General features: G+C 72.1%; 100 protein-coding genes and 1 tRNA gene (2 of these 101 cut by a window edge). 56 read left to right on the forward strand and 45 right to left on the reverse strand.

What is annotated here, in order from left to right; all coding sequences use genetic code 11:
- Window positions 1-3,158, reverse strand: partial view of a methionine synthase gene (gene metH / locus ACIQAC_RS20990; RefSeq protein WP_402193165.1) — the 5' portion only. It extends 358 nt beyond the left edge of the window; only the first 3,158 of its 3,516 coding nucleotides appear in the window; it begins with the start codon at window positions 3,156-3,158; its stop codon lies beyond the left edge, outside the window.
- Between the two features lie 353 nt (window positions 3,159-3,511).
- On the opposite strand from metH, the gene ACIQAC_RS20995 reads away from it, so the two are divergent.
- The 8 genes from ACIQAC_RS20995 to ACIQAC_RS21030 all read left to right on the forward strand — a co-directional run bounded on the left by ACIQAC_RS20995 (window position 3,512) and on the right by ACIQAC_RS21030 (window position 12,179).
- Window positions 3,512-4,276 (forward strand): IclR family transcriptional regulator, encoded by a 765-nt coding sequence (locus tag ACIQAC_RS20995; RefSeq protein ID WP_402193166.1) that lies wholly within the window; start codon window positions 3,512-3,514, stop codon window positions 4,274-4,276.
- A gap of 353 nt (window positions 4,277-4,629) precedes the next feature.
- Window positions 4,630-5,421 carry an MIP/aquaporin family protein gene (locus ACIQAC_RS21000; protein WP_402193168.1) on the forward strand — a complete coding sequence of 264 codons (792 nt, stop codon included), beginning with the start codon at window positions 4,630-4,632 and terminating at the stop codon, window positions 5,419-5,421.
- A 47-nt stretch (window positions 5,422-5,468) separates the two neighbouring features.
- A complete protein-coding gene (gene glpK / locus ACIQAC_RS21005) occupies window positions 5,469-7,010 on the forward strand; it encodes a glycerol kinase GlpK (protein ID WP_402193169.1) in 1,542 nt (513 codons plus the stop codon).
- A 63-nt stretch (window positions 7,011-7,073) separates the two neighbouring features.
- Entirely contained in the window at window positions 7,074-8,690 is a 1,617-nt protein-coding gene (locus ACIQAC_RS21010; protein WP_402193171.1) for an FAD-dependent oxidoreductase, read from the forward strand.
- 237 nt (window positions 8,691-8,927) lie between these two features.
- Window positions 8,928-9,380, forward strand: a complete 453-nt coding sequence (locus ACIQAC_RS21015; RefSeq protein WP_402193173.1) for a phospholipase — start codon at window positions 8,928-8,930, stop codon at window positions 9,378-9,380.
- Between the two features lie 154 nt (window positions 9,381-9,534).
- Entirely contained in the window at window positions 9,535-10,317 is a 783-nt protein-coding gene (locus tag ACIQAC_RS21020; protein WP_402193174.1) for a nucleoside phosphorylase, read from the forward strand.
- Window positions 10,318-10,403: 86 nt separating this feature from the next.
- Complete coding sequence (locus ACIQAC_RS21025) at window positions 10,404-11,075, forward strand: FadR/GntR family transcriptional regulator (protein WP_402193175.1); 672 nt, start codon at window positions 10,404-10,406, stop codon at window positions 11,073-11,075.
- A gap of 174 nt (window positions 11,076-11,249) precedes the next feature.
- Complete coding sequence (locus ACIQAC_RS21030) at window positions 11,250-12,179, forward strand: PAC2 family protein (protein WP_402193176.1); 930 nt, start codon at window positions 11,250-11,252, stop codon at window positions 12,177-12,179.
- A gap of 97 nt (window positions 12,180-12,276) precedes the next feature.
- Here the strand turns inward: ACIQAC_RS21030 and mshC are convergent, their stop codons facing one another.
- The 4 genes from mshC to ACIQAC_RS21050 all read right to left on the reverse strand — a co-directional run bounded on the left by mshC (window position 12,277) and on the right by ACIQAC_RS21050 (window position 16,527).
- Window positions 12,277-13,506: a cysteine--1-D-myo-inosityl 2-amino-2-deoxy-alpha-D-glucopyranoside ligase gene (gene mshC / locus ACIQAC_RS21035; protein WP_402193178.1), complete on the reverse strand. Its 1,230-nt coding sequence runs from the start codon at window positions 13,504-13,506 to the stop codon at window positions 12,277-12,279.
- 870 nt (window positions 13,507-14,376) lie between these two features.
- The gene (locus ACIQAC_RS21040; protein WP_402193179.1) at window positions 14,377-15,195 is read right to left on the reverse strand and encodes an SCO1664 family protein; all 819 of its coding nucleotides are present in this window, start codon (window positions 15,193-15,195) and stop codon (window positions 14,377-14,379) included.
- Window positions 15,159-15,749 (reverse strand): DUF3090 domain-containing protein, encoded by a 591-nt coding sequence (locus ACIQAC_RS21045; RefSeq protein ID WP_402193181.1) that lies wholly within the window; start codon window positions 15,747-15,749, stop codon window positions 15,159-15,161. Before ACIQAC_RS21045 ends, ACIQAC_RS21040 begins: the two co-directional genes overlap by 37 nt.
- Before the next feature lie 91 nt (window positions 15,750-15,840).
- Complete coding sequence (locus ACIQAC_RS21050; protein WP_402193182.1) at window positions 15,841-16,527, reverse strand: histidine phosphatase family protein; 687 nt, start codon at window positions 16,525-16,527, stop codon at window positions 15,841-15,843.
- Between the two features lie 131 nt (window positions 16,528-16,658).
- On the opposite strand from ACIQAC_RS21050, the gene corA reads away from it, so the two are divergent.
- Entirely contained in the window at window positions 16,659-17,654 is a 996-nt protein-coding gene (corA, locus tag ACIQAC_RS21055; RefSeq protein ID WP_402193184.1) for a magnesium/cobalt transporter CorA, read from the forward strand.
- Between the two features lie 118 nt (window positions 17,655-17,772).
- On the opposite strand, the gene ACIQAC_RS21060 is transcribed toward corA, so the two are convergent.
- Complete coding sequence (locus tag ACIQAC_RS21060; protein ID WP_402193185.1) at window positions 17,773-18,561, reverse strand: ferritin-like domain-containing protein; 789 nt, start codon at window positions 18,559-18,561, stop codon at window positions 17,773-17,775.
- 225 nt (window positions 18,562-18,786) lie between these two features.
- On the reverse strand, window positions 18,787-19,842 hold the full coding sequence (locus tag ACIQAC_RS21065; RefSeq protein ID WP_402193187.1) for an LLM class F420-dependent oxidoreductase: 1,056 nt from the start codon (window positions 19,840-19,842) through the stop codon (window positions 18,787-18,789).
- 187 nt (window positions 19,843-20,029) lie between these two features.
- Between ACIQAC_RS21065 and ACIQAC_RS21070 the strand changes: the two genes are divergently transcribed.
- Together ACIQAC_RS21070 and ACIQAC_RS21075 are read left to right on the forward strand one after the other, a co-directional pair.
- Complete coding sequence (locus ACIQAC_RS21070; RefSeq protein WP_402193188.1) at window positions 20,030-21,013, forward strand: aldo/keto reductase; 984 nt, start codon at window positions 20,030-20,032, stop codon at window positions 21,011-21,013.
- Window positions 21,010-23,613 carry a helix-hairpin-helix domain-containing protein gene (locus ACIQAC_RS21075; RefSeq protein ID WP_402193190.1) on the forward strand — a complete coding sequence of 868 codons (2,604 nt, stop codon included), beginning with the start codon at window positions 21,010-21,012 and terminating at the stop codon, window positions 23,611-23,613. The genes ACIQAC_RS21070 and ACIQAC_RS21075 overlap by 4 nt, the downstream gene beginning before the upstream one ends.
- Window positions 23,614-23,726: 113 nt before the next feature.
- Here ACIQAC_RS21075 and ACIQAC_RS21080 read toward each other — a convergent pair whose 3' ends face one another.
- Window positions 23,727-24,437, reverse strand: a complete 711-nt coding sequence (locus tag ACIQAC_RS21080; protein WP_402193192.1) for a hypothetical protein — start codon at window positions 24,435-24,437, stop codon at window positions 23,727-23,729.
- A gap of 47 nt (window positions 24,438-24,484) precedes the next feature.
- On the opposite strand from ACIQAC_RS21080, the gene ACIQAC_RS21085 reads away from it, so the two are divergent.
- Window positions 24,485-24,673: a DUF5703 family protein gene (locus ACIQAC_RS21085; RefSeq protein ID WP_402193193.1), complete on the forward strand. Its 189-nt coding sequence runs from the start codon at window positions 24,485-24,487 to the stop codon at window positions 24,671-24,673.
- 72 nt (window positions 24,674-24,745) lie between these two features.
- On the opposite strand, the gene ACIQAC_RS21090 is transcribed toward ACIQAC_RS21085, so the two are convergent.
- The 3 genes from ACIQAC_RS21090 to ACIQAC_RS21100 form a co-directional block, all read right to left on the reverse strand.
- The gene (locus tag ACIQAC_RS21090) at window positions 24,746-25,507 is read right to left on the reverse strand and encodes a chaplin (RefSeq protein WP_402193195.1); all 762 of its coding nucleotides are present in this window, start codon (window positions 25,505-25,507) and stop codon (window positions 24,746-24,748) included.
- 142 nt (window positions 25,508-25,649) lie between these two features.
- Window positions 25,650-25,883 carry a chaplin ChpH gene (chpH, locus tag ACIQAC_RS21095; RefSeq protein ID WP_402193197.1) on the reverse strand — a complete coding sequence of 78 codons (234 nt, stop codon included), beginning with the start codon at window positions 25,881-25,883 and terminating at the stop codon, window positions 25,650-25,652.
- Between the two features lie 156 nt (window positions 25,884-26,039).
- Window positions 26,040-27,404 (reverse strand): M20/M25/M40 family metallo-hydrolase, encoded by a 1,365-nt coding sequence (locus ACIQAC_RS21100; RefSeq protein WP_402193199.1) that lies wholly within the window; start codon window positions 27,402-27,404, stop codon window positions 26,040-26,042.
- A gap of 144 nt (window positions 27,405-27,548) precedes the next feature.
- On the opposite strand from ACIQAC_RS21100, the gene ACIQAC_RS21105 reads away from it, so the two are divergent.
- From ACIQAC_RS21105 to ACIQAC_RS21120, 4 genes are all read left to right on the forward strand, one after another.
- Window positions 27,549-27,636 (forward strand) — tRNA-Leu (locus ACIQAC_RS21105).
- A gap of 313 nt (window positions 27,637-27,949) precedes the next feature.
- On the forward strand, window positions 27,950-31,816 hold the full coding sequence (locus tag ACIQAC_RS21110) for a Pls/PosA family non-ribosomal peptide synthetase (RefSeq protein ID WP_402193200.1): 3,867 nt from the start codon (window positions 27,950-27,952) through the stop codon (window positions 31,814-31,816).
- Between the two features lie 132 nt (window positions 31,817-31,948).
- Window positions 31,949-33,328, forward strand: coding sequence for a M1 family metallopeptidase (locus ACIQAC_RS21115; RefSeq protein WP_402193202.1), 1,380 nt, complete (start codon window positions 31,949-31,951; stop codon window positions 33,326-33,328).
- Window positions 33,325-33,738 carry a YchJ family protein gene (locus ACIQAC_RS21120; protein WP_402193203.1) on the forward strand — a complete coding sequence of 138 codons (414 nt, stop codon included), beginning with the start codon at window positions 33,325-33,327 and terminating at the stop codon, window positions 33,736-33,738. The genes ACIQAC_RS21115 and ACIQAC_RS21120 overlap by 4 nt, the downstream gene beginning before the upstream one ends.
- Window positions 33,739-33,765: 27 nt before the next feature.
- Here the strand turns inward: ACIQAC_RS21120 and ACIQAC_RS21125 are convergent, their stop codons facing one another.
- Window positions 33,766-34,467, reverse strand: coding sequence for a FadR/GntR family transcriptional regulator (locus tag ACIQAC_RS21125; protein ID WP_402193205.1), 702 nt, complete (start codon window positions 34,465-34,467; stop codon window positions 33,766-33,768).
- A 139-nt stretch (window positions 34,468-34,606) separates the two neighbouring features.
- Between ACIQAC_RS21125 and ACIQAC_RS21130 the strand changes: the two genes are divergently transcribed.
- The 5 genes from ACIQAC_RS21130 to ACIQAC_RS21150 all read left to right on the forward strand — a co-directional run bounded on the left by ACIQAC_RS21130 (window position 34,607) and on the right by ACIQAC_RS21150 (window position 39,975).
- The gene (locus tag ACIQAC_RS21130; RefSeq protein ID WP_402193207.1) at window positions 34,607-35,128 is read left to right on the forward strand and encodes a gluconokinase; all 522 of its coding nucleotides are present in this window, start codon (window positions 34,607-34,609) and stop codon (window positions 35,126-35,128) included.
- A gap of 49 nt (window positions 35,129-35,177) precedes the next feature.
- Window positions 35,178-36,575 (forward strand): GntP family permease, encoded by a 1,398-nt coding sequence (locus ACIQAC_RS21135; protein ID WP_402193208.1) that lies wholly within the window; start codon window positions 35,178-35,180, stop codon window positions 36,573-36,575.
- Window positions 36,576-36,588: 13 nt separating this feature from the next.
- Window positions 36,589-37,374 (forward strand): SDR family oxidoreductase, encoded by a 786-nt coding sequence (locus ACIQAC_RS21140; RefSeq protein WP_402193210.1) that lies wholly within the window; start codon window positions 36,589-36,591, stop codon window positions 37,372-37,374.
- A 14-nt stretch (window positions 37,375-37,388) separates the two neighbouring features.
- Window positions 37,389-38,420 carry an L-idonate 5-dehydrogenase gene (locus tag ACIQAC_RS21145; protein ID WP_402193211.1) on the forward strand — a complete coding sequence of 344 codons (1,032 nt, stop codon included), beginning with the start codon at window positions 37,389-37,391 and terminating at the stop codon, window positions 38,418-38,420.
- 151 nt (window positions 38,421-38,571) lie between these two features.
- Complete coding sequence (locus ACIQAC_RS21150) at window positions 38,572-39,975, forward strand: hypothetical protein (protein ID WP_402193213.1); 1,404 nt, start codon at window positions 38,572-38,574, stop codon at window positions 39,973-39,975.
- Between the two features lie 262 nt (window positions 39,976-40,237).
- On the opposite strand, the gene ACIQAC_RS21155 is transcribed toward ACIQAC_RS21150, so the two are convergent.
- The 4 genes from ACIQAC_RS21155 to ACIQAC_RS21170 form a co-directional block, all read right to left on the reverse strand.
- A complete protein-coding gene (locus ACIQAC_RS21155) occupies window positions 40,238-40,861 on the reverse strand; it encodes a cytochrome b/b6 domain-containing protein (protein WP_402193214.1) in 624 nt (207 codons plus the stop codon).
- The gene (locus ACIQAC_RS21160) at window positions 40,845-41,606 is read right to left on the reverse strand and encodes a molybdopterin-dependent oxidoreductase (RefSeq protein ID WP_402193216.1); all 762 of its coding nucleotides are present in this window, start codon (window positions 41,604-41,606) and stop codon (window positions 40,845-40,847) included. Before ACIQAC_RS21160 ends, ACIQAC_RS21155 begins: the two co-directional genes overlap by 17 nt.
- 90 nt (window positions 41,607-41,696) lie before the next feature.
- A complete protein-coding gene (locus ACIQAC_RS21165) occupies window positions 41,697-43,244 on the reverse strand; it encodes an APC family permease (protein WP_402193218.1) in 1,548 nt (515 codons plus the stop codon).
- 49 nt (window positions 43,245-43,293) lie between these two features.
- Window positions 43,294-44,244 (reverse strand): hypothetical protein, encoded by a 951-nt coding sequence (locus tag ACIQAC_RS21170; protein ID WP_402193220.1) that lies wholly within the window; start codon window positions 44,242-44,244, stop codon window positions 43,294-43,296.
- A 352-nt stretch (window positions 44,245-44,596) separates the two neighbouring features.
- Here ACIQAC_RS21170 and ACIQAC_RS21175 point away from each other — a divergent pair, with 352 nt between their 5' ends.
- The 7 genes from ACIQAC_RS21175 to ACIQAC_RS21205 all read left to right on the forward strand — a co-directional run bounded on the left by ACIQAC_RS21175 (window position 44,597) and on the right by ACIQAC_RS21205 (window position 50,116).
- On the forward strand, window positions 44,597-45,496 hold the full coding sequence (locus tag ACIQAC_RS21175) for a DMT family transporter (RefSeq protein ID WP_402193221.1): 900 nt from the start codon (window positions 44,597-44,599) through the stop codon (window positions 45,494-45,496).
- A gap of 485 nt (window positions 45,497-45,981) precedes the next feature.
- Complete coding sequence (locus ACIQAC_RS21180; protein ID WP_402193223.1) at window positions 45,982-46,494, forward strand: NUDIX hydrolase; 513 nt, start codon at window positions 45,982-45,984, stop codon at window positions 46,492-46,494.
- A gap of 10 nt (window positions 46,495-46,504) precedes the next feature.
- Window positions 46,505-46,897, forward strand: a complete 393-nt coding sequence (locus tag ACIQAC_RS21185) for a YidH family protein (protein WP_402193224.1) — start codon at window positions 46,505-46,507, stop codon at window positions 46,895-46,897.
- The gene (locus ACIQAC_RS21190; RefSeq protein ID WP_402193226.1) at window positions 46,885-47,223 is read left to right on the forward strand and encodes a DUF202 domain-containing protein; all 339 of its coding nucleotides are present in this window, start codon (window positions 46,885-46,887) and stop codon (window positions 47,221-47,223) included. Before ACIQAC_RS21185 ends, ACIQAC_RS21190 begins: the two co-directional genes overlap by 13 nt.
- A gap of 146 nt (window positions 47,224-47,369) precedes the next feature.
- Window positions 47,370-47,666, forward strand: coding sequence for a hypothetical protein (locus ACIQAC_RS21195; RefSeq protein ID WP_402193227.1), 297 nt, complete (start codon window positions 47,370-47,372; stop codon window positions 47,664-47,666).
- A 207-nt stretch (window positions 47,667-47,873) separates the two neighbouring features.
- Window positions 47,874-48,896 (forward strand): phosphotransferase family protein, encoded by a 1,023-nt coding sequence (locus ACIQAC_RS21200; RefSeq protein WP_402193228.1) that lies wholly within the window; start codon window positions 47,874-47,876, stop codon window positions 48,894-48,896.
- Window positions 48,897-48,901: 5 nt separating this feature from the next.
- Entirely contained in the window at window positions 48,902-50,116 is a 1,215-nt protein-coding gene (locus ACIQAC_RS21205) for an acyl-CoA dehydrogenase family protein (protein ID WP_402193230.1), read from the forward strand.
- Window positions 50,117-50,131: 15 nt separating this feature from the next.
- Here the strand turns inward: ACIQAC_RS21205 and ACIQAC_RS21210 are convergent, their stop codons facing one another.
- Genes ACIQAC_RS21210 through ACIQAC_RS21220 form a run of 3 tightly spaced genes read right to left on the reverse strand, consistent with a single transcriptional unit; the run spans window position 50,132 to window position 53,181 of the window.
- Window positions 50,132-50,725 carry a TetR/AcrR family transcriptional regulator gene (locus tag ACIQAC_RS21210; protein WP_402193231.1) on the reverse strand — a complete coding sequence of 198 codons (594 nt, stop codon included), beginning with the start codon at window positions 50,723-50,725 and terminating at the stop codon, window positions 50,132-50,134.
- 27 nt (window positions 50,726-50,752) lie between these two features.
- Complete coding sequence (locus ACIQAC_RS21215; protein WP_402193233.1) at window positions 50,753-52,420, reverse strand: class I adenylate-forming enzyme family protein; 1,668 nt, start codon at window positions 52,418-52,420, stop codon at window positions 50,753-50,755.
- Window positions 52,417-53,181, reverse strand: coding sequence for an SDR family oxidoreductase (locus tag ACIQAC_RS21220; protein WP_402193234.1), 765 nt, complete (start codon window positions 53,179-53,181; stop codon window positions 52,417-52,419). Before ACIQAC_RS21220 ends, ACIQAC_RS21215 begins: the two co-directional genes overlap by 4 nt.
- A 466-nt stretch (window positions 53,182-53,647) precedes the next feature.
- Between ACIQAC_RS21220 and ACIQAC_RS21225 the strand changes: the two genes are divergently transcribed.
- Window positions 53,648-54,883 carry an exo-beta-N-acetylmuramidase NamZ domain-containing protein gene (locus tag ACIQAC_RS21225; RefSeq protein ID WP_402193235.1) on the forward strand — a complete coding sequence of 412 codons (1,236 nt, stop codon included), beginning with the start codon at window positions 53,648-53,650 and terminating at the stop codon, window positions 54,881-54,883.
- Between the two features lie 90 nt (window positions 54,884-54,973).
- A complete protein-coding gene (locus ACIQAC_RS21230; protein WP_402193236.1) occupies window positions 54,974-56,278 on the forward strand; it encodes a serine-threonine protein kinase in 1,305 nt (434 codons plus the stop codon).
- A 35-nt stretch (window positions 56,279-56,313) separates the two neighbouring features.
- Here ACIQAC_RS21230 and ACIQAC_RS21235 read toward each other — a convergent pair whose 3' ends face one another.
- The gene (locus ACIQAC_RS21235; RefSeq protein ID WP_402193237.1) at window positions 56,314-59,112 is read right to left on the reverse strand and encodes a penicillin acylase family protein; all 2,799 of its coding nucleotides are present in this window, start codon (window positions 59,110-59,112) and stop codon (window positions 56,314-56,316) included.
- Between the two features lie 232 nt (window positions 59,113-59,344).
- On the opposite strand from ACIQAC_RS21235, the gene ACIQAC_RS21240 reads away from it, so the two are divergent.
- Together ACIQAC_RS21240 and ACIQAC_RS21245 are read left to right on the forward strand one after the other, a co-directional pair.
- Window positions 59,345-59,947, forward strand: coding sequence for a hypothetical protein (locus ACIQAC_RS21240; RefSeq protein ID WP_402193238.1), 603 nt, complete (start codon window positions 59,345-59,347; stop codon window positions 59,945-59,947).
- A gap of 39 nt (window positions 59,948-59,986) precedes the next feature.
- Entirely contained in the window at window positions 59,987-60,721 is a 735-nt protein-coding gene (locus tag ACIQAC_RS21245) for a 3-keto-5-aminohexanoate cleavage protein (protein ID WP_402193240.1), read from the forward strand.
- Between the two features lie 13 nt (window positions 60,722-60,734).
- On the opposite strand, the gene soxR is transcribed toward ACIQAC_RS21245, so the two are convergent.
- A complete protein-coding gene (gene soxR / locus ACIQAC_RS21250) occupies window positions 60,735-61,190 on the reverse strand; it encodes a redox-sensitive transcriptional activator SoxR (protein WP_402193241.1) in 456 nt (151 codons plus the stop codon).
- A 103-nt stretch (window positions 61,191-61,293) separates the two neighbouring features.
- Here soxR and ACIQAC_RS21255 point away from each other — a divergent pair, with 103 nt between their 5' ends.
- Window positions 61,294-61,755 (forward strand): MaoC family dehydratase, encoded by a 462-nt coding sequence (locus tag ACIQAC_RS21255; protein ID WP_402193242.1) that lies wholly within the window; start codon window positions 61,294-61,296, stop codon window positions 61,753-61,755.
- Here the strand turns inward: ACIQAC_RS21255 and ACIQAC_RS21260 are convergent.
- From ACIQAC_RS21260 to ACIQAC_RS21270, 3 genes are all read right to left on the reverse strand, one after another.
- On the reverse strand, window positions 61,746-62,399 hold the full coding sequence (locus ACIQAC_RS21260; protein WP_402193244.1) for a TetR/AcrR family transcriptional regulator: 654 nt from the start codon (window positions 62,397-62,399) through the stop codon (window positions 61,746-61,748). The genes ACIQAC_RS21255 and ACIQAC_RS21260 overlap by 10 nt on opposite strands.
- Before the next feature lie 85 nt (window positions 62,400-62,484).
- The gene (locus tag ACIQAC_RS21265) at window positions 62,485-62,772 is read right to left on the reverse strand and encodes a YiaA/YiaB family inner membrane protein (protein WP_402193245.1); all 288 of its coding nucleotides are present in this window, start codon (window positions 62,770-62,772) and stop codon (window positions 62,485-62,487) included.
- Between the two features lie 82 nt (window positions 62,773-62,854).
- The gene (locus ACIQAC_RS21270) at window positions 62,855-64,006 is read right to left on the reverse strand and encodes an acyl-CoA dehydrogenase family protein (RefSeq protein ID WP_402193246.1); all 1,152 of its coding nucleotides are present in this window, start codon (window positions 64,004-64,006) and stop codon (window positions 62,855-62,857) included.
- Between the two features lie 74 nt (window positions 64,007-64,080).
- Between ACIQAC_RS21270 and ACIQAC_RS21275 the strand changes: the two genes are divergently transcribed.
- Both ACIQAC_RS21275 and ACIQAC_RS21280 read left to right on the forward strand, forming a co-directional pair.
- Entirely contained in the window at window positions 64,081-64,719 is a 639-nt protein-coding gene (locus tag ACIQAC_RS21275) for a TetR/AcrR family transcriptional regulator (protein ID WP_402193248.1), read from the forward strand.
- Between the two features lie 217 nt (window positions 64,720-64,936).
- The gene (locus ACIQAC_RS21280) at window positions 64,937-65,857 is read left to right on the forward strand and encodes a DMT family transporter (RefSeq protein WP_402193249.1); all 921 of its coding nucleotides are present in this window, start codon (window positions 64,937-64,939) and stop codon (window positions 65,855-65,857) included.
- Here ACIQAC_RS21280 and ACIQAC_RS21285 read toward each other — a convergent pair.
- From ACIQAC_RS21285 to ACIQAC_RS21325, 9 genes are all read right to left on the reverse strand, one after another.
- Window positions 65,849-67,177: an MFS transporter gene (locus tag ACIQAC_RS21285; RefSeq protein WP_402193251.1), complete on the reverse strand. Its 1,329-nt coding sequence runs from the start codon at window positions 67,175-67,177 to the stop codon at window positions 65,849-65,851. The genes ACIQAC_RS21280 and ACIQAC_RS21285 overlap by 9 nt on opposite strands.
- Before the next feature lie 296 nt (window positions 67,178-67,473).
- Entirely contained in the window at window positions 67,474-68,553 is a 1,080-nt protein-coding gene (locus tag ACIQAC_RS21290) for a Zn-dependent alcohol dehydrogenase (protein WP_402193252.1), read from the reverse strand.
- A 26-nt stretch (window positions 68,554-68,579) separates the two neighbouring features.
- Entirely contained in the window at window positions 68,580-69,968 is a 1,389-nt protein-coding gene (locus ACIQAC_RS21295; protein WP_402193254.1) for an aldehyde dehydrogenase family protein, read from the reverse strand.
- Window positions 69,969-70,195: 227 nt separating this feature from the next.
- Window positions 70,196-70,663 (reverse strand): DUF3574 domain-containing protein, encoded by a 468-nt coding sequence (locus tag ACIQAC_RS21300; protein WP_402193255.1) that lies wholly within the window; start codon window positions 70,661-70,663, stop codon window positions 70,196-70,198.
- A gap of 188 nt (window positions 70,664-70,851) precedes the next feature.
- Window positions 70,852-72,081 carry an MFS transporter gene (locus tag ACIQAC_RS21305; RefSeq protein WP_402193257.1) on the reverse strand — a complete coding sequence of 410 codons (1,230 nt, stop codon included), beginning with the start codon at window positions 72,079-72,081 and terminating at the stop codon, window positions 70,852-70,854.
- 55 nt (window positions 72,082-72,136) lie between these two features.
- Window positions 72,137-73,582 (reverse strand): CitMHS family transporter, encoded by a 1,446-nt coding sequence (locus tag ACIQAC_RS21310; protein ID WP_402193258.1) that lies wholly within the window; start codon window positions 73,580-73,582, stop codon window positions 72,137-72,139.
- A 133-nt stretch (window positions 73,583-73,715) separates the two neighbouring features.
- Window positions 73,716-75,968: a molybdopterin oxidoreductase family protein gene (locus tag ACIQAC_RS21315; RefSeq protein ID WP_402193260.1), complete on the reverse strand. Its 2,253-nt coding sequence runs from the start codon at window positions 75,966-75,968 to the stop codon at window positions 73,716-73,718.
- Window positions 75,969-76,088: 120 nt separating this feature from the next.
- The gene (locus ACIQAC_RS21320) at window positions 76,089-76,709 is read right to left on the reverse strand and encodes a TetR family transcriptional regulator (protein WP_402193261.1); all 621 of its coding nucleotides are present in this window, start codon (window positions 76,707-76,709) and stop codon (window positions 76,089-76,091) included.
- Window positions 76,710-76,833: 124 nt separating this feature from the next.
- Entirely contained in the window at window positions 76,834-77,343 is a 510-nt protein-coding gene (locus ACIQAC_RS21325) for a hypothetical protein (protein WP_402193263.1), read from the reverse strand.
- A gap of 195 nt (window positions 77,344-77,538) precedes the next feature.
- Between ACIQAC_RS21325 and hmgA the strand changes: the two genes are divergently transcribed.
- The 3 genes from hmgA to ACIQAC_RS21340 all read left to right on the forward strand — a co-directional run bounded on the left by hmgA (window position 77,539) and on the right by ACIQAC_RS21340 (window position 80,950).
- Complete coding sequence (gene hmgA / locus ACIQAC_RS21330; RefSeq protein ID WP_402193264.1) at window positions 77,539-78,852, forward strand: homogentisate 1,2-dioxygenase; 1,314 nt, start codon at window positions 77,539-77,541, stop codon at window positions 78,850-78,852.
- Between the two features lie 51 nt (window positions 78,853-78,903).
- Complete coding sequence (locus ACIQAC_RS21335) at window positions 78,904-79,653, forward strand: GntR family transcriptional regulator (RefSeq protein WP_402193266.1); 750 nt, start codon at window positions 78,904-78,906, stop codon at window positions 79,651-79,653.
- A 127-nt stretch (window positions 79,654-79,780) separates the two neighbouring features.
- Window positions 79,781-80,950, forward strand: a complete 1,170-nt coding sequence (locus ACIQAC_RS21340; RefSeq protein ID WP_402193267.1) for a type ISP restriction/modification enzyme — start codon at window positions 79,781-79,783, stop codon at window positions 80,948-80,950.
- Window positions 80,951-80,993: 43 nt separating this feature from the next.
- Here the strand turns inward: ACIQAC_RS21340 and ACIQAC_RS21345 are convergent, their stop codons facing one another.
- On the reverse strand, window positions 80,994-81,710 hold the full coding sequence (locus ACIQAC_RS21345; protein ID WP_402193268.1) for a TetR/AcrR family transcriptional regulator: 717 nt from the start codon (window positions 81,708-81,710) through the stop codon (window positions 80,994-80,996).
- A 63-nt stretch (window positions 81,711-81,773) separates the two neighbouring features.
- Between ACIQAC_RS21345 and ACIQAC_RS21350 the strand changes: the two genes are divergently transcribed.
- The gene (locus ACIQAC_RS21350; protein ID WP_402193270.1) at window positions 81,774-82,718 is read left to right on the forward strand and encodes an ATP-binding cassette domain-containing protein; all 945 of its coding nucleotides are present in this window, start codon (window positions 81,774-81,776) and stop codon (window positions 82,716-82,718) included.
- Window positions 82,715-83,497 carry an ABC transporter permease gene (locus ACIQAC_RS21355; protein WP_402193271.1) on the forward strand — a complete coding sequence of 261 codons (783 nt, stop codon included), beginning with the start codon at window positions 82,715-82,717 and terminating at the stop codon, window positions 83,495-83,497. Before ACIQAC_RS21350 ends, ACIQAC_RS21355 begins: the two co-directional genes overlap by 4 nt.
- 60 nt (window positions 83,498-83,557) lie before the next feature.
- Here the strand turns inward: ACIQAC_RS21355 and ACIQAC_RS21360 are convergent, their stop codons facing one another.
- The 4 genes from ACIQAC_RS21360 to ACIQAC_RS21375 all read right to left on the reverse strand — a co-directional run bounded on the left by ACIQAC_RS21360 (window position 83,558) and on the right by ACIQAC_RS21375 (window position 87,342).
- Window positions 83,558-85,294, reverse strand: a complete 1,737-nt coding sequence (locus ACIQAC_RS21360) for an amidohydrolase (RefSeq protein ID WP_402193273.1) — start codon at window positions 85,292-85,294, stop codon at window positions 83,558-83,560.
- Window positions 85,295-85,603: 309 nt separating this feature from the next.
- Window positions 85,604-85,873: a hypothetical protein gene (locus ACIQAC_RS21365; protein ID WP_402193275.1), complete on the reverse strand. Its 270-nt coding sequence runs from the start codon at window positions 85,871-85,873 to the stop codon at window positions 85,604-85,606.
- A 126-nt stretch (window positions 85,874-85,999) separates the two neighbouring features.
- The gene (locus ACIQAC_RS21370) at window positions 86,000-86,803 is read right to left on the reverse strand and encodes an anti-sigma factor domain-containing protein (protein ID WP_402193276.1); all 804 of its coding nucleotides are present in this window, start codon (window positions 86,801-86,803) and stop codon (window positions 86,000-86,002) included.
- Window positions 86,800-87,342: a sigma-70 family RNA polymerase sigma factor gene (locus tag ACIQAC_RS21375; protein ID WP_402193278.1), complete on the reverse strand. Its 543-nt coding sequence runs from the start codon at window positions 87,340-87,342 to the stop codon at window positions 86,800-86,802. The genes ACIQAC_RS21370 and ACIQAC_RS21375 overlap by 4 nt, the downstream gene beginning before the upstream one ends.
- Before the next feature lie 209 nt (window positions 87,343-87,551).
- On the opposite strand from ACIQAC_RS21375, the gene ACIQAC_RS21380 reads away from it, so the two are divergent.
- The 4 genes from ACIQAC_RS21380 to ACIQAC_RS21395 all read left to right on the forward strand — a co-directional run bounded on the left by ACIQAC_RS21380 (window position 87,552) and on the right by ACIQAC_RS21395 (window position 94,267).
- Window positions 87,552-89,084, forward strand: coding sequence for a DUF4331 domain-containing protein (locus tag ACIQAC_RS21380; RefSeq protein WP_402193280.1), 1,533 nt, complete (start codon window positions 87,552-87,554; stop codon window positions 89,082-89,084).
- A 153-nt stretch (window positions 89,085-89,237) separates the two neighbouring features.
- Entirely contained in the window at window positions 89,238-90,797 is a 1,560-nt protein-coding gene (locus tag ACIQAC_RS21385) for a tetratricopeptide repeat protein (protein WP_402193282.1), read from the forward strand.
- Window positions 90,794-92,578, forward strand: a complete 1,785-nt coding sequence (locus ACIQAC_RS21390) for a nickel transporter (RefSeq protein WP_402193284.1) — start codon at window positions 90,794-90,796, stop codon at window positions 92,576-92,578. The genes ACIQAC_RS21385 and ACIQAC_RS21390 overlap by 4 nt, the downstream gene beginning before the upstream one ends.
- 60 nt (window positions 92,579-92,638) lie before the next feature.
- Complete coding sequence (locus tag ACIQAC_RS21395; RefSeq protein WP_402193285.1) at window positions 92,639-94,267, forward strand: serine/threonine-protein kinase; 1,629 nt, start codon at window positions 92,639-92,641, stop codon at window positions 94,265-94,267.
- A gap of 33 nt (window positions 94,268-94,300) precedes the next feature.
- Here ACIQAC_RS21395 and ACIQAC_RS21400 read toward each other — a convergent pair whose 3' ends face one another.
- Window positions 94,301-95,107 (reverse strand): SGNH/GDSL hydrolase family protein, encoded by an 807-nt coding sequence (locus ACIQAC_RS21400; RefSeq protein ID WP_402193286.1) that lies wholly within the window; start codon window positions 95,105-95,107, stop codon window positions 94,301-94,303.
- A 318-nt stretch (window positions 95,108-95,425) separates the two neighbouring features.
- Here ACIQAC_RS21400 and ACIQAC_RS21405 point away from each other — a divergent pair, with 318 nt between their 5' ends.
- The 7 genes from ACIQAC_RS21405 to ACIQAC_RS21435 all read left to right on the forward strand — a co-directional run bounded on the left by ACIQAC_RS21405 (window position 95,426) and on the right by ACIQAC_RS21435 (window position 104,992).
- The gene (locus ACIQAC_RS21405; protein WP_402193287.1) at window positions 95,426-96,634 is read left to right on the forward strand and encodes a S8 family peptidase; all 1,209 of its coding nucleotides are present in this window, start codon (window positions 95,426-95,428) and stop codon (window positions 96,632-96,634) included.
- 188 nt (window positions 96,635-96,822) lie between these two features.
- Window positions 96,823-97,257, forward strand: coding sequence for a hypothetical protein (locus tag ACIQAC_RS21410; RefSeq protein ID WP_402193289.1), 435 nt, complete (start codon window positions 96,823-96,825; stop codon window positions 97,255-97,257).
- Between the two features lies 1 nt (window position 97,258).
- Window positions 97,259-98,350, forward strand: a complete 1,092-nt coding sequence (locus ACIQAC_RS21415) for a GNAT family N-acetyltransferase (protein ID WP_402193291.1) — start codon at window positions 97,259-97,261, stop codon at window positions 98,348-98,350.
- 350 nt (window positions 98,351-98,700) lie between these two features.
- Window positions 98,701-99,522 (forward strand): glycosyltransferase family 2 protein, encoded by an 822-nt coding sequence (locus ACIQAC_RS21420; RefSeq protein ID WP_402193292.1) that lies wholly within the window; start codon window positions 98,701-98,703, stop codon window positions 99,520-99,522.
- Entirely contained in the window at window positions 99,519-100,511 is a 993-nt protein-coding gene (locus ACIQAC_RS21425; RefSeq protein ID WP_402193294.1) for a glycosyltransferase, read from the forward strand. The genes ACIQAC_RS21420 and ACIQAC_RS21425 overlap by 4 nt, the downstream gene beginning before the upstream one ends.
- Window positions 100,504-101,304 (forward strand): polysaccharide deacetylase family protein, encoded by an 801-nt coding sequence (locus ACIQAC_RS21430; RefSeq protein ID WP_402193296.1) that lies wholly within the window; start codon window positions 100,504-100,506, stop codon window positions 101,302-101,304. The genes ACIQAC_RS21425 and ACIQAC_RS21430 overlap by 8 nt, the downstream gene beginning before the upstream one ends.
- Window positions 101,297-104,992 (forward strand): lipopolysaccharide biosynthesis protein, encoded by a 3,696-nt coding sequence (locus ACIQAC_RS21435; RefSeq protein ID WP_402193298.1) that lies wholly within the window; start codon window positions 101,297-101,299, stop codon window positions 104,990-104,992. Before ACIQAC_RS21430 ends, ACIQAC_RS21435 begins: the two co-directional genes overlap by 8 nt.
- A 93-nt stretch (window positions 104,993-105,085) precedes the next feature.
- On the opposite strand, the gene ACIQAC_RS21440 is transcribed toward ACIQAC_RS21435, so the two are convergent.
- Complete coding sequence (locus tag ACIQAC_RS21440) at window positions 105,086-106,504, reverse strand: xylan 1,4-beta-xylosidase (RefSeq protein WP_402193299.1); 1,419 nt, start codon at window positions 106,502-106,504, stop codon at window positions 105,086-105,088.
- A gap of 76 nt (window positions 106,505-106,580) precedes the next feature.
- Here ACIQAC_RS21440 and ACIQAC_RS21445 point away from each other — a divergent pair, with 76 nt between their 5' ends.
- Window positions 106,581-107,675 (forward strand): DUF5925 domain-containing protein, encoded by a 1,095-nt coding sequence (locus ACIQAC_RS21445; protein WP_402193301.1) that lies wholly within the window; start codon window positions 106,581-106,583, stop codon window positions 107,673-107,675.
- Between the two features lie 220 nt (window positions 107,676-107,895).
- Here ACIQAC_RS21445 and ACIQAC_RS21450 read toward each other — a convergent pair whose 3' ends face one another.
- Complete coding sequence (locus ACIQAC_RS21450) at window positions 107,896-108,264, reverse strand: GntR family transcriptional regulator (RefSeq protein WP_402193303.1); 369 nt, start codon at window positions 108,262-108,264, stop codon at window positions 107,896-107,898.
- 71 nt (window positions 108,265-108,335) lie between these two features.
- On the opposite strand from ACIQAC_RS21450, the gene ACIQAC_RS21455 reads away from it, so the two are divergent.
- Window positions 108,336-109,265, forward strand: a complete 930-nt coding sequence (locus ACIQAC_RS21455; RefSeq protein WP_402193304.1) for a GNAT family N-acetyltransferase — start codon at window positions 108,336-108,338, stop codon at window positions 109,263-109,265.
- On the forward strand, window positions 109,246-109,749 hold the full coding sequence (locus ACIQAC_RS21460) for a DUF402 domain-containing protein (RefSeq protein ID WP_402193306.1): 504 nt from the start codon (window positions 109,246-109,248) through the stop codon (window positions 109,747-109,749). Before ACIQAC_RS21455 ends, ACIQAC_RS21460 begins: the two co-directional genes overlap by 20 nt.
- A 50-nt stretch (window positions 109,750-109,799) precedes the next feature.
- Here ACIQAC_RS21460 and ACIQAC_RS21465 read toward each other — a convergent pair whose 3' ends face one another.
- Window positions 109,800-110,441 (reverse strand): class I SAM-dependent methyltransferase, encoded by a 642-nt coding sequence (locus ACIQAC_RS21465; RefSeq protein WP_402193307.1) that lies wholly within the window; start codon window positions 110,439-110,441, stop codon window positions 109,800-109,802.
- Between the two features lie 201 nt (window positions 110,442-110,642).
- Between ACIQAC_RS21465 and ACIQAC_RS21470 the strand changes: the two genes are divergently transcribed.
- Window positions 110,643-110,777 (forward strand): hypothetical protein, encoded by a 135-nt coding sequence (locus ACIQAC_RS21470; protein ID WP_402193309.1) that lies wholly within the window; start codon window positions 110,643-110,645, stop codon window positions 110,775-110,777.
- Between the two features lie 36 nt (window positions 110,778-110,813).
- Here ACIQAC_RS21470 and ACIQAC_RS21475 read toward each other — a convergent pair whose 3' ends face one another.
- Window positions 110,814-111,263, reverse strand: coding sequence for a GNAT family N-acetyltransferase (locus ACIQAC_RS21475; protein ID WP_402193311.1), 450 nt, complete (start codon window positions 111,261-111,263; stop codon window positions 110,814-110,816).
- Window positions 111,264-111,440: 177 nt separating this feature from the next.
- Here ACIQAC_RS21475 and ACIQAC_RS21480 point away from each other — a divergent pair, with 177 nt between their 5' ends.
- Window positions 111,441-112,505, forward strand: a complete 1,065-nt coding sequence (locus ACIQAC_RS21480) for a lytic polysaccharide monooxygenase (RefSeq protein WP_402193312.1) — start codon at window positions 111,441-111,443, stop codon at window positions 112,503-112,505.
- A 68-nt stretch (window positions 112,506-112,573) separates the two neighbouring features.
- Here ACIQAC_RS21480 and ACIQAC_RS21485 read toward each other — a convergent pair whose 3' ends face one another.
- Together ACIQAC_RS21485 and ACIQAC_RS21490 are read right to left on the reverse strand one after the other, a co-directional pair.
- Complete coding sequence (locus ACIQAC_RS21485) at window positions 112,574-113,434, reverse strand: esterase/lipase family protein (RefSeq protein WP_402193314.1); 861 nt, start codon at window positions 113,432-113,434, stop codon at window positions 112,574-112,576.
- Between the two features lie 207 nt (window positions 113,435-113,641).
- Window positions 113,642-113,980 carry the 3' portion of an error-prone DNA polymerase gene (locus ACIQAC_RS21490; protein WP_402193315.1) on the reverse strand. Its footprint extends 2,757 nt past the window's final position, so only the last 339 of its 3,096 coding nucleotides appear in the window; the start codon falls outside the window, past its right edge — the gene reads right to left on this strand; it ends in the stop codon at window positions 113,642-113,644.

Here is a 113,980-nt window from a genome sequence, read left to right on the forward strand (position 1 = left end):
GTCTCCTCGCCGATGCGGTTGCCGACGGTGACGATCTGGAAGCCGACGACGTCGGTCTCGCCGGACTCCTCCGGGCGGAAGAAGTCGGCGAGGCAGAGCCGGCGGCCGCGGCGCTGGCGCGGGAAGGTGAAGCGGGTCCGCTCGTTGCCCGAGTCGTCCAGGATGATCAGGTCGTCGTCCTTGGAGACACACGGGAAGTAGCCGTAGACGACGGCCGCTTCGAGCAGGTTGTCCGTCTGGAGCTTGTCCAGCAGGCCGCGCAGCCGGGGCCGGCCCTCGGTCTCGACGAGCTCCTCGTACGTCGGGCCCTCGCCGGTGCGGGCCTGCTTGAGCCCCCACTGGCCCTTGAACAGGGCGCCCTCGTCGAGCCAGGACGCGTACTCCTTGAGCTGGATGCCCTTGATGACGCGGGTGCCCCTGAAGGGCGGCTCGGGGATCGGGTTGTCGGTGGCGACGTCGGAGCGGACGTGCCCCTCCTCCGGCCGCTCCTCGACGACCGCGGCCGGCGTCGCGCGCACCCGGCGCTGCTTGAGCTCCGGCAGCTTCGCACCGGGCACGCCCCGCTTGACGCCGATGAGGGCGTCCATGAGGCGCAGGCCCTCGAACGCGTCGCGGGCGTAGCGGACTTCGCCCTCGTAGATCTCGTGCAGGTCCTGCTCGACATAGGCCCGGGTGAGGGCCGCGCCGCCGAGGATGACGGGGAAGTCGGCCGCCATGCCGCGGGCGTTGAGCTCCTCCAGGTTCTCCTTCATGATCACGGTGGACTTCACGAGGAGGCCGGACATGCCGATGACGTCGGCGCGGTGTTCGGCGGCGGCGTCGAGAATCGCCGAGACCGGCTGCTTGATGCCGAGGTTGACCACGTTGTAGCCGTTGTTGGACAGGATGATGTCGACGAGGTTCTTGCCGATGTCGTGGACGTCGCCGCGGACCGTGGCGAGCACGATGGTGCCCTTGCCGTCCTCGTCGGTCTTCTCCATGTGCGGCTCCAGATGGGCCACCGCGGTCTTCATCACCTCGGCGGACTGGAGCACGAACGGCAGCTGCATCTGGCCGGAGCCGAACAGCTCGCCGACCACCTTCATGCCGTCGAGCAGGATCTCGTTGACGATCTTCAGGGCCGGGGTGGTCTGGAGGGCCTCGTCGAGGTCGGCCTCCAGGCCGTTCTTCTCACCGTCGATGATCCGTCGCTTGAGGCGCTCCTCCAGGGGCAGCGCCGCCAGTTCCTCCGCCTTGCCCGCCTTGAGGGACTTGGCGGTGGCGCCCTCGAACAGGGCCATGAGCTTCTGGAGCGGGTCGTAGCCCTCGGCCCGGCGGTCGTAGACCAGGTCGAGGGCGGTGCGGACCTCCTCCTCGGTGAAGCGGGCGATCGGCAGGATCTTGGAGGCGTGCACGATCGCCGAGTCGAGGCCGGCCTTGACGCACTCGTCGAGGAAGACCGAGTTCAGCAGGATGCGGGCGGCCGGGTTGAGGCCGAAGGAGATGTTGGACAGGCCGAGGGTGGTCTGTACGTCGGGGTGGCGGCGCTTGAGTTCGCGGATCGCCTCGATGGTGGCGATGCCGTCGCCCCGGGACTCCTCCTGGCCGGTGCAGATGGTGAAGGTCAGGGTGTCGATGAGGATGTCCGACTCGTGGATGCCCCAGTTGCCGGTCAGGTCGTCGATCAGCCGCTCGGCGATCTGGACCTTGTGCTCGGGCGTCCGGGCCTGGCCCTCCTCGTCGATGGTCAGGGCGATCAGCGCGGCGCCGTGCTCCTGGGCGAGGGCGGTGACCTTGGCGAAGCGGGACTCCGGGCCGTCACCGTCCTCGTAGTTGACCGAGTTGATCACCGCGCGGCCGCCGAGCTTCTGAAGCCCGGCCCGGATCACGTCGACCTCGGTGGAGTCCAGGACGATCGGGAGTGTGGAGGCGGTGGCGAACCGGCCGGCCAGCTCCTCCATGTCGGCGACGCCGTCGCGGCCGACGTAGTCGACACAGAGGTCGAGCAGGTGGGCGCCCTCGCGGATCTGCTCGCGGGCCATCTCGACACAGTCGTCCCAGCGGGCCTCCAGCATCGCCTCGCGGAACTTCTTCGAGCCGTTGGCGTTGGTGCGCTCGCCGATGGCCAGGTAGGAGGTGTCCTGCCGGAACGGCACCGACTGGTACAGCGAGGCGGCGCCCGGCTCGGGGCGCGGGCTGCGCTCGGCCGGGACCAGGCCGCGGGTGCGCTCGACGACCTGGCGCAGGTGCTCCGGCGTCGTACCGCAGCAGCCGCCGACCAGCGACAGACCGTAGTCGCGTACGAAGTTCTCCTGGGCGTCGGCCAGCTCGGGCGCCGACAGCGGGTAGTGGGCGCCGTCCGAGGTGAGGACGGGCAGACCGGCGTTCGGCATGCACGACAGGGGGATGCGCGAGTGGCGGGCGAGGAAGCGCAGGTGCTCGCTCATCTCGGCGGGGCCGGTCGCGCAGTTCAGCCCGATCATGTCGATGCCGAGCGGCTCCAGGGCGGTCAGGGCCGCGCCGATCTCGGAGCCGAGGAGCATGGTGCCGGTGGTCTCGACGGTCACGGAGACGATCAGCGGTACGTCGTATCCGGCTACCTGCATGGCCCGGCGGGCGGCGATGACCGACGCCTTGGTCTGGAGCAGGTCCTGGGTGGTCTCGACGAGCAGGGCGTCGGCGCCGCCGGCGAGCAGGCCCTCGGCGTTCTGCTGGTAGGCGTCGCGGATCGCGGTGAAGGTGGTGTGGCCGAGGGTCGGCAGCTTGGTGCCGGGGCCCATGGAGCCGAGGACCCAGCGCTGCTGCCCGGTGCGTTCGGTGAACTCGTCGGCGGTCTCGCGGGCGATGCGTGCGCCGGCCTCGGAGAGTTCGGTGACGCGCTCGGGGATGTCGTACTCGCCGAGGGCGGAGAGGTTGGCGCCGAAGGTGTTGGTCTCGACGCAGTCCACGCCGACGCCGAAGTACTCGGCGTGCACCGAGCGGACGATGTCGGGGCGCGTGATGTTGAGGACCTCGTTGCAGCCCTCCAGCTGCTGGAAGTCCTCCAGGGTGGGGTCCTGCGCCTGGAGCATGGTGCCCATGGCTCCGTCGGCGACCACCACGCGGGTGGCGAGCGCCTCGCGGAGTGCGGCCACGCGGCTCCGGGGGTCGGCGGAAGGGGTCGGCGGCACAGAGGCCATGAAAGGGCTCCCTCAGGTGCGACGGCTGTCGGCTTTGCGTCCCGGTCAGGATGCGCTCGGAAGGTACCCGGCGCTTCCCGGAGGATGCGCCCGGGCGGTTCCCGGCGTGTCCCGTCCCGATGTCCTGTCTACGGACGCACGCCGCCAGGGTAGCGGGGACCGAGGGCTTATGGTCGGGGCGTCCACGGGACGGACGCGGACGGCGTCCGGGTCACCTGCGGACAACACCGGACGTAACAAGTGCCGACCGAGTATTGGCGGAGGGTCGGCATGGACCGGTAGTGTTCGACATTGCCGAACGGTGGCTGTAGGGCTGCCCATGAACGGCCGAAGGGGACGGAGGCAGGACGGCGATGGCACGGAACATCCAGTCGCTCGAACGGGCGGCCGCGATGCTGCGGCTGCTCGCGGGCGGTGAACGACGACTCGGCCTGTCGGACATCGCCTCCTCGCTCGGCCTCGCCAAGGGCACGGCCCACGGCATCCTGCGCACCCTCCAGCAGGAGGGCTTCGTCGAGCAAGACGACGCCTCCGGGCGCTATCAGCTGGGCGCGGAGCTGCTCCGGCTCGGCACCACCTACCTGGACGTGCACGAGCTGCGCGCGCGGGCCCTCGTCTGGACGGACGACCTGGCCCGCTCCAGCGGCGAGAGCGTCTACCTGGGCGTGCTGCACCAGCAGGGTGTGCTGATCGTGCACCACGTCTTCCGGCCCGACGACAGCCGGCAGGTGCTGGAGATCGGCGCGATGCAGCCGCTGCACTCCACGGCGCTGGGCAAGGTCCTGTCGGCGTACGACCCGGTGGCGCACAGCGAGGCGCTGGAGAGCGACCGCAAGCCGTTCACGGACCGCACGGTGTACGACGCCGGAGACTTCGAGCAGATCCTCGACCTCACGCGCGCGCGGGGCTATGCGGCGGACGTCGAGGAGACCTGGGAGGGCGTGGCCTCCGTCGCGGCGCCGATCCACGACCGGCGGCGGATGCCGGTCGGGGCGGTGGGTGTCGCGGGCGCCGTGGAGCGGCTGGCGCGCGACGGCGAACTGCGGCCCGAGCTGATCGCGGCGGTGCGGGACTGCGCCCGCGCGGTGTCCCGGGACCTGGGCGCCGGGCGCTTCTGAGGCGCGGCCCGAGCGCCGCCCCACCCGCATCACCGGCCACAAGAACCTCGTAAGAGAAACCGGAGCACTCGGCGGTGTTCCGGCACTCGCCCTACCCTGAAGTGGACAAACAGGGCGAAAGGGGGTGCATTGCTTCGGGGATCGGTGACTCATGGCGATCAATAACGATCGCGCTTTCGATAACCGAACCCTTGACGTGTGGGTAACGCGGGGCAAGACTCCCGTCCATCGGTCGGCATTGTCGAACACTTGACGGCAATACGCGCTAGAGTGTGACAACGCCACGGGCCGACGGACCCCTGAACGGGACTCGGGGTTCTGCTCCCCCTGGACGAAGGACAAAGGAGTCGCGGGTGTCCAGCTCCGACATCTTCATCGGCGAGACCATCGGTACCGCCGTACTCATTCTGCTCGGCGGCGGTGTGGTCGCCGCCGTCGTACTGAAGGCCTCCAAGGCCCGTAACGCCGGGTGGCTGGCCATCGCCTTCGGGTGGGGTTTCGCCGTGATGACGGCCGTGTACATCTCGGCCCCGCTCTCCGGCGCACAGCTCAACCCGGCGGTCACGCTGGCGCTCATGATCAAGGACGGCGGCTGGAGCGACCTCCCCCTGTACTGGGGCGGGCAGTTGCTCGGCGCCATGATCGGCGCGACGCTCGTCTGGATCGCCTACTACGGCCAGTTCCACGCGCACCTCACCGACCGGGAGATCGTCGGGGAACCGGGCGCGCCGGCCGGGACCAAGGCCGTGGAGGCCCGGGAGAAGGGCGCGGGCCCGGTCCTGGGCATCTTCTCCACCGGCCCCGAGATCCGGAACGTGTGGCAGAACCTCGCGACCGAGATCATCGGCACCATCGTGCTGATCCTGGCCATCCTCACGCAGGGCCTCAACAACGCGGGCAACGGCCTGGGCACGCTCGGCGCCCTCATCACCGCCTTCGTCGTGGTGGCCGTCGGTCTGTCCCTCGGTGGCCCGACCGGCTACGCCATCAACCCGGCCCGTGACCTCGGCCCGCGCATCGTGCACGCCCTGCTGCCGCTGCCCAACAAGGGTGGCTCCGACTGGGGCTACGCCTGGATCCCGGTGGTGGGTCCGCTGATCGGCGCCGCCATCGCGGCAGGCCTCTACAACGTCGCTTTCGCCTAGAGCACCGGTAGAACGGTCCCCCACCCACGGAACCCCAGGAGCACACAGTGACTGACGCCCACACTGCCGGGCCCTTCATCGCGGCCATCGACCAGGGCACCACCTCCTCGCGCTGCATCGTCTTCGACCGGGACGGCCGGATCGTCTCCGTCGACCAGAAGGAGCACGAGCAGATCTTCCCGAAGCCGGGCTGGGTCGAGCACAACGCCAACGAGATCTGGACCAACGTCCAGGAGGTCGTGGCCGGCGCGATCGAGAAGGCCGGCATCACCCGCGACGACATCAAGGCCATCGGCATCACCAACCAGCGCGAGACGACCGTGCTGTGGGACAAGAACACCGGTGAGCCGGTCCACAACGCCATCGTCTGGCAGGACACCCGCACCGACGCCCTGTGCCGCGAACTCGGCCGCAACGTCGGGCAGGACCGTTTCCGCCGGGAGACCGGTCTGCCGCTCGCCTCCTACTTCGCCGGTCCCAAGGCCCGCTGGCTGCTGGACAACGTCGAGGGACTGCGCGAGCGCGCCGAGGCCGGCGACATCCTCTTCGGCACCATGGACAGCTGGGTCATCTGGAACCTGACCGGCGGCGCGGACGGCGGCCACCACGTCACCGACGTCACCAACGCCTCGCGCACCATGCTGATGAACCTGCACACCATGCAGTGGGACCCGAAGATCGCCGAGTCGATCGGTGTGCCGCTCGCGATCCTCCCCGAGATCCGCTCCTCCGCAGAGGTCTACGGCGAGATCACCGGCGGCCGCCTCGGCGAGCTGCTCGGCGGTATCCCGGTCGCGTCCGCGCTCGGCGACCAGCAGGCGGCCCTGTTCGGCCAGACCTGTTTCTCCGAGGGCGAGACCAAGTCGACGTACGGCACCGGCACGTTCATGGTGATGAACACCGGCGAGAAGATCATCAACTCGTACAGCGGGCTGCTGACCACCGTCGGCTACAAGATCGGCGACCAGGACACGGTCTACGCCCTGGAGGGCTCGATCGCCGTCACCGGTTCGCTGGTGCAGTGGATGCGCGACCAGATGGGTCTCATCTCCACCGCCGCCGAGATCGAGACGCTCGCGCTCTCCGTCGAGGACAACGGCGGCGCCTACTTCGTACCGGCCTTCTCCGGGCTGTTCGCCCCGTACTGGCGCTCCGACGCCCGCGGTGTGATCGCCGGTCTGACCCGGTACGTCACCAAGGCGCACCTCGCGCGCGCCGTCCTGGAGGCCACCGCCTGGCAGACGCGGGAGATCGCGGACGCCATGACGAAGGACTCCGGCGTGGAGCTCACCACGCTCAAGGTCGACGGCGGCATGACCTCCAACAACCTGCTGATGCAGACCCTCTCGGACTTCGTGGACGCCCCCGTGGTGCGCCCGATGGTCGCCGAGACCACCTGCCTCGGCGCCGCCTACGCCGCCGGCCTGGCCGTCGGCTTCTGGAACAGCACCGACGACCTGCGCGCCAACTGGCGCAGGGCCGCCGAGTGGACCCCCCGCATGGACGCGGCCCAGCGCGACCGCGAGTACAAGAGCTGGCTCAAGGCCGTGGAGCGGACCATGGGCTGGCTCGACGAGGACGAGAGCTGACGGGCGGACGGGCCGACCCGGCCCACCCGCCCGCGAAGAGCTGACGAGGAGTAAGAACCCACCATGACCAGTCAGTCCACCCTGAAGTCCGTGCCTGCCCTGGGCACACACCCGGCCTCCGGCTCCAACCCGAGCCGCGCCGAGACCCGGGAACAGCTCGCCGGGGCGTCGTACGACCTTCTTGTCATCGGCGGCGGCATCCTGGGCATCTCCACCGCCTGGCATGCCGCGCAGTCCGGTCTCAGGGTGGCCCTGGTCGACGCCGGCGACTTCGCCGGCGCCACCTCCTCCGCCTCCTCCAAGCTGCTCCACGGCGGTCTGCGCTATCTCCAGACCGGCGCGGTGAAGCTGGTGGCGGAGAACCACTTCGAACGGCGCGCGGTCTCCCGCCAGGTGGCCCCCCACCTGGCGAACCCGCTCACCTTCTACCTGCCGGTGTACAAGGGCGGCCCGCACGGCGCCGCCAAGCTCGGTGCGGGGGTGTTCGCCTACTCGGCGCTGTCCGCGTTCGGCGACGGTGTCGGGCATCTGCTCTCCCCCGGCAAGGCGCAGCAGGATGTGCCGGAGCTGCGTACCGAGAACCTCAAGGCCGTGGCCGTGTACGGCGACGACCAGATGAACGACGCGCGGATGGCGCTGATGACGGTCCGCGCGGCCGTCGAGGCGGGCGCGGTCGTGCTGAACCACGCCGAGGTCACCGCTCTGCGCTTCACCCGGGGCCGGGTGACCGGTGCCGAGCTCAAGGACCGGCTGTCCGGCGACGAGTTCGGCGTCTCCGCGCGGCTGGTGCTCAACGCGACCGGCCCGTGGGTGGACCACCTGCGCCGCCTGGAGAACCCGGACGCGGCGCCGTCGATCCGGCTGTCCAAGGGCGCGCACCTGGTCCTGAAGCGGACGGCCCCGTGGAAGGCGGCGCTGGCGACGCCGATCGACAAGTACCGCATCACGTTCGCCCTGCCCTGGGAGGACATGCTGCTGCTCGGCACCACGGACGAGATGTTCGAGGGCGACCCGGCGGATGTCGCGGTCAACGACAAGGACATCGCGCAGATACTCGACGAGGCCGCGTTCTCCATCCGCGACCAGCAGCTCGACCGGGACCTCATCACCTACGCGTTCGCGGGTCTGCGGGTGCTGCCGGGCGGTCCCGGCGACACGGCGAAGGCCAAGCGCGAGACGGTGGTGACCGAGGGCCGGGGCGGCATGCTGTCGGTCGCGGGCGGCAAGTGGACGACGTTCCGGCACATCGGCCGTACGGTGATGAAGAAGCTGGAGACGCTGCCGGGCCACCCGCTGGGCGAGGACTTCGAACCGATCTCGTCGCTGCCGAAGCGGATGCCGCTGCCGGGTGTCGCCAACCCGCGCGCGGTCGCCCACCGGCTGATGATCGACGGTCCGGCGCCGGGCCCGCGGATGGCGGCGGACACCGCCCGGCACCTGGCCACGCACTACGGCTCGCTGGCCTTCGACATCGCGCGGATCGCCAACGAGAACCCCGAACTGGCCCAGCGTGTGCACCCCGACGCCCCGGAGATCTGGGCGCAGGTCGTGTGGGCCCGTGACCAGGAGTGGGCGGAGACGCAGGACGACGTGCTGCGTCGGCGTACGACGCTGACGATCCGCGGGCTGGCCACGGACGACGTCCGTGCGAAGGTCCAGGACCTGCTCGACAAGAAGTAGACCCGGCGCCCGCGCGGGCGCATGCGTAAGGGGCGGTGCCTTTGTGGACCGCCCCTTACGCATGCCACCGGCGGAGCACAGGGCACTTCCGCGCGGTTCACCCGTTGATCGCCCGGCGGGCCGGAGAGTTCACGGCGCATTAGGGCGGCTGCGGTGTAACGACATTGAAGATGCGTCAATCATCTTGTCATGAACCTGCGGCCCGACGGACGGGTCGCAGCCTCATGGAGGTGTGGGATGCACCGCAGACTTGCCACCGGTCTCGCCGCATCGGCCCTGGCCGTGATCACCATCACCGCGACCGCCACCAGCGCCACCGCCGCTCCCGCCGACAAGCCCCAGGTGCTGTCGAGCTGGACCCAGACAAGCTCGTCCAGCTACAGCTCCTGGGCCGCGGCCCGCTCCAACCAGGGCGCCTGGGCCGCCTACGCGTTCGACTGGTCCACCGACTACTGCTCCTCCTCCCCCGACAACCCCTTCGGCTTCCCGTTCGCCAACTCCTGCGCCCGCCACGACTTCGGCTACCGCAACTACAAGGCCGCCGGCCAGTTCGACGCCAACAAGGCGCGCCTCGACAGCGCCTTCTACGAGGACCTCAAGCGGGTGTGCAACGGCTACAGCGGTGGCACCAAGACCGCCTGCAACAGCACCGCGTGGACGTACTACCAGGCCGTGCGCGCCTTCGGCTGACGGTTCACCGGCGGCCTGACGGCTCGCCGACGGCAGACCCACCGGGTGCGGGCCATCGGTCCGCGCCCGGTCGGCGTCCCGGGGGTGTGATCGCCGGGAGACGCGCGATTCGTATGATCGGCGTCAACTCCCGCCCCGCCCCTGGAGCCACGCCATGACGCAGGACCTGATGCCCATCACCCGCATACCCCGCGCGGGGCTCCCGGCGCACGCGGTCGTCGTCGGCGACCCGGCGCGCGCCGCGGCCGTCGCCGCGCTGCTCGACGGCGCCGACGAGGTGTCGTACCACCGCGAGTACCGGGTGTTCGCCGGGAGTTGGAAGGGTCTGCCGGTGGTCGTGGCCTCGCACGGGGTGGGCGCTCCGGGCGCGATCCTGCTCTTCCAGGAACTCGCCGACGCGGGCGTGCGCACCTTTCTGCGGTTCGGTACGGCGGGGGCGATGCGCCCGGGGATCGGTGACGGCGATCTGGTGATCGCGGAGGCGGCCGTACGCGACGACGGGGTGACCCAGCAGTTGCTGCCGCCGGAGTACCCGGCCGTCGCCGCGCCCGAGGCCGTGCTGGCGCTGCGGCGGGCCGCCCGGGAGGCGGGGGCGCCGCACCACCGGGGGATCGTGTGGACACGGGCGGCGTTCCAGCCGGGGCTGATCCCGCTCACCGCGTACCGCGGCGCCGGGCTCGCCGCCATCGAGATGGAGCTGTCGGCACTGCTGGTGACGGCGTCGCTGCGCGGGCTCGTCGCGGGCGGGGTGCTGGTGGTGGACGGCGCCAACGCGGACGAACTCGTCGACGAGGAGGCGACCGGCGGCTACGACCCGCACCGGGACGTCGTAGCGGCCGGTGTGGCGCGGGGCGCGGTGGTCTCCCTGGAGGCGCTGCGGCTGCTCGCCGAGCCGGAGGCGCACGGCGGCCGAGCGGACGCCGGGGCGCCGGTCTGACCTGTGGGTTCGGTCCCGGTTCAGCCGGGTGAACCCCCATAATGGCGCTGAGACATCCGATGTCTGAGCGACTGGGAGGCCGGCCGATGGCAGTCACCGACGAGGCGATCGAGAAGATCAAGGGAATGATCGTCTCGGGCGCCCTGCGACCCGGCGACCGGCTGCCCAAGGAGAGCGAACTCGCCGCCGAGCTGGGCCTGTCCCGCAACTCCCTGCGCGAGGCGGTGCGCGCCCTCGCGCTGATCCGGATCCTGGACGTGCGCCAGGGCGACGGCACATATGTGACCAGCCTCGATCCGCAGTTGCTGCTGGAGGCGCTGAGTTTCGTCGTCGACTTCCACCGCGACGACACCGTCCTGGAGTTCCTCGCGGTACGGCGGATCCTGGAGCCGGCCGCCACCGCGATCGCCGCCACCCGGGTCAGCGAACAGCAGCTCGACGCGCTGACCGCGCAGCTGGAGGCGCTCGGCGGCGAACCCTCGGTGGAGGAACTCGTCGCCGCCGACCTGGAGTTCCACCGCGGCATCGTGCAGGCGGCCGGCAACTCGGTGCTGTGCTCGCTGCTCGACGGGCTGTCCGGGCCGACCACCCGGGCCCGGATCTGGCGCGGGCTGACCCAGGAGGACGCGGTCAGCCGGACCCTGCACGAGCACCGGGCGATCCTCGGGGCGCTGCGCGACCGGGACGCCGAGGCGGCCCGTTCCTGGGCGACCGTGCACATCGCGAGCGTCGAGCAGTGGCTGCGCAGCACCCTGTGAGTGCCGCCCCGGACCTGGTGCTCGGATGATTCGAAGAGACGTTCCCGGGGTGTTCCGGGGTGGTGGACGGGGCAGTGATCCGTTCACTCCCCCGTGCAAGGGGGCTGCGGGCGCCCCCGTCGCACGCCGTAAGGTTGGGTCGTTAGGCGAGGGCACGTCGGAAGGAGGCGCTGGGTGATCGAGCTGGAGGGGGTTCCCGAGCTGATCGACCCAGTGATGGTGGCCGCGTTCGAGGGCTGGAACGACGCCGGCGACGCCGCCTCCAGCGCGGTCGCGCATCTGGAGAGCGAGTGGAAGGGCGAGGTGTTCGCGGCGCTCGACGCCGAGGACTACTACGACTTCCAGGTGAACCGGCCCACGGTGTGGATGGACGCCGGTGTGCGAAAGATCACCTGGCCGACGACAAGGTTGTCGGTGGTGCGGGTCGGCGGCGACAAGCCGCGTGACCTGGTGCTGGTCCGCGGCATCGAACCGTCCATGCGCTGGCGCTCGTTCTGCAACGAACTGCTCGGATTCGCGCACGAGCTGGGTGTGGAGCTGGTGGTGATCCTGGGTGCGCTGCTCGGCGACACCCCGCACACCCGCCCGGTCCCGATCAGCGGGACCACCTCGGATCCGGACCTGGCCCAGCGGATGGACCTGGAGGAGACCAAGTACGAGGGCCCCACGGGCATCGTCGGCGTCCTCCAGGAGGCGTGCACCCACGCGGGCGTACCGGCGGTGTCGCTCTGGGCGGCCGTACCGCACTACGTGTCGCAGCCGCCGAACCCGAAGGCCACGCTGGCGCTGCTGAACCGGCTGGAGGACCTGATCGACGTCCGGATCCCGCTGGGCGAGCTGGCCGAGGACGCGCGGGCCTGGCAGGTGGGTGTGGACCAACTGGCCGCGGAGGACAGCGAGGTCGCCGAGTACGTGCAGTCGCTGGAGGAGGCCCGGGACACCGCGGAGCTGCCCGAGGCGACCGGTGAGGCGATCGCGCGGGAGTTCGAGCGTTATCTGCGCCGCCGGGACGGTGGGACCACTCCGCCGACGCCGGGCGAGCGGACCCGCCCGCCGAAGCCGCCGAAGCCGTCCACGGACGACGACGAGTCGTCGGAGGACTGAGCCGGCCAACGCGTCGGAGCAGTCAGAAGGGGCGCTTCCTCCCGGAGGAAGCGCCCCTTCTTGTTCGTCGTCCTGGCCCGGCGGGTGGCGGGGGTGGCTAGAGCGCCACGCCCAGCAGGGCGTCCACGGCGCGCGAGACGACACCGGGGGCACCGATGTCCGTACCGCCCGCCTCCTGCTGGCGCGCGGCCCAGCGGTCCACCGCGGCGAGGGCCGCCGGGGCGTCCAGGTCGTCGGCGAGGGCCGCGCGGATCTCCTCGACGACCGCGTCGGCGCCGGTGCCGTCGGGGCGGGAGACGGCCGCGCGCCAGCGGCCGAGACGTTCCTGCGCGTCCCGCAGCACCTGGTCGGTCCACTCCCAGTCGGCCCGGTAGTGGTGGGAGAGCAGGGCCAGGCGGATGGCGGCGGGGTCGACGCCGTCGCGGCGCAGCTGGGAGACGAAGACCAGGTTTCCCTTGGACTTCGACATCTTCTGCCCGTTCAGGGCGACCATGCCGGCGTGCACGTACGCCTTGGCCATCGGGAACTCGCCGGTGAGCACCTGGGCGTGCGAGGCGCCCATCTCGTGGTGCGGGAAGGCGAGGTCCGAGCCGCCGCCCTGGACGTCGAAGCCCATACCGAGGTGGTCGAGGGCGATGGCGACGCACTCGATGTGCCAGCCGGGGCGTCCCTGTCCCAGGGAGCCGCCGTCCCAGCTGGGCTCGCCCGCGCGGGCCGCCATCCACAGCATCGGGTCGAGCGGGTCCTTCTTGCCGGGACGCTCGGGGTCGCCGCCGCGCTCGGCGGAGAGCAGCCGCATGGCGGCCGCGTCGAGGTGCGAGACGCCGCCGAAGTGGGGGTCGGACTCCACGGAGAAGTAGATGTCGCCGTCGAGTTCGTAGGCGGCGCCGGCGTCGCGGAGCCGCTCGACGAGCGGCACGATGCCGGGTATCGCCTCGACGGCGCCGATGTACTGGCGCGGCGGCAGCATCCGCAGGGCGGTCATGTCCTCGCGGAACAGCGCGGTCTCCTGCTCGGCCAGTGCCACCCAGTCGACTCCGTCGCGCTGCGCGCGCTCCAGCAGGGGGTCGTCGACGTCGGTCACGTTCTGGACGTAGTGAACCTGCCGCTTGGTGTCGAGCCACACGCGTTGCACGAGGTCGAACGCGTTGTAGGTCGCCGCGTGACCCATGTGGGTCGCGTCGTACGGCGTGATGCCGCAGACGTAGATACGGGCGACGGGACCGGGGTCGAGGGTGACGAGGCCGCCGGTCGCGGTGTCGTGGATCCTCAGGTCGCGGCCCTGACCAGGCAGGGCGGGGACCTCGGAAGCGGGCCAGGCATGCATGTCATGAGCGTAACCGGACTATGGTTCCGGATTCGAACCGGCCGGGGCGGATGGCCGGGAAGACGGTCTTGCGGGGGGGTGGGGGGCTGTGCGGTGCCCCTGGCCGGGGGGCGTTGTCCGGGTGCGGGCCGGTGGGGGGTGCTCGCGCAGTTCCCCGCGCCCCTGGGAGGTTGCTCGAGTGCGAGCCGGTGGGGGTGTTCGCGCAGTTCCCCGCGCCCCTCGAAGGGGGTGGTCCGGTGCGGGACCGTGCGGGGTGCTCGCGCAGTTCCCCGCGCCCCTGGAAGGGTTGTTCGAGTGCGGGCCGGTGGGGGGTGCTCGCGCAGTTCCCCGCGCCCCTGGGAGGTTGCTCGAGTGCGAGCCGGTGGGGGTGTTCGCGCAGTTCCCCGCGCCCCTCGAAGGGGGTGGTCCGGTGCGGGCCGGTGGGGGGTGCTCGCGCAGTTCCCCGCGCCCCTGGAAGGGTTGTTCGAGTGCGGGCCGGTGGGGGGTGCTCGCGCAGTTCCCCGCGCCCCTGGGAGGTTGCTCGAGTGCGAGCCGGTGGGGGGTGCTCGCGCAGTTCCCCGCGCCCCTGGGAGGGGTGGTCCGGTGCGGGACCGTGTGGGGTGGTCGCGCAGTTCTCCGCGCCTCTGGAGGGGGTGGTTGGGTGCGGGCACGTGGGGGGTGGTCGGGCTGTTTCTCGCGGCCCTGAGGGGGGTGTTCGGGGGGCTTGGGAAATGGTGGGGTGGGGTTCTGGGCGATGGGCGCTGGCTTCGACGCCCTGGGGGCGCGGGGAACTGCGCGAGCAGACCCCACCGGGCCGCGGCCGGACAACTGTCCAGGGGCGCGGGGAACTGCGCGGACAACCCCCGCCGGGCCGCGGCCGAACTGTCCGGGTTACACCGGGGGCCAGGGGATGGCCGGCCAGTCGCCGGTTGGTTGGGGGTGGACCCCCGTCGTGAGGAGGCCGGCGACCCGTGAGCGGGTGGCGTCCAGTTCGGGCGGGGTGATCAGCGCGGACAACCGGTCGGCGAGCGGCCCGCCGGGGCCCAGGTCGGCCCGGAGACGGCGCAGGGCCTCCATCGCCTCGGCGGTGAGGGGTTCGCCCGCCCAGCCCCACAGCAGCGTACGCAGCTTGTTCTCCGCGTTGAACGTGACACCGTGATCGATGCCGTACAGCCGCCCGTCCTCCGTGGGCAGCAGATGCCCACCCTTGCGGTCGGCGTTGTTGATCACGGCGTCGAGCACGGACAGCCGCCGCAGCCGCTCGTCGTCCGCGTGCACCAGCAGCGCCGTCCTGTCCTCGGCGACCTCGGCGAAGCCGATGGCCTTCCAGCCCGGCTCGGGCTCCTCACCGTCCACCAGGGCCAGCAGCTCGGCGTCCGGCGTGGCCTCGATCCACAGCTGGACCATGCCCTCGCCGTAGGGACCCTCGCGCAGCACGGTCGGCGGGACCAGGTCCCAGCCGGTGGCCGCCGAGACGGCGTACGCGGCGACCTCGCGCTGGGCGAGCGTGCCGTCGGGGAAGTCCCACAGCGGACGCTCCCCGGCGACCGGCTTGTAGACGCAGGCGGCCTCCTGGCCCTCGTACGTCACCGTGCAGTACAGGGCCGCGTTGGACGCGTCCCGGATCCGGCCGCGCACGGTCAGCTCACCCTCGGTGAGAAGTTCCACGGACGTCACGCTCCGCGGCGGTATCCGTTCTGGCGCGGACATACGTGTCCCTCCGGGTCGAGCGGCAGACTGCACAGCGGGCACGGCGGCCGCCCGGCGTTGACGACGTCGAGCGCGCGCTTGGCGAAGGCACGGGCCTGCGCCCCGGTCAGCCGGACCCGCAGCATCGGGGGTCCGTTCTCCTCGTCCTGGAGGAGCCGCTCCTCGGCCTCGGCGAGGTCCTCCTCGGAGTCGGCGTCCAGCTCCACCAGCGCCTGGGCCTCGACGATCATGCGCTGTTCCTCGCCGTCCCAGGCGAGGGCCATGGTGCCGACCCGGAACTCCTCCTCGACCGGGGTGTCCAGCGGGTCGTTGTCGGAGACCTCGGTGGGCGCGACGGCCGGCACGGACGCGCTGCCGCCGGTCCGCCGGACGACCTCGTCGAGCAGTTCGTCCATGCGCTCGGCGAGCGCGGCCACCTGGGTCTTCTCCAGGGCAACGCTGGTCACGCGGGGGCCGGCGGTGGCCTGAAGGAAGAACGTACGGCGTCCGGGCAGCCCGACCGTGCCGGCCACGAAGCGGTCCGGCGGGTCGTAGAGGTACACCTGACGGGACACGTCCAGCTCCATGCAGTCGTGGTGGGAATCGCGAGCGAATGTGGTCGGTTTCGCGGCTGGTGCAACCGCTCAACCCTACTGCGGCGGACGATCACGGTGCGCCCGCACCGCCCCCGACCGGCGCCTCCCCCGCGGGGGGTTCCTCGCGCGGCACGAGTGACGCGAAGTCGCCGGTGTCACCGAGCCGTACGAGAAACGGCCGCAGTCGGGTGTAACGGATCGCGGTGATGGAACACGGTTCTACGGAGATCCGCTGGAAGAGGTCGAGATGAAGTCCGAGTGCGTCCGCCACGAGGGACTTGATGATGTCGCCGTGCGAGCACATGACGTAGACGGCGTCGGCGCCGTGATCGCGCTCCACGCGCGCGTTCCACTCGCGTACCGCTTCGGCGGCGCGGGTCGCCATGGCCCGCATCGACTCACCGCCGGGGAACGCGGCGGCCGTCGGATGGGCCTGGACGACCTGCATCAGCGGCTCGTCGGAGAGTTCGGCGAGCTTGCGGCCGGACCAGTCCCCGTAGTGGGCCTCGCCGATCCGGTCGTCGGAGTGCGCGGTCAGCCCGGGACGGGCGTCGAGGAGCGGCTGGACGGTCTCCTGGCAGCGCTGGAGGGGGCTCGCGACCACCTCGGAGATCGGCAGCGCGGCGAGCCGTCCGGGCAGTCCGGCGGCCTGTTCGCGGCCGCGTTCGTCGAGGGCGACGCCGGGAGTCCAGCCGGCCAGCAGGCCCTCGGTGTTGGCGGTGGAGCGTCCGTGCCGGACAAGGATCAACGTGGGCATGACCACCAGCGTAGGCGTACCGCCGCGCCGCAGGGGGCGTTGCCGTGGGCGGGCCGGGACCGGCCGGGAGCGCGCGGTGGCGGGCGGACGACAACGTGCGTCGACGCCGTGCCGACGGGAGAATTCGCAGCGTGATCGTCGACTTCGCCATCTACCGCGACGGGCACCGCACGGAGGGTCCCGAGGACTTCTCCGACGCCCTCGTCGAGGCGCGCGGCGCCGGCGGCTTTGTGTGGATCGGGCTGTACGAGCCCACGCAGGGCGAGTTCGGCCTGGTCACCGAGGAGTTCGGGCTGCACCCGCTGGCCGTGGAGGACGCCCTGAAGGCGCACCAGCGCCCCAAGCTGGAGGTCTACGACGACTCGCTGTTCATGGTGCTGAAACCGGTGCTCTACGAGCCGGACAGCGACACCGTCTCCACCGGCGAGGTGATGATCTTCATCGGCGAGGGCTTCGTGGTGACCGTGCGTCACGGCGAGGGCTCCCCGCTCGCAGCCGTCCGGCACCGGCTGGAGCACGATCCGGAGCTGCTCGGCAAAGGGCCCACGGCGGTCGTGTACGCGATCTCGGACGCCGTGGTCGACCACTACCTGGAGGTCGCGGACGAGCTCCAGACCGACCTGGAGGAGCTGGAGACCGAGGTCTTCTCGCCGGAGGGCGGCGGCTCACGGAACTCGGCGGCGCGGATCTACAACTTCAAGCGGCAGATCCTGGAGTTCCGCCGGGCCTCCGGACCCCTGACGCTGCCGCTGACCCGGCTCGCCGGACTCGGCCCGTTCGGCGTCTCGGTGCCGTACGTGAACGACAAGGCGCGGCCGTACTTCCGTGATGTCAACGACCATCTCGCGCGGGTGAACGACGCGGTGGAGAGCCTGGACCGGCTGGTGTCGGACATCCTGTCGGCGCATCTGGCGCAGATGAGCGTGCGGCAGAACGACGACATGCGGAAGATCTCCGCCTGGGCGGCCATGGCCGCGGTGCCCACGATGATCGCGGGCATCTACGGCATGAACTTCGACCACATGCCGGAACTGCACTGGGTGTGGTCGTATCCGGCGGTGATCGCGCTGATGGCGGGCCTGGTGGCGCTGCTGTACCGGACGTTCAAGCGGCGGGACTGGATGTAGCGGGCCGCGGACACGGCGGCGCCCCACGCACGGCACGCGCGCGTGGGGCGGATTCTCCGTCGGGCGGAAGCAGCGGGACGGGCAGGCCGGGCGGGACGGGCGGGACGCGCGGGACGGGTCAGGCGAACTCGGGGGCCGCGCTCGCGGGGCCCCCGAGCGCGTTGCGCCGCTCCGGCATCCGCAGCGACACCATGCGCCGCCAGCCGCCCAGCCGTTCGTACAGGTACACGGCGTGGATGCCCAGGGCGAGGACCGCCGCCTTGGGCCTGGACCAGCCGAGGACGCGCCCCATCTGCGCCATCACGGCGAGGCTGACGTCCCGGTAGATACGGATCTCGGCGAGCGCGCAGTCGCGCAGGGTGCGCTGGATGGCCCGGCCGTGTCCGGCCGCGGCGTAGCGCAGGAGTTCCTCGTGGCAGTAGGCGAGGTGGTTGTCCTCGTCGTTGGAGATCATCTTCACCGCGCGGCCGACGTCGGGGTGGTCCCCGAAGTACTTGCGCAGCATGTCCATCTGCTCCGAGGCACGCTGTTCGGTGACCCGGCTGTGGGCGAGGTAGGTGATGACGTCCTGGACGGTCAGGTGCTGGTCGCTCTTGAGCTTCTCGTGGGCGAGACCGATCCCGTTCTTCTCCAGGATCATGGTGTAGTCGGTCTCGGCGGGTACAGGGACGGGCCGCAGGCCGCGCTTCTTCATCAGGGCGTTGAAGATCCGCCCGTGCTTGTCCTCGTCGGCGCCGTGCCGGGTGATCTTGGGGGCGAGGTCGCGCTCGCTCGCGGGCACCAGCGCGGCGATGCGGGAGTTCTCCCAGCCGCCCTGCGACTCGCCGCTGGCGGCGATGGAGCAGAACAGCCGGAAGGACTCGTCGTTGTCGAGGATCTCCTGGAACAGACTCTTGGCCGAAAGCATCTGAGGCACCTCTCTACGGGGACTCCGCAAAGAACGAGTCAAATGCGCCGTCCGGAGAGCTGCAACACCTGTGTCGGACAACTCCGCCAAAAGAAGGACTGTCGCCGACACGTCCGGGGCGTAACCGCGCGCGGTCCGGCGCGTTGTTCCCCGTGACGGCCGTGGCGGGGAAGACCCCCGAGCCCCCACCACGGCCGCGGAAACCTCTCCCCCGCGGCCTGCGTGTCAGGCCAGTCCGGCGCGCTCCAGGGCCTCGGTGCCGGCGCGCAGCGCGGTGAGCCGCTCGTCCAGGGTGAAGCCGGCGGGGGCCAGTGTGAGGGTGGTGACCCCGGCGGCCGCGTAGGCCTTCATCCGGTCGGCGATCCGGTCCACGGAGCCGAGCAGCGCGGTCGAGTCGATCAGGTCGTGCGGTACGGCCGCCGCGGCGCCCTGCTTGTCGCCGGACAGGTACTTCTCCTGGATCTCGGCCGCCGCCGCCTCGTAACCCATGCGTCCGGCGAGCTGGTTGTAGAAGTTCTGCTTGCGGCTGCCCATGCCGCCGACGTAGAGCGCGGTGTAGGGGCGGAAGGTGTCGGCGAGCGCGGTGACGTCCTTGTCGTCGCCGACGGCGAGCGGCAGCGTCGGGCAGACGTCGAAGCCGTCCATGGTCAGACCGGCCTTCTCGCGTCCCGCGCGGAGGTACTTCAGCGCGGTCTCCTCAAGGTGGTCCGCGGAGGGGAAGATCAGCAGGGCGCCGTCGGCGATCTCACCGGTCTGCTCCAGGTTCTTCGGGCCGATCGCGGCGATGTACAGCGGGATGTGCTCGCGCTGCGGGTGCACAGTGAGCTTGATCGGCTTGCCCGGGCCGTCCGGCAGGGGCAGCGTCCAGTGCTCGCCGTCGTAGGCGAGGCGCTCGCGGGTCATCGCGCGGCGCACGATGTCGACGTACTCGCGGGTGCGGGACAGCGGCTTGTCGAACTTGACGCCGTACCAGCCCTCCGAGACCTGCGGGCCGGAGACGCCGAGGCCCAGCCGGAAGCGGCCGCCGGAGAGGGAGTCGAGGGTCGCGGCGGTCATCGCGGTCATCGCGGGCTGGCGGGCCGGGATCTGGAAGATGGCCGAGCCGACGTCGATGCGCTCGGTCTGGGCGGCGACCCAGGTGAGCACGGTGGCCGCGTCGGAGCCGTAGGCCTCGGCGGCCCAGCAGACCGCGTAGCCGAGCCGGTCGGCCTCCTTGGCGACGGCGAGGTTGTCCCCGTCCATACCCGCGCCCCAGTAGCCGAGGTTGATCCCGAGCTGCATGGCCGAATCCCCTTACTGATCAGTAACGTCCCTGTGCGGCAGACCCTAGCGCGGGGGGCCGCCTGCGGCGAGATCCCGGTGCCGGACGTCGCTCTTCGGAGAGCGCGCGAACACAGCCCGTGCCTGCGGGAAACCGGTTGTCCACAGGCCCCCACGACGCCAGTCGCGGCCAGTACTCTCGGCGTCCATGGAGCAGAGGCATCTCGGCCGCACCGGCCTGCGCGTGTCCCGCATCGGTCTCGGCACCCTCACCTGGGGAAGGGACACCGACGAACACGACGCGGCTGACCTCTTGAAGACCTTCTGGGAAGCGGGCGGAAGCCTCGTCGACACGGCGGACGTGTACGGCGACGGGGAGGCCGAGTATCTGCTCGGACGCCTCATAGAAGGCCTCGTGCCGCGGCGCGACCTCGTGATCTCCACCAAGGCGGGCAGCGTGCCCGACCCCGACCGCCGCTTCGACGGCTCGCGCGGTCATCTGCTCGCCGCGCTGGACGCCTCGCTCGCGCGGCTCGGCACGGACTACGTCGACGTGTGGCACATCCACGCCTTCGACCCGGACACCCCGATGGAGGAGACCCTCCAGGCGCTCGACCTCGCGGTCTCCAGCGGGCGCGCCCGCTACGCCGGGGTCTCCAACTTCTGCGGCTGGCAGCTCGCCAAGGCCGCCACCTGGCAGCTGGCCGCGCCGGGCACGCGCACCCGGCTGGCGAGCACGCAGATGGAGTACTCGCTGCTCCAGCGCGGCGTCGAGCGCGAGGTGCTGCCGGCCGCGCTGGACCTCGGCATCGGGCTGCTGCCCTCCTCGCCGCTGGGGCGCGGGGTGCTGACGGGCAAGTACCGCGACGGGCTGCCGCCGGACTCGCGGGGCGCCTCGGACCATCTGGCGCTCTTCGTCGAGCCGTATCTCGACGACACCGCGAGCCGGATCGTGGACGCGGTGGCGACGGCCGCCGACGGGCTGGCGGTGACCCCGCTCCAGGTCGCGCTCGCCTGGGTGCGGGACCGGCCCGGAGTGACGGCTCCCATCGTCGGCACGCGCAACGCGCAGCAGCTCTCGGCCGCGTTGTCAGTGGAGGCGCTTAGTCTTCCTGACGAGATCTGCCGGGCGCTCGACGATGTGTCAGCACCCGTGCACCGCTATCCCGATCACGACTGGAGCACGCTGTGAGCACGGAGCCGACTCCCGAGGACACCTCCCCCGAAGCGACACCCGCCGCCGCGGAAACGGGGAGCACGGGGACGCCGGGGGACGGGGGGACGCGGACGCCGGGGGGCGGGGACGGGGCGGACGCCGGGGGCAGCGGGACCCGGACGCAAGGGGGCGAGGGGCGGACGGATGCCGAGGACAGCGGGACCCGGACGCACGGGGGCGAGGGGCGGACGGACGCCGAGGACAGCCGGACCCGGACGCACGGGGGCGAGGGTCGGACGGACGCCGAGGACAGCCGGACCCAGACGCACGGGGGCGAGGGTCGGACGGACGCCGAGGACAGCCGGACCCAGACGCACGGGGGCGAGGGGCGGGCGGACGCCGAGGGCGGCGGGACCCAGACGCCGGGGGGCGGGGACGGGGCGGATGCCGGGGACAGCCGGACCCAGACGCCCGGGGGCGAGGGGCGGGCCGATGCCGGGGGTGAGGGCACGGGGGCGAGCGAGGCCGGAGGGACGGAAAGTGACGCCGAGGGTGCCACCGGCACGGACTCCGGTGCCGACGACGGTGAGAAGACGGCTGCTCAGCTGTCCGAGGCCGCGGCCGAGCTCGCCGCGCAGCGGCTGGAGCGGGAGCGGATCGCACGGCGGAAGGCGGAGCGGCAGGGGCCCGTCGCGAGCGGGGCCAAGCTGAGCGGTACCGCCGCCGACCTGCTCGCGGCCGTGCGGGCGGTGGAGAGCGGCGCGAAGCCGGTCGCCGTGTTCGCCGAGTCCGAACCGGCGCGGCGGCGCCCGGTCGAGGAGCCCGTACGGCGGCCCGAGCCCGTGGTGGCGGCCGCGCAGACTCCCAGCGGGGACGCCGTCGAGGCCGTACGGCAGGTGCTGGTGGAGGGTGGTGCGCCGGAGGGGCTCGCGCCGCAGGCCGCCGAGGCCCTCGGGGCGGGCGCGCCCGACCTGCTGCGCGAGGATCCCTGGCGGCTGCTGGGCGTGGCCGGTGTGCGGCCCGAGCAGGCGGACGGGTTCGCGCGGGCGCTGCTGGGCGCGGAGTGCGCGCCGGACGACGAGCGGCGTGGCCGCGCGGTCACCTGCTGGCTGCTGGAGCAGGCCGCGATCGCCGGGCACACCGCGCTCGAACTGGCCACGCTCTCCACGGCCCTGGGCCGGCACGGCGTGCCCGACGCCGACACCGCCGTACAGAACACCCTCGCGGAGGGCGAGGCGCTGGTCTTCCAGGATCCGCTCGACGAGCCGGGTGCCGTCCCGGCCGCGCGGACCGCCCCCGAGGACAAGGCGGACGGGGCGGACGGGGCGGACGAGGGCGACGGCGAGCCGGAGCGGCCGGTCCGGGTGCTGGTCGGCCTGGAGCGGTACGCGCTCGCGGAGGAGAGCCTCGCCGACGGCCTGGCCCGGCTGATCAACTCGGTGCCGAAGCAGGACGGTTCGGCCGAGGACTGGGAGCGGGCGGCGGCGGACGCCGAGCGCGGCGCCGGTGAGTTGATCCGCGCGGTCGCGGGCCACGGGCTGGTGCTGCACACCGGCGCCGAGGCCTCCCTCGCCGAGCCGGCCGCGCTGCTGACCGCGGCCCACGCGCTCGGGCTGCGCGCCTGGGCGGCGACCCACTCGTCGGTGGGCCGGGACCGTTTCGCCGCCCGCGTCGACGGACCCGGCACGGCCACCGTCGCCGGTCTGCTGTCCGGCGCCGAGGGTCCCGGCCGCGACCCGGACGGCGCGCTCGACCTCGACCTCCTGGTGGTGCTCGACGCGCCCCAACTCGACGTGGAGAGCGGGGCCCTGCTCACCGAGTCGCTGCCGGACGGGGCACGGCTGGTGCTGGCCGGCGATCCGGCGGTGCTGTGGTCCGTGGGTCCCGGCCGGGTCTTCGCCGACCTACTGGCCGCGCGGCACTGTCCGCACGTCGTCTCCCGGCGCCCCGACCCCGGCCCGCTGGGCGAGCTGGTCTCGGGCATCGGCGTCGGCGAGCTGAACCAGGTGGAGGCGCCCGGCAAGGAGGTCGTCATCGTGCCCGTGCGCGACGCGGGCGAGGCCGTGCACCGGACCGTCCAGCTCGTCGCGGACTCGGTGCCCCGGGCGTTCGGCGTGCCCCCCGAGCAGACCGTGGTGGTCACCCCGGGCCACGGCGGCGCCGCCGGCACCCGGGTGCTCAACGCGGCCCTCAAGGAGCGGCTCAACCCCGGCCCCGGCCGCTTCGGCGGCTTCGACCCGGGTGACCGTGTTGTCCACTCCCCCGTGCCGGGCCGCGCGGTGCCCGGGACCGTGGTGACGGCGGACGCCGACGGGCTGCATCTGTCGTGCGCCGGCGAGACGGTCGTGGTGGCGAAGGACCGGGTCGCGCAGTGTGTGCGGCACGGCTGGGCGCTCACCGCGCACCAGGCGGTGGGCGGCCGGTGGCCGGCCGCGGTCGTGGTGCTGCCCGGCGACGCGGCGCAGGCGCTCAACCGCCCCTGGGTCTACACGGCGTTCGGCCGCGCGGACCGTCATCTGTCGGTCGTGCACGGCGTCGAGCAGGCGTTGCCGAAGGCGGTCGCGGAGATCCCGGCGAAGCCCCGGACGACCCGGCTGCCCGCGCTTCTGCGCCCCCAGGTGCCGACGACGGACTGAAGCACGGCAACAGTCGGAAACGGCGGCGGCCGGGAGGATGTCGATCCTCCCGACCGCCGCCGTTCGCCGGTCACGTCCGGCCACCACCGTTGTCGGTCACACCCGGTCGCCGGCTATGCGCGGTCCGCGTCCAGCGGCTCCAGGTCCTCGTCCTCGTCCAGCTCCACCTCTTCGACGTCGTCGAGATCCTCGTCGGCGTCGGCGTCGTCGGGGTCCTCGTCGAAGACCGCGCTGACGTCGAACCGGCACACCACCGCCTGCGGATCGACCTGCTCGAAGGGGGCGTCCAGCCACTCGCCGGGCTCCGCCGGTTCGTCCGCGGCGGTCACCCAGAGCGTGGAGTCGCCCTCCTCCAGGCCGAACTCCTTGTGCCGGGAGGCGATCTCGTCCGGTTCGAACTCCCCGAAGAGCACACCGAGCGCACCGTGCAGGGTGGCCGCGGCCTCCCGGCCGTTGACCGTCCCGCCCTCGTGCTCCACCGCCTCGATCCGCTGAGCCTGAGCCAGCAGCCGCTGCGGTTCCGCGACGGCGTAGTCGCGGCGGATCAGCACACTGAGCGCGTTGGGCTCCTCCGGACCGGCGTACGGCGGCAGCGAGTCCTCCGCGCCGGGGATCTCGAAGGGCGTGACCTCGTCATAGCGGTCGTAGAGCAGTTCGTCGTACGTCTCCGCGGCCGCGGCGAGCTCGTTGAACGCCTCGTAGACCTCGGGATCGTCCTCCCCGGACCGGCGTTCGACCGCGGCCAGGTGGCGGTCGAGCGCGGTCTTGACCGCCTCGGCGGCGGCGCGTACCTCGGCAGCGGTGGGCTGCGCAGCATCAGACATAGTGCAGACGCTATCCGTACCGGGCCCCAGCCCGCACAATAGATGCGATGCCGGAATACGAATTTGTCGACGTGTACGTGCCGCGCGGGGTCTCTCGCAAGGAGGCGACACGGTTGCTGACGGACCACGCGGAGTACGGACAATGGGAGTTGTACCGCCTGAGCCTGATGCGCGACGGCAGCCGTAGGGTGCGCCTGCGGCGGCGGATCATCCGCCAGGTTCGCGCGACGTGGTGACGTAAGCGGAATGTGCGGAGCGGGCCCCGCCCGAGGCGGGGCCCGCTCCGTCGCACGCCTGTCGGCCGGCGGTCAGGCCGAGGTGCGCGCCCGGCGGTAGAGCACCGCTCCGGCGAGCAGCGCGCCCGCGCCCAGTGAGACGGCCGCGCCCATCGGCAGCGAACTGCCGGTCTGCGCGAGCTGGGACGAGCCGCGCGCCTCGCTGACCAGGTGCGCCTCGGGCTTGTTGCCGTGGGTGACGTGCTCCGGGCTCACGCTCTCCGGTGCGGAAGGCGTACCGGGTTCGCCGGGATTGCCTGGCTCTACCGGATTGCCCGGGTTTCCGGGGGTCTCCGGTGTGGTCGGCGGGGTCGACGGCTTGCCGGGCGGGGTGCTCGACCCACCGCTGCCGTTGTCACAGTCGTTGCCCGTGGTGGGGTTGCCGATACCGATGACGTCGACGCTGTTGCCGCAGACGTTCACCGGCACATGGACCGGGGCCTCGACGTGGTTGCCGGAGCCGACACCGGGCGACCCCCCGGTGTGGCCGTCGGCCTGCGCGCCCCCGGGACGGGCGGAGCCGCCGGGGTGCCCGCTGCCGCCGCTCTTGCCGCCCTTGTTGGCGCAGGCGTTGCCCACCGACGGGTTCAGGACCCCGACGACGTTCACGGTGTTGCCGCAGACGTTCACCGGCGCGTGCACCGGCGCCTGCACCGAGTTCCCGGACAGTACGCCGGGTGAGCCGGAAGCGGAGCCCTGCGCACCCGAGTCGGCGTGCGCGCCGCCGCTCGCGGCGGCGATCACCCCGGTCGCGGCGGCCACGGTCATCAGGCCCTTGCGGGTGGCCTGTCGCATGTACTGAATCCCTGCCTTCGACGTGATGGAAGTACCGCGGATTTCCGAGTGGTTCAAGGTCGCAAAGACCGATCGGCCCCGGAGCGCATGGGACGCGCTCCGGGGCCGAAGGGCTCAGACCCTTATCGGGCGAGGCACAACGTCACTTGTTGATGCAGGTGTTGCCGAAGGCGGGGTTCAGCAGCCCGATCACCGAGATCGTGTTGCCGCACACGTTCACGGGGATGTGAACGGGCACCTGAATGACGTTGCCGGAGGCGACACCCGGGGAGTGCACAGCGGCACCCTGGGCACCGGAGTCGGCCACGGCCAGGCCCGCGCCCGCGAGAACCAGGCCACCAGTGGCAGCCGCAGCGGCGACGACCTTCTTGATCATTATTCCTCCTTGTTGGCAAATGCGATCCCATGCCTCGGATCGCAACAGCAGTAACGAGGAGCCGCGATTAGGGCTACGACCTGATGAGCGCATTCACTCTTCCCGGTCATCTCCGTACACGCGGGCGAATAATGAAGTGCCGTCTCCGGGGGCGATTCAGGATTCGTCGATGAACCGGTCGAGCACCCGCACGCCGAACTTCAGCCCCTCCACCGGCACCCGCTCGTCGACACCGTGGAACATGCCCGCGAAGTCCAGCTCGGGCGGCAGCCGGAGCGGCGCGAAGCCGAAGCAGCGGATGCCGAGGTCGTCGAAGGACTTGGCGTCGGTGCCGCCGGAGAGCATGTAGGGCACCGCGCGGGCGATCGGGTCCTCGGCGCTCAGCGCGCTCTGCATGGCGTCGACGAGCCGGCCGTCGAAGTCGGTCTCCAGCGCCTTGTCGCCGTGTACGTCCTCACGCCGCACCCGCGGGCCGAGGATCCGGTCGAGGTCGGCGAGGAACTCCTCCTCGTAGCCCGGCAGGAAGCGGCCGTCCACGTGCGCGGTGGCCTGCCCCGGGATGACGTTGACCTTGTAGCCCGCTCCGAGCATGGTGGGCGCCGCCGAGTTGCGGAGCGTCGCGCCGACCATCTTGGCGATGCCGCCGAGCTTGGCCAGCGTCTCGTCCATGTTCTCGGGGTCGAGCTCGGTGCCGAGCGCGTCGGAGAGCTCGTCGAGGAAGGACCGTACGGTCTTGGTGACCCGGACCGGCCAGGTGTGGCGGCCGAGCCGGCCGACCGCCTCGCACAGCTCGGTGATCGCGTTGTCGTTGTTGGTCATGGAGCCGTGGCCGGCCGTGCCGTCCACGGTGAGCCGCATCCAGTGCATGCCCTTCTGGGCGGTCTCCACCAGATACAGCCGCAGCTTCTCGTTGACCGTGAAGGAGAACCCGCCGACCTCGCCGATCGCCTCCGTGACGCCCTCGAAGAGCTCGGGGTGCTTGTCGACCAGGAACCGGGCGCCCCAGGTGCCGCCGGCCTCCTCGTCGGCGAGGAAGGCGAGCACGATGTCGCGCGGCGGCTTGCGGCCGGTGCGCAGCCGGTCGCGGACGACCGCGAGGGTCATCGCGTCCATGTCCTTCATGTCGACCGCGCCGCGGCCCCAGACGCAGCCGTCCGCGATCTCGCCGGAGAACGGGTCGTGCGTCCAGTCGGCCGCGTTGGCCGGGACGACGTCGGTGTGGCCGTGGATCAGCAGCGCGGGCCGGGACGGGTCCTCGCCCTCGATCCGGGCGACCGTGGAGGCGCGGCCCTTGTGGGATTCGAAGATCTTGGGTTCCAGGCCGACCTCGGCAAGCTTCTCGGCGACGTACTCGGCCGCCGCCCGTTCGCCGGGGCCCGAGTGGTCGCCGTAGTTGCTGGTGTCGATCCGGATCAGCTCACGGCAGAGGTCGACGACCTCGTCCTCGCCGGTGCCGCCGCCCGCGGTGCCCGTCTGGCTCACGCTGTTCCTCCCGCTGTCGCTGCTGGCAGTCCCCCACATCCTCCTCCCCGGCGGCGCCGGTCCCAAGACCGGGCCCGGTCCGTTACGCGCCGTTCACGTGCCCGGGGGGTGATCGGGCACCCCCGGAAGCCTGGTAATGTTTACGTCGTCGCCGCGAGGGAAACCCCGCACGACAGACACCTTGTCCGGGTGGCGGAATGGCAGACGCGCTAGCTTGAGGTGCTAGTGCCCTTTATCGGGCGTGGGGGTTCAAGTCCCCCCTCGGACACCAAGCTCAGACCCCTGTTGACCAGGGGTCTTCTGCTTTTTGGGGACAGCGCCGTCACCCGTGCCGACCGGCTCCGTGACCGTCCGTGCCGCTGATGTGTGGCATCTCTCCCCCGCTACGAAGATCCCGAGGTCACAGGGCATCCACCACCCGCCGGGCACCCCCGGACGCGCCGTTCGAGTGGCCGTCCCCAGGCGCCCGACCTAGCTTCGTACTAAAATTTCCGGCTTGTTACGGAGCTGGACCCGGACAACCCCAGGCGCACCTGCGGGCCCGCCAGCGCCCCGGGGTTTCCGGGATCGAGACGCGAGGACCGATGGCAGCCATACACGAGAGCAGTGCTCTCGGCCTGCTCGATGAAGAGATCCGCGAGCGATTCGGCGACACCGCACGTTTCTCCGGGGGCCAGCCGGCCCCGCCGCGCACCCTCGTCGACGTCTTCGACGCCTCCGTGCGCTCCTACCCGGACGAGCTCGCCCTGGACGACGGCACCACCCGGCTCACCTACCGCGCGCTGGCCGTGGAGGTCGAGCGGCTGCGCGCGCGGCTTGGTGCGGCGGGCGTGGGTCTCGGCGACCGCGTGGGGGTCCGGGTGCCGTCCGGGACCAATGATCTGTACGTGGCGATCCTCGCCGTGCTCGCGGCCGGCGCCGCCTATGTCCCGGTGGACGCCGAGGACCCCGACGAGCGCGCCGAGCTGGTCTTCGGCGAGGCCGATGTACGGGCCGTCGTCGGCGCGGGGCACGAGCTGACCCCGCACGGCCGCTCCGAGGTGCCCGCCGCACGGCCCGGCGTCGAGCACGACGCCTGGATCATCTTCACCTCCGGTTCGACCGGCAGGCCCAAGGGTGTCGCGGTGAGCCACCGCAGTGCCGCCGCGTTCGTCGACGCCGAGGCCGCGCTGTTCCTCACCGAGGACCCGATCGGGCCCGCCGACCGGGTCATGGCGGGCCTGTCCGTCGCCTTCGACGCGTCCTGCGAGGAGATGTGGCTGGCCTGGCGCTACGGCGCCTGTCTGGTGCCGGTGCCCCGCTCGCAGGTCAGGAGCGGCGCCGACCTCGGCCCCTGGCTGGTCGAGCAGGACATCACCGTGGTCTCGACGGTGCCCACGCTCGCCTCGCTGTGGGAGCCGGAGACGCTGAGCGACGTACGGCTGCTGATCTTCGGTGGTGAGGCCTGCCCGCCGGAGCTGACGCAGCGGCTGGTGACCGAGGGCCGGGAGGTCTGGAACACCTACGGGCCGACCGAGGCGACCGTCGTGGCGTGCGCGGCGCTGATGACCGGTGACGAGCCGATCCGGATCGGGCTGCCGCTCAAGGGCTGGGAGCTGGCCGTCGTGGACGAGGCCGGTGAGCCCGTCGCGATGGGTGACAGCGGTCAGCTGGTGATCGGCGGTGTGGGTCTCGCGCGCTATCTCGACGCCGAGAAGGACGCGGAGAAGTACGCGCCCCTCGAATCGCTGGGCTGGGAGCGGGCGTACCGCAGTGGTGACCTGGTGAAGGCGGAGCCCGAGGGGCTGGTCTTCCTCGGTCGCGCCGACGAGCAGATCAAGCTCGGCGGGCGGCGGATCGAGCTGGGCGAGGTGGACGCCGCGCTCCAGGCGCTGCCCGGCGTCGCCGGTGCCGCCGCCGCCGTACGGACCGCGCGCAGCGGCAACCAGCTGCTGGTCGGCTATGTCGTCACGCAGGACGGCTGGGACCAGGCGACGGCCGTGGAGAAGCTGCGCGCGGAGCTGCCGGCGGCCCTGGTGCCGCTGCTCGCGCCGGTGGCGGACCTGCCGACGCGTACGTCCGGCAAGGTCGACCGCAACGCGCTGCCGTGGCCCCTGGCGAACCTGGACACCGGCGGTCCCGCCGAGCCGCTGTACGGCACCGAGGCGTGGCTCGCCGAGCAGTGGACCGAGGTCCTCGGCATCCCGGTGAGCGGCGCCTCCGACGACTTCTTCGCGATCGGCGGCGGCTCTCTGGCCGCCGCCCAGCTCACCACCCGGCTGCGCACCCGCTACCCGAGCGCGGCCGTGCTCGACATCTACCAGCGGCCCACGCTGCGCAAGCTGGCCCGCCGCCTGGAGGAGTCCGTACAGGACGACACCGCGCAGCGGACCGTCGCGCCGGTGCCGACGCGCGCCAAGGTCGTGCAGCTGCTGACGCTCGTGCCGCTGTTCACGCTGCTCGGGCTGCGCTGGACCGTGGTGCTGACCGCGGTCGGCAATCTGCTGTCCGGGTACGCCTGGCTGCCGACCGCCTCGTGGTGGGCGATCGCGGCCGGGGCGCTGCTGTTCTTCAGTCCGCCCGGCCGGATCGCGATCGCGGCGGGTGGTGCGCGGCTGCTGCTGCGCGGGGTGCGGCCGGGCCGGTATCCGCGCGGCGGCAGTGTGCATCTGCGGCTGTGGGCGGCCGAGCGGCTGGCCGAGTTCAGTGGTGCGACCGGGCTGACCGGTTCGTGGCTGCTGCGTTACGCGCGGGCGCTGGGCGCCAAGGTCGGGCAGGACGCCGATCTGCACTCGCTGCCGCCGGTGACCGGGCTGCTGAAACTGGGCCGGGGCGCGGCCGTGGAGTCCGAGGTCGATCTGTCCGGCTACTGGCTGGACGGCGACCGGCTGCGGATCGGTGCGGTCAAGGTCGGCGCGCATGCCGTGGTCGGCACGCGCAGCATGCTGTTCCCGGGCGCCCGGGTCGGCAAGCGGGCCGAGGTGGCGCCGGGATCGGCGGTCGCCGGACAGGTCCCGACCGGGCAGCGCTGGGCGGGCTCGCCCGCGGTCAAGCTCGGCAGGGCCAAGCGGAACTGGCCCAAGGAGCGGCCGCAGCGCGGCACGTCCTGGCGGGCGATGTACGGGGTGACGGGGGTCGCGCTGACCCTGCTGCCGGTCGTCGCGGGTCTGGCCGCGCTGCTGGTGGCGCGCGCGTTCGTGGGCCCGGATCTCGGGCTCGCGGCGGCGCTGCGGGGTGCCGCGCTCGCGCTGGTGCCGGCGACGCTGACGTTCGGCGCGGTGTACGCGCTGCTGATCCTGGTCGGTGTGCGGGTGCTGAGCCTCGGTCTGCGGGAGGGCACGCATCCGACGCACAGCCGGATCGGCTGGCAGGCGTGGACGGTCACGCAGCTGATGGACCGCTCCCGCGAGACGCTGTTCCCGCTGTACGCCGGGCTGGTCACGCCGGTGTGGCTGCGGCTGCTCGGGATGCGGATCGGCAAGGGCGCCGAGGTGTCGACGGTGCTGGCGCTGCCGAGTCTCACGACGGTCGGCGAGGGCGCGTTCCTGGCCGACGACACGCTGACCGCTCCGTACGAGCTGGGCGGGGGCTGGATCAGGATCGGGCGCGCGGAGATCGGGCGGCGGGCGTTCCTCGGCAACTCGGGGATGACCGCGCCGGGGCGGACCGTGCCGGACGGCGGGCTCGTGGGTGTGCTGTCGGCGACGCCGAAGAAGGCGAAGAAGGGCACGTCGTATCTGGGGCTGCCGCCGGTGAAGCTGCCGCGCAGCGCGAGCGACGGCGACCAGAGCCGTACGTTCGACCCGCCGGCGCGGCTGCTGTGGGCGCGCGGTCTGGTGGAGCTGTGCCGGATCGTGCCGGTGCTGTGCTCGGCCGCGCTGGGTGTGCTCGTGGTGGCGGCGCTGAGTGTGCTGGGCGGGTGGGCCTGGCTGCTGGGCGGTGTGGTGCTGATCGGTGCGGGTGTGCTCGCCGGACTGGTGTCGATCGTGGCCAAGTGGGTACTGGTGGGGCGGCATCACGGCGGTGAACACCCGCTGTGGAGTTCGTTCGTGTGGCGCAACGAGCTGGCGGACACGTTCGTCGAGGTGCTCGCGGTGCCGTGGCTGGCCGGGTCGGTGCCGGGTACGCCGGTGATGACGGTCTGGATGCGTGGTCTGGGCGCGCGGATCGGCAAGGGTGTGTGGCTGGACAGCTACTGGCTGCCGGAGGCGGATCTGGTGACGCTCGGGGACGCGGTCACGGTGAACCGGGGCTGTGTCCTCCAGACGCACCTCTTCCACGACCGGATCTTGCGGACGGATACTGTGGTCCTCCGTGAGGGCGCGACGCTGGGTCCTGGCGGAATCGTGCTGCCCGGCAGCACGGTGGGTGCCCGCACCACCCTGGGTCCCGCGTCGCTGGTGATGGCGGCCGAGTCCCTTCCCGACGACACCCGCTGGCTGGGGAACCCGATCGAGTCATGGCGTCGGTAGGTGCGGCTCCCGCGGCGTCGGGGCAGAAGACCGCAGAAGACCGCGGGCGGAACAGGCGGACACAGGCGGACGCGGACGGACGCACACGATCGCGGACGACGTACGAGCGCAGCGCAGGGAGCAGGCGGGTCAGTGGCAGTTCAGCAGTCGGCGGGTCCGGACCCGTACTTTCCGGGCAACGGTGACCCCCACTACCGGGTTCACCGCTACGAACTCGTCGTGGACTACCGGCCCGGACCCAACCGGCTCTCGGGCACGGCCCGGATCAACGCCATAGCGGGCCGTGCGCCGCTGGCGGACTTCCAGCTCAACCTGGCCGCCTTCAGGATCGGCCGGGTGCGGGTGGACGGCCGGCAGCCGCACTACACGCATCGCGGCGGACGGCTGCGGGTCAAGCCGGCGAAGGCGATCCGTCCCGGGGCCGCGTTCACCGTGGAGGTGCAGTGGTCGGGCAACCCCAAGCCGGTCAACAGCCCCTGGGGCGGCATCGGCTGGGAGGAGCTGACCGACGGCGCGCTGGTGGCGAGCCAGCCGGTCGGAGCGCCGTCCTGGTACCCGTGCAACGACCGGCCCGCGGACAAGGCCTCGTACCAGATCACCATCACCACGCCGTCGGCGTACTCGGTGGTGGCGGGTGGCCGGCTGCTGACGCGGACCACGAAGGCGTCCACGACGACCTGGGTGTACGAGCAGGCGGCGCCGACGTCGAGCTATCTCGTCGGGCTGTCGATCGGCAAGTACCAGACGGTGCTGCTGGGTGACACGGGGTTCGGCGGGGTGCCGCAGCACGGGCACATCCCGGCGCAGCTGCTGCCGGAGTTCTCCCGGGACTTCGCGCGGCAGCCGCAGATGATGGAGCTGTTCCAGGAGCTGTTCGGGCCCTACCCGTTCGACGAGTACGCGGTCGTGGTGACCGAGGAGGAGCTCGACGTCCCCGTCGAGGCACAGGGGTTGTCGCTGTTCGGCGCCAACCACGTGGACGGGGGCCGCGGTTCGGAGCGGCTGGTGGCGCACGAGCTGGCCCACCAGTGGTTCGGCAACAGTGTGTCCATCGCGGACTGGCGGCACATCTGGCTGAACGAGGGGTTCGCCAAGTACGCCGAGTGGCTGTGGTCGGAGCGCTCGGGGGGCCGCAGCGCCCAGCAACTCGCCGCGTCGGCGCACCGGTTGCTGTCGACGCTGCCGCAGGGCCTGAAGCTCGCCGATCCCGGCCGCAAGCTGATGTTCGACGACCGGCTCTACGAGCGTGGCGGGGTCGCGGTGCACGCGGTGCGCTGCGCCCTGGGCGACGAGGCGTTCTTCCGGATGCTGCGCGGCTGGGTGTCGCTGCACCGGGGCGGGACGGCCACGACGGCGATGTTCACCGCGCACGCGAACCGTTTCGCGAGCGAGCCGCTGGACGAGCTGTTCGAGGCGTGGCTGTACGGGACGGCGTTGCCGCCGCTTCCGTCGGCCGGTCCCGCACTGCCGGCGCGGCCGCAGTATCCGCCGAGCGCGGGGCAGTCGGCATGAGCAAGTCGTCCCGGCGGACGCCCCGTTCGGCGGCGCCCGCGCGCTGTCCCTGCGGGCTGCGGGAGCCGTACGACGACTGCTGCGGCCGTTTCCACGCCGGTACGGCCGGTGCGCCGACCGCGGAGGCGCTGATGCGGTCGCGGTACAGCGCGTTCGTGCGGCGGGACGAGCCGTATCTGCTGCGGACCTGGCATCCGCGGACGCGTCCGGCGTCGGTCGAGCTCGATCCGGACATGCGCTGGACGGGTCTCGAGATCCTCGGCACGAGTGACGGCTCGGCGTTCCACACGGCCGGCACCGTGGAGTTCCGGGCGTCGTTCCGGGGCGGGGCGCTGCACGAGCGGAGCCGGTTCGAGCGGGTCGACGGGGCGTGGGTGTACGTCGACGGGGAGTTCCCGCAGGGCGTCTAGAACCCCCGCTCGGGGCTCCCGCGGCTCTCAGGGGGCCAGGATGTCCAGTTCCTGGAGGGCGCCGACCGTGATCTCGCGGGTCAGGGCCTCCGCGCGGACCGCGTCGCCCGCGCGGACCGCCTCCGCGACCTGCACGTGCAGGGTGACGGCAGCCGGGTCGGGGTCCTCGAACATCACGTCGTGATGGGTGCGGCCCGCCAGGACCTCCGCGACGACGTCGCCGAGGCGGGCGAACATCTCGTTGCCCGAAGCCGTGAGGATGACCCGGTGGAAGGCGACGTCGTGGATGAGATACGCCTCCAGGCGGTGGCCACGCGAGTTGGCGACCATGCCGAGCGTGCACTCGGTGAGCGCGGCGCACTGGTCCGCCGTGGCGTGCTTCGCCGCGAGGCCGGCCGCGACGGGTTCGACGGCCGAGCGCAGCACGGTCAGTGAGCGGAGCTGGCGGGGGCGGTCGATGCCGGCCAGGCGCCAGCGGATGACCTGCGGGTCGTAGACGTTCCACTCGCTCTCGGGGCGGACCGTGACGCCGACGCGGCGGCGGGACTCGACCAGGTGCATGGACTCCAGCACGCGGACCGCCTCGCGCATCACGGACCGGGACACGTCGAAACGCTGGGCCAGTTCGTCGGTGCGCAGGACACTGCCCGGCGGGTACTCGCCCGCGGTGATCTCGGGGCCGAGGGTGTCCAGTACATGGCCGTGCAGCCCCCGGCCCGTTGTGCTCATGCACTCAGCGTACGGGCCGGATCACGGAAACAAAAAGTCGGACTTATAAGTCACAGACTCTTGAATTAGTCGGACCTTATGGGTTTCATTGCTCGACATCACCTTGAGGACACATGTCGAAGAAGACAGCGAGGCAGCGATGAGCACCCCCCACGTCGTGGTGGTCATGGGCGTCGCGGGCACCGGCAAGACCACCATCGGTCCCCTGCTGGCCGCCCGGCTCGGCGTCCCGTACGCCGAGGGCGACGACTTCCACCCGCGGGCCAACATCGACAAGATGACGGCCGGCACCGCGCTCACCGACGACGACCGTTGGCCCTGGCTCGACGCGATCGGCGCCTGGGCGGACAGCCGGACCGGGCTCGGCGGAGTGGTCAGCAGCTCGGCGCTGAAGCGCTCGTACCGGGACCGGTTGCGGGCCGCCGCACCGGACCTGGTCTTCGTGCACCTCACGGGTGACCGCGCGCTGATCGAGGACCGGATGTCGCACCGGCAGGGCCACTTCATGCCGGCCGCGCTCCTGGACTCGCAGTTCGCCACGCTCGAACCGCTCCAGCCGGACGAGGCCGGAGTCGCCGTAGACGTCTCCGGCAGTCCCGAGGAGATCACCGAACGGGCCGTCCACGCGCTGGACGAGCTGTCCGACCCGGCCGCGCGGTAGCCCCGCACCAGGCCCCTCCCCCGTCCCCGTATCTGCAAGGGAATCCCCCGTGACCAGACTCAGTGTCGAGCTGCTGGCAGCGGACCCGGTCGAGCCGATCACCTCGGCCGGCCACGCCCAGCTGGGTGTCGCCGTCCTGGCGGGCATCGCCGTCATCGTCCTGCTCATCACCAAGTTCAAGCTGCACGCGTTCCTGTCCCTGACCATCGGGTCCCTGGCGCTCGGCGCGTTCGCCGGGGCGCCCCTGGACAAGGTGATCGCCAGCTTCACCGCCGGCCTCGGGACCACGGTCGCGGGTGTGGGTGTGCTGATCGCCCTCGGCGCGATCCTCGGCAAGATGCTGGCCGACTCCGGCGGCGCCGACGAGATCGTCGACACGATCCTCGCGAAGACCGGTGGCCGTTCCATGCCGTGGGTGATGGTGCTGATCGCCTCGGTGATCGGGCTGCCGCTGTTCTTCGAGGTCGGTGTGGTGCTGCTGATCCCGGTCGTGCTGATGGTCGCCAAGCGCGGCAACTACTCCCTGATGCGGATCGGCATCCCGGCCCTCGCGGGCCTGTCCGTGATGCACGGGCTGGTGCCGCCGCACCCCGGGCCGCTGGTCGCGATCGACGCGGTCAAGGCCGACCTCGGGGTGACGCTGGCGCTCGGTGTGCTGGTCGCGATCCCCACGGTGATCATCGCCGGGCCGCTGTTCTCGCGGTACGCGGCCCGCTGGGTGGACGTGCCGGTCCCGGAACGTATGGTCCCCGAAAGGGCCTCGGAGACCCTGGAGAAGCGGCCGGGCTTCGGCGCGACGCTGATCACCATCCTGCTGCCGGTCGTCCTGATGCTGTCCAAGGCGCTCGTCGACATCCTCATAGACGACCCCGAGAACACCACCCAGCGGGTCTTCGACGTCGTCGGCTCCCCGCTGATCGCCCTACTCGCGTCCGTACTGCTGGGCATCTTCACGCTGCTGCGGCCCGCCGGGTTCGCCAAGGACCGGGTCTCCGGGCTGGTCGAGAAGGGTCTCGCGCCCATCGCGGGCATCCTGCTGATCGTCGGCGCCGGCGGCGGCTTCAAGCAGACGCTGATCGACACGGGCGTCGGCCAGATGGTTCTGGAGATCTCCGAGGACTGGTCGATCCCGGCCCTGCTGCTGGCCTGGCTGATCGCGGTGGCGATCCGGCTCGCGACCGGTTCGGCGACCGTGGCGACCGTCTCGGCCGCCGGTCTGGTGGCGCCGCTCGCGGCCGGTATGTCGACCGGCGAGACCGCCCTGCTGGTCCTCGCGATCGGCGCCGGATCGCTGTTCTTCAGCCATGTCAACGACGCCGGGTTCTGGCTCGTGAAGGAGTACTTCGGGCTGACCGTCGGCCAGACGCTCAAGACCTGGTCGGTGATGGAGACCATCATCTCGGTGGTCGCCGGAGGCTTCGTCATGCTCCTTTCCCTGGTCATCTAGGAGGCGTACGACCATGACGGCTCACCCTCTCTTCGACGTCACCGGCCGCACGGCCCTGGTCACCGGCTCCAGCCGCGGCATCGGCCTGGCACTCGCCCGGGGCCTGCTGGAGGCCGGCTGCACGGTCGTCCTCAACGGACGGGACGAGCGGCGCCTGAAGCACGCGGCCGACGAACTGCGGGCGCAGGCTCCCGACGGGATCCCGGGCGACGTGCACATCGCCGCCTTCGACGTGACGGACGGTCCCGCGGTCGACGCCGGGATCGCCGGGGTCGAGGAGCGGGTGGGCCCGCTGGACATCCTGGTCAACAACGCCGGGATGCAACTGCGCGCCCCGCTCCTGGAGTTCACCGCCGCCGACTGGCACCGGATCATCGACACCAATCTGACCAGCGCCTTCCTGGTGGGCCGTGCCGCGGCCCGCGGGATGACGGCCCGCGGCCACGGCAAGATCGTCAACATCTGCTCGTTGCAGAGCGAGGTGGCCCGGCCCGGCATCGCGCCCTACGCGGCCACCAAGGGCGCGCTGAAGATGCTGACCAAGGGCATGTGCGCCGACTGGGGCCCGCACGGCGTGCAGGTCAACGGGCTCGGCCCCGGCTACATCGAGACCGAACTGACAAGGCCGCTCGTCGAGGACCCGCAGTTCAGTACCTGGGTCCGCGGACGCACCCCGGCAGGACGCTGGGGCCGTACGGAGGACCTGGTGGGCGGGGTGCTGTTCCTCGCCTCCCCGGCCGCCGACTTCGTGGGCGGACAGGTGCTCTACGTCGACGGCGGAATGACCAGCGTGCTGTGAGGAGGGCCGTGCGGATGCTCGGTTGTGTGATCCACGGACAGGGCGACCTGCGGGTCGAGGAGCTGCCGCGCCCGGTGCCGGGGCCCGGCCAGGCGCTGGTCGCGGTCCGCTACGGCGGGGTGTGCGGCTCGGACCTGCACTACTGGCGGCACGGCGGGGTCGGCGACTTCCGGCTGCGCGAGCCGATGCTGCTCGGACACGAGGTGGTCGGGACGGTCGTGGAGTACGGCTCCCCGGACACCCCGGGACCGGCCGTCGGTACGTCCGTCGCCGTGCACCCGGCGACCCCCTGCGGGGTCTGCCCGGAGTGCGCGGACGGGCGGCGGAACGTCTGCCGGGACACCCGCTACCTCGGCAGCGCGGCCCGCTTTCCGCATGTGCAGGGCGGGTTCGCGCAGTTCCGTGCCGTGCCCGCGGAGCAGCTGCGGCCCCTTCCCGGCGGCCTGGACCTGCGGCGGGCCGCGCTCGCCGAACCGCTGTCCGTCGCCCTGCACGCCGTGCGCCGGGCCGGGCCGGTCGCCGGGCGGCACGTGCTGGTCACCGGTGCCGGGCCCATCGGCTGCCTGGTGGTCGCGGCGGCGAAGGCGGCCGGGGCGGACCGGGTGACGGTGACCGATCTGCTGCCGGAGGCGCTGCGGTACGCGTCGGTCGCCGGCGCCGACACACTCGTCCGCGCGGACGATCCGTCCGACGCCGGGTGGCCCGCCGAGGTCGACGTGGCGGTGGAGGCGTCGGGGGTGGCGGCCGGACTCGACACGTGTCTGCGGCTGGTACGGCGCGGCGGGGTCGTGGTGCAGCTCGGGATGCTGCCTCCCGGACAGTCGCCGTTCGCGGGAAACCTCGTGGTGAGCCGGGAGATCGAACTGCGGGGCGCGTTCCGCTTCGACACCGAGTTCGACGACGCGCTCGCCCTGCTGACGGCCGGACCTTCGTTCGACGGGCTGATCAGCGCGGTGGTGCCGGTGCGGGCGGCGGAGTCGGCGTTCGCGCTGGCCGCGGACCGGGCGCGCGCGTGCAAGGTGCTGCTGGATCTGTCGGACGCGTGAGCGGACGAAGGGGATGAACCGGGCGGGCTTGTGGTGATGTTGGTACGGACGAAAGGGATTCGCGCCTTCCCTCTGGGCCCGGCGGGGTTGATGATGTAGAGGCCTCCGGTGGCCGCACGCTGCCCCGGAGGGCATCACATCGGGGGGTGGCATGGCGGTTTCCCTGGGGACACGCATCTCGGGGTTGCTGGTCGCGGGGACGGTGGCGGTGGTCGCCGTCGCGTTCGCCGGGCCGGGACCCGACGCCGACGGGCACTGGAACGGCCGGAGCGTGCCGGGTACGGCGGGGCCGTCGGCCGGCGCGGTCGGCGGGACGGTGACCCCGGGGCCGACGTCACCGGTTCCGCCTCTGCTCTCGCTGCCCGCGGGGAACGCGACCGGGACGGTGGGTTCGGTGCCGCCGACCGACGCGCCGCGGAAGCCGTGGCGAGCCCCTGACGCAGCTCCTTCCTCCCCGACCGCACCGGTCGGTGACCTCCCCTGGCTGCCGCCCGGTCCCGGTTCGTCCGACGCGGACCATGTGCCGGATCCCGCGAGCGTGTACGACGTGCTGGTCGACCCCGGGCAGTGCGCGGCGGGCCTTGCCGCGGTGCCGGCGGCCGCGGCGGATCCCGACTGGCAGGTCATGAAGGGACTGGCGTCGGCGTGTCTGGCCGTGCAGGGCCGGGGTGGTGACTGGGACACCGCGAGCGCCGCGTACGCCGCCGCCGTGGGCAAGGTCGGCAGTTGCAAGGGGCGGGCCGCGCTGACCGTGCTGGAGGGGCTTCTCGACTTCCGTCGCGCGCACCCCGGGAAGCGGGCGCGGCTCGCCGCGGATCCGGATGCGAAGCCGGCCTGTGTGCTGGAGATCGCGTCGGTGGATGCGGGTGGTGCGGACGTGCGGCCCGGTGACGCCGTGCGGATCGAGCTGCGGGGTACGCACTTCGACGCCGCGGAACTGGCGCTGGGCGCGCAGGTGTTGATCGACGGCGTGCCGGTCGCCGTGCCGCCGCTCGCGGTGCCGGGTGCGGGGGCTGTGCTGTCGGTGGTGGTGCCGGAGCTTGCGGGTTATCCGCGGACGGTGGGGGTGAGCGTCCGCTACGGCGACGTCGAGGCGAGCCTCGCGGAGGCGTTCACCGTCGTCGCGCCGGGTCCGGTGTCGTCACCGGGGACGGAGGATCCGGGAACGGGACCGGGGCCGGGGCCGGGGACAGGGCCGGGTGCCGGAGATCCGGGTGGGGAGGAGCCGATCTCCCTGGATCCGGTGGAGGGGGCGCCTGCGCCGCCGCCGGGGGATCCGGGGACGGATACGCCTGGGGCTGACGAGCCGGGGGTGCCTGAGCCGGGTACGGATACGCCGGGGGCGCCTGAGTCGGGTACGCCCGGGCCGGGGGCCGATGAGCCAGGGGTGCCTGAGTCGGGGACCGACGAGCCCGGGGTGCCGGGATCAGGGGCGCCTGTGCCTGGGGCGCCGGAAGCGGGGAATTCCGAGGTCGGGGGGAGCTTCGTAGGCGAGGGGTGCTGGACCCACCCAGGGGCGCGGGGAACTGCGCGAACGGCCACGACGGTGGGGTAGCCGGGGTCGTACCGGACGTCACGGGACGACGGCCGTCGGGCGGCTGCTTCGCCGTCGTGGCTTGTCGCGCAGTTCCCCGCGCCCCTGGGTGGGCTGTGGTCGCCTCCGCCGGAATGCGCCGTGCGCCTGCGCGGGGCGTCGGGTGGCTGTCCCGCCGTCGTGGCTGGGCGCGCAGTTCCCCGCGCCCCTGGGTGGGGGCAGGCACCTGCGTTGGGATGGCGTCGTGGCTGGGCGGGTAGGTGCCCGTGTTCCTGGGTGGGGGCTACTTGCGCCAGAGGGGGTGGTTTTGGGATGCCCAGGATTGGGAGGCTGAGCCTGTTCGGAGGGCGCGGCGGGATTCCGGGTCGGCGAGGGCCATGCCGATGTGGCCGGCGAGGACGATGCCGATGGTGAGGGCGAGCCAGTCGTGGACGAAGGTCGCACCCGTGCGCCAGCGCAGGGACGTGAGACCCGTGAACCACATGAGCAGACCCGTGCCGAGCATGACGAGCGTCGCGCCGGCGATCCAGGACGCGTAGAGCTTCTGGCCGGCGTTGAACTTGTCCGCCGGGCGGGAGCCGGGGCGGTGGTCGCGGCGGAGTACCGACCGCAGCCAGACCTTGTCGTGGGGGCCGAAGCGGTTCAGGCGGCCGAGGTCCCGGCGGAAGGCACGGGAGGCCAGGCCCGCCAGGACGGGGACGGGGAGGGCGAGGCCCGCCCACTCGTGGATCCGGACCACCAGCTCGCGGCGGCCGACGAGTTCGGCGAGCTGCGGGAGGTAGAGACAGGCCGCGGTCGCCACGCAGATGCCCATCAGCAATGCCGTCATGCGGTGGATCCAGCGCTCCGCGCGGCTGAAGCGCCGGATACGCGCCGCAGCCGGCGGGGCCTCAGCTCGTAGGCTCATCGTCGCGTCCGTTCGAACGGCCCACCCAGGCGTCGACGTCGTAGCCGCGCTCTTCCCAGTAGCCGGGCTCGACGTCCTTGGTCAGGGTGATGCCGGAGAGCCACTTGGCGGACTTGTAGAAGTACATGGGGGCCACGTAGAGGCGGACCGGGCCGCCGTGCGAGTGGCCGAGGTCCTTGTCCTGCATCCGCAGGGCGACCAGGACGTCGGCGCGCCGGGCCTGGTCGAGGGTGAGGCTCTCGGAGTACGCGCCGTCGAAGCAGGTGAAGCGCACCGCCCCGGCCGAAGGGCGCACTCCCGCGGCGTCCAGCAGCCGGGACAGCCGTACCCCCTCGAAGGGGGTGCCCGGGACCCGCCAGCCGGTGACGCACTGCACGTCACGGACCATCCGGGTCTGCCGCATGGCCCGGAGGTCGGCCAGCGTGAACGTGGTGGGGCGGTCGACCAGACCGTCGATCGTGAGACGGTAGTCGGTCGCGCTCTTGCGGGGTACGGACGCGGTGACCGAGTAGTAGCGGAAGCCGCCGCCGTTGGGGAGCAGGTTGGTGAGACCGGTGGGGTCCTTGTCGGCCGCTCCGGCGAGGAAGGACTCCATGCCTCGCTGGAGGGTGGGCGCGGCAAGCACGCCGAAGGCGCCCAGGCCGAGGGTGCCGAGGAGGACCCGCCGCCCGACGGGCTTGCCGGGCGCCTCGGCCGGTGCGGGGTCGCCGGGGGTGTCCGGTGCCTCGGGGTGTTCGGGGTTCACACCGTCATTCGAGCACCCGCGAACCCGTTCGGGCCAGGGTTCGCGGATGCTCGTCAGCCTTCCGTAAGCATTGGGTGGGCCGGGCCGCTGTCAGGACGAGCGCGACTCGGCCTCCTTCTCCAGCTGGAACGCCTCGTTGCCCTGGCCGATCCGGGCATGGGCCTCGGGTGCCCGGGCCTTCATGACCAGGCCCTGGACGAGTCCGGCGACGATCGCGAGGCCGATGATGCCGGGCAGGATCCAGCTCAGGGAGGAGCCGGGTCCGGCGCCGACCAGGACGTCGAAGTCCTTGACCGTGTAGAACGCGATCACCACGAGGGCGAGCCCGGCGAGCGCGGAGGTCACCAGCCGCCAGCCCTGGGTGCCGGCGGCTCCCCGGCGGACGAAGAAGACGACCACGGAGAGGGACGCGGCGGCCATCAGCAGGATCACGCCGAGCGCGCCGATGTTGCCGAACCAGGTGAACAGGTGCAGCACCGGCGCGGTCGGGTCGCCGTCGGGTCCGTCGTCGGTGAGCGCGAAGGCGATGACGATGACCGCGGACACGGCGGTCTGGAGCAGCGAGCCGGTGCCCGGGGCGCCGCTGCTGCCGGTCGTACGGCCGAAGGCGGACGGCAGCAGGCCCTCGCGGCCCATGGCGAAGGCGTACCGGGCGACGACGTTGTGGAAGCTCAGCATCGCGGCGAACATGCCGGTCACGAAGAGCACGTGCAGGACGTCGGTGAACGTACCGCCGAGGCGGGGTTCGGTGAGGAAGAACAGCAGGCCGGCGCTCTGTTCCTGTGCGGCCGGCACGATCCCCCCGGGGCCCGCGGCGACGGTGAGGGCCCAGCTGCTGAACGCGAAGAACGCGGCGGTGCCGCCGACGGCGAGGAACATCACGCGCGGTACCAGGATGTGCGGCCGGCTGGTCTCCTCGGCGTAGACCGGGGCCTGTTCGAAGCCGAGGAAGGCCGCGATGCAGAAGCAGAGGGCGGTGCCGACGCCGGCGCCGCTGAGGGTGTCGGGGTTGAAGGGGTGCAGGGACAAGCCCTCGGGGCCCGGGTCGGCGATGGCGGCAACGTCGAAGATGACCACGAGGGCGACCTCGATGACCAGCAGGACGCCCAGCACACGCGCGTTGACGTCGATCTTCAGCCAGCCGAGCGCGCCGACCACGGCGAGCGCCACGAGCGCCGGTATCCACCAGGCGACCGTCACCTCGGCGTAGGTGGCGAGGAGGCCGGCCACCTCGAAGCCGAAGATGCCGTAGATGCCGGCCTGGAGGGCGTTGTAGGCGACGAGGGCGACCATGGCGGCGCTCGCGCCGGCGGTGCCGCCGAGGCCGCGGGAGATGTAGGCGTAGAAGGCGCCCGCGTTGTGGACGTGGCGGCTCATCTCGGCGTAGCCGATGCCGAACAGGACCAGGACCACGCCGAGGACGACGAAGAGCAGGGGCTGTCCGACGATGCCCATCACCGCGAATGTAGTGGGCATGACACCCGCGACCACCATCAGAGGGGCGGTCGCGGCGAGCACGGAGAGCAGCAGGCCCCCCGTTCCGAGCCGGTCGGCGCGCAGCGCGCGTTCCTGCCCCTTGAACGTGCTGATGCCGTCGGGCGCGGCTGATCTGCTCTTGCTCGGACTGCCGGTGCTCATCGGGGGTGAGTCCTTTCGGAGGGACGGGTCGGAATCCTGTGTGCGGGCGTCAACCGGCGCCGAGCGCGCTGTCGCGGGCCGCGCGGAAGGCGCTGTGCGGGTCGTGGTCCGGGTAGGACCAGGGCTGGGGCGTGAAGTGGTCGCCGATCCGGTGGAAGAGGGCGGCGGCCTCGGCGCCGCGGCCCTCGCAGTACTTGGCGTGGGCGAGGAAGTTCAGGTCGACCAGGCGCCGCGGATGGTCCTCGTGCTCCCACTCCAGCCACCAGTCGAACGCCGCCTTCATCACCTGGCGGGCCCGGCGTCCGGACCAGTGCCCGGAGGCGGCCGGGTCGGCGGGCAGCCGGCCCGCGGCGGCGAGCACCCGGAACCGCTCGGCGTGCGCGACGACCGGCAGGATGGCGAGCGGGGAGTCGGCGGGTGCCTGCTCGGCGGCCCAGTTGGCGAAGTCGTACACCTCGTGCAGCGGGTCGGCGCCGCCCTCGGTCAGCCGCTCGGCGAGCCGCGCCACCAGGAGGTGGTGGGCGTGGTGGTGGTCGGCGTGCCGGTGGCGGACCTCGTCGAAGAGCCGGACCACGTCCTCGTCGGCGCCCACGGCCCGTTCCAGCATCAGCAGCCCGAGCCACGGGGTGGGGTCGTCGGGGACCAGTTCGGCGGCCGCCCGGCCGGCCTGGCGGGCCCGCGCGGGCTTCTCCTTGCCGCGCAGGACGCCGTGGGCCAGCGCGAACGCGAGCAGTACGGCGGCGTCGGCGGACTCGGGTTCGGCCAGCTGCCACTCGCGGGCCCAGGCGGCGCTGTACGACTCGGCGGCGAGGACCGTGACGCGGTGGCCGCGCCGGTCCCAGTCGTCGCCGGTGCGCACCAGCAGGGAGCGGACGGCCTGCCAGCGTCCTTGGGCGAGCGCGGCACGGGCGGCACTGAGATCGGTGTCGTCGAGAGCCGCGTCGTAGGCCTGAGCCGCTCTCTTGCGGCCCCGGCCAAGGGGAGGCGGGGGAGGAGACACCGCAAGACTTCCTCAGCGACGATGTGGTGGTGGTCGGCGCGTCATCGGCCGATCACGGACAGCAAAACCGCAGCCAACGCTTACCGTCAAGTGCGAGAGCGGCGTGACACGCGTCAACTGGTGTGAATGAAGTGACAGTTGCCCCTGCTCCGGTGGAGATGGGCGCCGTGCCCGGCCCAGTTCCCGGGTAAGAGTGTGGTGTACGCCATAGCCATGTGGGGTTCGGCGGCGGACCATGGGCTGTCAATGGCCGCGCCACCATCGGGCGCTCCCAGGGGCACCCCGCCCCGTGGGCCACTAGAGTCGGCCGTCCCGCACTCCGTGTCCCGGCCGGATGATCCTGAGGTACAGCGTGTCGGTTCTGGTACTGGTTCTCTCCGTGAGCGCCGCGTGCTGCCTGGGCTTCGGTTTCGTCCTCCAGCAGAACGCCGCCCAGCGGGCGCCCCTCGGCGACTTCCTCTCCCCGCGCCTCCTCCTGGACCTGATGCGGGTGCCGCGCTGGCTCGGCGGTATCGCCCTGATGGCGGCGGGCATGGGACTGGGCGCGGTCGCGCTCGGCCAGGGCCAGCTGTCCCTGGTGGAGCCGCTGCTCGCGACGAACCTGCTGTTCGCGCTCGCGCTCTCCCGGCACCAGACCAAGCAGCCGCTGGGCCGGCAGGGGTGGGCGGGGCTCGCGCTGCTCGCGGGCGGGGTGAGCGCGTTCATCGTGGCGGGCCAGCCGGAGGGTGGTACCGCGGTCACGGATCCGGTACGGCACTGGCTGATCATCGGTGTGATGGTCGGGCTCGCGATGCTGTTCACGACGTACGCCAAGCGTTCCCGGCTCAGCTCGGGGCCCGTGCTGCTCGCGCTGGCCGCGGGGCTGCTCTACGGGGTGCAGGACGCGCTGACGCGGGTCAGTGGGCAGCGCTTCAGTGAGGGTGGGTTGCTTGAGCTGCTGACCGGGTGGCAGCCGTATGCCGTGCTGGTGCTCGGCGTCACGGGGCTGATTCTGGTGCAGAGTGCGTTCGAGACCGCGTCGCTGCGGATGTCGTTGCCTGCGCTTACCGCGGCGCAGCCTATTGCCGGGATCATCTGTGGGGTGGGGTTCCTCGGGGACCGGCTTCGGATGGATCCCGGGGCGCTTGCGTGGGAGGCGGCGGGGCTTGCCGCCGTGGTTGCCGGCATCGTCCTGCTGGGCCTGCACCCGGCGATGCCCCGGGGGGCGGCGCAGCCCCGGGTGCCCCAACTCCAGCCCCTCCGCCCGAGCTGACGTTCCCCGTTCTCGGGTGCGGCGCCATCGCGGCTTGTCGCGCAGTTCCCCGCGCCCCTGAAGGGGTTGCGTTTCGGGTGCGGCGCCGTCGTGGTCGTTCGCGCAGTTCCCCGCGCCCCTTGAGGGTCGATTTTCGGGTGCGGCGCCGTCGTAGTCGTTCGCGCAGTTCCCCGCGCCCCTGGGAGGTGGGGGGGTCGGACGGATCTTCTGTGCGGCGCCGTCGTGGTCGTTCGCGCAGTTCCCCGCGCCCCTGAGAGGTGGGGGGTTCGGAGGGATCTTCTGTGCGGCGCCGTCGTGGTTGAGCGCGCGGTTCCCCGCGCCCCTGGGTGGGTGGCCCGGGCGTGGTTCGCCATCCGGTGCCGCTCAGGGCAGCCTCCTCAGGGGCGCGGGGAACTGCGCGACCAGCCACGACGGGGCCGCAACGGACAAACCCTCCGGACCACCCACCCCCGGGGGCCGCGGGACGCGGCTGCTTGGATGGGGGGATGAGTGCTGCTGACGAGATCCTCGACGTCGTCGACGAGCAGGACCGGGTGGTCGGGCAGGCATCGCGTGGGGAGATCTACGCCAGGGGACTGCGGCACCGCTGTGTCTTCGTTCAGGCCCGCGACACCTCCGGCCGGATCTTCGTGCACCGGCGCACCGCGACCAAGCTGGTCTTCCCCTCCCTGCACGACATGTTCGTAGGCGGAGTCGTCGGCGCAGGCGAGTCCTACGACGACGCCGCCCTGCGCGAGGCGGAGGAGGAGCTGGGGGTGTCGGGACTCCCCCGGCCGACCCACCTGTTCACGTTCCTCTACGACAACGGGGCCGGGCAGAGCTGGTGGTCCGCGGTCTACGAGGTGCGGTGCGAGCTGCCCGTACGACCCCAGGTCGAGGAGGTCGCGTGGCACGACTTCCTGCCGGAGACCGAGGTCGAGCGCCTGCTCACGGAGTGGGAGTGGGTGCCCGACGGACTGGCCGCCTACCGGCGGCTGCGGACCACGCCACCGGGTTAGGGTCGTGCGCGTGAGCGAATTCGTGCAGAACGTCCGCCTGTGGTTCGGGCCCGAACGCCTCCGCGGGGACGGCGGCACCCCCGACTACCGCTTCTCGCTGGCGAACGAGCGCACGTTCCTGGCCTGGCTGCGTACCGCGCTGGCACTGATCGGCGGCGGCTTCGCGGTGGACCAGTTCCTGCCCGACCTGCGCTGGGGCTGGCGGGTCGGCCTGGCGCTCGCCCTGCTCGCGGCCGGCGTCCTGTGCGCGCTGCGGGCGATCAACCACATGGTGCGCTGCGAGCGCGCGATGCGCCGGGGCGAGGACCTGCCGGTGTCACGGTTCCCGGCCGTGCTGAGCCTGGTCATCGCGGTCGTGGCCGTCGCCATGGTCGTGGTCGTGCTGTTCGGATGGGCGGGGTGAACCCGGTCCTCACCGGGGAGCGGGACCCGGGGCTCCAGCCGGAGCGCACCCGCCTGGCATGGCGTCGTACGACCCTCTCGGGCACCGTGGCCTCCGTACTCGCCGTACGGACCACCCTGCGCGGCGGCCCCTCCGTCACCGGCGTGCTCGCCTGCGCCGCATGCTGTCTGCTCTGGCTGGGCTTCCTGATGATCGCCCACCGCCGGATCCGCGTGCTCGCCGCGGAGGCGGCCGGCCGGCCGCAGGCGATCGCCCCGCGCCAGGCGGCCGCCGCGGCCCTGTGCACGGTCGCGCTCGCCGCGGTGGCGATGACGCTGGTCTTCTGACGGCACCCGCCCGGCACCCGCCCGCTCGCCGCCCCGGACCCCGCTCATATGGGGTACTCGGAGGGCACGCCACCGAGATGCCCCCATATGCTCGGTTTCGTATGGCAACGTGTCCGTCGCCATTCCCCCACCCCAAGGTGAGCACCATGACCACCACGCACCTGGAACACCCCTCCCACTCGCACATCCACGGCCCGGACTGCGGTCACACCGCCGTCCCGCACGAGGACCACGTGGACTACGCGCACGACGGTCATCTGCACCGCGAGCACTCCGGCCACTGGGACGAGTGCGAGGCCGCCGGGCACACCGCCCACGAGGGCCACGAGCACCGGCACGGCGAGAACTGCGGCCACCAGTCCGTGCTGCACGGCGACCACGTCGACTACGTGCACGACGGCCACCGGCACGCCGCGCACGACGGCCACTGGGACGACCACTGACCGGACCGACGGACCGGACACGCTGACCGGCCCCACCGACCGGCCACGATCCGGCCGGAATTCGCCTCTCGACGGCTCCCCGCGCTCCGGCACGGGGAGCCGTCGGCCTAGGGTGGGCCCGATCACGTTCCCCGCAGCCGTCTGGACGACATACCGACCGGTCGGCATCATGTGTGGAGTCCCGTTCACGCGTCCGTAGGAGCGACGATGGCTTCCGACCACCCGCCCGGTCTCGACCCCGCCAGGCTGCGCGACCTGCTCGACCGTGAGCGACCCGGTCTGGTGCAGGGCCCGCTGACCGGCCGGCTGATCGAGGGCGGACGCTCGAACCTCACCTACGCGGTCACGGACGGCACCTCCCGGTGGGTCGTCAGACGGCCCCCGCTCGGCCACGTCCTCGCGACCGCGCACGACATGAAGCGCGAGCACCGGGTGATCAGCGCACTGCACCCGACGAACGTCCCGGTGCCGGAGCCGGTCCTGCTGTGCGAGGACGAGGACGTGCTCGGAGCGCCGTTCTACGTCATGGAGTTCGTGCCCGGCACCCCGTACCGCACCGCCGAGCAGCTCGCCCCGCTGGGCCCCGAGCGCACCCGGGACGCCGTACTGGCGCTGGTGGACACCCTCGTGGACCTGCACGCGGTGGACCCCGAGGCCGTGGGGCTCGGCGACTTCGGGCGCCCCGAGGGGTTCCTCGACCGCCAGCTGCGGCGCTGGGGCAAGCAGCTGGACGCCTCGCGCAACCGCGAGCTGGCCGGCATCGACGAGCTGCACGCGGCCCTCGGGCGCGCGCTGCCCCACTCCCCCGCCCCGACGGTCGTGCACGGCGACTACCGGCTGGACAACGTCCTGCTCGGCGAGAACGACCGGATCACGGCGATCCTCGACTGGGAGATGTCCACACTCGGCGATCCGCTGACCGACCTGGGCCTGCTGGTGATGTACAGCCTGCCGCTGGGCATGCCCGAGTCTCCCGTCTCCACCACGGCCATGGCGGCCGGGCATCCCGCGCCCGCGGAGCTGATCGAGCGGTATGCCGCGCGCTCGGGACGCGATGTCTCCGCGGTCTCCTGGTACACGGCGTTCGCCTGGTTCAAGCTCGCCGTGATCCTGGAGGGCATCCACTACCGCTACACGCTGGGCCAGACGGTCGGGCGCGGTTTCGACCGCATCGGGGACCTGGTTCCCGTCTTCATCCAGCACGGTCTGACCACTCTTCAGGAAGGCTGACGGCCATGGACTTCGCGTTCGACGCACGCACCGAGGAACTGCGCGCCAAGCTGCTCGCCTTCATGGACGAGTACGTCTACCCGGCCGAGGAGGTGGCCGAGGAGCAGCGGGCGCTGCTCGCCTCGCCGTGGGACACCCCGCGGATCGTGGAGGAGCTGAAGGCCGAGGCGCGCAGGCAGGGCCTGTGGAACCTCTTCCTGCCGGACGCCGAGTACGGCGCCGGCCTCACCAACCTCCAGTACGCCCCGCTGGCCGAGATCACCGGCCGCTCCCCGCATCTCGCGCCGCCCGCGACCAACTGCGCCGCGCCGGACACCGGGAACATGGAGGTGCTGGCGCAGTTCGGCGACGAGGCGCAGAAGAAGCAGTGGCTGGAGCCGCTCCTTGCCGGTGAGATCCGCTCGGCGTTCGCGATGACCGAGCCGGAGGTGGCCTCCTCGGACGCCACCAACATCACGACCCACATCCGGCGCGAGGGCGACGAGTACGTCATCACGGGCCGCAAGTGGTACATCTCCGGGGCGATGAACCCGGACTGCGCGATCTTCATCGTGATGGGCAAGACCGACCCGGACGGGCCAGACATCCGCCGTCAGCAGTCCATGGTGCTGGTCCCGCGCGACACCCCGGGCGTCACCGTGCACCGCGCCATGAAGGTCTTCGGCTACGAGGACCACTCGCACGGCGGCCACGCCGAGGTGATCTTCGACCACGCGCGTGTGCCGGTCGCGAACCTGATCGGTGAGGAGGGCGGCGGCTTCGCCATCGCGCAGGCCCGGCTCGGCCCCGGCCGGATCCACCACTGCATGCGGCTGATCGGGATGGCGGAGCGGGCCATCGAGCTGATGTGCCGGCGGGCGGTGTCGCGTACCGCGTTCGGCAAGGCGCTCGGGCAGCAGGGTGTGGTCCACAACTGGATCGCGGACGCGCGGGTCACCGTGGAGCAGCTGCGGCTGCTGGTGCTGAAGACGGCCTGGCTGATGGACACCGTCGGCAACAAGGGCGCGCACGCCGAGATCCAGGCCATCAAGATCGCCACGCCTCGCGCGGTCGTCGACATCCTCGACCGGGCGATCCAGCTGCACGGGGCGGGCGGTGTGAGCCAGGACTTCCCGCTGGCGGAGCTGTACGCGGCGGCGCGCACGCTGATGATCGCGGACGGTCCGGACGAGGTGCACCAGCGCTCGCTCGCACGGCGGGAGCTGAAGAAGTACCTGTAGGGGTACGCGCGCAGGCTACGGGCGCAGGGCGCGCAGCAGCAGGTCGGCGAGGTGGTCGGCGACCTGCTGCGGGGTGAGTGGTCCGTCCGGGCGGTACCAGGTCGACAGGTGGTGGACCGAGCCGAAGTGGTAGTCCACGACCAGGTCGGCCGGGGTCGCCTTCGAGAAGACGCCCTCGCGCTGGCCCTCCTCGATGAGCGCGCGGAACCTCTCGTGGTAGCGGCGGCGCTCGGCGCGCACCTGCTTGTTCTTCTCCGGGCTCAGCTGGTGCATCGAGCGGAAGAAGATCATCGCGTCGTCGAGGTTCTCGATGGTGGTGACCACCACGTCCGCCGCCGCGTCCCGGACCCGCTTCTCCACCGGCTCGTCCGCGTCGGCGAAGGCGTCGAGACGGTCCTGCTGGACCCGCAGCACACGCGCGTACACCTCCTGGAGGAGGTCGTCCTTGGAACCGAAGTAGTGGTAGAGCGCCCCCTTGGTGACGCCCGCGGCCTCGACGATCTCCTGTACGGAGGTCCGGTCGTAGCCCTGCTCGGCGAAGAGCCGGGTGGCGGCGGCCAGCAGCCGCTGCGGGACGGGGGCCCCGTCTCCGTCGGTCGTCCTGGGCACTGCCGCCACCCGCCTTCCGGTGATGTCCTACTGACTTTCTCGGGAACGCAAACGCAACTCCCGACGGAGGATCTTCCCACTAGTCGTCTTCGGCAAGTCGGGCAGGATCTCGACTTCCCTCGGGTACTTGTAGGCGGCCAGTCTCTCCTTGCAGTACGCGGTGAGCTCGGCCGGGTCCGCGTCGGCGCCCGGACGCAGGCTGATGTAGGCCTTGACGGTCTCGCCGCGGTAGCCGTCCGGCACCCCGACGACGGCGACCTCGCGGACCGCCGGGTGGGTGTACAGCACGTCCTCCACCTCGCGCGGCCACACCTTGAAGCCGGAGGCGTTGATCATGTCCTTCTTGCGGTCGACGACGTAGAGCCAGCCCTCGGGGTCCATGAAGCCGATGTCGCCGGTGCGCAGTTCCCCGTCGGGGAAGGTCTGCGCGGTGGCCTCGGCGCGCCGCCAGTAGCCGGGCACGACCTGCGGCCCCCGGACGACGATCTCGCCCTGTTCGCCGAACGGCACCTCGGCGCCCTGCTCGTCCAGGATCCGGACGACCGTCTCGGCGCCCGGGGTGCCGACGGCGAGGGCGCCGGAGGCCGGGTCGACCGGGGCCTCGCGGCCGGGCGGGACGGCGGCGACGGCGCCGGAGGTCTCGGTGAGGCCGTAGCCGTTGCGGACGTAGGGGCCGAAGCCCGTGCGGAACTTCTCGACCAGCGCGGGCGGCAGCGGGGCGCCGCCCGAGGAGACGTTGAGGAAGGACGCGAAGTGGTCCCGGGTGACGGCGGGGTGCGCGGCCAGCGCCATGTAGGCCGTCGACGGGCCCACCGTGTAGTGCGGGCGGTGCTCGGCGAACGCGTCCAGGACGGCGCCCGCCTCGAAGCGGTACGTCATCGCGAGGGTGCCCGCGCTGTTGAGACAGGCGCCGAGTTCGCAGGTCAGGCCGGTGATGTGGAAGAGCGGCGCGAGCGCGAAGTAGACGGGGGCCTCGGGCAGCCGCAGTCCGGCGCGCTGCCGTTCGGCGCCGTACATGATGTTGCCGTGGGTGTTGGTGGCGCCCTTGGGGGTGCCGCTGGTGCCCGAGGTGTAGCAGATCAGGGCGATGTCGGCCGGTGCCGGGTCGCGTCCCTCGGGCGGGGCGAAACCGCCGCGGGCCACGGCCGTGAGGTCCTCGGCGTCGTCCGCCTGCGGCAGGCGCTCGAAGGCCAGCACACGGGTGTCGCCGCGGGTCTGGAAGTCCAGTTCGCAGGCGGTGAGCACGATCCGTACGGGTGAGTCGGCCGCCGTGTCGGCCAGATACGTCTCCCAGGCCCGGTCGGAGCAGATCAGCGCGGCCACCTCGGCGTCCCGCAGGACGTGTCCGACCTCGCCCGACCTGTACATCGGGTTGACCGGCACCACCGTCGCGCCCGCCTTCCAGGCGCCGAGCACGGCGAGCACGAAGTGCGGGGAGTTCTGGAGCAGGACGGCCACCCGGTCGCCGCGCTCCAGGCCGCGCGCGGCGAGGTGCCCGGCGACGGAGTCGGACAGCTCGTCGACCTCGCGGTAGCCGAGCCGGCCGTCGAAGTAGGCGAGGAAGGTGCGCTCAGGGGCCTCGGCGGCGGCCCGGCGCAGCGCGTGCACCAGCGAGTCGGCGGGGCTGATGGGGGCGCGCTGGTGGTCGTCGAGGAGTGCCAGCCAGGGTCGGTCCGTGTAGCGGACGCCGGTCACCGCTCGGCCTCCCACTTCTGCTGGAGGTGGTTCATGCCGCTCAGCCAGCGGTCCGGCTCGGCCGCCCTGACCTGGTAGTACTCACCGACCTCGGGGTGCGGCAGGATCAGGAAGCGGTCCTCCTCGATGCCCTTGAACAGGGCGTCCGCCACCTCGGCGGGTTCGATCGCGGTGGGCTTGAGCACCAGGTCGCCCGCGCTGCCGGTGGCGGCGAGCATGTCGGTGCGCACGCCCTGCGGACAGATCGCGTGCACCTTCAGGCCGCGGTGGCGGTACGTGAGGGAGAGCCACTCGGCGAAGGCGTAGGCGCCGTGCTTGGTGACGCTGTAGGGGGCAGCGCCGATCATGGTGAGCAGTCCGGCGGCGGAGACGGTCGACACGAAGCGGCCGCTGCCGCGCTCCAGCCAGTCCGGCAGCAGGGCGCGGGCGGCCCGGACGTGGGCCATCACGTTGACGTCCCAGGCCTGCTCCCAGACCTGCTCGTCCGCGGCCTCCGTACCGGCGGAGCCGAGTCCGGCGTTGGCGCAGTAGACGTCGACGGTGCCGCCGAGGGCGTCCCGGGCCGCGTCGACGATCGTGGCGGCGTCGCCGGGCACCGCGGTCCCGCCGATCTCGGCGGCGACCGCCTCGGCCTTCCCGGCGTCCAGGTCGTTGACCACGACCCTGGCCCCCTCGGCGGCGAACCGGCGGGCGAGCGCGGCCCCGATCCCGCCCCCCGCTCCGGTCACCACGACTCCGGCATCCTGCACGGCTTCCACCATCGGTCTCCTTCGACACGGCACACGGACACAGCACCCCCGGCAAGAGTCCAGACTAACCAGTCGGTATGTGCGTTGGAAGAGCACGGTGGGGCACCGGGGGCTGCCCGACCGGTCACGCCCGACCACCGCGCCGGGCCCCGGGCCGGGGCCGGTCGGCGACCACGCCGGCCGGCGGAGGCGTCGCAGCCGGTCACCGCACCCGGCACCGCACCCGGACGCCCGGCGCCGAGGTCGGTCACGTGGGGTCTGCCGGTAAGGCCGCCCTCGACCGGACAGCCTTCCGAAGGTCCATCGTCGACCACACGCGGGCGGACCAACAGTGCCCGGTCGGGCACCCGGCCTGCCCGACCGGCCACCGCGGACGCCGGTACGGACCCCCGCCACCCGCCCCTGCGGGCTCGCCCGGAAGGGGTCGTCCTCGGCACGCACCCTCCCCAGGGGCCGTGCGAGCCCCTACCTTGCCCGCATGTCCCCCACCAGACGCACCGTCCTCGCCACGGCCACCGCGGCCCTCGCCCTGCCCGCGACCACGGCCGCCGCCACACCGGGCCGCTCCCGGCTGCGCACCGGTTTCGAGCGGCTCGCCGACAGCGGCTACGCCCTCCTGGAGAACCAGCGCGTCGGCATCGTCACCAATCCGACCGGTGTCACCCGCGACGTCCGGCACATCGTCGACGTCATGCACGCCGACGACCGAGTGGACCTGACGGCCGTCTTCGGCCCGGAGCACGGCTTCCGCGGCACCGCGCAGGCCGGCGGCTCCGAGGGCCGCTACGACGACCCGGCGACCGGCCTCCCGGTCTACGACACCTACCAGAAGAGCGGACAGCCACTGGCCGACGTCTTCACCGCGTCCGGCGTCGACACCGTCGTCTTCGACATCCAGGACGTGGGCGCCCGCTTCTACACCTACATCTGGACGCTGTACGACTGCATGGCGGCGGCGCGGCTCGCCGGGAAGCGCTTCGTCGTGCTGGACCGGCCGAACCCGGTGACCGGCCGGCGCGCGCAGGGCCCCGTACTGCACAGGGAGTTCGCGACCTTCGTGGGCCGGGAGCCGATCTCGCAGGCGCACGGCATGACCGTCGCGGAGCTGGCCCGGCTGTTCAACTCGGAGTTCCTGACCGCGCCCGTACCGCTGGAGACGGTGCGGATGTCCGGTTGGCGGCGCTCGGACTTCTACGACGTCTCCGGGCTGCCCTGGGTGCCGCCGAGCCCGAACATGCCGACGCCCGAGACGGCGCTGGTCTACTCGGGGACCTGTCTCTTCGAGGGCACCAACCTCTCCGAGGGGCGCGGCACCACCCGCCCCTTCGAACTGCTCGGCGCGGAGGGTGTCGACGGGCGCTGGGCCGCCGCTGCGGGCGAACTCGACCTGCCCGGTGTGCACTTCAGGGAGGCGTACTTCGCGCCCACCTTCTCGAAGTTCCAGGGGAAGACGGTCGGCGGGGTGCAGCTCCATGTGCACGACCGGGCCGCGTACGACCCCGTCCGTACCGGGATCGCGCTGCTCGTCACGGCGCGGCGGAGCTGGAGCGGGTTCGCGTGGCGCTCCGACAACTGGATCGACAGGCTCACCGGGTCCACGCTGGTGCGCACGATGATCGACGCCGGGGCCGGCCCGGACGAGGTGGTGGCCGGCTGGCAGCAGGAGCTGGCGGTGTTCCGGCGGACGCGGGAGAAGTACCTGCTCTACCGGTGAGCCGGGCGGGCCATGACGTATGGCCAAGCCCGCCCGTTAGCAGGACGATGCGACCGCATCGCACTGCCGCGGGGGACGAGAGGGCCTGTCATGGCTAATCCGGCAATGAGTGTGTCGCCCTACTGGGAGCTGACGTTCGACGCGGACGGCGATGTGCGGGGGCGGCAGCGCGACCGGCTGCTGTCCGGCGTCGCCGAGCACGGCATCCGCGATCTGGTGGTCTTCGCGCACGGCTGGAACAACGACCGCCCGATGGCGAACCGCCTGTACAGCGCCTTCTTCGCGCCGATGCCGGGCCTGGCGCCGCGGGCCCGGCTCGGGTACGTGGGTGTCCTCTGGCCGTCGATGCGGTTCGCGGACGAGGCGATCCCGGACTTCCCGCGGACGGTGGCGGCGACGGAGGCACGGGGGCCGGCGCTGGACAAGGACACCCGGCACGCGCTCCTCGGCGCCTTCCCGGGCCGGGCGACCGTCGTCGACCAGCTCGCGCGGCTGCTGGACCAGCAGCCGCGCGAGGACGCCGAGTTGGCGGAGTTCGGGCGGCTGGTGCGGCTCCTGGTGGAGGTGGTCGCGCCGGGCCCGCAGGCGCTGTTCGCGGCGGACACGGTCGCGGAGGGTGTGCCGCAGGACGAGCCGCGGATGTTCTCGGACCCGGTGCCGGCCGTGTGCGAGGAGTTCGCCCGCGCGCTGTCGGCCGGCCGGCATCCGGCGCTGTCGCTGCCCAACCCCTGGGAGGGCGCGCAGGAGTTGCTGCGGCAGGCGACGTACTACGCGATGAAGCGGCGGGCCGGGACGGTCGGCGAGCGGGGGCTCGGGACGGTCCTGGGGCAGCTCGCCGGGACGCGCTCCGAGCTGCGGGTGCATCTGGTCGGACACAGCTTCGGCGCGCGGCTGGTGTCGTTCGCGCTGCGCGGGCTGCCGGAGGGTGTGCGTACGGTGAAGTCCGTGACGCTGCTCCAAGGGGCCTTCTCCCACTACGCGTTCGCGGCCAGGCTGCCGCACGCCACCCAAGAGAGCGGGATGCTGCACGGGCAGCAGAACCGGATCGACGGGCCGCTGGTGTGCGCCCACTCGCGGCACGACGGCGCCCTCGCCACGTTCTATCCGCTGGCCTCGCGCATGGCGGGCGACGACCGGGGGATCGCCGCGCCGGACGTGGGGAGCGCGCTGCGGGAGCGATGGGGCGCGCTGGGGTACGGCGGCATCCGGGGGGTGCCGGGCACGCGCGCGCTGCGGCTCGCCGAGGCGCTGAACAAGCCGGCGCCCAGGGCGGGTTGCGTCAACGTCGACGCGGCCGCGGTGGTCCGGCGCGGCGGGGCCCCGTCCGGGGCGCACAGCGACATCCTGCACCCCGAGCTGGCCCGGCTGGTGCTGGCGGCGGGCCGGATCACCTGACCCGCCGCCGGCACCCACCGGTCACCGGTCACCGGCTACCGGTGCGAGGTGAACTCCACGACCTGCTGGTAGGTCGGCCGGTTCTGCCAGCTGATGTTGGGGTGCTTGATGCCGCCCAGCGGGCGCTGGTTGAGCGAGTCGGCACACCACTGGTCGCCGGCCGCGCACAGGGTGTCGCCCGGGTAGACCTGGGCCGCCGTCTTGCCGGCCGCCTCCTTCAGGGAGTTGATGAGCACGGTCCGGCAGGCGGAGAGACTGCCGCCGCCGCAGTACTCGTCGCCCAGCGGCCCCTGCACGTTCTCGCCGAGCACCGCGCGGATGTCCTTGTCCACATAGCTCCACCAGCCGTACTGGAAGGCGCTTCCGGCGTGTGCGCCGGTCGGGCCGTGGGCGGCGGACGGGGACTCGTCGACGGGCAGGTTGGCCGTGATCGCGGTGAACAGCTCACTGCCGAGGCCCGGTTCGAACTCGGCCTTCACCAGCAGCGGCCACCAGGCGTCCAGGATGCGGATCGCCTCCGCGTTCGCGTAGGTCTTCGAGCCGGCCGTGGTCTCGGTGCGTTTGCCGCCCGCCGTCAGCCAGGCCTGGAGCTTGCTCACCGCCGCGGCCGCCGCGGTGTCGGTGACGGGTGAGCTGGTGACGACCTTCAGCAGGTCGGGCAGCACGTCCTCGGCGCGCAGATCCGCGAGGGCCGCGTCGGCCATCGCCTTCACCAGCGCGGAGCGGGTCACCCCGCCCTGTTCGACGAGCTTCTTCACCCGGTCGTCGAGCAGGTTGCCGCGGTGCACCGAGCCGTTGCCCCAGGGTGCGGCGGTGTAGTCCTTGGCCTGTTTGTTGTTCCAGGAGATGTAGTAGTCCTGGTCGATGGAGTTGGGGTGTGCGGACGCCGGCGTGTAGTCGGCGGTGTTGGTCGCCGGGTCCCAGCCGCGCCATTCGTAGGCCGGGCGCGCCCACGCCGGGAACTCGGCGTCGACGCCCGCCGCACGGACCGGGTTGTTGCCGCTGTTGTAGTACGCGGTGTGCTCGGAGTCGGCGTAGAACCAGTTGAAGGTGTAGTTGATGTGCTGCGTCGCCTGCTGGAAGGTCTGCGGGCTCTTGACGTAGTCCGGGTCGTTCAGCATCTGGAAGCCGATGATCGAGTCGGCCTCGTGCTGATAGGACGAGCGCAGGGTGGTGTAGGCGACCTTCTTGCCGCCGACGGTGGCGCGGTACTCGACGGGACCGTACTTCGTCCGCCAGACCCGCATCGTGTACGAGCCCTCCGCGGTGCCGTCGGCGACGGTCGGCTTCCAGGCGTTCTTCTGCTCGATCTTCTCCATCGGCGTGCAGACGCCGCGGTAGAGGTAGTGGTGGTCGTCCTGGCACAGCTCGACGGCGTAGGTGTCGATGATGTCCTGGCCGGAGGTGGTCGCCGACCAGGCGTAGTCCTGGCCGCGGCCCAGCTCGACGTACATGCCGAGGCCCGCGAAGGAGGCGCCGCGGGCGCTGATGCCGGGCCCCTGGAGCTCCTGGAGCATCAGCAGCTGCGGGGCGAAGTAGCCGGTCTGCGGTCCGAAGACGGCGACCGGGTTGCCGCTCGCGGTGTGTTCGCCGCTGACGACGAGGGCGTTGGACATACCGCGCTTGGCGGAGCTGGCGGCACTGTCCAGGACGGACGCCGACGACTTGGACGCGGCGGGGGTGGCCGCGCTGCCCGTGCGGTCGTACACCAGCGGTTCGCGCGTCACAGAGCCCGGGTCGGGCAGCGCGGCGCCGGCCGGGGTCGTGGGCTTGGTGGCGTACGGGAAGCTGCCGTCGTGGACGGTGAGGACGGCCTCGGGGTCGTTGCGCTCGCGGAACGACTCCCAGACCTCGGTGCCCTTCTCCACCCCGTACTGCTCCTGGGCGGCGAGCAGCGACAGCGCGTTGTTGACCTCACCGCCGCCGCCGGAGCCGAACAGGGCGCCGATCACGGAGGCCAGGGCGACCAGGTCGGTGAGCTTGAAGGGCGCGATCGTGCCGGCGTTGGTGATCGAGTCCTTGTGGCCGGTGAGGACGTACTCGCCGGGGAAGTAGCGGCCGCTGTCGGAGGCCGCGATGTAGGCGTTGATGCCGGCGACGTACGCGTTGGCGTCGGCGAGGGCCAGCTGTCCGCGTTCGCCGTTGGTGGCGACCGTACGGTCGATCTGGGCCTGGAGGTCGGCCTCGGTGTAGGGGGCGTTGCGCCAGAACGACTGCTCCAGGTCCTGGTTGGACAGTGCGCCGCCGGCGAAGTTGGTGAGCTGGCCGCGGCCCACGTGCCGGAAGACGTCCATCAGCCAGAGCCGGTCCTGGGCCGCCGCGTACCCGGCGCCGAACTCGGTGCCGTAGCGGGTGGTGCCGGTGATGTGCGGCACACCCGTCTTCTTGTCGCGGACGATCGTGACGTCGGTGCGGCCGGCCGGCTGGAGGGTCGAGGCGACCTGGTCGGCGGGGACACCGAAGGAGGCGTCGTTGAAGAAGGTGTTGATCGTGGAGTCGGTCAGCGTCTGATGGCCCTTGGCGAGGTTCGCGTACGGCCCGAGCTGGTTCTGGGCGTTCTCGGGCTGGACGCCGAAGGCCTGGTTGAGGAGGACCTGGGCGAGGGTGGCGTTGCCGTTCTGGCCGGGCGGCAGGATGTCCGAGCACTGGTTGCCGCAGTGGTCGGCGGCGGCCGCCGCGTCGGCCGCCGTGGGGGTGGCGGCCGTCGCGGCTTGGGAAAGCGGAGTCAAAAGCCCGGCAATCAGCACACATACAGAGGTGGTCTTCAGGAACCCGACGAGACGGCCGGGAGTTCTCAGTCTGTCGAGGGCGGTGCGTGGGGTGCGCCTTGACATGGCAGCTCCTCCGGACAGGGGGTGGGCCGACGTTACCGGCGGTTATCCCCGCGTTGGAAGATGAACATGCGTCACTTTTTGCGGTGCCTGACCGCCGTTTCGCGGGGCACCGGAAATCCATGGCAACCGGAAGGGAGCCGAATCGCTGGTCGATACGTCTATTCGGCAAGGTCCGTTCGACAACGCCGCAATGACCGAAGTACAGGTACAGATGTGACGGAGGTGCAGGGCGATGGCCGGTTTCCGGAGTCTGGCAAGACAGGTGCGCGACCCCCGGTGTGACCTGGCACTACGACGCTACTCACTGCGCAAGTGCCTAGAGCGGTTCGCCCCCTACGGGCACAGGGCGACCTGGGACCACCTCTGCTCCCGGGCAGGGTTCGACCCCGAGGACCGCTCTCCCGACCCGGCGCGGCTCGTGGCCGCACTGGAGGAGCTGGAGGAGGCGCGGGCGGTGTGGCTGGCCTACGAGGTCGACTTCGCCGAGCGCCGCAAGAAGGAGAAGCACGACGGGCTGCGCCGGCCGGGCAGCGTGGACGACTGGCACCGGCTGACCTGGGGCGGATTCGGGGTCGCGTGGTGCGACGACCCTCGGGTGCATCCCGACGAACCGCTCGCCGAGGTGCTGCGGCGGCTGATCGCCGCGTTGCAGCGGGAGCCGGGGGCGCAGTGTCCCGTCTGCGACGGGGAGCGGCTGGTCTGGCAGTACGAGCTGGATCACGAACCGTCCTCGGGGCCCGTCTGCACGGTGTGCGGGATTCTGGTGCCGCGACCTGTGCTTACGCCGGAGGCGTTGGCTTCCGCCCGCCGGGTGCGGATACTTCTGTCCGCGTGAGCCGCGCCCCTGGCGGCGGTGCTGAACCCGGGGTGCAGTGTGCAGGTATGTCTTAACGGGGCTCGTACGGGTGCCGATGGAACGATGATTCCGTTGACGCCTGACGGGTTGGCTGAATCTGCCGCGTCGGCTGTGGGCGCCGGGGCCACCGATGTCCATGTTCATCCCAAAACGCCTTGTGGGCGGGATTCTCTGTCGCCTCGGGTGGTGGGGCCTGTGCTGGAGGCGATCCGGGCACGGGTGTCGGTCTCCGTCGGGGTGACCACGGGGGCCTGGGCCGAGCCCGATCCGGGTGCGCGGCTGGAGCGGGTGCGGGCCTGGACGGTTCTTCCGGACCACGCGTCCGTCAACTGGCACGAGCCGGGTGCCGAGGAGATCGCCGCCCTGCTGATCGAGCGGGGCGTTGGTGTCGAGGCGGGTGTGTGGTCCGGTACGGACGGCGCCGCCCGCTTCGCTCGATCACCGCTGCGCACAAGGGTGTTGAGGGTCCTGGCCGAGGTGACGGACCCGCACGAGGAGACGGCCCACGCCCTGCTGTCCGAGATCGGCACCGACCACGGCCGCCCGGTCCTCCTCCACGGCGAGGACGAGGGAGCCTGGCCAATCCTCCGACTGGCACTGAAACTGGGCCTGCCGACCCGTATGGGCCTGGAGGACACGCTCTACCTCCCCAACGGCCAACGCGCCCGTTCCAACGCCGAGTTGGTCAGAGAGGCGGTCAGGGGCGCGGGGAACGGCGCGACCAGCCACGACGAACCCGCACCCGACATCTGACCCGCGCCGCGGGCTAACGCTCCACAAACAACCGAGATCCGGCCCGCCGTTGGCCGAACGCGTCGTCGGGGTTCGACAGCACACACGACTCCAGCGACAGACACCCGCACCCGATGCAGTCGGTCAGATGGTCCCGCAGCCGGTTCAGCTGAGTGATCCGCTCGGACAGCTCCGACCGCCATGCCTCCGACAGCCGCGCCCAGTCCTCCCGCGTGGGTGTCCGCTCCTCCGGCAGCTCGGCCAGCGCCTCGCGAATCGTGGCGAGCGGGATGCCGACCCGCTGCGCGGCCCGTACGAACGCCACCCGGCGCAGCGCGTCCCTGGTGTAGCGCCGCTGGTTGCCCGCGGTGCGCCTGCTGCTGATCAGGCCCTTGGACTCGTAGAAGTGCAGGGCCGACACGGCCGCGCCACTGCGCGCCGACAGCTGGCCGACGGTGAGTTCGTGGATCGTCTCTGGAATCTGGGGCACCCCGCCAACCCTACCCATCGGACGGCGCCCGTCGGCGTTGACAGCGATGCCGGACGCGACCATGCTAAGCAGTTGCTTAGGCAATCGAGGGAGAGGCCGGGACATGGCAGAGCCGAGGATCTTCACGTCCGTCGACGAACTGAAGGCTGCGGTGGGCGAGCAGCTGGGGTACACGGACTGGCTGGAGGTCGACCAGAAGCGGATCGATCTGTTCGCCGAGGCGACCGGCGACCACCAGTGGATCCATGTCGACCCGGAGAAGGCCGCGGCCGGGCCGTTCGGCACGACCATCGCGCACGGCTATCTGACGCTCTCGCTGCTGCCGCTGTTCGGCCCGCAGCTGCTGACCGTCGAGGGCGTGAGGATGGGCGTCAACTACGGGACCAACAAGGTCCGTTTCCCCGCCCCGGTCCCGGTCGGCTCCCGGCTGCGCGCCACCGCGACGATCTCGGCGGTGGACGAGGTGACGGGCGGCGTCCAGGTCACGGTCGCCTTCACGGTCGAGCGCGAGGGCGGCGAGAAGCCGGTCTGCGTCGCGGAGTCGGTGTCCCGCTACTACGTCTGATCGACCGGCGCGGGTGCCTGCTTGGCCGCGCCCACCATCCGCAGTACGAGGTCGGCGTAGAGCGCGCCGACCTCGTCGGGCGTCCACGGGCCGCGGGTGGAGAACCAGCGGGCCACGTCGATGCAGAGCGAGAGCACGGCGAGGGTGGTGCCCCGCACGTCGAGCACGTCGAACTCGCCCGCCGCGATGCCGTCCTCGATGATCCCGCGGACCTCGGCGTCGCACTGCCGGCGCAGCGCCACGATCTCGGCGCGCGCGTCGGGGCCGAGCGAGTCCAGCTCGTACTGCACCACGCGTGCGGTGGTACGGCCGCCCGCGTGCCAGCCGACGAAGGAGCTGACGGCGTCGGCCAGCCGCTCGCTCGCGGTGCCCTCGCGCCGGGCCGCGGTCCGCAGGATGTGCAGCGCCCGCTCGTGTCCGATGCGGCTGATCCGGTGGAGCAGCTCTTCCTTGGTCTTGTAGTGGATGTAGAGCGCCGCCGGGCTCATCCCGGCGCGGCCGGCGATGTCGCGGGTGGTCGTGGCGTGATAGCCGCGCTCGGCGAAGGCCTCCACCGCGGCGATCAGCAGTCGCCGTGCCGCGTCAGGGGTGACCTCGGCCCACGGCCCGTTCTCGCCGCCGACCGTCTCCTCCGCCGTACTCATCGCTCGCTCGCCCCTCTCGCCGACAGAAGCACCACCATACAGCCGAAGGTGAGCGAGCGCTTAGTGAGCGGCTGCGGCGACCTGCTCAGAGCTTGTCGAAGGGGTCGTGCTCGGCGAGCAGCTTCTCCAGCCGGGCCTGGTCGACGCGGCTGACGATCTGCCCGGCCTCCTGCCGGTCGCGGACGACCTTGGCGAGGGTGAAGGCGGACGTGACGAGATAGAGGACGGCGATGGCCAGGAAGCCGCGCACCCACGGGTCCGCGTCCAGCTGGAAGATGCCGACGGCGGTGGCGCCGAGGGCAAGGGCGAAGGACAAGACGGCCTGTCCGTGATAGGCGGCCGTCGTCTGCTGCTTGACGGGTGTGTCACTCATGGGGACCAGGGTCGGCGAACGTGGCACCCGCCACATCCGCCGCCGTACTCAGAAGCCGGCCCGGAACGTACCGGGCACGTACTCAGAACGCCGAGACCCCCGTCAGCGCACGGCCGATGAGGAGTTTCTGGATCTGGCTCGTGCCCTCGTAGAGGGTCATCACGCGGGCGTCGCGCAGGAGTTTGCCCGCCGGGTACTCGTCGATGTAGCCGTAGCCGCCGAAGACCTGGAGGGCGTTGTTGGCGGCACGCACGGCGGCCTCGGAGGCGAAGAGCTTGGCCTTGGACGACTCCACGGCGAACGGCCGACCGCGGTCGATCAGGTCGGCGACCCGCCAGGTCAGCAGCCGGGCCGCGTCCACGTCCACGGCGATGTCGCTGATCAGCTCCTGCACCAGCTGATGGTGGGCGATGGACCGGCCGAACTGCTCACGTTCGCCCGCGTAGCGCACGGCCGCGTCCAGAGCCGCCTGTGCGATGCCGACGCAGCCCGCCGCGACCGACATCCGGCCCTTGGCGAGCGCCGACATGGCGACCGAGAAGCCCTTGCCCTCGGGGCCGAGCATCGCGGAGGCGGGGACGCGGACGTCCTCCAGGACCAGTTCGGCGGTGGGCTGGCCGCGCAGGCCGAGCTTGCCGTGGATGGTGCGGCGGGTGAGGCCGGGGGTGTCCGCCGGTACGAGGAAGGCGGAGACGCCGTGGTGGCCGGGGGCGTCCGTGGAGCGGGCGAAGAGCAGGACGACGTCGGCCCAGGTGCCGTTGGTGATGAACATCTTGGTGCCGTTGACGACGTAGGAGTCGCCGTCGCGGACCGCGCGGGTGGTGAGGTTGCCGGCGTCGGAGCCGGTGCCGGGTTCGGTGAGACCGAAGCAGCCGACCAGTTCGCCGGCGGTCAGGCCGGGCAGCCAGCGCCGCTTCTGTTCCTCGTCGCCCCAGGCCGCGACGGTCTTGGCGACCAGCCCCATGGAGACGGAGACGATGCCGCGCACCGCCGAGTCGCCGCGGCCCAGCTCCTCGGTGACCAGGCAGTACGCGAGGTGGTCGCCGCCGGAGCCGCCGTACTCCTCGTCGACGGTGAGGCCGAGGAAGCCGACCTCGCCGAGCTTCTTGACGATCCCGCGGTCCACCTCCTCCGCGCGGTCCCACTCGGTGGCGTGCGGGGCGATCTCGCGCTCCACGAAGTCGCGGGCGAGCTGCCGTACGGCGGCCTGTTCCTCGCCGAGTTCCAGGTTCACGCGTCTCACCCCACGGTCGGCGGCGCCTTTAATTAGCACTGCTAGTTTACTGCCGCAGCCCTACTATGTGCGCCATGGCCCGACCGCGCAAGCCCCTGCTCAGCACCGACCGGATCGTCGCCGCGGCGCGGGAACTCGTGGACGCGGAGGGGCTCGCCGCCGTGTCCACGCGGCGGCTCGCCGCGGAGCTGGGGGTGAGCGGGCCCTCGCTCTACAACCACTTCCGCACCAAGGACGAGATCCTTGAGGCGGTCGCGGACTCGGTGAGCGCGCAGGTCGATCTGTCGATGTTCGAGGACGGGCGGGGCTGGCGGGCCGCGCTGCACGACTGGGCCGTCTCCTATCGCGGGGCCCTGCGGGACCATCCGAACATCGTGCCGGTGCTTGCCCGGGGGCCCGGGCGGCGGCCGGCCGCGCTGCGGCTTGCCGATGCGGCGTACGGGGCGATGGTGGATGCGGGGTGGCCTCCGGCCCAGGCGACGTCGATCGGGGCGTTGATGCGGTACTTCATCATGGGGTCCGCGTTGGGGTCGTTCGCCGGGGGGTTTGTGGGGGAGGCGAGTGCGTACGATCTTGCGGAGTTTCCGCGGCTTGGGCAGGCGCATTTGCTTGCGGGGCAGCAGGAGAAGGTGGATGAGCGGGCGTTCGAGGTGGGGATAACCGCGTTGCTGGACGGGTTGGAGGTGCAGTTTGCTCGGCTGGGGGGCGCGTGACGGGGTGGACGGGGTGGGTTGTGCGGTTGGGGGGCGGGTGCGGGTCGTCCGTGGCTTGTCGCGCAGTTCCCCGCGCCCCTGAAAAACACCGGGCACCCGGCGTCCCGGTGAGCCGCCTGCGTCGCGGGAAACCGCAGGCAACCGGGGTTTCGGTAGGCCGTGGTTGGTGTCCGGAAACCGCCGGAGGTTGGCTGTGCTTGGTGTCTACGCTCTGGGCATGACCAAGTTCTCGTCCGCCGGCGTTGCCGCCTCTGTGACCGTGGTGTTGTGGGCTTCCGCCTTTGTGTCCATTCGGAGTGCGGGGGACGCCTACTCGCCGGGGGCGTTGGCGTTGGGGCGGTTGCTGGCGGGGGCGTTGGCTCTTGGGGTGTTGTGTCTGGTGCGGCGGGAAGGGTTGCCGCCGCGGGGCGCCTGGCCGGGCATCGCGATGTCCGGGGTGCTGTGGTTCGGCGTCTACATGGTCGTCCTGAACTGGGGCGAGCAGGAGGTGGACGCGGGAACGGCCGCGCTCGTCGTGAACATCGGGCCGATCCTCATCGCCCTGCTGGGCGCGCGGCTGCTCGGTGACCCGATGCCGCCGCGGCTGCTGGCCGGCATGGCGGTGTCGTTCGCGGGCGCGGTGACCGTGGGGCTCTCGATGTCCGGCGGGGGCGGGTCGTCGCTGCTCGGCGTGGTGCTGTGTCTGCTGGCCGCGGTCGCGTACGCGGGCGGGGTGGTGGCGCAGAAGCCGGCGCTGGCGAAGGCGAGTGCTCTTCAGGTGACGACGTTCGGATGTCTGACGGGGGCCGTGCTCTGTCTGCCGTTCGGCCCGCAGTTGGTGACCGAGGCGGGCGACGCGCCGCTGTCGGCCACGCTCAACATGGTGTACCTGGGGCTCTTCCCGACCGCGCTCGCGTTCACGACGTGGGCGTACGCGCTGGCCCGGACGACCGCCAGCCGGATGGGCGCGACGACGTACGCGGCACCCGCCCTCGTTGTGCTGATGTCCTGGCTGCTGCTCGGCGAGGTGCCGGGGGTGCTCACGCTCGCGGGCGGGGTGCTGTGCCTGATCGGTGTGGCGGTGTCGCGGTCCCGGCCGCGCGCGTCCCGGGTCGTGGCGGGGACACCACGACCCGAGGACGTACGGGAGTCAGCGTGAGCGCGCCCGGTCGGCGAGGACCTTGATGGAGAAGAGGGCGATCACGGCGAGCCCGATGATGTAGGCGGACACCGCCATGGACGTGCCGGTCGCCTCCAGCAGCAGCACCATGACGAAGGGCGCGAGGCCACCGCCGAGGACGGCCGCGATCTGGTAGCCGAGGGAGGCGCCGGTGTAGCGCATCTCGGGGGTGAACAGCTCGGCGAACAGCGCGGCCTGGGGCCCGTACATGATGCTGAGGAAGCAGCTGGCCACGAAGGAGCCGACGCCGAGCCAGAGCAGGGACCCGGTGTCGATGAGCAGGAACAGCGGTACGGCCCACAGGCCGACGCCGGCCGCGCCGATCGCGTAGACCCGGATCCGGCCGATCCGGTCGGAGAGCGCGGCGGAGGCGGGGATCAGGACGAGCTGGGTGAGGCTGACGCAGAGCGAGACCATGAGTACCGCGTCGCGTTCCATGTCGAGTTCGCGGGTCGTGTAGTCCAGGACGCCGGTGATGATGATGTAGAACGTCGCGGTGTTCACGGCGAAGGAGCCGCCGGCCAGCAGCACCGTGCCCAGGTGGTGCCGGACGACCGTGCGCAGCGGTGACCTGCGCTCCGCCTTCTCCTGTTCGGTCAGCGCCCGCTCCGCCTCGCGGAACGCGGGTGTCTCCTCGACCCGGGTGTGGATGTACCAGGCGAGACCGAGCACCAGGACGCCCACCAGGAACGGCAGCCGCCAGCCCCACGACTCGAACCCGGAGTCGGAGGTGAAGGCACCGGTCAGCAGGAAGACCGTGTTGGCGGTGATCACGCCGATGGGCACCCCGAGCTGGACGAAGCTGCCGTAGAGGCCGCGTTTGCCCTCGGGGGCGTACTCGGTGGCGAGCAGGATCGCGCCGCCCCACTGCGCACCGACGGCGAGTCCCTGGAGGATCCGCAGCAGGACCAGCAGAAGCGGCGCCGCGACACCGATGGTCTCGTACGTGGGGAGGAGGCCGATTCCGGTGGTGGCGAGGCCCATCAGGGTCAGCGCGAAGACCAGCATCGGCTTGCGGCCGCGTTTGTCGCCGAGGTGGCCGGCGACGATGCCGCCGAGCGGGCGGGCGAGGAAGCCGACGGCGAAGGTGGCGAACGCGGCGAGGACGCCCGCGCTGGAGCTGCCGGACGGGAAGTACAGGTCGCCGAGGACCAGGGCGGCGGCGATGCCGAAGACGAAGTAGTCGTACCACTCGACCGCCGAGGCGAGGGCGGCGGCCGTCGCGACGCGGCGGCCCCGGGTGGTGTCGGGGGTGGTGGTGAGCGGCTGGGCGGAAGGTGCGGACGGGGAGTTTTCCATGGGGCACGCTCCGTGGGTGGGGACGGACCGGGGGCGGACCGGGGGCGGCTCAGGGACGGACGGCAGGCGGCTCGGGGACGGACGGGGGCGGCTCGGGGACGGACGGGAGGTGGCTAGGGGCGGCTCAACGGCGGCTTGGGTTTCGGGAACGTACTGACCGGACGGTATGGGCGTCAACAGGTCGCGCAGCAGGAGTTTTTACCTGCACATGGCATGAATCGGGGGGTGCGGACACGCGTGTGGCCCCGGCCTCGCGGGAGGCCGGGGTGCGGCGGGAGGGCGCGTTCGCGCGGGTGCTAGAAGACCACCAGCGCGCGGCCTCCCTTGCCCGCGAGCATGTTCTCGAACGCCGCCGGGATGCCGTCCAGCGCGATGTGTTCGGTGACGAGGGCGCCGAGGTCCAGTCGGCCGGCGCGGATGTGGCCGGCCAGGACCGGCAGGTCCCGCTCGGGGTCGCAGTTGCCGTAGACGCAGCCGGAGAGGGTGCGGCCCCAGTGGAAGAGTTCCAGGGCGTTGAAGGTGACCTGCTGGTCCTTGCCGCCGATGCCGACGACCGTGGTGCGCCCGCCGCGCCGGGTGGACTCCCACGCCGTACGGATGGTGACCGCGCGGCCCACGCACTCGACGGCGACGTCGACGCCCTGCTTGCCGGTGAGGGCGCGGATCTCGCGGGCGGTGCCGGCGGAGGCGACGACGTAGTCGGTGGCGCCCGCCGCGCGGGCCAGCTCCTCCTTCTCCGGGGAGACGTCCACCGCGACGATCTTCGCCGCGCCCGCGATCCGGGCCGACTGAAGGGCCGCGAGGCCGACCCCGCCGACGCCGAACACCGCGACCGTCTCGCCCTCCTGGACCCGCGCCGAGTGGTGCACGGCGCCGTAGCCGGTGAGGACCGCGCAGCCGAGGAGGGCCGCGTCGGTGAGCGGGATGCCGGACGGCAGGGGCAGTACGCAGTGGGCGGGGACGACCGTCTCCTCGGCGAACGCGGCGACGTTCAGGCCGGGGTGGAGGTCGACGCCGGCCGCGGTGCGGGCGTAGACGTCGGCGGAGCCGTTGAGGGCGTTGGCGCACAGCCAGACCTCGCCGCGCGCGCAGGCGGGGCAACTGCCGCAGGCAGGCGCCCAGTTGAGGACGACGTCGGTGCCGGGCGAGACATGGGTGACGCCCTCGCCGACGGCCAGGACCGTGCCCGCGCCCTCGTGGCCCAGCACCGCGGGCACCGGTACCCGCATGGTGCCGTCGGACAGGGACAGGTCGGAGTGGCACACCCCCGCCGCGGCGAGCCGGATCCGGACCTGGCCGGGGCCGGGGTCGGGCAGCTCGATGTCGGTGATCTCCAGCGGGGCGCCCACTTCGGGCAGGACGGCGGCGCGGACCACGGCACGCTCCTCGGGGTAGCGGGGGCTCAGAACTGAAGGGACTTGGTCTGGAGGTACTCGGTGAGACCGTGCACACCCAGCTCGCGGCCGACGCCGGACTGCTTGTAACCGCCGAACGGGGCCCGCGGGTTGAAGCGGCCGCCGTTGATGTCGACCTGTCCGGTGTCCAGCCGGCGCGCGAAGGCGACCGCCTCGTCCTCGTCGCCCGCCCACACGGCTCCGGCGAGCCCGTACACGGTGCCGTTGGCGATCCGCAGGGCGTCCGCCTCGTCCTCGTAGCGCAGGATCGACAAGACAGGGCCGAAGATCTCCTCCTGGGCGATGGTCATGTCCTCGGTGACGTCGGCGAAGACGGTCGGGCTGACGAAGTAGCCCTGCTCGTGCGGTGCTTCGGGGCCGCCGGCGACCAGCCGGGCGCCCTCGGCAACACCCCGCTCGATGTAACCGCGCACGCGCGCCTGCTGCTTGGCGTTGACGAGCGGGCCGATGCGCTCGCCGTACTTGGCGGCGGCCGCGGTCGCGAGGGCGACGGCCTCGTCGTACTGGTCGCGGTGGACCAGCATGCGGGTCCAGGCGCTGCACGTCTGGCCGGAGTTGGCCATCACGTTGGCCACGCCGACGCCGACGGCCCTGGCCAGGTCGGCGCTGGGCAGGATCACGTTGGCGGACTTGCCGCCGAGTTCCAGGGCGACCCGCTTGATCGCGGCGCCCGCGGTCGTCGCGATGGTGCGGCCGACGGCGGTGGAGCCGGTGAAGGAGACCAGGTCGACGCCCGGGTGCTCGGCGAGCGCCTGGCCCGCCACCGGTCCGAGGCCCGTGACCAGGTTGAACACACCCGCCGGTACGCCCGCCTCGTGGACCGCCTCGGCGAACAGCTGGGCGGTGAGCGGGGTGTCCTCGGCGGGCTTGAGGACCACGGTGCAGCCCGCGGCGAGGGCCGGGGCGACCTTGGCGACGATCTGGTGGAGCGGGTAGTTCCAGGGGGTGATCGCGCCGACGACGCCGATCGGCTCCTGGAACACGGTCGAGTTGCCGACCTTCTCCTCGAAGGCGAACGTGGCGGCCAGTTCGGCGTAGGAACCGGCGACCGCGACCGGCAGGGTGGCGTGCACGGCCTGTGAGAAGGCGAGCGGGGAGCCGAGTTCGGCGGTGACGGTCTCGGCGATCTCGTCCTTGCGCGCTGCCAGGACGTCCCGCAGCGCCGCGAGCCGGGCGGCCCGGTCGGCCGGGGGTGTGGCCGCCCAGCCGGGGAGCGCGGCGCGCGCCGCGCGTACCGCCGCGTCGACGTCCACCGCGCTGCCCGCGGGAACCCGGCCGATCACCTGCTCGTCGGCCGGGTTCACCACGTCGATCAGCTCGGGCCCCGCGGCCGGGCGCCATGCGCCGTCGATGTACATCCCGTCCTGGGCCTTCATGGTGTGCCTCCCGAGGCAGCGCTGTCGCCGGTCGCCGGTCGCCGACAGCCCAAACTAGCGGCGATAGTTTTCCGGCGCCAGGGGCGTCCCGGCCGGAGCGGCCTGAGCGGCCGGAACCGGCCGGGACGCGGGAGGGAGGTAGGCGGTCACGTGGGAGGGAGGGAGGCGGTCACGTGGGAGGTAGGCGGTCACGTGGGTAGGAAGTGACCCCGCCTTCATACCCAAGGTCAGAAGTCGACCCGGATCCTGTCGTCCGCGCGGCCCACCGACTCCTGCCCGAAGGCCTTCTCGTAGTCCCGGCGGATCTCCTCGATCTTGCGGTCCCCGGGCCTCGCGTCGGCGACCGGGTAGAGCAGGATCAGCTCGTAGGAGCGCTCCTTCTCGATCGTGCCGGTGGCGTCACGCCACTGGCCGCGCCCGCTCTGGACGGTCAGCCCGTCGGGGAAGGACGGCGTGACCTCCTTGTCGATGAAGGCCATGAACTGCTTGTCGGTGACCGCGGGGCCGCCGTCGGGCCGCGCCGTGCCGAAGAACAGCCTGGTCTCCATGAACTGGTCCCCGCGCACGGGAGCGGACGTGGCGGCCGTGTTGTCGGATCCGTCGAGGGTCGCGTAGGCGGCGGTCGGCGCGGCCACCGCCACGAGGACTCCGGCGGTGACGAGCGCGGCACGGGTGCGGGTCAGCTGAAGATTCATGTCCCATGACCTACGGGATCCCGGACCGCCGTGTCCCGTCGGCGCGCCGCACGGCACGGATCTGTTCACCAAAGCGGTGACCTCCCACGCACGCGGGGAAGTCGCCGCGCAGGTAAGGGAGTTGCCGGTCACGTACGGGAGTCGCCACTCAGGTACGGGAGTTGCCGGTCATGTACGAGAGTCGCCACTCAGGTACGGGAGTTGCCGCTCGTCCTCCGGCGGAGGCGGCCGGGCCGCTCGGACGGGCGTCCCGGTTCGCGGGCCGGTGAGCGCAGACCGACGCCCGCCGACAGGAGCAGCAGCGCGCCCAGCATCACGAACGGCGCCGCCACACCCGCGACTCCGGCGACCAGGCCCGCTCCGGCGGGCGCGGCGACCTGGCCGAGCCGGTTGCCGGTGAGCCGGAGCGCGAGGGCCGTGGAGCGGGCGGCCTCGGGGGCAGCCTGCACCACCGTCGTCATGGACAGCGGCTGGCCCACACCGAGGCAGAAGCCCAGCGCGGCGAGCATCAGGGCCAGCGCCCACACCGGTACCGGCAGTGCGATGCCCGCGCAGAGCAGACCGCCGAGCAGACAGGTGACGGTGAGCAGAAGCGTGCGGCCCAGCTTCAGCAGCGGGGTGAGCACCAGCCGGCACGCGATGGTGGCCGCCGCCCGCAGGCTGAGCAGCAGGCCGATCACGGACGGGGCGATGCCGCGGTGCTCGCCCACCACCGGCAGGTAGGCGGTGAGCACGTCGGTCGCGGAGAGCACGGAGAGGCTGATCAGGATGCCCGCGGGCACACCCCGGGAGCCGAGGATCCGCCGGACCGGCACCGGATCGCCCCGCTCGGTACGGGACTTGACCCGCGTACGGTCCTCTATCCGCCACAGCGAGGTGAACGCGACCGCGCCGCCGGCCCCGGCGACCACCAGGGCGAGCGCGCTGCTCCCCGCCATGTCGTGGCCGCCGATCAGCGCCCCGGCCGCGATCGGGCCGACGAGCTGGCCGAGGGAGGCGCCGATGGTGAAGTGGCCGAAGTTGCGGTCCTGTTCGTGCGGCTCGGACTGGCGGGCGACGAGCGACTGGGCGCCGATGACGAAGCTCAGGTGGCCGAGGCCCATCACGCCGCTCCAGACCGCCATCGTCCAGAGCGAGCCGGCGAGTCCGCTGAGCACGCAGCCGCCGGAGATCAGGACCACACCGACGGGCAGCAGGGGCGCACAGCGACCGTGGTCGGTACGGCGGCCCAGGGGCACGGCGGCGAACAGCGGGAGCAGCGCGTACACACCGGCGATGACACCGACGGCCCGTTCGTCGGCGCCCAGCGCGAGGGCCCGGTAGGAGACGGCGGGGCGTGCCATCGACACCGCCGCCTGCGCGAAGCTGAAGGCGATGACGAGGCGGAGCAGCCAGCCGCGGTTCCTGCCGGGCCTCACGTGTGATCCTCCCGGTGATGGGGCGAGGGGCGTTCGGGGAAAGGCCGGGGAGAGGTCAGATGATGCCGAACAGGATGGCGGACCCGAGGACCACCAGGGACGTCAGGGCCGCCCACTTCACGACGAACCGGGTGTGGTCGCCGAACTCCACCCTGGCCATGCCGACGAGGACGTAGACGGCCGGGACGAGCGGGCTGGACATGTGCAGCGGCTGGCCGACGATCGAGGCGCGGGCCATCTCCAGCGGGGTGACGCCGTGGGCGGCGCCCGCCTCGGTGAGGACGGGCAGGACACCGAAGTAGAAGCCGTCGTTGGACATGAAGTAGGTGAGCGGGATGCTCAGCAGTCCGGTGACGATGCCCATGTGCGGGCCCATGCCGCTGGGGATGATGTCGACGAGCCAGGTGGCCATGGAGTCGACCATGCCGGTGCCCTGGAGCACTCCGGTGAAGACGGCGGCGGCGAAGACCATGCCGGAGACGTTCAGCACGTTGTCGGCGTGGGCCGCGAGACGGGCCCGCTGGTCCGGGATCCGGGGGAAGTTGACGGTGAGGGCGAGCGCGGCGCCGAGCAGGAACAGCACCGGGATCGGCAGCACCTCCATGATCATGGCGGTGAGCAGGGCGACCGTGAGCAGCGCGTTGAACCAGAGCAGCTTGGGGCGCAGGGTGGGGCGGTGGGGGTCCAGGCCCTGGAAGTCGTCGTCGTCACCGTCGGCCTCGGCGCCGGTTCCCGAACCGCCCCCGGCCGCAGCCCCGTTGCCCTTGCCGTCGCTCTTGTCGAGGCGCACCTTCCCGGCGTCGGCGCCCGCACCCGGGCCGCCGCCACCGACCAGCACCGTCTCCTTCTCCTCGACCGGCTCCTCGAGCACCTCGTCCAGCGTCAGCACACCGAGCCGCCGGCGCTCGCGCAGTCCGAGGACGTAGGACAGGACGAGCACGGCGAGCAGGCCGACGGCGAGGGCGGGGATCATCGGGACGAAGATGTCGCTGGCGTCCAGCTTCAGCGCGGTGGCGGCGCGGGCCGTCGGTCCGCCCCAGGGCAGGGTGTTCATCACGCCGTTGGCGGTGGCGGCGACGCCGGTCATCACGACGAGGCTCATCTTGAGGCGTTTGTACAGCGGGTACATCGCCGACACCGTGATCATGAACGTGGTGGAGCCGTCGCCGTCCAGTGACACGATCGCGGCGAGCAGGGCCGTACCGACGACGATCCGCATCGGGTCGGCCTTGCAGAACTTCAGGATCCCCTTGACGATCGGGTCGAAGAGGCCGACGTCGATCATCACCCCGAAGTAGACGATCGCGAACATCAGCATGGCCGCGGTGGGGGCGAGGCTGGAGACCCCGTCGATGACGTAGTCGCCGAGGTGCGCGCCCTTGCCCACGAACACACAGAAGAGTGCGGGGATGAGCACCAGCGCCGCGATCGGCGACATCTTCTTCAGCATGATCAGGACCAGGAAGGTCGCGATCATGGCGAAGCCGAGGATGGTCAGCATGTCTGGATACCTAACGTTCGCCCTTGAACTCCCACCAGGGCCGGCGGTGCGACGACGTTAGGTCCCGTCAATTGGCGTTAACAAGATGTTGACGTGCGAGCAATAAGCGCAGAACTCCTGGTCACAGCTTTGCTCAGGTCAGCGCGGCGAGCTTTTCCGCGACGGGGGCGACTTCCACGGGCACTCCGTTGAGGACCGCGTTGCCGGAGAGCGGGTCGAGGAGGCTGCCGTCGAGCAGCTGGTTGACGTTGGCGCCGGGGTCCTTCGCCGCGTGGCTGAGCCGGGTGCCGGGACGGTCGTGTCCCCAGCCGTGCGGGAGGCTGACCACACCGGGCCGGACGGTGTCGGTGACCTCCGCGGGGGCGGTCACCTCTCCCCCGGCGCCCTTGATCCGCACGGGCTCGCCGTCGCGCACGCCGAGCCGGGCGGCGTCGTCGGGGTGGATGTGCGCGGCCCAGCGGTTGGTGCCGCCGGTGAGGGCGGGGACGTTGTGCATCCAGCTGTTGTTGGAGCGCAGATGGCGGCGGCCGACGAGGAGCAGTCCGTCGGTGCGCTGCGCCAGCGTCTCGCGGAGGCGGGGCAGGTCGCCGGCGATCGGCGCGGGCAGCAGTTCCACGCGGCCGCTGACGGTCTTCAGGGACTGCGGGAGCCGGGGCGCGAGCGGTCCGAGGTCGATGCCGTGCGGGTGTGCGAGCAGCCTGTCCAGGGTGAGTCCGCCGGGTTCGGCGCCGAAGCCGTCGCCGTAGGGGCCGAGGCGCAGCATCAGGTCGAGCCGGCGTTCGGGGCCGGTCTCGCCGGTGAGCCGGGCGGCGAGTTCGCGCGGGTCGCGGCCGTGCACGGGCGAGTGGCTCTGGCGTACGGCCTTGGTGAGGGTCTGGTCGATCACCATCGTGTCGACCGTGTCCGGGTCGGCGCCGTGCATGCCGGAGACGGCGAGGACCAGCCGGGCGAGGATCTCGGTCTCGGCCATGCGGCCGGGCTCCAGGGGGACGGCGGCGCGGGTGTAGCGGACCTGGTTGTGGATGGCGAGGGCGTTGAACGCGAAGTCGTGGTGCGGGCTCTGCGAGGGCGGCGGCGGGGGCAGCACGACGTCGGCGTGGCGCGAGGACTCGTTGAGGTACGGGTCGACGCTGACCATGAAGTCGAGGGAGTCCAGGGCCTTGTCGAGGCGGTCGCCGTCGGGCGCGGAGAGCACCGGGTTGGTGGCGACGGCGATCAGGGCCTTGATGGGCTCGCCCTCGGCGGTGGCGGTGTCGATCTCCTCGGCGAGCGCGGCCAGCGGCAGTTCGCCCTTGGCCTCCGGGTGGTGGCTGACCCGGGAGTGCCAGCGGCCCAGCCGGAAGCCGTGGCCCGGACCGGCCGGGCGGGGTGTCTTGTCGGTGGCGGCCTGCGGGAAGAGCGCGCCGCCGGGCCGGTCGAGGTTGCCGGTGAGGATGTTCAGTACGTCGACGAGCCAGCTGGCGAGGGTGCCGTGCGGGACCGTGCAGCTGCCGATCCGGGCGTAGACGGCGGCGGTGGGCGCGGCGGCGAGCTCACGGGCGAGGACCCGGATCGTCCCGGCGTCCACGTCGCAGGCCCCGGTGACCGCCTCGGGGGTGAAGTCCCTTACGGCGTCCTGGAGTTCGGCCAGGTCCTGGACGTGCGGGGCGAGGTGGGCGAGGTCGACCAGGTCCTCGTCGAAGAGGACGTGGGCCATGGCCGCGAGGAGCAGGGCGTCGGTGCCGGGGCGGACCGCGATGTGCCGGTCGGCGAGTTTCGCGGTGCGGGTGCGGCGCGGGTCGACGACGGTGAGGGTGCCGCCGCGGGCCTTGAGCGCCTTGAGCCGGCCGGGGAAGTCGGGTGCGGTGCACAGACTGCCGTTGGACTCCAGGGGGTTGGCGCCGATCAGCAGCAGATGGTCGGTGCGGTCGAGGTCGGGCACCGGGATGGCGAAGGCGTCGCCGAAGAGCAGTCCGCTGGAGACGTGCTTGGGCATCTGGTCGACGGTGGACGCGGTGAACAGGCTGCGGGTGCCGAGTCCGGCGATGAGTACGGGGGGATAGAGGGCGCCGGCGACGGTGTGCACGTTGGGGTTGCCGAGGACCAGGCCGACCGCGTGCGGGCCGTACCGTTCGAGGACCGGGCGGATGCCGGCGGCGACCGCGTCGAAGGCCTCCTCCCAGGTGGCCTCGCGCAGTTCGCCGTCCTTGCGGACGAGGGGGCCGCGCAGCCGGTCGGGGTCGGCGTCGACGGCCCCGAAGGACGCGCCCTTGGGGCAGATGAACCCCTTGCTGAAGACGTCCTCGCGGTCGCCGCGGGCGCCTGTGACCCGGGTCCCCTCGATGGTCAGCGTGAGCCCGCAGGTGGCCTCGCACAACGGGCAGATTCGCAGGGCGGTGCGGGACACGGGTCCTCCCGGGGTCACGGCAACGGTGGCGCACGGACTGGTGCCGAGCATACCGACCGGTATGCAGGTGCGGGAGGGGGCGGGCACCCTGCGCCGGGCGAGGGCTTGTGCGGGCCGGTGTCAGTCCAGGACGCGCCCCAGGTACGCCCGCAGCAGTTCCCGCATCTCCTGGATGATCCGCTCGTCGCCCTGCTTCTCGACCCGGAAGGCCAGGTGGACCAGGGTGTCGGCGGTCTCGACGGCGACCAGGAAGACACGGCGCAGGTCCTCCTCGCCGGGGTCGCGGCCGAGATAGCCGGAGAGCAGGGCGGTGAGGCGGTCGGCGACCCGGTGGTTGGGTTCGGCATGGCGGGCGCCGACCGGGATCTGGTTGCCGAAGTCGACCAGGGAGAAGCCCGGCGCGGTGCGCTTCATGGCGAGGTACTCGTCGAGCACGGCGTCGAGCGCGTCGCGCCAGCCGCCGGCCTCCAGGCTCCGCAGCCGCTCCCCCACCCGCTCGGTGAACCGCTCCAGGTTGCGCTGGGCGAGCGCGTCGACCATGGCCCGCTTGTTGCCGAAGAAGCGGTACACCGACCCGATGGGGACGCTCGCGCGCTGCGCGACGGTTCGGGTGCTGAGGGCGTCGTAGCCGACCTCGTCGAGGAGTTCGGCGCACGCGTCGAGGATCCGGGTCAGCCGCTCGGCGCTGCGGCGCTGCACGGGGGCACGGCGAAGCGAGGTCGCATGGGGCACGGGCATCATGATGCCTTTCCGCCGGGGACGGGTGAAGCGGGCGTCCGCGATCGGGCACGGGCACTGCCCGTACGGGCAGCCGTGGACGACGGAACCGACTCCCAGTACGCACACGCGTGCCCGGTGTGCTCAGCTACGACGCGGGCCCCGGGTCGGAGACGGTGATGTCGGCCGTGGACTCGACGGGGTCGCCGTCCGCCGCCCAGACGGTGCCGTCGTCGGCGTAGAGCCGGACGGTGACGTGGTGGGTGCCGCGGGAGACGAGGTCCGCGGAGAGCCGGTGGCGGGGTGTGTGCAGGTCGACGACCGGGCGTCCGTCGATGAAGAGCCGGGCCACACCCCGGCCCCAGACGGCCTCGGGCGCGGTGCCGACCGGGGAGAAGGTGAAGTCCTCGACGGTCAGCCGGACCTCCCAGCCGCCGTCGCCGACCGGCTGCACCACTATGTCGACCTCGGGGGCGTCCCGCTCCTCGACCTCGCGGAAGTGCCGTCCGTCCTCGTCGGTGTCGTCCAGGACCTTGCCGACCGGGTAGGCACGGTCCTGCGCGGTCTCCCGGCCGCCACTGGAGTCACAGGCCGCGGATCCGGTCGCCAGCAGGACACAGACCGCGAGCACGGCAAGAGGTCCCCGTCTCCACGACATACGGGGAGCGTAGAACACCGGTGCGACACCACGAATCCGTCTGGAGTCTGGTTCTTGTCGCCCTCCGAGTAGTCCGAGAAGAGGAGGCCGAGCACCGGGGGACGACTCCGGCACCACCCAGGACACACCTCTTGCGCCCACCCACTCGCAATCCTATGGTGAAGCATAGGAATCGGAGCCAAGGGAGTACCGAAGATGAGCGGGGACGCGCGCAAGACGGCCGAGGCGCTGGCCTACCTCTCCGGGTTCGGCAACGAGCACAGTTCGGAGGCGGTGCCGGGCGCCCTGCCCGAGGGCCGCAACGCGCCCCAGCGGGCCCCGCTCGGGCTCTACGCGGAGCAGCACAGCGGCACCGCGTTCACCGAGCCGAGGGCGCACAACCGCCGCTCCTGGGTGTACCGGATCCGCCCCTCGGCCGCGCATCCGGCCTTCACCCGCGCCGAGAACGGCGCGATCCGCACGGCCCCCTTCACCGAGTCCGTGCCCGACCCGAACCGGCTGCGCTGGAACCCGCTGCCCGAGCCCGCCGCCGGCACGGACTTCCTCGCCGGACTGTGGACGCTCGGCGGCAACGGCGACGCCACCCAGCGCACCGGCACGGCCGTGCACCTCTACCACGCCAACGCCTCGATGGACCGGGTGTTCAGCGACGCGGACGGCGAGCTGCTGATCGTGCCGGAGCAGGGCGGACTGCTGCTGCGCACCGAGTTCGGGCTGCTGCACGTCGAGCCCGGCCATGTCGCCCTGCTTCCGCGCGGGGTCCGCTTCCGCGTCGAACTGCTGGACGCCACGGCCCGCGGCTACGTCTGCGAGAACTACGGCGCCCCCTTCACCCTCCCCGACCTGGGCCCGATCGGCGCCAACGGCCTGGCGAACGCAAGGGACTTCCACGCTCCCGTCGCCGCGTACGAGGACGTGGAGGGACCGGTCGAGGTCGTCAACAAGTTCTGCGGCAACCTCTGGACGGCCACCTACGACCACTCCCCGCTCGACGTCGTCGCCTGGCACGGCAACCATGTGCCGTACGTCTACGACCTGCGCCGCTTCAACGTCATCGGGTCCATCTCCTACGACCACCCCGACCCGTCGATCTTCACCGTACTGACGTCCCCGTCGGACACCCCCGGGCTGGCCGGCGTCGACTTCGTGGTGTTCGCGCCGCGCTGGCTGGTCGGCGAGAACACCTTCCGGCCGCCGTACTTCCACCGGAACGTGATGAGCGAGTACATGGGCCTGATCGAAGGCGCCTACGACGCGAAGGCCGAGGGATTCGTGCCGGGCGGCGGCTCGCTGCACAACATGATGTCGGCGCACGGCCCCGACCGGGAGACGTTCGACCGCGCGAGCGCCGCCGAACTGAAGCCCCAGAAGATCGACGACGGCCTGGCCTTCATGTTCGAAACCCGCTGGCCGATCACCCTCACCCCCCAGGCAGCGAGCGCCGACCACCTCCAGCCGCACTACGACGACGTCTGGCGGGGCATGGAACGGCACTTCCGTTCGCAGTGACGGTCGTTCACCCGGTTGCACGGAAGATTCTCTGCCGGTACGGATGACCTCGTGACCTCCTTCGCCCCGGACTCCGTCGTCCTCAACCGCAAGCTGCCGCTCTGGTACCAGGTGTCGCAGTCGCTGCGCGCCTCGATCCTCGGCCGCTCGGCGCAGGACTCGCTGCGGCTGCCCACCGAGGAGCAGCTCGCGGGCCACTACGGCGTGAGTGTGCTGACCATGCGGCAGGCGCTGAAGGAGCTGGAGGACGAGGGGCTGATCACCCGGCACCGGCGCCGGGGCACGTTCATCGAGCCGACGGCCACGCGGGGTGCCCCGGTACGGCTGCTCGGGTCGGTGGACGCCATCGTCGCCCAGCAGTCCGGCATGACGACCGAACTGCTCGGCCACGGGCGCGCGGCGGTGCCCGCCGAACTCGCCGAGTACTTCCCGGACGTCCCGGAGACGGGCACGTACCACCGGCTGCGCGGTGACGAGAAGACCGGCGAGCCGACCAACCACGTCCGCAACCACGTCCGTCCGGAGCTGGCCGACCGGATCGACCCGGACGATCTGGTGCGGTGGCCGATGACGAAGGTGCTGCGGGATGTCGTCGGGGCGGACATCAGCCGGATCACGGACACCGTGGAGGCCCGGCTCGCCGATCCGGAGACCGCCCGGCTGCTCCAAGTCCCGCTGCTCAGCCCGATCCTGCACTACACGGGCGTCTCGTACGACACGGGCGGGCGGGTGCTGGACGTTGCGATCATTCACTACCGCGGCGACCGGTTCTCGTTCACGGTGACCCTCGATGCCACGTGAGCGCTTCGCCGGGAGGGGAAGACGCCGAACACGCTGCGGGCCGGCGGGGGCTGGTCGCGCCCACGCGTCGGAGCCGCACATCGTTGCGGCCCCGCGCCCCCCTTGGCGGCGCTCGTGGCATCGTACGATGCAGAGCGTGACGCGCGACCAAGCTCCGCTGCTCGCGGACCTCATGCCGTGGTCCGTCGCACCGCCGCGGCTCGGCCGGGGGTGGCCGACGGCCCCCGACCCGGCGTCCCTGAAGGCCCGCTGGGACGCCCTGCTGAAGGCCCAGGGCCCGGACCGCGAGGCCCTGTTCGAGCCGACGCGCTCACGCACCCTGCACACGGCGGTCGGCAGGCTGCCCGGCCAGTCCAGTGGTACGGAGCGTCTGGTGCGGGCGTCGGGCCCGTGCCCGGAACCGGTGCGCGCGCTCCTCGCCCCCTTCGACGAACAGTGGCTGATCCCCGACCACCGGCTGATCGACGCGGCCCGCCCCGAGCTGTGGCGGGTCGCGGACGAGCAGCAGGTGTTCGTCGTCGAGACCGCGGCCACCCCGGACGCCACCGGCCCGCTCCTGCTCGCCACCGCGCGACTGCCGCTGCTGCGTCCGGGCCGGATCCGCCCCCTGTACCGCCGCCCCGGCGCCACCGAACCCAACCTCGCGCCCGGCCTGCGCGCCCACCTGGCCGCCCGCCTCGGCCACGAACCGGCTCCGCTCGACGTCCTCGCCTGGATCCTCGCGACCACCCGCCACTCCCCCGCCGGCCGGCGCGTCCCGCTCACCGCCGATCCCGAACTCTGGGCGCGGGGCGTCGACCTGGGCGGCCGTGTCCTCCGGCTGATGCGCCCCGCGGGCGACCGCCCCAAGCTCCCGGGCGGCCGGCGCCCGTACGTCCGCGCACCGCTGCCGGCCCGCCCGGTGACCCTCGACTACGACCCCGAGGAGGAGGCCCTGCTCCTCGACGAGGGCCGCATCTCCCCCGTCCCGGCACAGGCGTGGGACTACACGGTGGACGGCGTCCGGGTCCTGGAACAGTGGTTCACGGCCCGCACGGCAACGCCCGAACCGGGCACACTGACCGCGATCCGCCCCACGACCTGGCCCCAGACCTGGACCTCAGAACTCCTCGAACTGATCACGGTCCTGGCACTGCTGGCAGAACTCCCGCCGCTGGACGACGAGTTCAAGTCCCCCATCACAACAGCCGACCTGCGGAACGCAGATGTACTACCGGTACCGGACACGACCCGCCGCCCGGCATCAGTACTGGACGCCCACGAGGAGGGCCCCGAGGGCCAACTGGCCTTGATCTGAGAGGCGCGACAAGCCACAACGGCGCCGCACCCGAACACCTACCTCACCGCCCCGCAGGATCAAACGCATCCAGCACCCGCTCAAGCGCCCGCTGAAACACCCCCTCCAGATCAATCGGCCCGCTGGCCTCCATAAACGCCGCCGCCAACCGCGGATACGCCCCCGTGGCCACCTGACTCCCGAGATACGCGATCCGCACCGCGTTCTCCTCGTCCTCCGACCACGGCATCGCCCGCACCCGCTCCACCGTCGCGATCTCGTTCGCCGAGTACGTCGTCACCACCCCGTTGAGCAGCGCGACCAGCTCCATCTTGACGCCGTACGGGGAATCCAGCGGGGCGAGGCAGTCGAGGCAGTGCTCCAGATACCGCAGGCTGTTGGGGCTGAAGCCGTAGACACCCGACATCAGCCGGGGTGACCACGTGTGCCGGCGCATGATCGCGCGGGTCTCGTGCGCGTTGCGGAGCATGTCGGCGCGCCAGTCGCCGGACGGTTCCCGGATCTCGTGCTCGGCGCCGATCGCGTCGATCATCAGCTCGTACAGATCCTCCTTTCGGGGGATGTAGTTGTACAGCGACATCGTGCCGCAGCCCAGTTCGGCCGCGACGTGCCGCATGGAGACCGCGTCGAGCCCGCCCGCGTCGGCGAGCCGCACCGCGGCGGCCGCGATGTCCGCGCGGGTGAACGCGGGCCTGGGGCCACGCCCCGTCCGCTCCGGACGAGCCCAGATCACTTCGGGTACCGCCGCTCGGCCCGCCATCGATCATCACCTCGGCCACCATCCTAGTTACGTACAGCGTACGTAGTGCGCTATGGTCGACCCATGACTACTACGTACGCTGTACTTAGTGAAGGTCTGGAGAAGCGCTTCGGCGAGGTGCGTGCGCTGCGCGGGCTGGATCTCGCGGTGGCGGCCGGCTCGGTGTGCGGGCTCCTCGGTCCGAACGGGGCGGGCAAGACCACCGCGGTGCGCCTGCTCACCACCCTGCTGCGCCCCGACGCGGGCTCGGCCCGGATCGCCGGGCACGACCTGGTGCGCGACGCGGCGGCGGTCCGCGCGAGGATCGGCGTCACCGGGCAGTACGCGTCGGTCGACGGCGATCTGACCGGCCGGCAGAACCTGCGGCTGTTCGCACGGCTGCACCGGGTCCGGGACGCCGCCGCGCGCGCGGACGAGCTGCTGGAGCGGTTCGCGCTCACCGGCGCCGCCGACCGGGCCGCGTCCACCTACTCGGGTGGTATGCGCCGCCGTCTGGACCTCGCGGCGAGCCTGGTGCGCCGCCCCGACGTGCTGTTCCTCGACGAGCCGACGACCGGACTCGACCCGGCGGGCCGGAACGAGATCTGGGCCGCCGTCCGCGCGCTCAAGGCCGAGGGCACCACCGTCCTGCTCACCACCCAGTATCTGGAGGAGGCCGACCAACTCGCCGACGACATAGCCGTGATGGACCGCGGCCGGGTCGCGCACACCGGCTCACCCGCCCAACTCAAGTCGCTCATCGGCGCGTACGCGGAAGTGGTCGTCGCCGACCCGGGGACGCTGGAGCGCGCGGCCGGTGTGCTCGACCAACTCACGGGCGGCGTCCCGTCGTTCGACCGTGAGCGGCACGCGGTCGGCGCCGTCACCCGCGACAGCACGCTCACCCTCCCCCGCCTGGTCCGTGAACTCGACGCGGCGGCCGTGCCGTTGCTCGACGCGAGCCTGCGCCCGCCCACCCTCGACGAGGTCTTCCTGAGGCTGACCGACACCAAGGAGCCCGCGACATGAGCACGTTGACGTACGACGGCACCGCCCTGCTCGGCCGGCAGCTGCGCCGCACCCTCAACAGCCCCGGTCTGCTGATCCTCACCCAGACCATGCCGATCACCATGCTGCTGTTCTTCGGCTACGTCTTCGGCAGCGCGCTGGCCATGCCCGGCGCGGAGTACCGGTCGTTCCTGGTGCCCGGTCTGCTGGTCGCGACCGCCGCCAACGGCATCATGACGGGGATGTTCCAGGCGGCGCAGGACACCCACCGGGGGGTGACGGACCGGCTGCGCAGTCTGCCGATCAGCCGGGCCGCCGTACCGCTCGGGCAGGCGCTCGCCGATCTGGTGGTCACGGCCGCCGGGACCGTACCGCTGCTGCTCGTCGGGTTCGCGGTGGGGTGGCGGATCGAGGGCGGTGTGCTCCAAGCCGTGGGCGCGGTCGGTCTGTTGCTGCTGTTCCGGTTCGCCACGACCTGGGCCGGCATCCTGCTCGGGCTGCTCACCCGGGACGAGGAGGCCGCCGGTCAGCTGGGCAGCGCGACCTTCCTGCTGCCGCTGCTGTCCAACGCCTACATCCCCACCGACGGGATGTCCGGCTGGCTGCGGACCGTCGCCGAGTGGAACCCGATCAGCGCGGTGACGACGGCCCTGCGGGACCTGTTCGGCAACGCTCCGGTGCCGCAGGACGCCGCCTGGCCGGTCGCGCATCCGGTCGCCGGGACCCTCGTGTGGTGCGCGCTGGTACTCGCCGTGTGCGTACCGCTCGCCGTACGCAGGTACGGGCACGGCGCGCGGTGACACGGTCCGCCAACCTCAGGTCTGCGGGGATCAGGCCGCCCGGGGTCGGAGCGGCCAACCTCAGGTCTGCGGGGGCAGTTCCGGGCCCAGTGACGAGAACTTCTCCTGGGACACGATCCGCCGCGGCGGCCAGGTGATGTTCTCCGGCGGCCAGCTCTGGCCGGTCTCCTCCAGGAACCACGCGGGCGGCTCGTACATCGGCGGCTCGTAGCCCTCGGGCAGGGCGGTCCGCCACTCGACGTCCCTGGTCCGCTGCGCGAACTCGTCCTTGATCGCCTTCAGCCGCTCGGGCTGGGTGATCAGGTCGACGGCGGTGGCCGCGAGGTACTTGGCGGCGGTGAGCACGGCCGCCTGCCCGGGCGCGGCGGCGGCGCAGGACGCGGTGGACCAGGTGTGCATCTTGGTGCCGATCGGGGCGAGTGCGGCGGCGAGGGAGACCGTCGGCACGTTCCAGCTGACGTCGGCGACATCGGTGGAGTTGCCGCCCAGGAAGACCGGGTTGGGCGCGGCGAGCGGGGCGACGGCGGTGTGCATGCCCTGCTGGGGCAGTCCGAGCGACTCCTGGAGTTCCCTGGCGAGTTGCTGGGCCTCGGGAGTGAACGCGGGCGGGCCGATCTGCCGCATGTTGTCGTGGGCCAGCTCGGCGAACGCCTTCGACGGCAGCTGGTTCCAGCAGGCGGAGGTGACGCGGTGCCGGACCGCCGTCTGCGAGGCCTTGGCGGCGGCCTCGGAGACGGCGATCACCTTGTCCAGGAGCACCTGGACGCGGGCGGGGCTGCCCTCACGGACGTAGTAGCTGATCTCGGCGATCTCCGGGGTGACGTTGGGGATGTCGCCGCCCTTGTTGATCACCCAGTGCAGCCGGCCGGACGCGGCGAGGTTCTCCTCGCGGAGGAACTCCGACATGGTCGCCATCATCACGGCGGCATCGAGGGCGCTCTTGTTGCCGAGCGGGGTGCCGCCGTGGCCGGCCACACCGAGGAAGGTGAAGGTGACGGCGGTCATGGCGGAGGTGGTGCCCCAGCCGGTGGCGTTGGCGGTCGACGGGTGCCAGTCGAGGAACGCGTCGAGTCCGTCGTAGACGCCCCGGCTGACCGCGTACGTCTTGCCGATCAGGGTCTCCTCGGCCGTGGAGCCGAAGAACTTCACGGTGACCGGGAGTCCGTGCGTGGCCGCGGCGCGGGCGACGGCCGCCGCGGCTGCCGCGGACGCGGCGCCGAGCGCGCTGTGGCCGCAGCCGTGCCCGGGGCCGTAGCCGGGGGCGAAGGGGTCGTGCACGTATTCGAGGGGGTCGTGGTGGCCGACGCCGCGACGCTGGGAGAGGCCGGGCAGGGCGTCGTACTCGCCGCTGAACCCGAGGACCGGGCCGCCGCTGCCGTGCGAGTAGGTCGCGGTGAACGCGGTGGGGAAGCCCGCGGTGCCGAACTCGACGTGGAATCCCGCCCGCTCCAGGAACGCGGCCTCGGCGAGGGAGGACTTCCACTCGCGCAGGCTGAGCTCGGCGTTCTCCCAGATCTCGGCGTTGAGGCCGGTGATCCGGTCGGCCCGGTCGTCGATCCAGCGCAGGGCGGCGCTCTTGGCGGGGCTGTCCTGGGCGAGCCCGGTGGGGGCCCGGTAGGTGTCCGGGCTGTCGTCGGCGGAGGCGGCCAGCACCGGGTCGGCACCGGTGGCGAGGGCGGCGGTGGTGACTCCGGCCGCGCCCAGGAGCTGCATGATGCGGCGGCGGCTCAGCCCGGCGACCTCGGGGGCCTCGGGGGTCGCCGACGGGTGTTCGTGCTGATCGTGCAGGTCACACACGCGCGTCTCCGATGCCGATCGCCGGATGGATGATCAGCACTGTCGTCAGCGTGGGATGACGTCGTCAACGGCCTTGTGCGACAAGGGTGTTGACGGACCGAGGGTCTGCACGAACGGACATCGGCGGGTGGGTGGATGTCCGGAGCGGGGAGGGGTGGTTCGAGCGGCGGGTGGGGAGTGCCCGCGCTCGGGTGTGCCGGGCCGCCGCTCGCCGTGGGGATGGCGGACGGCGGCGCTGCGCCCGGGGTCGGCACGGCGGCCCGAGCGGGGGAACGCCGGGTGCGTCCCCGGGGGGACGCCGGTGGGTGCTCAGCGGCCGCCGAAGAGCGAACGGCGCAGCCTGCGCAGCGGCGCGAACAGCGAGACGCGGCGGACGCGGGCTCCCTGGTCGCTGCGGTCCTTCGTGGTGTCACGCGCGGTCAGCTCAAGCATCAGTGAGGTCGCCTCGGCCGTCTCCCGCTGCGGCACGGCGGGACCCGCCAGCACCGAGAGGTGGCGGTCGAGGCGCGAACTTGTCGCGCTGCTCCCGCAGGTGATCGCAGGGACCCTTGCCCTGCTGCGCACTGTTATCTGATCCATGTCACTCCCCACCCGTACGAGTCCACCCGACCCGGGCAGGCTAACCCTATCGCCCCCATGGGGCACGCGTGTATCGCGGTCACAGGATTCACCTTTCCCATAAGGGGGTTGACGCACACGGTTTGATTACTCTCCGAATCCAACCGATTTCAGGGCGAGTTGGACAATCGGCTGGGTGGTGGGCTGCGCGGAGCCGCCGTCCGGCTCGACGGTTACGGCGAGTGACGTCGCGGAGCTGTCGAGGTCGGACGCGACCAAGGGCGTGTCGGCGTCGAAGAGCCCGAGGGAGCGTGGTTGCACGTCGGGGCGCATGAGCCACAGTTGGTGCACGCTCCCCTGCGGGAGATCGTCGTAGCCGGTCAGGGTGACCACCGCGCGCGCCTCCGCGGCGGAGGCGACCACTCCGATCCCCCGGCCCCGCGCGTCCCGTCCGATGCTCGCCTTCGCGTCCGGAGCCGCGAGAACGTGGGCGATCTCACGGGCCTGGGCCTCCTGGGCCGCCAGTTCGTCCGCGGTGCGGTTCGCCTGGACCGCGAAGAGGGACGCGACGACGAGGGCCGCCGCGGCGGTCGCGGTGGCGAACGGCACGAACAGGGACCGCGACCTGGGCGCCCGGAGCCGGGCCGGCGGCGGCTGGGTCCCCCACACGTGGGCGGGCAGCGAGTGCCGGTGCGCCGGCGCGGGCTCCTGCGGTGTGGTGCGTACGGCGGCCAGGACCCGGCCGCGCATCGCCTCCGGGGCCGGCACGGACGTCGACCAGGCCAGCCGGACGGTGTCCTCGGACAGGGCGCGCACCTCGGCGGCGCAGCGTTCGCAGCCTCTGACGTGCTGTTCGAAGCGGTGCCGCTCGACGGGGTCGAGGGCGTCCAGGGCGTAGGGCGCGGCGAGCGAGTGCGGGTCCTCGCGGCGCAGCCGGCCGAGCGGGCTCATGCCGCACCTCCCAGGCACTGGCGCAGCCGGGTCAGTCCGTCGCGCATCCGGGTCTTCACGGTGCCGAGGGGCAGGGAGAGCCGCTCGGCCACCTCACGGTAGGTGTAGCCGTCGTAGTAGGCGAGGGTGACGGACTGGCGTTGCAGGGCGGTGAGGCGGTCCAGGCAGCGGCGCACGAGTTCGCGTTCCAGTCCGGCCTCCACCTCCTCGGCGACCTGGTCGAAGGCGGGCGTCCCGGCGCGCAGGGCCTCGCGCTGCTCGCGTTCGCCGGCCGCGCGGGCGCTGCGCACCCGGTCGACGGCCCGGCGGTGGGCGAGGGTGAGGATCCAGGACAGGGCGCTGCCCTTCCCGGGGTCGAAGCGGCCGGCCGACCGCCACATCTCCAGCAGCACCTCCTGGGCCACCTCCTCCGACTGCGCCGGATCCCGCACGACCCGTTTCACCAGACCGAACACCGGTCCGGACACGAGTCCGTACAGATCCTCGAAGGCGTTGTGGTCACCGCCGGCCACGCGCAGCAGAAGCTTCTCGGCCTCCACGCGGTCCCCCTCTCTTCGGCCGCACCCGGCCGACCGTCCCCGCACACCAGACATTCGCAACGCACGCACCTCCGGATGGGGTTACGGATCGGCGGCTCGAAAACGCGGGTTGAAAGAGCGCCGAATTCAATTGCCCGTCCGACCAATCCGGCCCGCCGCGGGCTTCGAATCCCGGGGCATCAGGCAAGTTGGCACGGAGGACGGACGGCATGACACCTATTTCGAGGAGAGGCGGGGGACGCGGCGGCGTCGCCACGCTCATATGTGGCGCGCTGGCCGCGGGGGGCCTCGTGGCCGCCGGCGTGACCGTGCTGGAGCCGGGGGCGGCCACCGCCTCCAGTCACCGGGAGGCCCCGCTGATCTCGGGGACACCGCAGTACGACAACACGGACGTGTACGCGTTCGTGAGCCCGGACAAGCCGGACACGACGACGGTCGTGGCGAACTGGATCCCGTTCGAGGAGCCGGCCGGCGGTCCCAACTTCTTCACGTTCGCCGAGGACGCGCAGTACGACATCCACGTCGACAACAACGGTGACGCGCAGGGCGAGCTGGTCTTCCGCTACACCTTCAAGACGCATGTGAAGAACGGCAAGTCGTTCCTGTACAACACCGGCCCGGTGGAGAGCCTCGACGATCCGGACCTGAACGTCACGCAGACGTACGACCTGGAGCTGCTGAAGCTGAAGGACCAGCACCTCCAGTCCCGGACGAAGATCGCCGACGATGTGCCGGTGGCGCCCTCCAACGTGGGCAAGGCGTCGATGCCGGACTACGCGGCGCTGCGCGACCAGGCGATCCATCCGCTGGCGGGCGGCGCGACCACCTTCGCGGGCCAGGCCGACGACCCGTTCTTCCTGGACCTGCGCGTCTTCGACCTGCTGTACGGCGGGAACCTCTCCGAGGTCGGCAACGACACGCTCAAGGGCTACAACGTCAACTCCGTCGCCCTCCAGCTGCCCAACCACATGATCCAGGAGTCGGCGGACCAGCCGATCGTCGGCATCTGGTCGACGACCCAGCGCAAGAACGCCCAGGGCCACTTCACCCAGGTCTCCCGGCTCGGGATGCCGCTGGTCAACGAGGTCGTCAACCCGATCGAGGACAAGGACCAATTCAACGCGGACGCGCCCTGGAACGACGCCCAGTTCCTGGAGAACGTCACCAACCCGGAGCTGCCCAAGCTGATCGAGGCGATCTACAAGATCAAGGCGCCGGCCGAGCCGCGCAATGATCTCGTCGACGTGTTCCTCAAGGGTGTCGAGGGCCTCAACCAGCCCCCGCACGTACGCCCTTCGGAGCAGCTGCGCCTCAACACCTCGATCAAGCCCACCGCGACCCCGAAGCGGCTCGGTGTGCTCGACGGCGACAACGCGGGCTTCCCGAACGGCCGCCGGCTCACCGACGACGTGATCGACGCCTCGCTCCAGGTCGTCGAGGGCGAACTGCTCGGCGAGAAGAACGACCTGGGTGACGCGGTCGACACGAACGACAAGGAGTTCGAGAAGGCGTTCCCGTACGTCGCCCTGCCGACGGAGGGTTCGCGCGGCCCGCTCGCCAAGGGCACGACCGGTGACGCGGACGTCCGCAACCAGATCGGTGACGCGCTCCAGCCCGCCGGGACGACGTCCGGCGACGACACCACGCTGATCGCCGCGTCCGCCGGGGCCGGTGCCGCCGGGATCCTGCTGATCGGCGGCGGTCTGATGTGGTGGCGCCGGATGCGGGGCCGGGCGTACTGACACCTCCGCCGGGCCACCGCGCCCGGCGGACACGGACTGGCGCGGCCCGTTCCCTCCCACCCCACGGCGACGGGCCGCGCCGCTCGACTCCCCCCGCACAGAGCCCCGTCGGGGCGCACAGCGACACACGCACGAGGCACCTGAGGAGAGGGCATGCCCGCGGGTACGAACGACAGCGAGCCGGAGCCGCGCCAGAGCGACGCCGAGGGTACGACGGTGAAGCGACGGCTCTCACTGGTGCGGGACGCGGCGCCGGACGCGGGCGCCGGGCCGGACGAGGCGCCGGAAGCGGACTCCGTGCCGATGGCGGGCTCCGTGCCGGGCGAGGCCGGAGAGGGAGCTCCGGTGGACGAGCGGGTCGCCGCCCTGCGCCGGGCCGCGGCCGCGGGGCGGCGCTGGCGGGCCGCCCGGCTCACCGGATGCACCGCACTGCTCGCGATCGCGCTGACGGCCGGGGCGATCGCCGTCGGCAACGTCCGTGACGACACCACCGCCGTCGCGGCGGCACCCGGCCCGGTCTCCCCCGCGGTACTCGCCGGCGCCGACCTCGGCGGCACCGTCAGCTCGCTCCAGGCCCATCTGCGCGCCCAGCCGAGGGACTTCACCGCGTGGGCGACGCTCGGTCTCGCGTACGTCGAGCAGGCCCGGGTCCAGGGCGACCCCTCGCGCTATCCACAGGCGGCCAAGGCGCTGGACCGCTCCCTCGAACTCCGCCGCAACAACGACCAGGCCCTGGCCGGCCGGGCCGCACTCGCCGCCGCCCGCCACGACTTCTCCGACGCCCTCACCTACGCGGACCGGGCGCTGAAGCAGAACCCGTACAGCGAACGGGCGTTGGCCACCCGCGTCGACGCCCTGGTCGAACTGGGCCGCTACGCCGACGCCGAGAAGGCCGCCGACACCGCCGACACCCGGCGCCCCGGCATCCCGGTCTTCACGCGGTACGCGTACGTCCACGAGCTGCGCGGCGACGTACGCACCGCCCGCGAGGTACTGGAGCGGGCCCTGGAAGCGGCCTCGGCACCGGGCGATGTGGCGTACGTGGCAACGGAGTTGGGCCGACTCGCCTGGAACCAGGGCGACCACAAGGGCGCCCTCACGCACTACGCCCGCGCCCTCGGCGCGGACGAGGACTACCTTCCGGCGCTGGAGGGCCGCGCCCGGGCCCAGGCCGCGAGCGGAGACACCGGGGCGGCGATCCGCGGACTCGAGGACGTCGTCGCGCGCGCCCCGCTGCCGGGCCCACTGGTCGCGCTCGGCGAGCTGTACGAGGCGCGGGGCGACGACGGGGACCGGGCCCGGGCGGCCGACCAGTACGCCCTGGTCGACGCGTGGACGGCGCTCGCCCGCGCGGGCGGGATGAACGCCGACCTCGACACCGCGCTCGCCGCCGCCGACCACGGCGACGCCGGCTCCGCGCTGCGTGCCGCCCGCGCCGAGTACGCCCGCCGCCACACCGTGCACACGGCGGACGCCCTCGCCTGGGCCCTGCACGTCAACGGCCGGGACGGGGAAGCCCTGCGGTACGCCCGGGAGGCCACCGCGACGGGTTATCACAACGCCGCCTTCCTCTACCACCGCGGTGTGATCGAGCAGGCGGCCGGCCGCACCGGGGACGCGCGTACCTCCCTGACGGCGGCCCTGGAGCTGAACCCCGGCTTCTCGCCGCTGGGCGCGCGGGCGGCCCGCAAGGCGCTGGAGGCCACCAAGTGAGGTCCCGCAGGCGGCTGTTCGCCTCCCTGACGGCCGCCCTGACCGCGGCCTGCGCGCTCGCCGTGCTTCCTTCCGGCACGGCGAGCGCGCACCCTCTCGGCAACTTCACCGTCAACCGCTACGACGGTCTCGTCACCGCGCCCGGCGAACTGCGGGTGCGGCACGTCGAGGACCTCGCCGAGATCCCGGCGACCCAGGCCAAGCCCGAGGTGGAGCGGCGGGGGCTGACGGACTGGGCCGCGCGGCGGTGCGCCACGGCCGCGCGGGACAGCCGGGTCACCGTCGACGGGCGCCCGGTCGCGCTGCGCTCCGGCGCCGCCACCGCGCGGGTGCGCCCGGGGCAGGCCGGGCTGGACACCCTGCGTGTGGAGTGCCGGCTGACAGCCCCACTCCCCGAGGACCGGCCGGCGACCGTCGGCTTCCGCGGCGCGGGCACCTCGTCCGGCCCCGGCTGGCGGGAGATCACCGCGCGGGGCGACCGTACGACCCTCACGGAGTCGGACGTGCCCACGGAGTCGCTCTCCGGTGAACTCACCCGCTATCCGGAGGAGTTGCTGTCCTCCCCGGCCGACACCAGGTCCGCGTCCCTGCGGGTGCGGCCCGGCGGACCGGCCCTCGCCGACGAGGAGAGCGACGCCCCGGCGACCTCCGTGCTGCCGCGCGGCGCCGACCGCTGGACCCGGGCCCTGGACTCGCTCGTCGCCCGTCACGACCTCACCGTCGGCTTCGCCGCCCTGGCGCTGCTGATCGCCGTGGGGCTCGGCGCGCTGCACGCGCTGGCGCCGGGCCACGGCAAGACCCTGATGGCCGCGACCGCCGCGGCCCACGGCGGCCGGGCCCGGCTGCGGGACGTACTGCCGCTGGCGGCCTCGGTCACCGTCACCCACACCCTCGGCGTGGTCGCCCTCGGCCTGCTCGTCACCGCTGGTTCGGCGGCGGCGCCCTCGGTGATCGCCTGGCTGGGCATCGCGAGCGGCGCCCTGGTGACCTGGGCGGGCCTGACCCTCGTACGGAGGGCCTGGCGGGCCCGGCAGCAGCCGCGGTCGCCCGTGTCCGCACCGGCCCCGAAGAGGGAGTTGGCGCTGGTGGGGGCGGCGGCCACGGGGGCGGAGGTCGCGGGGGCGGAAGTCGCGGGGGCGCCGAGGACGGGGCATCACGGACACACCGACGACCGGCACAGGCACGGGCACGACCACGACCACGACCACGGGCACGGGCACGGGCACGGGCACGGGCACTCGCACGGAAGCGGCCACGACCCCCACGATCACGGGCATGCCCGGCAGCACGACCACAACCGCGACCCGCACCACGGGCACCACCACGACCATCCGCACCATCACGACCACCACTCGCACGACCACGCCCCCTCCCACACCCCCTCCCCCGGGCACGTCCACACCCACGGTGGGGTCACCCACTCGCACCCCGTGGCGCCCACCGTCCGCGGCACGATCCTGCTCGGGTTCGCGGGCGGGCTGGTGCCCAGTCCGTCCGCTGTCGTGGTGCTGGTGGGCGCGGCGGCGCTGGGGAAGGCCTGGTTCGGGCTGCTGCTCGTGGTGGCGTACGGGGCCGGGCTCGCGCTCACCCTGACCGCGGCCGGCTTCGCCGTCGTACGGCTGGGTGCCGGTGCGGCACGGGTGCTGGAGCGGCGGCCGGGCTGGACGGCGCACCCGGCGACCGCGCTGGTCCGCCGTACCGTTCCGCTGCTGTCCGCCGCCGTGGTGGTCGTCCTGGGATTCGGATTGGTGTTCAAGGGGGCGGCATCCGCGCTGGGCTGAGCTACTTTTGGGGAGAAATCAGGCGTGGCATCACTGGCGGGGGCGAATGGGGGTACGCCGGTGTCCGAGGAGCCGGGCAACGAGCGGGTGATCGCGGGCCGGTACCGGTTGCTCTCCCCGTTGGGCGAGGGCGGCATGGGAACGGTGTGGCGGGCCCGCGACGAGGTGCTGCACCGCGAGGTGGCCGTCAAGGAGGTACGCGCTCCGGCCGGACTGGCGACGTCCGAGGTGGAGCGGATGTACGCCCGCCTGGAGCGCGAGGCGTGGGCGGCCGCGCGGGTCGCGAACCGGAACGTGGTGACGGTGTACGACGTGGCCACCGAGGACGGCCGGCCGTGGATCGTGATGGAGCTGGTCCGGGGTGTCTCGCTGGCCGAACTCCTGGAGGCGGAGGGCCCGATGGCGCCGCCGCAGGCCGCGCAGATCGGTGCCGAGGTGCTGTCCGCGCTGCGGGCCGCGCACGAGGTCGGGGTGTTGCACCGCGATGTGAAGCCGGCCAACGTACTGCTGTCGAACGACGGCCGGGTGGTGCTCACCGACTTCGGGATCGCGATGGTCGAGGGCAGTTCGGCGCTCACCATGACCGGCGAGGTGGTGGGTTCGCCGGAGTTCCTGGCGCCCGAGCGGGCGCTGGGCCGGACGCCGGGGCCCGAGTCGGACCTGTGGTCGCTCGGTGTGCTGCTGTACGCGGCGGTCGAGGGAGTGTCGCCGTTCCGTATGGCGACGCCGCTCAACACACTGCGGGCGATCGTCGACGAGGAGCTGCCGGAGCCGCGCAACGCGGGGCCGCTGGCGCCGGTGATCGAGGGCCTGCTGCGCAAGGACCCGGCCGAGCGGCTCTCCGCCGACCGGGCGGAACGGGATCTGCGGCTGGTCGGTGCGGGCGGCACCCCCAGGGCGGATCCGGTGCGGTCGGGGCCGACCGCGCCCACGATGGCCGCCCCGCTGCCGGTCACCGCGCGGCAGCCGGTGACCTCCTCGTCTCCCCCGCCCAACCCCTCGCCTCCCCCGCCGACCGGTCCCACGGTCACCACGGCCGCGACGAATCCGCCGCCCGACCGCAACCGCCGGGCCGCCGTGGTGCTGATCGCGGGCGTGGCCGCCCTGGCGCTGGCCGTGGCGGGACTGACGTACGCGCTGCTGAACGGGGACGACGGCGGTGGGGACGCGGGGAACGGCAACACCAGTTCCTCGCAGGGGGTCTCGACCGGGCCGACCGACGAGGAGGAGCAGTCCCCGGGCGGTGGCGGGGGCGAGGAGCCGACGCCGGAGGAGTCGCGGAGCGAGTCCGCTCCACCGCCGGCGCAGACGGTGACCGTCGACCTGGCCGGGGCGCACACCGACTACTCCGGGAGCTGCCCGCCCGCGGAGGCGGATGCTCCGACGTTCACGGCGACGTTCACCGTGGGCCGGCTGCCGGCCGAGGTGGACTACCGGTGGGTGGCGCGCGACGGCGAGGTCACCGACCAGGGCTGGCAGACGTTGTCGTTCCCGGAGGGCGGCGCGAAGACCCAGCAGAAGCAGGTCGTGGTGACGACGTACGACGAGAGCGGGACGTACGAGAACGAGCTCAGCGTCGAGGTCCGTGATCCGGTGCGGACGACGTCCGACCCGGTGGCGTTCTCGGTGACCTGTGTGACGGAGACCCCGACCGGCGGGGCCTCCCCCTCACTTACACCGAGCTACTAGAACCAGTGGAGCCGCTGAACTGCTCGGTGTTGCTCAGGCCGCGCTGTTGAGCACCGGCAGATAGCCGCCGGACTGGCCGTTCGCGGTCGGGTGGTACGACTCGCCGATGTTCAGCCAGTTGACGCTGTGCAGCCAGGAGCTGCCCGAGCAGATCTCGTGGCCGGTGAAGGTGGTGCGGACGTCGCCGAAGGTGAAGCCGTGGTTGGCGGCTCGTTTGGCGATGGCGCTGTTCAGCAGGTCGCTGGCGTCGTTGACGGCCTTGCGCTTGGTCTCGGAGAGGCCGAGGCAGGACTGGCCGAGCTGGTAGAAGCGCGGGTAGCCGAGGACGACGACGTGGGCGGACGGGGCCCGGTTGCGGATGGCCGTGTACACGGTGTCGAGCTTGCCGGGGAGCGTGGAGTTGACGTACGCCCGTGCGGTGTTGATGCGCGAGACGCAGGAGCTGTCCGATTCGAGCACGCACGTCGTCATGACGTCCGCGAAGCCGGCGTCGTTGCCGCCGATGCTGATGGAGACGAGGCCGGTGCTCGCGCCGAGCGGCCCCATCTGACTCGCCAGAACTTCATCCGTTCGGGCGCCCGAGCAGGCCGTGAAGTTGAACGACGAGGGTGAGTTGGCGGCGGCCCAGAGGTAGGGGTGGGCCTTGGTGCTGCGCTTGCAGTCGCCGCTTGAGCTGATGTAGCTGCCTGCGCCGACACCGGAGGAGTAGGAGTCGCCGAGGGCCACGTAGCCGGTCGCGGCGGCGGTCTCGGCGCCCTGCGCGACGGTGGCCCCGGTGAGGGCGGAACCGACGGCGAGGACGATCGAGCTCAGGATCACGACAAGTCGGGAACGTCTCATGGAACCTCCCTTTAGCAGGATCTCTGCCACAACTGTGGTAGCAACTACGCGTGTTGAATGGAAGTGTCCATGCCAAAACTTTCGGGTGATTTCCACAAGTTCGCGGGAGTGTTCATCGCATGATTGATTGCGTGCCCATGTCATTTCTGTTGACAGGTCCTCAACACCCTTGTCGAACACGGGTAGATCGCCGAGTCTGGACCGCAGGCCCGGAGCGGAACGCGACGTTCCAGGCTTGTGTGTGCGAATACGCGCGCACCCCCCACAGACGCGCCGCCCCACCCGGGCGCGCGCCGCCAACAGGAGGACTCCCTCGTAATGGCACAACTGCGTAGCAACAAGGTGCGGCTCGCCGCGATAACCAGCCTGGCGACCGCCGCCCTCGTCGGCGGGCTGACCACCCTCCCCGCCCAGGCCGCTCCGGCCGAGGGCAGGGTCCTGGCGGCCGGCTCCCCCACCGCCGTCAAGGACAGCTACATCGTCACACTCAAGAAGGACGCGGGCTTCAAGGCCTCGTCGAGCAAGGGCAGGGCCCTGATCGACGGGTACGGCGGCTCCGTGAAGAAGACGTTCGCCAAGGCGCTCAACGGCTACACCGCCACCCTCTCCGCCACCGAGGCGAAGAGACTCGCGGCCGACCCGTCGGTGGCCTCGGTCGAGCAGAACCAGCGCGTGCAGGTCAACGACGTCACGCAGTCCAACGCCCCCTGGGGCCTGGACCGCGTCGACCAGACCTCGCTTCCGCTCTCCACCACGTACACCTACCCGGACAGCGCGGGCAGCGGCGTGACCGCGTACGTCATCGACACCGGTGTGCGGATCACCCACCAGGACATCAACGGCCGGGCCAGCTACGGCTACGACGCGGTCGACGGCGACACCAACGCCGCCGACGGCAACGGTCACGGCACCCACGTGGCCACCACGATCGCGGGCACCACCTACGGCGTCGCCAAGAAGGCGAGGATCGTGGCCGTGCGCGTGCTCGACAACAACGGCTCCGGCACCACCGCCGGTGTCATCGCGGGCGTCGACTGGGTGACCCAGAACCACTCGGGCCCCTCGGTCGCCAACCTCTCCCTCGGCGGCGGCGCCTCCACCACCCTGGACACCGCGGTCCGCAACTCCATCGCGTCCGGCGTGACCTACGCGATCGCGGCGGGCAACTCCAACGCCAACGCCTCCTCGTACTCCCCCGCCCGGGTCACCGAGGCCATCACGGTCGGCGCCACCACCAACACCGACGCGCGCGCCAGCTACTCGAACTACGGCACGGTGCTCGACATCTTCGCCCCCGGCTCCAGCATCACGGCCGGCTGGTACACCAGCGACACCGCCACCAGCACCATCTCCGGTACGTCGATGGCGACCCCGCACGTCGCGGGCGCCGCGGCGATCTACCTCGCCGGCCACACCTCGGCGACACCGGCCCAGGTGGCCACGGCACTGACCGGCGGCTCGACCCCCAACAAGGTCACCAGCCCCGGCACCGGCTCCCCGAACCGGCTGCTGAAGATCGTCCCGTGACACCCGCACCACCCGTGACACCCGCAACTCCCGTGAGTCCCGTGTGACCCGGCGGTTCCCCGGAGCGCTTCGTTCGCTCCGGGGAACCGCTTCGCCTTGTGGTGACCGGCTTCCGCATCTTGACGGCCGGCTGAGTGCTGCGCGACATTGAAGCCCGGCATCCGGCGCTTCGGGGGGCAAAGTCGCCAATGCAGACCTTAGGCACCAAGAACACCGCAACAGACGCACCAGAGGGCGCCGAACGGACCCGGTCGGGACCGGGGAGGGACCTGACCGCGCTGCTCGCGGGCGCCGCCACGGCGGTCGGGGCGACCGGCGCGGTGCTCGCGCTGCTCGGCTCGGACTCACCGCTGCGCGGCCCGTTCACCCTGTTCTTCCTGCTCGTCGCGCCCGCCGGTGCCTTCGCCGCCGCGCTGCGGGGGCTCGACCCGTTCGGTCGGCTGCTCGCCTCGGCCGCGGGTTCCGTCGTGGTCAACATGCTGGTGGCGCAGGGCATGCTGGCCACCCACCACTGGTCGGCGTCCGGCGGGATCGTGGCCGTGGCCGCGATCAGCTCCCTGACCTTCCTGCTGGTGCCGGCCGGCCGCCGGCGCGGCCGTAGGGCGAGCAGACGGGACGCGTGACGTGGACATCAGCGTGTACCGGCCGGGCGAGTTCAGCGCCGCCGACCGGGCGGCCTGGACGGCGTTGCAGGCCAAGGCCCCTCAGCACGGCTCGCCGGAACTGGCGAATCCGTTCCTGTCCCCGGAGTTCGCGCTCGCGATCGGACGGTGCCGGCGGGGGGTGCGGATCGCGGCGGTCCGCGAGGGCGGCGAACCCGTCGCGTACTTCCCGTTCCAGAGATCGGCGGCGGGCGTCGGCCGGGCCGTCGGGCTCGGCGTCTCGGACGCACAGGGTGTGGTGCACGGGCCCGGGTTCACCTGGGACGCCCAGGAACTGCTGCGGGCCTGCGGGCTCTCCGTCTGGGAGTTCGACCATCTGGTGGCGGGCCAGCGGCCGTTCGAGGCGGCGGCCTCCGGCACCTTCCCGTCCCCGGTCATGGACGTCGACCAGGGCTACGACGCCTATCTGGCCCGGCTGCGGGCGCAGGCACCGAAGTTCACGAGGACCACCCTCGCCAAGGAGCGCAAGCTCGGCCGGGACGCGGGCGAGGTGACCTACGTCCACGACGAGCGCGACCCCGCCGCGCTGCACACGCTGATGGGCTGGAAGTCCGCGCAGTACCGCAGGACCGGCCGCAGCGACCGGTTCGCGCACGAGTGGATCACACGGCTGGTGCAGCAGCTGTTCCACACCCGCTCCGAGCAGTTCGCCGGGATCCTGTCGGTGCTGTACGCGGGCGGCAGGCCCGTCGCGGCCCACTTCGGGCTGCGCACCGAGCGGGTGCTCGCCTGCTGGTTCCCCGCCTACGACCCGGCGTACTCCAAGTACTCGCCGGGCCTGGTGCTGCATCTGCGGATGGCCGAGGCGGCCGCCGCCGAGGGCATCGCGTACCTCGATCTCGGGCGGGGCCAGAAGGAGTACAAGGACTCCCTGAAGACACGCGAACTCCACGTGTCCGAAGGGTGGGTGACACGCCGTCACCCGGTCGCGCTGGGACACCGGGCACGCCGTGCCCCGGTGCGGGCGCTGCGCAATGCCGTGGTGTCCCGGCCGGAGCTGTTCGAACCCGCCGACCGACTGCTCAAACAGATGGGAAAGATCCGGTCAAAATAACAAAAATGGTGGACTTCGTTCCAGGTCTTCCATAAAGACTCAACCGCAAATACCGTCGTACATCTCACCCGCATCGGACCATCACCCAACGGCTCCAGGGGAGGGCTCAGGGCCAGGGTGGTGCCCGGCGCGGGAGCGCGGCAGGGGGGTGCCGTGCTCGGCGTCCTTGGGGGGCCGAGCCGAGCCGCGCGACCGGCTGCCGATTTCCGGTTTCCGGGTTCTTGCCAGCTCACCCGGCGTGCACGGAGGGTCAACTCCGTTGTGCCCAGGGTGAAAACCCCCCTTTCGAACCGGACACAGAGCCGGGCCGCCCAGGGGCGGGCGGTCCGCCGGACGAGAGGGACCGACTCATGAGTTCAGTACTGCACCCGGCGAGTACGGGTGAGGAGCCTGCGAAAGCGAGCAAATACCGCCCGATCTCGTCTCACCTGGCCATCACGCCACCGGTGAGCGTCGTGATTCCCGCGATGAACGAGGCGGAGAATCTCCCGTACGTCTTCAAGACCCTGCCCGACTGGATCCACGAGGTCATCCTCGTCGACGGCAACTCCACCGACGACACCGTCGACGTGGCCCGCGGGCTGCGGCCCGACGTGCGGGTGGTCGAACAGCGCGGAAAGGGCAAGGGGGACGCGCTGATCACCGGCTTCCAGGCCTGCACCGGCGACATCATCGTGATGGTCGACGCGGACGGCTCCGCCGACGGCAACGAGATCGTGTCGTACGTCTCCGCGCTGGTGTCGGGCGCCGACTTCGCCAAGGGCTCGCGGTTCGCCAACGGCGGCGGCACCGACGACATGACGTTCATCCGCAGACTCGGCAACCGTGCGCTGTGCGCGGTCGTCAACGGCAAGTTCGGCGCCCGGTACACCGACCTCTGCTACGGCTACAACGCGTTCTGGCGGCACTGCCTGGACAAGATCGACCTCGACTGCACCGGCTTCGAGGTCGAGACCCTGATGAACATCCGGGTCGTCAAGGCGGGCCTGAAGGTGCAGGAGATACCGAGCCACGAGTACCTCCGCATCCACGGCACCAGCAATCTGCGGGCCGTCCGCGACGGGCTGCGGGTGCTCCGGGTGATCCTGCGGGAGCGTTCCAACCGGCGGGCCCTGCGCCGCCGTCCGCACCGCTCGCCGATGCTCGACCCGGTCCGGGGAGAGGTGTCTTGAGCGGTCCCGGCATCTCCGTCGTGATCTGCGTCTACACCGAGGACCGCTGGGAGGACATCCTCGCGGCGGTCGCCTCGGTACGGGCCCAGTCGCACCCCGCACGGGAGACACTCCTGGTCGTCGACCACAACCGGCCGCTGCTCGACCGGCTGACGCGGGAGTACAAGGAGCACGAGGAGGTGCGGGTGCTCGCCAACGCGGGCCCGCGCGGGCTGTCGGCCGGCCGCAACACCGGGATCGCCGTCTCGCACGGCGAGGTGATCGCCTTCCTCGACGACGACGCCGTCGCCGAACGCGACTGGCTGCGCCACTTCGCCGCGCAGTACGCCGATCCGCGGGTCATGGCGGTCGGCGGCCGCACCGAGCCGGTCTGGGCGTCGGGCCGCCGGCCGGCCTGGTTCCCGGAGGAGTTCGACTGGGTGGTGGGCTGCACCTACCGGGGCCTGCCGGGCGGGGTCGTCCGGGTGCGCAACGTGCTGGGCGGCAACGCCTCCTTCCGCCGTACGGCGTTCGACGCGGCGGGCGGATTCGCCACCGGCATCGGCCGCGACGGCGACAAACGCCCGCTGGGCTGCGAGGAGACGGAACTGTGCATCCGGCTCACCCGCGCGGTGCCGGACGCGCTGCTCCTGATCGACGACCGCGCGGTCATCCACCACCGGGTCCCGGAACTCCGCGAGCACTTCGCGTACTTCCGCACCCGGGTGTACGCCGAGGGCCTGTCCAAGGCACTGGTCGCGCGGAGCGTCGGCGCGGCCAAGGGGCTGGAGTCGGAACGCCGGTACACCACCCGCGTGCTGCCCGCCGGGGTGGCCCGCGGCCTGCGGGACGCCGTACTGGCCCGTCCGGGCGGCGCGGGACGGGCGGGCGCGATCGTCGCCGGAGTACTGACGGCGGCCGGCGGCTACGCCCTCGGCACCGTCCGGGCGCGCAGAAACGGCACCACGTTCACGGCGGAGCCGATCGACGGAGGCGGTGCCCGTGGATGACGCACGGGTGCCGGTGCTCATGTACCACTCCGTCGCGGGCGAACCGAACGACGCCACCCGCGCCCTCTCCGTGACGCCGGAGGCGTTCGCCGAACAGATGGGGATGGTCGGCGCGTCCGGCATGACACCGCTGACCACCGCCGAACTCGCGGGGCGGTGGCGGGCCGGGCGCCCGCTGCCGCCCCGGCCGGTCCTGGTCACCTTCGACGACGGATACGAGGGGGTGCACCGGCACGCGCTCCCCGTACTCGCCGAGCACGGCTTCACCGCCACCCTGTTCGTCTCCACCGGCTGGCTCCGGGGCCGCCACGACACCGGCGGCGGCCTCGACACCATGCTCGGCTGGGAGCAGGTGCGCCAACTGGCCGCCGCCGGCGTGGAGATCGGCGGCCACAGCCACACCCATCCGCAGCTCGACCAGCTCGGCGACGACGCCCTGCGCTTCGAGCTGACCCGCTGCCGCGACCTCGTCGCCGCCGAACTCGGCGCCCCGCCCGTGTCGTTCGCCTACCCGTACGGCTACTCCAGCCGCCGGGTGCGCGAGGAGGTGCGGGCCACCGGGTACGCCCAGGCCCTCGCCGTCGGCAACGCGCTCGCCGAGCGCCGGCAGGGGCCGTACGCGCTGCACCGGGTGACGGTGCGGCGCTCCACCGGCGCCGAGGAGTTCGAGCGGCTGCTCCAGGGCCGCGCGATCGCCCGCGGCTTCGCCGGGGACCGCGCCCTCACCAAGGGGTACGCCGTGGTCCGCAGAGCCCGCCAGGTCCGCCGGAAGGCCTTCCGTTCCCGTGTCTGACACGACCACCGCCACCGAGACCAGCACACCCGGGACGCCCGAGCCGCCCGGGACCGGGACGCCGGACCGGCCCGCCCGCCGGCTGCGGCTGCCCGGCATGGGCCGCGGGTCCGGCGGCGGCAGCCAGTTGTTCCGCAACGCCTACGCCCTGATGCTCAACACCGGTATCTCCGCGGTGCTCGGGCTCGGTTTCTGGCTGGCCGCGGCCCGCCACTACAGCGAGTCGTCGGTCGGGCAGGGCTCCGCCGCGATCGCCGCGATGAAGCTGCTCGCCGGACTGACCGCGGTGACGCTCACCGGGGCGCTGGCCCGCTTCATCCCGATCGCCGGACGCGCCACCGGACGCCTCATCTTCCGTACGTACACGGGCAGTTCACTGATCGTGGCGGTGGCGGCGGGGGTGTTCCTGCTGACGCTGGACGTGTGGGGGCCGTCGTACCGCTTTCTGCACGGGCCGCTGCCCGCCGCCGGTTTTGTGGTGGCGGTCGTCGCCTGGAACCTGCTCACCCTCCAGGACGGGGTGCTGACGGGGCTGCGCAGCGCGCCCTGGGTGCCGGTCGGCAACACCGTGTTCTCGGCGGTGAAGCTGGGGCTGCTGATCGCGTTCGCGGCGGCGATCCCCACCGCCGGGGTGTTCGTGTCCTGGGTCGCGGCCATCGCGTTCTCCGTACTGCCGCTGGGCTGGCTGGTGTTCCGGCGGCTGGTGCCCCGGCATGTGAAGGCCACCCAGGACCGGGCGAAACCGCCGACCCTGCGCGAGGTCGGCCGCTTCCTCGCCGGCGACTACACCGGCTCGCTCTTCTCCCTGGCCGTCGTCTACCTCGTACCGGTGATCGTGGCCTCGCAGGTCAGCTCCGCCGACAACGCGTACTTCTACATCACCACCACCATCGGGGGCACGGTCAACCTGCTCGCCATCAACATGGGCGCCTCGCTCACCGTCGAGGGCTCGCACGACCCGGCCCGGCTCGCCGCCAACACCCGGGCCGCGCTGCGGCGGATGGCCCGGATCATGCTGCCGGTCGCCGCCGTGCTGTTCTTCGGCGCGCCCTGGATCCTCGGCGTCTTCGGCGGGGGTTACGCGGACGCGGCCACCCCGCTGCTGCGCTGGTTCGCGGTCGGCGCGGTGCTGCGGGTCGTGATGGAGACGTACTTCGCGGTCCTGCGGGCGCAGAGCCGGACCGCCGGACTCGCCTGGATGCAGGGCCTGTTGTGCGCGCTGGTGCTCGGCCTCACCCTGCTGCTGCTGCCGCGGATGGGGCTGACCGGCGCCGGTGTCGCCGAGATCAGCAGTCTCGCGGTGATCGTGGCGATCGCCGCGCCCAAGCTCTACCGCATCCTCCGTACCACCCCGGCCGCCGACGTCCCCGTGGACGCGGCGCCCGACGGGGACCTCGCCGGCCTGGGGGCGCGCGAGGTCCCCGCCCCGGGCGGGCCGCGCCGACGCGGCCCGGCCTGGGCGCTGGACAACGACACCCTGGCCCTCGGTATCCACGTCGACTTCGACCACGTGGAACGCCGGCCGGACGTACGCCCAGGTCCGGGCACGCCCCCCACCGGCATACCGGTGGCACACATCGAGCCGCCCGAGGAGGACGAGCCGGAGTCCGTGGAAGCGTCCGGATCGGAGTCCGTGGAAGGGCCCGAACCCGCGTCCCCCGTCCGCGCCTCCCTCCTCCCCACCCGGACCGGCGTGCTCCTCGGCTGTCTGCTGGTGGCCGCGCTCCTGCTGTACTGGGTGCCTGTCACCCGGCTCGGCGAGCGCGATCTGGACGACATGGGCGGGCTCGGGCTGATCTCCGTACTGCCCCTGCCGACGCTGGTCGGCGCGGCCCTGCTGATCGTGGTGTTCGCGTCCCTGCTGTGGCTCGCGCGCGAGCGCCGGGCGCTGCTGCTGGTGACGCTGCTCGCCACCGTCGTGTCGCTGCACGCCCTGCCCGCGGTGATCGAGACCGAGCCGCGGTTCGCGACGGCCTGGCAGCATCTGGGGTTCCTGGACTACATCGACCGGACCGGTACCGCGGTACCGGACCTGGACGCGCGGTGGAGCTGGCCGGGCTTCTTCGCGGTGGCCGCGTTCGTCGCGCAGGCCTGCGGGATCCACGACTTCACCGAGGTCATCCGCTGGTGGCCGCTGACGATCCAACTGCTCTACCTGGCCCCGATGTTCCTGCTGGCCCGCTCCCTGCGGGCAAGCTGGCGGGCCCGCTGGACCGGCATCTGGATCTTTGTGCTCAGCGGCTGGGTCGGCCAGGACTACTTCTCGCCGCAGGGCTTCACGTATCTGCTGTATCTGGCGTTCGTGGCACTGCTGCTGGTGTGGTTCCGGGCCCCGCACGTCATCTGGTCCCGGATGCGGCCGGGCGAGGCGGAGGTGGAGCCGACCGACCGGCGGCAGCGCGCGGTGCTGCTGCTGGTGGTGATCGGCCTGTTCGCGGCGACCGTCCCGGCACACCAGCTCACCCCGTTCGTGATGCTCGGGGTGATCGCGGTCCTCGTCCTGGCCGGCAGGTCCGAACTGCGCGGTCTGCCCGTGCTGTTCACGGTCATGGTCGCGGCCTGGATCGGCTTTATGGCCGAGCCGTACTGGTCCGGCCACTTCGACGAGCTGTTCGGCGGGGTAGGGGGCCTGGGCGGCAATGTGTCGTCGTCCGTGTCGGGCCGGATCGAGGGCGGCAGCTCCACCCACAAACTGGTGCTGTACGCCCGGGTGCTGCTCGCCGGCGGCGTGATGGCGTTCGCCTGCTGGGGCTGGTGGCGCCGCCGCTTGCACAAGTACCGCGAACGTTCCCTGCTCGTCCTCGCGTTCGTCCCGTTCCTCGGCTTCGGCATGCAGTCGTACGGCGGCGAGATGGCGCTGCGGGTCTTTATGTTCGCGCTGCCCGGCGCGGCCCTGCTCGCCGCCCTCGCCCTGTTCCCGCGGACCGGCGCCACCGCCGGGGAACGGGACAGGAGCCGGGTGAGCCTCGCGCCGATGGCCGCGCTGCTGGCCGGCCTGGTCCTCATGGGCGGGTTCCTGGTGGCCCGCTGGGGCAACGAGCCGTTCGAGCGGATCCGGCCGGGCGAGGTCGCCGCCATGGAGTACGTGTACGCGCACGACGATCCGACGGTCCGGCTGCTGTGGCTGAGCAACGACACCGTGGACAACGTGACGCCGGCGATGCCGTGGGGCGCGCGGGACATGGAGAAGGTGAGCTACGTGCCCACGCTCGCGCCGCCCGACCCGGTGCTGGTGTCGGGGCTGGTCAAGGCGCTCAAGGACGCGGGCCCGAACTCGTATCTCATGGTCAACCGCAGTCAGGTCACCTATCTGACGATGGACGCCGGCTACCCGGTCTCCTACGAGTCGCGGCTGGTGCGGCACCTGGACGGGCGGCCCGAGCTGACGAAGTCGTTCGTCAACGCGGACGTGACCATGTACGCGCTGCGCGACCAGCCGGACGGTCCGGTGCCCGCGGCGGATCCGGGGCCGATCGGGCCGCAGGTGACCTGGACGCCGTGGTCGCTGGTCGGGGGGCTCTCCGCGGTCGCGCTGATCGTGCTGCTCACGGCACGTGAGGTGGTCCGGGTGGCGCTGCGGCCGAGCGTGCGGCAGCTGCGGTGGTTGCAGAGCAGCTTCTGGTTCTCGCTGCCGCTGCTGGCGGTGCTGTTCGCGGCGCTGATCCAGCGGTTCCTGACCATGAAGTAGGCGGCACGACAGGTCCGGTGGTGGGGGCGGCGGGGTGGTGGCGCGGCGGGTCGGCAGGGTGGTGGCGCGGCAGGTCGGCGGGGCGGCGGGGGCTCAGCGGGTGAGCCACCGGACCTCGTAGGCCTTCATGTCGAACCGCCGGCCGTCCACCTGTGCGCTGATCGCCCGGTCCAGGGTGTTGACGACGAGGACCGTGCCGGCGGTGGCGAGGACGCGTACATCGGCCCGGTCGTCGGCCGCGACGGGAACGTCCTGGAGGGCCGTGCCGGGCGGGAAGGCGTGGCCGAAGCGGGAGACCAGGCCGTACATGGGCAGTTCGCGGCCGCCGTCGCCGGTGTCGGTGGGGGTCCAGAGGCAGCCGGCGCAGTCGGGGCCGTTCTCCTTCTCCGGGTTCCAGTAGAAGCCGGACGTGGCGCCGCCCTTCACCATGGCGATCAGGCCCGCGGCCTGGACGGCGACCCGGCGGTTCTCGGTCCAGCCGTCGCGGTCGTCGTCGCCGTCGGCGGGTTCGACGTAGTACTCGGCCCACCACAGCGGCAGCTTCCCGGTCCGCCCGCGCACCCACGCGCCGACCGCGGTGAACTTGTCGGTGGCGGCGAACTCGTCGGGCAGCAGGTCGTCGTCCCGGGTGTAGCTGGAGCCGTCGACGACCACGAAGTCGGCGCCCGCCTTGTGCTCGTTCCAGTAGTCGAAGGCGTCGAGGACGCGCCGGTCCACCGCGCCCCACGCGCCCTTGACCTCAGTGGACGCGAGATCCTTCTGGCGCGGGTCGACGCTGTCCATCACCAGGTACGGGCCGCCGACCATGATGTCCGGGTCGACCTTCTTGAGCGCCTTGTAGACCAGGTTGTACAGCTCGGTGTAACCCTCGTAGTCCCAGCGGCCGTCGGCGTCGTTCCAGAAACCCTTGAACTCGTTCCAGACGATGAAGTGGCGTACGTCGGGGTAGCGCCTGGCGACGGTCGCGGCGAGCGCGGCGAAGTCGGCGTAGTGCTCCGGGTCCGGGGCGGTCTCCAGGGCGGCCTGGCTCCAGTCGGTGCTGTCCGCGCCGGATTTCCCGCCCTTCATCCAGTCCGGCGCGCAGCACAGGGTGACGACGGGGGTGGAGGTGGTGGCGCGGGCGAAGTCGATCCGGCGGTCCAGCGCCTCGAAGTCGTAACGGCCCTTCACCGGTTCCGGGTTGTCGGCGCCCCAGCCCATGATGTGCTGGTTCTGCGGCAGCCCGCCGGCGTCGAGGCGCTTCTCGACCCGGGACACGGCCGCGGCGGAGCCCTCGTCGGCGCTGAACTGGGTGTGGGTGAAGCCCCAGCCGACGTTCGGCCCGGTCTCCGTGGGGCGCAGGGGTGTGCCGTGCACCTTGTCGCCGTCGGGGGTGGTGCCGGCGGTCGACCCGCCGTCGCCGGGAAGGGTGTTCAGCAGGGTGAGGAGAAGGGCGATCGCGGCCGCGCCGACGCCGAGCAGCGCGGTGAGGCGCCACCGCCGGGCCCCCGAATTCCACTCATGACGTCCCATTGAGGGCAACAGTAACCGGGTGACCACAGGGAGGAAACCGCGTGCACGCGGGCCGCTCGTGCCGGATCATGGCGGCATGTCCGCACTTCCGCACGAAGCCCTGCCGATCCGGCTCAACGTCGACGACTCCGACTCGCCGTCCGATGTCGTCGACGCGCTGTTCCTCGGCCGTTTCGCGACGGGCGAGCAGCCGTACTCGCACGCGGCGAACATCGACCGCGTACGGTCCGGCGCGACCCTGCTGCCGCAGGGTGCCCGTGTGCTGCGGGTGGCCCGCGACGACGACCGCAGCGCCACTCTCGCCGAGGGCGACGGCTGGACACTGCTGATCTCGCGCTGGAACCGTGGTGCCGACGTGACGGTCACGGCGACCACCGCCGAACTCGCCACGAAGGTTCTGGACGAGGCGACGGACGGCGCGGCCGACGAGCCCGAGCCGCAGCCGGAGAACGTGACGATGGGTTTCTGGTACGTCTCCCCCAGACGCGGTCCGCACCGCACCACCCGGCAGATCTCCGCCGGTACGTGGGAGGAGGTGCGGCCCAACTACACCGCGCCGGTGGCGGACGCGATGGACCAGCTGATGAAGACGACGCCGGAGGACATCGCGGGGCGGCTCCTGCTGCTGCACGGACCTCCGGGCACCGGGAAGACGTCGGCGCTGCGGACGCTGGCGCGGTCGTGGCGGGACTGGTGCCAGGTGGACTGCGTCCTGGATCCGGAGCGGCTCTTCTCCGACGTCGGTTATCTGATGGACATCGCGATCGGCGAGGAGGACTCCGCGGGGAAGGGGCGCTGGCGGCTGCTGCTTCTGGAGGACTGCGACGAGCTGATCCGCGGTGAGGCGAAGCACACGGCGGGGCAGGCGTTGTCGCGGTTGCTGAACCTCACGGACGGGTTGCTCGGGCAGGGCCGCAACGTGCTGGTGGGCGTCACCACGAACGAGGACCTTGAGCGGCTGCACCCGGCCGTGGTCCGCCCGGGGCGTTGCCTCGCCCGGATCGAGGTCGGGGCGCTGACCCGTGCGGAGGCGGTGGGATGGCTCGGCACGGACGAGGGTGTCGGCCGAGAGGGCGCGACCCTGGCCGAGCTGTACGCCCTGCGCCGCGGCACATCCCCAACCTCGGTCCCGGAACCCCGGGACACCAACGAGGCGGGCCTCTACCTCTAGCGAGTCATACGGGTGCGGCTCGGTGGGGGCTTGTCGCGCAGTTCCCCGCGCCCCTAAAAGCCCCCCCCCGGCTCGCACCCACTGAAAGCGCGCCGCCGCGCACCTTCCACCCACCCACCGCCGCCGCCGCGGGCAGGCGTGCCGCAGGGCGGCACGGGTGGGCGCGGCGGTACCCCGTCGCACCGGGCTGCGCAACGCCCCCCGCCCGAAGGGCGGGCCCTCAGTCGGTGTACGCCGCCCGAAGGGCATCTCGAACCGCGGCGAGGGCTTCAGCCTCGTCGACCCCGAGGCGTCGGGCTCGTTGCCCGTATGCCTGCGCGGCCGACGCCAGTTCCCGCTCGGCCGCAGAGCCCGCGGCAGCGACAAACGTGCCGTTACGCCCCCGCGTCTCAATCACCCCGTCCCCCTCCAGCGCCCGGTACGCCTTGGCGACGGTGTTCGCCGCGAGCCCCAGCGTCTCGGCGAGCCCCCGCACGGTCGGCAACCGGTATCCCACCGGCAGCACCCCCGCCCGAGCCTGCTCGGAGATCTGCGCCCGCACCTGCTCGTACGGCGGCGCGCCGTCATCGATCCGGATCTTCAAGGTCACGGAGTCGATTGTCCCGCAACCCGCGAAAAACCGGAGGCGTCCGGCGCACGGTCCGCGTAGCGTGCGCCGACATGACCGTGATCGTGCGCCACCTCCGCCCCGAGGTCCGTGCCGACGCCGAGGCCTTCCACGCGGTGCGCCGCCTCGCCGTGCCGTTCCTGCTGTCCACCCCGGAGTCGGTGCTCCACAAGCTGACGCACGCCCGCGCGGACGCGCACGCGCGGCTGCTCGTCGCGGAGGTGGACGGCGAGATCGTCGGCACGGCGGAGACGGGCCTGTCCGTGGACAGCCCGGAGCCCGGCCAGGGCTACCTCAACGTCTACGTACGCCCCGACCGCACCGGCCACGGCGCCGGCTCCCTGCTGGTCCGCACGGCCGAGGAGCAACTGGCCGAGCACGGGGCGACCCGGGTGTTCGTCTGGGTCGTGGACCGGCCCGCCGACCGCGCCTTCGCGGAACGCCACGGCTACCGCGCGAGCCGCTCCGCCCACTTCCTGCGCCTGGACCTGACCACCGCCGCACTCCCGCCACTCGCGACACCACCGCCCGGTGTCGAACTGCGCACCGGCGCCGACTTCGCGGACGACCCCCGCCCGCTGTTCGCCCTGGACGCGGAGGCCACCCTCGACGAACCGAGCGACATCGGCACCGAGTTCGACGACTACGACGCCTGGCTCGACTCCACGTGGCACCACCCGCTGCTGGACCACGCCCTGACGTCGGTCGCGCTCGTCGACGGCGTACCGGCCGCGTTCAGCGCGGCCAACACCGACGGCCGTACCTCCTACGGCTCCGCCATGACCGGCAGCGCCCGCGCCTTCCGCGGCCGCGGCCTGGCCAAGCTGGCCAAGAACGACTCGCTGCACCGGGCCCGCGCCGCGGGATTCACCGAGGCCTTCACCGGCAACGACACCGGGAACGGCCCGATGCTCGCGATCAACAAGTGGTTCGGATACGAGATCTGCGCGACGGAGGTCCGCCATGCCCGCACACTCCTCTGACCCGGCGGCACGCCCGGTGCACGTCGTCCTCGTCAAGGGCGGCCGGACGAAGATCCGTTACCCGGCCGAACTGGTCCAGGACGACGGTGTGCGCCTCGCGGTGCGCGCGGCCTGGGCGGGCGAGAAGGTACGCGACTTCGGCTTTGTGCGGTTCGAGCCGGGCGACGTCTTCACCGAGTACTACTGGCGCGACCGCTGGTACGCGGTGAAGGAGGTCCGTGACGCCCGGGGCGGGCTCAAGGGCTGGTACTGCGACATCACCCGCCCTGCCGAGCTGACCGGCGGCGAACTGGTCGTGGAGGATCTCGACCTGGACCTGTGGCGCTCCGCGGACGGCACGGACGTACTGCGCCTGGACGAGGACGAGTTCGAGGAGAGCGGACTGGCGGACCGGGATCCGCGGGCAGCGGCGGCGGCCGTGGCGGCACTGGACGAGCTGGAGGGACTGGCCCACGCCGGCACCTTCGAGGCGCTGCTGGCATAGGTCGCCGGTGGGCCGGACCCGGGGTGCCCGGCGGCGCGGGTGCCTTCGGGTCACATCAGCGCCACCACCGCGTACCGCTCGTCCCGCACCTCCCTCCCCCACAGCGCCGGGTCCTCCGTCAGGGACTCCTTCCGCAGTTCCCGCGCGACCGGTGCCAGGAGGGCGGTGAGGTGGTCGGCCCGTATGCCCACGGGCGTGACCGTGCCCCACACGCCCTCGACCAGCACCAGTCTGCCGCCGGGCCGGAGCAGTCCCCGCCAGTGCCGCAGCACACGGGCGGGGTCGGGCAGGGTCCACAGGACATGGCGGACGAGCACCACGTCGTAGCGCTCCTCGCCGACCGGCGGTGCCGCCGCGTCACCGATCAGGAACGCGGCGTCACGGCCCGCGAGCTTCGCCCGCGCCTCCCCGACCATGGCCGGGGAGAGGTCGACGCCGGTGACCCGGTGTCCCTGCTCGGCGGCGAGGAGCGAGAGGCTCCCCGTGCCGCAGCCCAGGTCGAGGAGGTCGCCCGGGCGGTCGGGCAGCCAGGAGCGCAGGCGGGCCGCCCAGGCGGCGCGCACCTCGGGGTCGCGCAGCCCGTGGTCGGGCTCCTCGTCGAAACCGGGGGCCTCGGCGTCCCAGTCGACCCCGCCGGACACCGGCCCCGCCCCCGGCCCCGTCACCTTCGTACCGTCACCGTTGTTCGTCATGCACCCAGAGTGACAGCCACCACTGACAATCAACTCCTGCCACTCGTGGGCCGTGTGACTCGAAAGACAGTCGTGGCGCGCTTGGCGAGCGGTCGAATCGTGACGTCCGCCACTGACAGACGGGCACCGATGAGGAACTCTCCCCGCAAGGGTCTACCTCCGTGAGAGCGCGGAAGACGGTAGGCACTGAAGGAGGCAGCCATGCGCCGAGCAACCGTGCAGAAGCCCCTGAAGAAGTCGGATGCCCGCCGGGTCCGTGAGGAGCGCGACGAGCGCCCCGCCGGACGCCCCGAGGTGCGCAAGGACATCGCCCGCACCTGGTGGCCGGACGGCTGACCGGGGCCGGCCGGCGCGCGTCGGCCCGGAGCGCTGTCAGCCCAGTCGCTTGCGGTAGTGGATCCGGTCGTACGGGCCGTCCACGCGGCGCTCTACAGCCTCGTAGCCGATCTTCGCGTAGAGGCGTTGGTTCTCCCACATCAGCGCGTTCGTGAGGAGCCGGACCTCCGGCAGACCCAGCTCCCGCGCGTGTGCCTCCACGAACTCCAGCAGCCGTCGCCCGACGCCCTGTCCGTGGGCGTCCGGGTGGACGGCGACGACGTCGAGATACAGATGGTCCGCGCGGGCCTCGACCACCACCAGCCCCACCGCAGGATCCCCCGTCACGAAGACGCGTCCCGCCGCCACGTTCGCCGCGTGGTCGGCCTCCATGGGCTGCGGCAGTCGCTCGATGCGCGCGATGTAGGGGTGGAACGCGGCGTCGATCACGGCCTTCACGGCCGGTACGTCGGCGGCCACCGCGGGCCGGATCTGCTCGTCGTCCATGGCCCGAACCGTACCTACCTCAGCGGAGTCTGAGCACTTCCTTAAAGGGACCATAAGGATCTCCCCCAACCGCCTTCAGCAGGCGATTTTGCGCTTGCTCGGGGCTAGCTTCGTCCTCGCCCCCACGGGATCACCCCCTGAGACGCACCCCCGTCGACCGCCCCGAGGAGTTCCCCCATGCCCGCACGCCGCAAGGTCGCCGCAGTCGCCGTCGCCGGTGTCGCCCCGCTCGCCCTGACCGCGCTGGCCGGCGCGCCCGCCTCGGCGCACGGTTCGATGGGAGATCCGGTCAGCCGGGTCGCCCAGTGCTACGCGGAGGGCCCGGAGAGCCCGAGGTCCGCCGCGTGCAGGGCGGCGGTCGCGGCCGGCGGCACCCAGGCGCTCTACGACTGGAACGGCATCCGCATCGGGGACGCGGGCGGCCGGCACCAGGAGCTGATCCCCGACGGCAAGCTGTGCAGCGCGAACAACGACGCGTTCAAGGGGCTCGACCTGGCCCGCGCCGACTGGCCGACGACCAGTGTGAGCAGTGGCTCGTACACCTTCAAGTACCGCGTGACGGCCCCGCACAAGGGCACCTTCAAGGTGTATCTGACCAAGCCGGGCTTCGACCCGGCGAAGGCGCTCGCATGGGGCGACCTGGACCTGGCCGAGCCGGTCGCGACGGTCACCGACCCGGCCGCGTCCGGCGGTTTCTACACCTTCGGCGGCACCCTGCCGGAGCGCTCCGGCCGGCATGTGCTGTACGCGGTGTGGCAGCGCTCGGACAGCCCCGAGGCGTTCTACTCCTGCTCGGACGTGTCCTTCGGCGGCGGCAGCAGCGGCAGCGCGGGCGGCGGCGGCTCCGAAGGCGACGAGGAGCAGCCGGCGGTGGCGCCGTCCGCGTCCGCCCCCTCCGAGGAGCAGATCAAGGCCGGTACCGACAAGTCGACGGTCGAGAACCACGGTCACGGCGACCACGACCCGGAGACGACCACCGACCCGACGACGGCGAGTGGCGGCGGCAAGAACAGCGAGGGCGGCGAAGGCGGCGGCGCCCCCGCGTCCAACGAGCCGACGGTGGCCGGTGCCGCGGCGCGGCCCGCGCAGACCGCCACCGGCGAGAACCTCGCGGAGACCGGCGGCAGCAGCAGCACGTCGATGATCGCCGTCGGTGGCGCGGCGGCGCTGGCGCTCGGTTCGGCCGCGCTGTTCGCGTCGGTGCGGCGGCGGGCGACCGCCGGTGGCCGGCACGGCCGCTGACGGTACGTGGAACGTCCGGGGTCCGACCGGCGGCTCAGGCCGGTCGGACCCCGGTGGTGTGCCGGTGGTCAGCTGAACACCGAGGCGCAGGTGGTCGGTCTGGCGCGGGCGGGGTCGAGGGCGTTGGCCACCTCGTGGAAGGCGATCCGGTCGAGGAGCCCGATCGCCACGTGCTCGGAGAGGTCGACCGGGCACAGGTCCTGGAGCAGCACGTTGCGGACGTTGGGGCCGGTCAGGAACTGGCTGCGGTAGGGCGTGACGACCTGGTCGTGCTTGGTGGCGATGACGGTGTACTGGACGCCGGGCACGGTGTCCCCGCCCTCGTTGAGTTTGTTGAGGAAGGCGGAGCCGGCGATCTGGTCGGCGAGGCCGGGGGTGGCGGTGGTGAGCAGGTGCTCGGCGCCCGGGAAGAACGGCAGCAGTGCGGTGAGGCCGGAGAGGGTCGTGCCGTGGTTGTCGGGGGCGATACCGACGAGGGCGTTCACCTCGGCCGCTCCGCCGAGGAACTTGAGGTAGTGGCGGGGCATCATGCCGCCCTGCGAGTGTCCGACGAGGTCGGCCTCGGCCGCGCCGGTCGCGGCGAGCACCTTGTCGACGAAGGTGTCGAGTTGCTTGGCCGACTTGTCGATGGGTCCGAGGCCGTGGAAGAACGGCACGCCGGGCAGTTGGCCGTAGTCGAGCGAGAAGACGCAGTAGCCGCGCTTGGTCAGGTACGGGGCGAGGCCCAGCCAGTTGTCGACGGAGTTGCCGAACGTGCCGTGGACCAGGACGACGGGGCGCGGATGGGTGGCGGACGGCTTGCAGGAGTAGTCGTTCCAGCCGGAGCTCGGCGCGGCGGCCGCCTGCGCGGCGGCGGCGGGGACGGAGACGAGTGCGCCGGTCAGCAGCAGCGCGGCCAGGGGTCTGAGCACTCTTTTCCAGGGCAGCATCGGGTGATCTCCTTGCGGCTCAAATCAAGGGAGTTGCGCGAGTGCCTTACGCCCTGTGATCCGGATCACGAGGATGCTGTTCACTTGCCAAGTTACGAACGAGTAGTTCAACAGGGAAGTTACGCGTCAGTAAAAACTTCCAGCGCTAACCGACGCCTGTCGTGACGGATGTGATAGAGACTCACGCCACCAGCCCCCCCTCCGGCATCACCACTGCCGTCTGCGGACCGGTGTGGTGATCGTGAGGGGTTCCAGGCTCCGGGCGACCAGGTTGACCGCGCCGTCGGCCCGTTCGATGCGGCCGTGCACCAGGAGACCGGCGTTGTCGACGGCCATCTTCGTGTGGGCGTCCCAGACCGGCGGGGGCACGATCACGTTGGTCATGCCGGTCTCGTCCTCGATGTTGAGGAAGCAGGTGCCCTTCGCGGTGGGTGGGCGCTGCCGGTGCGTGACCAGGCCACCGATGGTGACCGGGGTGTCGTCCGGCAGCCGCCGCACCTCGGCCGCGGTCACCACACCGCCGGCCTCCAGATGGACACGGAGGTG

The sequence above is a fragment of the Streptomyces sp. NPDC088387 genome (assembly GCF_044753385.1).
Classification (GTDB): domain Bacteria; phylum Actinomycetota; class Actinomycetes; order Streptomycetales; family Streptomycetaceae; genus Streptomyces.

Coding starts and splice junctions, on each gene's coding strand:
- ACIQAC_RS21065 (WP_402193187.1), bottom strand. CDS start 19,842: ATGCAGCTCGGGATCAACCTCGGCTACTGGGGCGCGGGTATGGACGGG.
- ACIQAC_RS21140 (WP_402193210.1), top strand. CDS start 36,589: ATGACGGCTCACCCTCTCTTCGACGTCACCGGCCGCACGGCCCTGGTC.
- ACIQAC_RS21010 (WP_402193171.1), top strand. CDS start 7,074: ATGACCAGTCAGTCCACCCTGAAGTCCGTGCCTGCCCTGGGCACACAC.
- ACIQAC_RS21085 (WP_402193193.1), top strand. CDS start 24,485: ATGCCGGAATACGAATTTGTCGACGTGTACGTGCCGCGCGGGGTCTCT.
- ACIQAC_RS21460 (WP_402193306.1), top strand. CDS start 109,246: ATGCCCGCACACTCCTCTGACCCGGCGGCACGCCCGGTGCACGTCGTC.
- ACIQAC_RS21370 (WP_402193276.1), bottom strand. CDS start 86,803: ATGAGCCCGCTCGGCCGGCTGCGCCGCGAGGACCCGCACTCGCTCGCC.
- ACIQAC_RS21050 (WP_402193182.1), bottom strand. CDS start 16,527: ATGCCCACGTTGATCCTTGTCCGGCACGGACGCTCCACCGCCAACACC.
- ACIQAC_RS21465 (WP_402193307.1), bottom strand. CDS start 110,441: ATGACGAACAACGGTGACGGTACGAAGGTGACGGGGCCGGGGGCGGGG.
- ACIQAC_RS21060 (WP_402193185.1), bottom strand. CDS start 18,561: ATGCTTTCGGCCAAGAGTCTGTTCCAGGAGATCCTCGACAACGACGAG.
- ACIQAC_RS21350 (WP_402193270.1), top strand. CDS start 81,774: ATGACTACTACGTACGCTGTACTTAGTGAAGGTCTGGAGAAGCGCTTC.
- ACIQAC_RS21265 (WP_402193245.1), bottom strand. CDS start 62,772: ATGAGTGACACACCCGTCAAGCAGCAGACGACGGCCGCCTATCACGGA.
- ACIQAC_RS21255 (WP_402193242.1), top strand. CDS start 61,294: ATGGCAGAGCCGAGGATCTTCACGTCCGTCGACGAACTGAAGGCTGCG.
- ACIQAC_RS21145 (WP_402193211.1), top strand. CDS start 37,389: ATGCTCGGTTGTGTGATCCACGGACAGGGCGACCTGCGGGTCGAGGAG.
- ACIQAC_RS21080 (WP_402193192.1), bottom strand. CDS start 24,437: ATGTCTGATGCTGCGCAGCCCACCGCTGCCGAGGTACGCGCCGCCGCC.
- ACIQAC_RS21300 (WP_402193255.1), bottom strand. CDS start 70,663: ATGAATCTTCAGCTGACCCGCACCCGTGCCGCGCTCGTCACCGCCGGA.
- ACIQAC_RS21040 (WP_402193179.1), bottom strand. CDS start 15,195: ATGTCCGCGCCAGAACGGATACCGCCGCGGAGCGTGACGTCCGTGGAA.
- ACIQAC_RS21275 (WP_402193248.1), top strand. CDS start 64,081: ATGGCCCGACCGCGCAAGCCCCTGCTCAGCACCGACCGGATCGTCGCC.
- hmgA (WP_402193264.1), top strand. CDS start 77,539: ATGAGCGGGGACGCGCGCAAGACGGCCGAGGCGCTGGCCTACCTCTCC.
- ACIQAC_RS21345 (WP_402193268.1), bottom strand. CDS start 81,710: ATGGCGGGCCGAGCGGCGGTACCCGAAGTGATCTGGGCTCGTCCGGAG.
- ACIQAC_RS21150 (WP_402193213.1), top strand. CDS start 38,572: ATGGCGGTTTCCCTGGGGACACGCATCTCGGGGTTGCTGGTCGCGGGG.
- ACIQAC_RS21445 (WP_402193301.1), top strand. CDS start 106,581: ATGTCCGCACTTCCGCACGAAGCCCTGCCGATCCGGCTCAACGTCGAC.
- ACIQAC_RS21025 (WP_402193175.1), top strand. CDS start 10,404: ATGGCAGTCACCGACGAGGCGATCGAGAAGATCAAGGGAATGATCGTC.
- ACIQAC_RS21385 (WP_402193282.1), top strand. CDS start 89,238: ATGCCCGCGGGTACGAACGACAGCGAGCCGGAGCCGCGCCAGAGCGAC.
- ACIQAC_RS21130 (WP_402193207.1), top strand. CDS start 34,607: ATGAGCACCCCCCACGTCGTGGTGGTCATGGGCGTCGCGGGCACCGGC.
- ACIQAC_RS21420 (WP_402193292.1), top strand. CDS start 98,701: ATGAGTTCAGTACTGCACCCGGCGAGTACGGGTGAGGAGCCTGCGAAA.
- ACIQAC_RS21235 (WP_402193237.1), bottom strand. CDS start 59,112: ATGTCAAGGCGCACCCCACGCACCGCCCTCGACAGACTGAGAACTCCC.
- ACIQAC_RS21110 (WP_402193200.1), top strand. CDS start 27,950: ATGGCAGCCATACACGAGAGCAGTGCTCTCGGCCTGCTCGATGAAGAG.
- ACIQAC_RS21470 (WP_402193309.1), top strand. CDS start 110,643: ATGCGCCGAGCAACCGTGCAGAAGCCCCTGAAGAAGTCGGATGCCCGC.
- ACIQAC_RS21380 (WP_402193280.1), top strand. CDS start 87,552: ATGACACCTATTTCGAGGAGAGGCGGGGGACGCGGCGGCGTCGCCACG.
- ACIQAC_RS21015 (WP_402193173.1), top strand. CDS start 8,928: ATGCACCGCAGACTTGCCACCGGTCTCGCCGCATCGGCCCTGGCCGTG.
- ACIQAC_RS21295 (WP_402193254.1), bottom strand. CDS start 69,968: ATGAAGGCCCAGGACGGGATGTACATCGACGGCGCATGGCGCCCGGCC.
- chpH (WP_402193197.1), bottom strand. CDS start 25,883: ATGATCAAGAAGGTCGTCGCCGCTGCGGCTGCCACTGGTGGCCTGGTT.
- ACIQAC_RS21475 (WP_402193311.1), bottom strand. CDS start 111,263: ATGGACGACGAGCAGATCCGGCCCGCGGTGGCCGCCGACGTACCGGCC.
- ACIQAC_RS21480 (WP_402193312.1), top strand. CDS start 111,441: ATGCCCGCACGCCGCAAGGTCGCCGCAGTCGCCGTCGCCGGTGTCGCC.
- ACIQAC_RS21285 (WP_402193251.1), bottom strand. CDS start 67,177: ATGGAAAACTCCCCGTCCGCACCTTCCGCCCAGCCGCTCACCACCACC.
- ACIQAC_RS21440 (WP_402193299.1), bottom strand. CDS start 106,504: ATGGGACGTCATGAGTGGAATTCGGGGGCCCGGCGGTGGCGCCTCACC.
- ACIQAC_RS21205 (WP_402193230.1), top strand. CDS start 48,902: ATGGACTTCGCGTTCGACGCACGCACCGAGGAACTGCGCGCCAAGCTG.
- ACIQAC_RS21165 (WP_402193218.1), bottom strand. CDS start 43,244: ATGAGCACCGGCAGTCCGAGCAAGAGCAGATCAGCCGCGCCCGACGGC.
- ACIQAC_RS21090 (WP_402193195.1), bottom strand. CDS start 25,507: ATGCGACAGGCCACCCGCAAGGGCCTGATGACCGTGGCCGCCGCGACC.
- ACIQAC_RS21485 (WP_402193314.1), bottom strand. CDS start 113,434: ATGCTGCCCTGGAAAAGAGTGCTCAGACCCCTGGCCGCGCTGCTGCTG.
- ACIQAC_RS21325 (WP_402193263.1), bottom strand. CDS start 77,343: ATGTCGTGGAGACGGGGACCTCTTGCCGTGCTCGCGGTCTGTGTCCTG.
- ACIQAC_RS21220 (WP_402193234.1), bottom strand. CDS start 53,181: ATGGTGGAAGCCGTGCAGGATGCCGGAGTCGTGGTGACCGGAGCGGGG.
- ACIQAC_RS21310 (WP_402193258.1), bottom strand. CDS start 73,582: ATGCTGACCATCCTCGGCTTCGCCATGATCGCGACCTTCCTGGTCCTG.
- ACIQAC_RS21365 (WP_402193275.1), bottom strand. CDS start 85,873: ATGGATCAGATAACAGTGCGCAGCAGGGCAAGGGTCCCTGCGATCACC.
- ACIQAC_RS21355 (WP_402193271.1), top strand. CDS start 82,715: ATGAGCACGTTGACGTACGACGGCACCGCCCTGCTCGGCCGGCAGCTG.
- ACIQAC_RS21280 (WP_402193249.1), top strand. CDS start 64,937: ATGACCAAGTTCTCGTCCGCCGGCGTTGCCGCCTCTGTGACCGTGGTG.
- ACIQAC_RS21230 (WP_402193236.1), top strand. CDS start 54,974: ATGGCTAATCCGGCAATGAGTGTGTCGCCCTACTGGGAGCTGACGTTC.
- ACIQAC_RS21190 (WP_402193226.1), top strand. CDS start 46,885: ATGGGCGGGGTGAACCCGGTCCTCACCGGGGAGCGGGACCCGGGGCTC.
- ACIQAC_RS21020 (WP_402193174.1), top strand. CDS start 9,535: ATGACGCAGGACCTGATGCCCATCACCCGCATACCCCGCGCGGGGCTC.
- ACIQAC_RS21200 (WP_402193228.1), top strand. CDS start 47,874: ATGGCTTCCGACCACCCGCCCGGTCTCGACCCCGCCAGGCTGCGCGAC.
- ACIQAC_RS21455 (WP_402193304.1), top strand. CDS start 108,336: ATGACCGTGATCGTGCGCCACCTCCGCCCCGAGGTCCGTGCCGACGCC.
- ACIQAC_RS21400 (WP_402193286.1), bottom strand. CDS start 95,107: ATGAGACGTTCCCGACTTGTCGTGATCCTGAGCTCGATCGTCCTCGCC.
- ACIQAC_RS21320 (WP_402193261.1), bottom strand. CDS start 76,709: ATGATGCCCGTGCCCCATGCGACCTCGCTTCGCCGTGCCCCCGTGCAG.
- ACIQAC_RS21180 (WP_402193223.1), top strand. CDS start 45,982: ATGAGTGCTGCTGACGAGATCCTCGACGTCGTCGACGAGCAGGACCGG.
- mshC (WP_402193178.1), bottom strand. CDS start 13,506: ATGCATGCCTGGCCCGCTTCCGAGGTCCCCGCCCTGCCTGGTCAGGGC.
- ACIQAC_RS21410 (WP_402193289.1), top strand. CDS start 96,823: ATGCAGACCTTAGGCACCAAGAACACCGCAACAGACGCACCAGAGGGC.
- ACIQAC_RS21225 (WP_402193235.1), top strand. CDS start 53,648: ATGTCCCCCACCAGACGCACCGTCCTCGCCACGGCCACCGCGGCCCTC.
- ACIQAC_RS21260 (WP_402193244.1), bottom strand. CDS start 62,399: ATGAGTACGGCGGAGGAGACGGTCGGCGGCGAGAACGGGCCGTGGGCC.
- ACIQAC_RS21195 (WP_402193227.1), top strand. CDS start 47,370: ATGACCACCACGCACCTGGAACACCCCTCCCACTCGCACATCCACGGC.
- ACIQAC_RS21125 (WP_402193205.1), bottom strand. CDS start 34,467: ATGAGCACAACGGGCCGGGGGCTGCACGGCCATGTACTGGACACCCTC.
- ACIQAC_RS21340 (WP_402193267.1), top strand. CDS start 79,781: ATGCAGAGCGTGACGCGCGACCAAGCTCCGCTGCTCGCGGACCTCATG.
- ACIQAC_RS21070 (WP_402193188.1), top strand. CDS start 20,030: ATGGAGCAGAGGCATCTCGGCCGCACCGGCCTGCGCGTGTCCCGCATC.
- ACIQAC_RS20995 (WP_402193166.1), top strand. CDS start 3,512: ATGGCACGGAACATCCAGTCGCTCGAACGGGCGGCCGCGATGCTGCGG.
- ACIQAC_RS21120 (WP_402193203.1), top strand. CDS start 33,325: ATGAGCAAGTCGTCCCGGCGGACGCCCCGTTCGGCGGCGCCCGCGCGC.
- ACIQAC_RS21100 (WP_402193199.1), bottom strand. CDS start 27,404: ATGTGGGGGACTGCCAGCAGCGACAGCGGGAGGAACAGCGTGAGCCAG.
- ACIQAC_RS21240 (WP_402193238.1), top strand. CDS start 59,345: ATGGCCGGTTTCCGGAGTCTGGCAAGACAGGTGCGCGACCCCCGGTGT.
- ACIQAC_RS21155 (WP_402193214.1), bottom strand. CDS start 40,861: ATGAGCCTACGAGCTGAGGCCCCGCCGGCTGCGGCGCGTATCCGGCGC.
- ACIQAC_RS21405 (WP_402193287.1), top strand. CDS start 95,426: ATGGCACAACTGCGTAGCAACAAGGTGCGGCTCGCCGCGATAACCAGC.